Source organism: Allobosea sp. 47.2.35 (assembly GCF_024655635.1).
Classification (GTDB): domain Bacteria; phylum Pseudomonadota; class Alphaproteobacteria; order Rhizobiales; family Beijerinckiaceae; genus Allobosea.
This window is the reverse complement of record NZ_JANLGI010000002.1, coordinates 362,373-476,078: the sequence shown is the minus strand read 5'-3', so window position 1 is coordinate 476,078 and position 113,706 is coordinate 362,373. Positions and strand designations below refer to the sequence as shown.

The 113,706-nt window shown below is 66.8% G+C and carries 108 protein-coding genes (2 of these 108 running past the window's edge); 52 read left to right on the top strand and 56 right to left on the bottom strand.

The genetic code is table 11. From position 1 onward, the window contains the following. The 5 genes from lptF to rsmA form a co-directional block, all read left to right on the top strand. Nucleotides 1-51: the 3' portion of an LPS export ABC transporter permease LptF gene (gene lptF / locus NUV79_RS04885; protein WP_257731947.1), read on the top strand. It extends 1,143 nt beyond the left edge of the window; only the last 51 of its 1,194 coding nucleotides appear in the window; its start codon lies off the left edge, out of view; it ends in the stop codon at nt 49-51. Further along, a complete protein-coding gene (lptG, locus tag NUV79_RS04880; protein ID WP_257731946.1) occupies nt 51-1,142 on the top strand; it encodes an LPS export ABC transporter permease LptG in 1,092 nt (363 codons plus the stop codon). The genes lptF and lptG overlap by 1 nt, the downstream gene beginning before the upstream one ends. 49 nt (nt 1,143-1,191) lie before the next feature. Further along, complete coding sequence (locus NUV79_RS04875) at nt 1,192-3,750, top strand: LPS-assembly protein LptD (RefSeq protein ID WP_257731945.1); 2,559 nt, start codon at nt 1,192-1,194, stop codon at nt 3,748-3,750. A 61-nt stretch (nt 3,751-3,811) separates the two neighbouring features. Next, the gene (gene pdxA, locus NUV79_RS04870) at nt 3,812-4,822 is read left to right on the top strand and encodes a 4-hydroxythreonine-4-phosphate dehydrogenase PdxA (protein ID WP_257731944.1); all 1,011 of its coding nucleotides are present in this window, start codon (nt 3,812-3,814) and stop codon (nt 4,820-4,822) included. After that, a complete protein-coding gene (gene rsmA, locus NUV79_RS04865; protein ID WP_257731943.1) occupies nt 4,819-5,667 on the top strand; it encodes a 16S rRNA (adenine(1518)-N(6)/adenine(1519)-N(6))-dimethyltransferase RsmA in 849 nt (282 codons plus the stop codon). Before pdxA ends, rsmA begins: the two co-directional genes overlap by 4 nt. On the opposite strand, the gene gmk is transcribed toward rsmA, so the two are convergent. The 7 genes from gmk to fabD form a co-directional block, all read right to left on the bottom strand. After that, entirely contained in the window at nt 5,668-6,315 is a 648-nt protein-coding gene (gene gmk / locus NUV79_RS04860; protein ID WP_257731942.1) for a guanylate kinase, read from the bottom strand. It abuts the gene before it with no gap. 5 nt (nt 6,316-6,320) lie between these two features. Continuing rightward, complete coding sequence (locus tag NUV79_RS04855; protein ID WP_257731941.1) at nt 6,321-7,202, bottom strand: YicC/YloC family endoribonuclease; 882 nt, start codon at nt 7,200-7,202, stop codon at nt 6,321-6,323. A gap of 110 nt (nt 7,203-7,312) precedes the next feature. Then, nucleotides 7,313-8,545, bottom strand: a complete 1,233-nt coding sequence (mltG, locus tag NUV79_RS04850; RefSeq protein ID WP_257731940.1) for an endolytic transglycosylase MltG — start codon at nt 8,543-8,545, stop codon at nt 7,313-7,315. A gap of 323 nt (nt 8,546-8,868) precedes the next feature. After that, nucleotides 8,869-10,140: a beta-ketoacyl-ACP synthase II gene (fabF, locus tag NUV79_RS04845; protein ID WP_257731988.1), complete on the bottom strand. Its 1,272-nt coding sequence runs from the start codon at nt 10,138-10,140 to the stop codon at nt 8,869-8,871. Between the two features lie 56 nt (nt 10,141-10,196). Next, complete coding sequence (locus tag NUV79_RS04840) at nt 10,197-10,433, bottom strand: acyl carrier protein (protein ID WP_061968116.1); 237 nt, start codon at nt 10,431-10,433, stop codon at nt 10,197-10,199. Between the two features lie 264 nt (nt 10,434-10,697). Next, nucleotides 10,698-11,435, bottom strand: a complete 738-nt coding sequence (gene fabG, locus NUV79_RS04835) for a 3-oxoacyl-[acyl-carrier-protein] reductase (RefSeq protein WP_257731939.1) — start codon at nt 11,433-11,435, stop codon at nt 10,698-10,700. Nucleotides 11,436-11,489: 54 nt separating this feature from the next. Continuing rightward, the gene (gene fabD / locus NUV79_RS04830) at nt 11,490-12,434 is read right to left on the bottom strand and encodes an ACP S-malonyltransferase (protein WP_257731938.1); all 945 of its coding nucleotides are present in this window, start codon (nt 12,432-12,434) and stop codon (nt 11,490-11,492) included. Nucleotides 12,435-12,777: 343 nt separating this feature from the next. On the opposite strand from fabD, the gene rpsF reads away from it, so the two are divergent. The 10 genes from rpsF to NUV79_RS04780 all read left to right on the top strand — a co-directional run bounded on the left by rpsF (nt 12,778) and on the right by NUV79_RS04780 (nt 22,419). After that, nucleotides 12,778-13,209: a 30S ribosomal protein S6 gene (rpsF, locus tag NUV79_RS04825; protein WP_257731937.1), complete on the top strand. Its 432-nt coding sequence runs from the start codon at nt 12,778-12,780 to the stop codon at nt 13,207-13,209. Between the two features lie 2 nt (nt 13,210-13,211). Beyond that, entirely contained in the window at nt 13,212-13,457 is a 246-nt protein-coding gene (gene rpsR, locus NUV79_RS04820) for a 30S ribosomal protein S18 (RefSeq protein WP_038367644.1), read from the top strand. A gap of 180 nt (nt 13,458-13,637) precedes the next feature. Further along, entirely contained in the window at nt 13,638-14,585 is a 948-nt protein-coding gene (locus NUV79_RS04815; protein ID WP_257731936.1) for a DUF2232 domain-containing protein, read from the top strand. Between the two features lie 35 nt (nt 14,586-14,620). Then, nucleotides 14,621-15,184: a 50S ribosomal protein L9 gene (gene rplI, locus NUV79_RS04810; RefSeq protein ID WP_257731935.1), complete on the top strand. Its 564-nt coding sequence runs from the start codon at nt 14,621-14,623 to the stop codon at nt 15,182-15,184. Nucleotides 15,185-15,402: 218 nt separating this feature from the next. Then, nucleotides 15,403-16,890 (top strand): replicative DNA helicase, encoded by a 1,488-nt coding sequence (locus NUV79_RS04805; RefSeq protein WP_257731934.1) that lies wholly within the window; start codon nt 15,403-15,405, stop codon nt 16,888-16,890. Then, nucleotides 16,890-18,017 (top strand): alanine racemase, encoded by a 1,128-nt coding sequence (alr, locus tag NUV79_RS04800; RefSeq protein WP_374678837.1) that lies wholly within the window; start codon nt 16,890-16,892, stop codon nt 18,015-18,017. Before NUV79_RS04805 ends, alr begins: the two co-directional genes overlap by 1 nt. Next, nucleotides 18,017-19,417 (top strand): DNA repair protein RadA, encoded by a 1,401-nt coding sequence (radA, locus tag NUV79_RS04795; protein ID WP_257731932.1) that lies wholly within the window; start codon nt 18,017-18,019, stop codon nt 19,415-19,417. The genes alr and radA overlap by 1 nt, the downstream gene beginning before the upstream one ends. Nucleotides 19,418-19,524: 107 nt before the next feature. Continuing rightward, nucleotides 19,525-20,142 carry a CvpA family protein gene (locus NUV79_RS04790; protein ID WP_257731931.1) on the top strand — a complete coding sequence of 206 codons (618 nt, stop codon included), beginning with the start codon at nt 19,525-19,527 and terminating at the stop codon, nt 20,140-20,142. Between the two features lie 45 nt (nt 20,143-20,187). Next, entirely contained in the window at nt 20,188-21,660 is a 1,473-nt protein-coding gene (gene purF, locus NUV79_RS04785) for an amidophosphoribosyltransferase (protein ID WP_257731930.1), read from the top strand. An 18-nt stretch (nt 21,661-21,678) separates the two neighbouring features. Beyond that, a complete protein-coding gene (locus tag NUV79_RS04780) occupies nt 21,679-22,419 on the top strand; it encodes an SDR family NAD(P)-dependent oxidoreductase (RefSeq protein ID WP_257731929.1) in 741 nt (246 codons plus the stop codon). Nucleotides 22,420-22,425: 6 nt separating this feature from the next. Here NUV79_RS04780 and NUV79_RS04775 read toward each other — a convergent pair whose 3' ends face one another. From NUV79_RS04775 to NUV79_RS04635, 29 genes are all read right to left on the bottom strand, one after another. Continuing rightward, entirely contained in the window at nt 22,426-22,836 is a 411-nt protein-coding gene (locus NUV79_RS04775) for an NUDIX hydrolase (RefSeq protein WP_257731928.1), read from the bottom strand. A 17-nt stretch (nt 22,837-22,853) separates the two neighbouring features. Beyond that, nucleotides 22,854-23,951 (bottom strand): NAD(P)/FAD-dependent oxidoreductase, encoded by a 1,098-nt coding sequence (locus tag NUV79_RS04770; RefSeq protein WP_257731927.1) that lies wholly within the window; start codon nt 23,949-23,951, stop codon nt 22,854-22,856. Further along, complete coding sequence (gene der / locus NUV79_RS04765; protein ID WP_257731926.1) at nt 23,951-25,357, bottom strand: ribosome biogenesis GTPase Der; 1,407 nt, start codon at nt 25,355-25,357, stop codon at nt 23,951-23,953. The genes NUV79_RS04770 and der overlap by 1 nt, the downstream gene beginning before the upstream one ends. 83 nt (nt 25,358-25,440) lie before the next feature. Next, a complete protein-coding gene (locus tag NUV79_RS04760; RefSeq protein WP_257731925.1) occupies nt 25,441-26,103 on the bottom strand; it encodes a tetratricopeptide repeat protein in 663 nt (220 codons plus the stop codon). Between the two features lie 70 nt (nt 26,104-26,173). Next, nucleotides 26,174-27,271: a tRNA preQ1(34) S-adenosylmethionine ribosyltransferase-isomerase QueA gene (gene queA, locus NUV79_RS04755; protein ID WP_257731924.1), complete on the bottom strand. Its 1,098-nt coding sequence runs from the start codon at nt 27,269-27,271 to the stop codon at nt 26,174-26,176. A 101-nt stretch (nt 27,272-27,372) separates the two neighbouring features. Continuing rightward, nucleotides 27,373-27,843 carry a peptidylprolyl isomerase gene (locus tag NUV79_RS04750; protein ID WP_257731923.1) on the bottom strand — a complete coding sequence of 157 codons (471 nt, stop codon included), beginning with the start codon at nt 27,841-27,843 and terminating at the stop codon, nt 27,373-27,375. After that, entirely contained in the window at nt 27,843-28,454 is a 612-nt protein-coding gene (locus NUV79_RS04745; RefSeq protein WP_257731922.1) for a hypothetical protein, read from the bottom strand. Before NUV79_RS04745 ends, NUV79_RS04750 begins: the two co-directional genes overlap by 1 nt. Nucleotides 28,455-28,530: 76 nt before the next feature. Further along, nucleotides 28,531-29,082 carry a peptidylprolyl isomerase gene (locus NUV79_RS04740; protein WP_257731921.1) on the bottom strand — a complete coding sequence of 184 codons (552 nt, stop codon included), beginning with the start codon at nt 29,080-29,082 and terminating at the stop codon, nt 28,531-28,533. Between the two features lie 387 nt (nt 29,083-29,469). Beyond that, complete coding sequence (locus NUV79_RS04735; protein WP_257731920.1) at nt 29,470-29,700, bottom strand: DUF1467 family protein; 231 nt, start codon at nt 29,698-29,700, stop codon at nt 29,470-29,472. Next, nucleotides 29,697-30,104: a RidA family protein gene (locus NUV79_RS04730; protein ID WP_257731919.1), complete on the bottom strand. Its 408-nt coding sequence runs from the start codon at nt 30,102-30,104 to the stop codon at nt 29,697-29,699. The genes NUV79_RS04735 and NUV79_RS04730 overlap by 4 nt, the downstream gene beginning before the upstream one ends. A 5-nt stretch (nt 30,105-30,109) precedes the next feature. After that, nucleotides 30,110-30,514 carry a methylmalonyl-CoA epimerase gene (mce, locus tag NUV79_RS04725; protein ID WP_047575196.1) on the bottom strand — a complete coding sequence of 135 codons (405 nt, stop codon included), beginning with the start codon at nt 30,512-30,514 and terminating at the stop codon, nt 30,110-30,112. Nucleotides 30,515-30,547: 33 nt separating this feature from the next. Next, nucleotides 30,548-32,218 (bottom strand): ribonuclease J, encoded by a 1,671-nt coding sequence (locus tag NUV79_RS04720; RefSeq protein ID WP_257731918.1) that lies wholly within the window; start codon nt 32,216-32,218, stop codon nt 30,548-30,550. A 112-nt stretch (nt 32,219-32,330) separates the two neighbouring features. Then, nucleotides 32,331-33,089, bottom strand: a complete 759-nt coding sequence (locus tag NUV79_RS04715) for a biotin--[acetyl-CoA-carboxylase] ligase (RefSeq protein ID WP_257731917.1) — start codon at nt 33,087-33,089, stop codon at nt 32,331-32,333. Between the two features lie 11 nt (nt 33,090-33,100). After that, nucleotides 33,101-34,528, bottom strand: a complete 1,428-nt coding sequence (nuoN, locus tag NUV79_RS04710) for an NADH-quinone oxidoreductase subunit NuoN (protein WP_257731916.1) — start codon at nt 34,526-34,528, stop codon at nt 33,101-33,103. A 9-nt stretch (nt 34,529-34,537) separates the two neighbouring features. Beyond that, nucleotides 34,538-36,049: an NADH-quinone oxidoreductase subunit M gene (locus NUV79_RS04705; RefSeq protein ID WP_257731915.1), complete on the bottom strand. Its 1,512-nt coding sequence runs from the start codon at nt 36,047-36,049 to the stop codon at nt 34,538-34,540. Nucleotides 36,050-36,053: 4 nt separating this feature from the next. Next, complete coding sequence (nuoL, locus tag NUV79_RS04700; RefSeq protein ID WP_257731914.1) at nt 36,054-38,063, bottom strand: NADH-quinone oxidoreductase subunit L; 2,010 nt, start codon at nt 38,061-38,063, stop codon at nt 36,054-36,056. A 29-nt stretch (nt 38,064-38,092) separates the two neighbouring features. Continuing rightward, complete coding sequence (nuoK, locus tag NUV79_RS04695) at nt 38,093-38,401, bottom strand: NADH-quinone oxidoreductase subunit NuoK (RefSeq protein WP_061968159.1); 309 nt, start codon at nt 38,399-38,401, stop codon at nt 38,093-38,095. Then, entirely contained in the window at nt 38,401-39,024 is a 624-nt protein-coding gene (locus NUV79_RS04690) for an NADH-quinone oxidoreductase subunit J (protein ID WP_257731913.1), read from the bottom strand. The genes nuoK and NUV79_RS04690 overlap by 1 nt, the downstream gene beginning before the upstream one ends. Before the next feature lie 187 nt (nt 39,025-39,211). Next, nucleotides 39,212-39,700, bottom strand: a complete 489-nt coding sequence (gene nuoI, locus NUV79_RS04685) for an NADH-quinone oxidoreductase subunit NuoI (protein WP_038367698.1) — start codon at nt 39,698-39,700, stop codon at nt 39,212-39,214. A 20-nt stretch (nt 39,701-39,720) separates the two neighbouring features. Further along, entirely contained in the window at nt 39,721-39,957 is a 237-nt protein-coding gene (locus NUV79_RS04680; RefSeq protein WP_257731912.1) for a hypothetical protein, read from the bottom strand. Then, entirely contained in the window at nt 39,954-41,006 is a 1,053-nt protein-coding gene (nuoH, locus tag NUV79_RS04675) for an NADH-quinone oxidoreductase subunit NuoH (protein ID WP_257731911.1), read from the bottom strand. The genes NUV79_RS04680 and nuoH overlap by 4 nt, the downstream gene beginning before the upstream one ends. A gap of 6 nt (nt 41,007-41,012) precedes the next feature. Further along, the gene (gene nuoG / locus NUV79_RS04670; protein WP_257731910.1) at nt 41,013-43,076 is read right to left on the bottom strand and encodes an NADH-quinone oxidoreductase subunit NuoG; all 2,064 of its coding nucleotides are present in this window, start codon (nt 43,074-43,076) and stop codon (nt 41,013-41,015) included. Nucleotides 43,077-43,080: 4 nt separating this feature from the next. Continuing rightward, the gene (nuoF, locus tag NUV79_RS04665) at nt 43,081-44,385 is read right to left on the bottom strand and encodes an NADH-quinone oxidoreductase subunit NuoF (protein WP_257731909.1); all 1,305 of its coding nucleotides are present in this window, start codon (nt 44,383-44,385) and stop codon (nt 43,081-43,083) included. Nucleotides 44,386-44,396: 11 nt separating this feature from the next. Continuing rightward, a complete protein-coding gene (gene nuoE, locus NUV79_RS04660; RefSeq protein ID WP_257731908.1) occupies nt 44,397-45,614 on the bottom strand; it encodes an NADH-quinone oxidoreductase subunit NuoE in 1,218 nt (405 codons plus the stop codon). Continuing rightward, nucleotides 45,614-46,804 (bottom strand): NADH-quinone oxidoreductase subunit D, encoded by a 1,191-nt coding sequence (locus tag NUV79_RS04655; protein WP_199092713.1) that lies wholly within the window; start codon nt 46,802-46,804, stop codon nt 45,614-45,616. Before NUV79_RS04655 ends, nuoE begins: the two co-directional genes overlap by 1 nt. A 2-nt stretch (nt 46,805-46,806) precedes the next feature. Beyond that, nucleotides 46,807-47,244, bottom strand: a complete 438-nt coding sequence (locus NUV79_RS04650) for a GFA family protein (RefSeq protein WP_257731907.1) — start codon at nt 47,242-47,244, stop codon at nt 46,807-46,809. Further along, nucleotides 47,244-47,849, bottom strand: a complete 606-nt coding sequence (locus tag NUV79_RS04645) for an NADH-quinone oxidoreductase subunit C (protein WP_257731906.1) — start codon at nt 47,847-47,849, stop codon at nt 47,244-47,246. Before NUV79_RS04645 ends, NUV79_RS04650 begins: the two co-directional genes overlap by 1 nt. A 41-nt stretch (nt 47,850-47,890) precedes the next feature. Beyond that, nucleotides 47,891-48,475 (bottom strand): NuoB/complex I 20 kDa subunit family protein, encoded by a 585-nt coding sequence (locus tag NUV79_RS04640; RefSeq protein WP_173046135.1) that lies wholly within the window; start codon nt 48,473-48,475, stop codon nt 47,891-47,893. A 65-nt stretch (nt 48,476-48,540) separates the two neighbouring features. Continuing rightward, nucleotides 48,541-48,921: an NADH-quinone oxidoreductase subunit A gene (locus NUV79_RS04635; protein WP_374678812.1), complete on the bottom strand. Its 381-nt coding sequence runs from the start codon at nt 48,919-48,921 to the stop codon at nt 48,541-48,543. Nucleotides 48,922-49,262: 341 nt separating this feature from the next. Between NUV79_RS04635 and NUV79_RS04630 the strand changes: the two genes are divergently transcribed. The 9 genes from NUV79_RS04630 (at nt 49,263) to NUV79_RS04590 (ending at nt 57,024) form a co-directional block, all read left to right on the top strand. Continuing rightward, entirely contained in the window at nt 49,263-49,955 is a 693-nt protein-coding gene (locus NUV79_RS04630) for a YcbK family protein (protein ID WP_257731905.1), read from the top strand. A gap of 131 nt (nt 49,956-50,086) precedes the next feature. After that, nucleotides 50,087-50,740 carry a TetR/AcrR family transcriptional regulator gene (locus tag NUV79_RS04625; RefSeq protein ID WP_257731904.1) on the top strand — a complete coding sequence of 218 codons (654 nt, stop codon included), beginning with the start codon at nt 50,087-50,089 and terminating at the stop codon, nt 50,738-50,740. Beyond that, nucleotides 50,737-51,501, top strand: coding sequence for an ABC transporter ATP-binding protein (locus NUV79_RS04620; RefSeq protein WP_257731903.1), 765 nt, complete (start codon nt 50,737-50,739; stop codon nt 51,499-51,501). Before NUV79_RS04625 ends, NUV79_RS04620 begins: the two co-directional genes overlap by 4 nt. Then, entirely contained in the window at nt 51,498-52,220 is a 723-nt protein-coding gene (locus NUV79_RS04615; protein WP_257731902.1) for an ABC transporter ATP-binding protein, read from the top strand. Before NUV79_RS04620 ends, NUV79_RS04615 begins: the two co-directional genes overlap by 4 nt. A 47-nt stretch (nt 52,221-52,267) precedes the next feature. Then, complete coding sequence (locus NUV79_RS04610) at nt 52,268-53,473, top strand: ABC transporter substrate-binding protein (RefSeq protein WP_257731901.1); 1,206 nt, start codon at nt 52,268-52,270, stop codon at nt 53,471-53,473. After that, complete coding sequence (locus tag NUV79_RS04605) at nt 53,470-54,333, top strand: branched-chain amino acid ABC transporter permease (RefSeq protein WP_257731900.1); 864 nt, start codon at nt 53,470-53,472, stop codon at nt 54,331-54,333. The genes NUV79_RS04610 and NUV79_RS04605 overlap by 4 nt, the downstream gene beginning before the upstream one ends. Beyond that, nucleotides 54,333-55,244: a branched-chain amino acid ABC transporter permease gene (locus NUV79_RS04600; RefSeq protein ID WP_257731899.1), complete on the top strand. Its 912-nt coding sequence runs from the start codon at nt 54,333-54,335 to the stop codon at nt 55,242-55,244. Before NUV79_RS04605 ends, NUV79_RS04600 begins: the two co-directional genes overlap by 1 nt. A 15-nt stretch (nt 55,245-55,259) precedes the next feature. Then, entirely contained in the window at nt 55,260-55,748 is a 489-nt protein-coding gene (locus tag NUV79_RS04595) for a GAF domain-containing protein (protein WP_257731898.1), read from the top strand. Between the two features lie 40 nt (nt 55,749-55,788). Next, nucleotides 55,789-57,024 (top strand): metal-dependent hydrolase family protein, encoded by a 1,236-nt coding sequence (locus NUV79_RS04590; protein ID WP_257731897.1) that lies wholly within the window; start codon nt 55,789-55,791, stop codon nt 57,022-57,024. Between the two features lie 34 nt (nt 57,025-57,058). Here NUV79_RS04590 and NUV79_RS04585 read toward each other — a convergent pair whose 3' ends face one another. After that, nucleotides 57,059-57,967: a LysR substrate-binding domain-containing protein gene (locus tag NUV79_RS04585; protein ID WP_257731896.1), complete on the bottom strand. Its 909-nt coding sequence runs from the start codon at nt 57,965-57,967 to the stop codon at nt 57,059-57,061. A 124-nt stretch (nt 57,968-58,091) separates the two neighbouring features. On the opposite strand from NUV79_RS04585, the gene NUV79_RS04580 reads away from it, so the two are divergent. The 5 genes from NUV79_RS04580 to NUV79_RS04560 all read left to right on the top strand — a co-directional run bounded on the left by NUV79_RS04580 (nt 58,092) and on the right by NUV79_RS04560 (nt 62,978). Then, on the top strand, nt 58,092-59,186 hold the full coding sequence (locus tag NUV79_RS04580; RefSeq protein WP_257731895.1) for an ABC transporter ATP-binding protein: 1,095 nt from the start codon (nt 58,092-58,094) through the stop codon (nt 59,184-59,186). Then, nucleotides 59,183-60,037: an ABC transporter permease gene (locus tag NUV79_RS04575; RefSeq protein ID WP_257731894.1), complete on the top strand. Its 855-nt coding sequence runs from the start codon at nt 59,183-59,185 to the stop codon at nt 60,035-60,037. The genes NUV79_RS04580 and NUV79_RS04575 overlap by 4 nt, the downstream gene beginning before the upstream one ends. A 2-nt stretch (nt 60,038-60,039) precedes the next feature. Beyond that, complete coding sequence (locus tag NUV79_RS04570) at nt 60,040-60,843, top strand: ABC transporter permease (RefSeq protein WP_257731893.1); 804 nt, start codon at nt 60,040-60,042, stop codon at nt 60,841-60,843. Between the two features lie 19 nt (nt 60,844-60,862). Beyond that, nucleotides 60,863-61,981 (top strand): ABC transporter substrate-binding protein, encoded by a 1,119-nt coding sequence (locus tag NUV79_RS04565; RefSeq protein WP_257731892.1) that lies wholly within the window; start codon nt 60,863-60,865, stop codon nt 61,979-61,981. Nucleotides 61,982-62,048: 67 nt separating this feature from the next. Next, nucleotides 62,049-62,978 carry an arginase family protein gene (locus NUV79_RS04560; protein WP_257731891.1) on the top strand — a complete coding sequence of 310 codons (930 nt, stop codon included), beginning with the start codon at nt 62,049-62,051 and terminating at the stop codon, nt 62,976-62,978. A 20-nt stretch (nt 62,979-62,998) separates the two neighbouring features. Here NUV79_RS04560 and NUV79_RS04555 read toward each other — a convergent pair whose 3' ends face one another. Genes NUV79_RS04555 through NUV79_RS04530 form a run of 6 tightly spaced genes read right to left on the bottom strand, consistent with a single transcriptional unit; the run spans nt 62,999 to nt 70,373 of the window. Next, the gene (locus NUV79_RS04555; RefSeq protein ID WP_257731890.1) at nt 62,999-64,081 is read right to left on the bottom strand and encodes a hypothetical protein; all 1,083 of its coding nucleotides are present in this window, start codon (nt 64,079-64,081) and stop codon (nt 62,999-63,001) included. A 1-nt stretch (nt 64,082) separates the two neighbouring features. Beyond that, entirely contained in the window at nt 64,083-65,612 is a 1,530-nt protein-coding gene (locus NUV79_RS04550; RefSeq protein WP_257731889.1) for a class I adenylate-forming enzyme family protein, read from the bottom strand. 22 nt (nt 65,613-65,634) lie between these two features. Beyond that, a complete protein-coding gene (locus NUV79_RS04545; RefSeq protein ID WP_257731888.1) occupies nt 65,635-67,395 on the bottom strand; it encodes an ABC transporter permease subunit in 1,761 nt (586 codons plus the stop codon). Beyond that, entirely contained in the window at nt 67,392-68,450 is a 1,059-nt protein-coding gene (locus NUV79_RS04540; RefSeq protein ID WP_257731887.1) for an ABC transporter ATP-binding protein, read from the bottom strand. The genes NUV79_RS04545 and NUV79_RS04540 overlap by 4 nt, the downstream gene beginning before the upstream one ends. Before the next feature lie 23 nt (nt 68,451-68,473). Then, on the bottom strand, nt 68,474-69,541 hold the full coding sequence (locus tag NUV79_RS04535) for an ABC transporter substrate-binding protein (protein ID WP_257731886.1): 1,068 nt from the start codon (nt 69,539-69,541) through the stop codon (nt 68,474-68,476). A gap of 58 nt (nt 69,542-69,599) precedes the next feature. After that, nucleotides 69,600-70,373 carry an enoyl-CoA hydratase/isomerase family protein gene (locus NUV79_RS04530; protein WP_257731885.1) on the bottom strand — a complete coding sequence of 258 codons (774 nt, stop codon included), beginning with the start codon at nt 70,371-70,373 and terminating at the stop codon, nt 69,600-69,602. Between the two features lie 121 nt (nt 70,374-70,494). On the opposite strand from NUV79_RS04530, the gene NUV79_RS04525 reads away from it, so the two are divergent. The 10 genes from NUV79_RS04525 (at nt 70,495) to NUV79_RS04480 (ending at nt 83,477) form a co-directional block, all read left to right on the top strand. Further along, entirely contained in the window at nt 70,495-71,319 is an 825-nt protein-coding gene (locus tag NUV79_RS04525) for an IclR family transcriptional regulator (RefSeq protein ID WP_257731884.1), read from the top strand. 89 nt (nt 71,320-71,408) lie between these two features. Continuing rightward, nucleotides 71,409-71,723 carry a (2Fe-2S)-binding protein gene (locus tag NUV79_RS04520; RefSeq protein WP_257731883.1) on the top strand — a complete coding sequence of 105 codons (315 nt, stop codon included), beginning with the start codon at nt 71,409-71,411 and terminating at the stop codon, nt 71,721-71,723. Continuing rightward, nucleotides 71,716-73,080: an FAD/NAD(P)-dependent oxidoreductase gene (locus NUV79_RS04515; protein WP_257731882.1), complete on the top strand. Its 1,365-nt coding sequence runs from the start codon at nt 71,716-71,718 to the stop codon at nt 73,078-73,080. The genes NUV79_RS04520 and NUV79_RS04515 overlap by 8 nt, the downstream gene beginning before the upstream one ends. Next, on the top strand, nt 73,077-74,231 hold the full coding sequence (locus tag NUV79_RS04510) for an NAD(P)/FAD-dependent oxidoreductase (protein WP_257731881.1): 1,155 nt from the start codon (nt 73,077-73,079) through the stop codon (nt 74,229-74,231). The genes NUV79_RS04515 and NUV79_RS04510 overlap by 4 nt, the downstream gene beginning before the upstream one ends. A 46-nt stretch (nt 74,232-74,277) precedes the next feature. Next, nucleotides 74,278-75,654, top strand: coding sequence for an ABC transporter substrate-binding protein (locus NUV79_RS04505; RefSeq protein WP_257731880.1), 1,377 nt, complete (start codon nt 74,278-74,280; stop codon nt 75,652-75,654). After that, nucleotides 75,651-77,591, top strand: coding sequence for an ATP-binding protein (locus NUV79_RS04500; RefSeq protein WP_257731879.1), 1,941 nt, complete (start codon nt 75,651-75,653; stop codon nt 77,589-77,591). Before NUV79_RS04505 ends, NUV79_RS04500 begins: the two co-directional genes overlap by 4 nt. After that, nucleotides 77,588-78,943, top strand: a complete 1,356-nt coding sequence (locus NUV79_RS04495) for a sigma-54-dependent transcriptional regulator (protein WP_257731878.1) — start codon at nt 77,588-77,590, stop codon at nt 78,941-78,943. Before NUV79_RS04500 ends, NUV79_RS04495 begins: the two co-directional genes overlap by 4 nt. A gap of 192 nt (nt 78,944-79,135) precedes the next feature. Then, entirely contained in the window at nt 79,136-80,473 is a 1,338-nt protein-coding gene (locus tag NUV79_RS04490; protein ID WP_257731877.1) for an ABC transporter substrate-binding protein, read from the top strand. Between the two features lie 182 nt (nt 80,474-80,655). Beyond that, nucleotides 80,656-82,377 (top strand): ABC transporter permease, encoded by a 1,722-nt coding sequence (locus tag NUV79_RS04485; protein ID WP_257731876.1) that lies wholly within the window; start codon nt 80,656-80,658, stop codon nt 82,375-82,377. A gap of 2 nt (nt 82,378-82,379) precedes the next feature. Next, complete coding sequence (locus NUV79_RS04480) at nt 82,380-83,477, top strand: ABC transporter ATP-binding protein (protein WP_257731875.1); 1,098 nt, start codon at nt 82,380-82,382, stop codon at nt 83,475-83,477. 60 nt (nt 83,478-83,537) lie between these two features. Here NUV79_RS04480 and NUV79_RS04475 read toward each other — a convergent pair whose 3' ends face one another. The 4 genes from NUV79_RS04475 to NUV79_RS04460 are packed head-to-tail and all read right to left on the bottom strand — an operon-like array spanning nt 83,538 to nt 89,074. Beyond that, complete coding sequence (locus NUV79_RS04475; protein WP_257731874.1) at nt 83,538-85,142, bottom strand: hydantoinase B/oxoprolinase family protein; 1,605 nt, start codon at nt 85,140-85,142, stop codon at nt 83,538-83,540. Further along, a complete protein-coding gene (locus tag NUV79_RS04470) occupies nt 85,142-87,193 on the bottom strand; it encodes a hydantoinase/oxoprolinase family protein (RefSeq protein WP_257731873.1) in 2,052 nt (683 codons plus the stop codon). The genes NUV79_RS04475 and NUV79_RS04470 overlap by 1 nt, the downstream gene beginning before the upstream one ends. Before the next feature lie 15 nt (nt 87,194-87,208). Then, the gene (locus NUV79_RS04465; protein WP_257731872.1) at nt 87,209-88,045 is read right to left on the bottom strand and encodes a PfkB family carbohydrate kinase; all 837 of its coding nucleotides are present in this window, start codon (nt 88,043-88,045) and stop codon (nt 87,209-87,211) included. A 15-nt stretch (nt 88,046-88,060) separates the two neighbouring features. Beyond that, the gene (locus NUV79_RS04460; RefSeq protein ID WP_257731871.1) at nt 88,061-89,074 is read right to left on the bottom strand and encodes an SIS domain-containing protein; all 1,014 of its coding nucleotides are present in this window, start codon (nt 89,072-89,074) and stop codon (nt 88,061-88,063) included. A 213-nt stretch (nt 89,075-89,287) separates the two neighbouring features. On the opposite strand from NUV79_RS04460, the gene NUV79_RS04455 reads away from it, so the two are divergent. Further along, nucleotides 89,288-90,034, top strand: coding sequence for a GntR family transcriptional regulator (locus tag NUV79_RS04455; protein ID WP_257731870.1), 747 nt, complete (start codon nt 89,288-89,290; stop codon nt 90,032-90,034). Nucleotides 90,035-90,085: 51 nt separating this feature from the next. Then, nucleotides 90,086-91,411 (top strand): NAD(P)/FAD-dependent oxidoreductase, encoded by a 1,326-nt coding sequence (locus NUV79_RS04450; protein WP_374678835.1) that lies wholly within the window; start codon nt 90,086-90,088, stop codon nt 91,409-91,411. Nucleotides 91,412-91,477: 66 nt separating this feature from the next. On the opposite strand, the gene NUV79_RS04445 is transcribed toward NUV79_RS04450, so the two are convergent. Next, complete coding sequence (locus NUV79_RS04445; protein WP_257731868.1) at nt 91,478-93,004, bottom strand: ABC transporter substrate-binding protein; 1,527 nt, start codon at nt 93,002-93,004, stop codon at nt 91,478-91,480. 466 nt (nt 93,005-93,470) lie between these two features. Here NUV79_RS04445 and NUV79_RS04440 point away from each other — a divergent pair, with 466 nt between their 5' ends. The 11 genes from NUV79_RS04440 (at nt 93,471) to NUV79_RS04390 (ending at nt 103,943) form a co-directional block, all read left to right on the top strand. After that, entirely contained in the window at nt 93,471-94,343 is an 873-nt protein-coding gene (locus tag NUV79_RS04440) for a transporter substrate-binding domain-containing protein (RefSeq protein ID WP_257731867.1), read from the top strand. A gap of 166 nt (nt 94,344-94,509) precedes the next feature. Further along, a complete protein-coding gene (locus NUV79_RS04435; protein WP_257731866.1) occupies nt 94,510-95,178 on the top strand; it encodes an amino acid ABC transporter permease in 669 nt (222 codons plus the stop codon). A 4-nt stretch (nt 95,179-95,182) separates the two neighbouring features. Next, complete coding sequence (locus tag NUV79_RS04430) at nt 95,183-95,818, top strand: amino acid ABC transporter permease (protein WP_257731865.1); 636 nt, start codon at nt 95,183-95,185, stop codon at nt 95,816-95,818. A 12-nt stretch (nt 95,819-95,830) separates the two neighbouring features. Beyond that, nucleotides 95,831-96,643 carry an amino acid ABC transporter ATP-binding protein gene (locus NUV79_RS04425; RefSeq protein ID WP_257731864.1) on the top strand — a complete coding sequence of 271 codons (813 nt, stop codon included), beginning with the start codon at nt 95,831-95,833 and terminating at the stop codon, nt 96,641-96,643. Nucleotides 96,644-96,650: 7 nt separating this feature from the next. Further along, nucleotides 96,651-97,139, top strand: coding sequence for a RidA family protein (locus tag NUV79_RS04420; RefSeq protein WP_257731863.1), 489 nt, complete (start codon nt 96,651-96,653; stop codon nt 97,137-97,139). A gap of 41 nt (nt 97,140-97,180) precedes the next feature. Next, on the top strand, nt 97,181-98,380 hold the full coding sequence (locus NUV79_RS04415) for an aminotransferase class V-fold PLP-dependent enzyme (RefSeq protein ID WP_257731862.1): 1,200 nt from the start codon (nt 97,181-97,183) through the stop codon (nt 98,378-98,380). An 84-nt stretch (nt 98,381-98,464) separates the two neighbouring features. Continuing rightward, a complete protein-coding gene (locus NUV79_RS04410) occupies nt 98,465-99,988 on the top strand; it encodes an ABC transporter substrate-binding protein (protein WP_257731861.1) in 1,524 nt (507 codons plus the stop codon). A gap of 60 nt (nt 99,989-100,048) precedes the next feature. After that, nucleotides 100,049-100,990 (top strand): ABC transporter permease, encoded by a 942-nt coding sequence (locus NUV79_RS04405; protein WP_257731860.1) that lies wholly within the window; start codon nt 100,049-100,051, stop codon nt 100,988-100,990. Then, nucleotides 100,990-101,862: an ABC transporter permease gene (locus tag NUV79_RS04400; RefSeq protein ID WP_257731859.1), complete on the top strand. Its 873-nt coding sequence runs from the start codon at nt 100,990-100,992 to the stop codon at nt 101,860-101,862. Before NUV79_RS04405 ends, NUV79_RS04400 begins: the two co-directional genes overlap by 1 nt. Nucleotide 101,863: 1 nt before the next feature. Next, nucleotides 101,864-103,069 (top strand): amidohydrolase/deacetylase family metallohydrolase, encoded by a 1,206-nt coding sequence (locus NUV79_RS04395; protein ID WP_257731858.1) that lies wholly within the window; start codon nt 101,864-101,866, stop codon nt 103,067-103,069. Nucleotides 103,070-103,100: 31 nt separating this feature from the next. Continuing rightward, entirely contained in the window at nt 103,101-103,943 is an 843-nt protein-coding gene (locus tag NUV79_RS04390; RefSeq protein ID WP_257731857.1) for an IclR family transcriptional regulator, read from the top strand. A gap of 17 nt (nt 103,944-103,960) precedes the next feature. Here the strand turns inward: NUV79_RS04390 and urtE are convergent, their stop codons facing one another. The 8 genes from urtE to NUV79_RS04350 all read right to left on the bottom strand — a co-directional run. Further along, nucleotides 103,961-104,656 (bottom strand): urea ABC transporter ATP-binding subunit UrtE, encoded by a 696-nt coding sequence (gene urtE, locus NUV79_RS04385; RefSeq protein ID WP_257731856.1) that lies wholly within the window; start codon nt 104,654-104,656, stop codon nt 103,961-103,963. A 61-nt stretch (nt 104,657-104,717) separates the two neighbouring features. Then, nucleotides 104,718-105,482 carry an urea ABC transporter ATP-binding protein UrtD gene (gene urtD / locus NUV79_RS04380; protein ID WP_257731855.1) on the bottom strand — a complete coding sequence of 255 codons (765 nt, stop codon included), beginning with the start codon at nt 105,480-105,482 and terminating at the stop codon, nt 104,718-104,720. Between the two features lie 5 nt (nt 105,483-105,487). Continuing rightward, a complete protein-coding gene (gene urtC, locus NUV79_RS04375; protein WP_257731854.1) occupies nt 105,488-106,627 on the bottom strand; it encodes an urea ABC transporter permease subunit UrtC in 1,140 nt (379 codons plus the stop codon). Further along, a complete protein-coding gene (gene urtB / locus NUV79_RS04370; protein ID WP_257731853.1) occupies nt 106,624-108,225 on the bottom strand; it encodes an urea ABC transporter permease subunit UrtB in 1,602 nt (533 codons plus the stop codon). Before urtB ends, urtC begins: the two co-directional genes overlap by 4 nt. A 108-nt stretch (nt 108,226-108,333) precedes the next feature. Beyond that, nucleotides 108,334-109,629, bottom strand: a complete 1,296-nt coding sequence (urtA, locus tag NUV79_RS04365; RefSeq protein ID WP_257731852.1) for an urea ABC transporter substrate-binding protein — start codon at nt 109,627-109,629, stop codon at nt 108,334-108,336. A gap of 448 nt (nt 109,630-110,077) precedes the next feature. Further along, complete coding sequence (locus tag NUV79_RS04360; RefSeq protein WP_257731851.1) at nt 110,078-111,418, bottom strand: HlyD family type I secretion periplasmic adaptor subunit; 1,341 nt, start codon at nt 111,416-111,418, stop codon at nt 110,078-110,080. 22 nt (nt 111,419-111,440) lie between these two features. Beyond that, entirely contained in the window at nt 111,441-113,252 is a 1,812-nt protein-coding gene (locus tag NUV79_RS04355) for a type I secretion system permease/ATPase (RefSeq protein ID WP_374678833.1), read from the bottom strand. A gap of 297 nt (nt 113,253-113,549) precedes the next feature. After that, nucleotides 113,550-113,706, bottom strand: partial view of a hypothetical protein gene (locus NUV79_RS04350; RefSeq protein WP_257731849.1) — the 3' end only. Its footprint extends 1,847 nt past the window's final position; 157 of the gene's 2,004 nt are visible here — the last part of the coding sequence; the start codon falls outside the window, past its right edge; it ends in the stop codon at nt 113,550-113,552.

Genomic DNA, 113,706 nt, shown 5'->3' with positions numbered 1-113,706 from the left:
CCCCTCACAACGCCGCTGGTCAATCTCGCGGCCCGATTCCGGCGCGCCTGATGCTGCTGTTCACGACCTTCGGCCGCTATCTGACGAAGCGCTTCACGCGCGCCATCGTCGGAGTCTTCAGCACCTTCTTCTTCCTCATCGGCACGCTCGATTTCGTCGAGCTGATGCGCCGCGCCGGCGATTCCCCGATCGCGACGACGCCGCGCATCGTCCAGCTCGCCCTCTTCCGGGCGCCGGCCGTGGCCGAGCAGATCTTCCCCTTCGCGGCGCTGTTCGGCGGCATGTTCGCCCTGCTCACGCTGAGCCGGAAGCTCGAGCTCGTGGTGGCCCGCTCGGTCGGCGTCTCGGCCTGGCAGTTCCTGCAGCCGGCCGCCGCCGTTGCCGGCGTCGTCGGGCTGGTCTCGATCATGATCTACAATCCGGTCGCGGCCGAGCTGAAGCGCAAGGCGACCGCGCTGGAGACCCGCCTGTTCGTCCGCACCGGCGGCAAGTCCGGCCTGTCCCAGGAAATCTGGCTTCGGCAGCGCAGCGTCGACGGGCAAGCGATCATCCGCGCCGCAGGCGCCCTGCCCGATGAGGACGGCCTGTCTCAGGTCGCGTTCTTCATCTTCAATCCGGACGGCAGCTTCAAGGAACGAATCGACGCCCGGCAGGCCCTGCTGCGCCCGGGCCATTGGGAGCTCGCCGATGCGCGCTCCACCTCCGCCACGGAAGAGCCACAGAGCTATAAGAGCTACGTGCTCGCCACGACGCTGGAGCCGGAACAGATGCGCCAGAGCTTCACCCCACCCGACGCGGTGGGCTTCTGGTCCATGCCGGCCGTGATCGACAGGACACAGCGTGCCGGCCTCGACACGACGCCCTATGAACTGCGTTATCAATCGCTTATGGCGCGCCCGCTGCTGCTCATCGCGATGGTGCTGGTAGCCGCATCCGTTTCTTTAAGATTTTTCCGGTTTGGTGGTGTGACCAAACTGGTGATAGGTGGCGTCGCGGCCGGGTTCGTGCTCTATGTGGCGACGCACTTGTCGGAGGAACTCGGATCGTCGGGAATCGTCAATCCGGTCGTCGCGGCGTGGTTGCCTGCAGCATTGGGGGCAATGCTGGGAGCACTCGCCCTCCTCCATCAGGAAGATGGGTGAAACGTACTGTGCCTATGGTTAATTTCGAGTTTACGAGATGGGGCCAGGAGTGAACCGGCTAGCACGCTTCGCGGCGGCGACGGCTCTCGCCTCCAGCCTGGCCTATCTGCTGGCCGAGCCGGCCCATGCCCAGAATCGGGCAGCGGGCGCGCAACCCAAGCCCGCGACCGCCGCTGCGGCCAAGCCGCAGGACCGGATGGTCGTGGACGCGCGCGAGCTCGTCTATGACAACGACAAGAAGACGGTCGCGGCCGTCGGCGACGTCCAGATCCTGTATCAGGGCCGGACGATCGAGGCCGATCGCGTTACCTACGACCAGGCCAGCAAACGCGTCATCGCCGTCGGCAATGCCCGGATCACCGAAGCCAATGGCACGGTGATCACCGGTGACAAGTTCAACCTGACCGACGATTTCCGCGACGGCTTCATCGACTCCCTGCGGGTCGTGAACCCGGACAAGACCCGTTTCTCGGCACCGCGCGCCGAGCGCACGGACGGCGAAACCTTCGTCTTCGACAAGGGCATCTACACCGCCTGCGAACCCTGCAAGGACAATCCGGAGCGGCCGCCGCTGTGGCAGGTCCGCGCCGCGCGGATCATCCACAAGAAGTCCGAGCAGACGATCTATTACGAGGATGCGCGCGTCGAGTTCGCCGGCATCCCGATGGCCTACATCCCGTACATGTCCGGCCCGGATTCGACGGTGAAGCGCAAGTCCGGCTTCCTGTCGCCTCGATTCATCAACACCTCGGCGCTCGGCTACGGCGTCGGGCTGCCCTATTTCCTGAACCTGGCGCCGAATTACGATCTCACGGTGACGCCCACCTATTTCAGCCGCCAGGGCTTCCTCGGCCAGATGGAGTGGCGGCATCGCCTGGTCAACGGTTCCTACGCGATCCGGGCGTCCGGCATCTTCCAGCAGGACAAGGACGCCTATCTGCCGAGCCCGCTCGGCCCGCGCGACAAGGAATTCCGCGGCTCGGTGGAGACGAACGGCAAGTTCTTCATCAATCCGCGCTGGACGGTCGGCTGGAATGCCTCGATGTCGACGGATCGGTGGTTCTACAAGAACTACCGCATCCGCAACGAGAGCCTCAGCACCACCACCTATCTGCAGGAAGCGATCTCGACCGCCTATCTGAACGGCCAGAGCGAGAGCGCCTGGTTCGATCTGCGTGGCTACTATTTCCAGCCCCTGAACTATCAGGACTGGCAGAAGCAGCAGCCCGTCGTGTTGCCGGTGCTGGACTACGACAAGCGCGTCCACAAGCCGTCCCTCCTTGGCGGCGAGCTGTCGTTCAACGTCAACCTGACCAGCCTGACGCGTGACACCGCGGCCTTCTCGGAGCTGCCGCAGCAGAAGAGCTACCTGATCACGACGCCGACCTATTCGCTCTATGACGGCTGCGCCATCTACGACAAGAATCACTGCCTCGTGCGCGGCCTTGCCGGCAATGTCTCGCGTGCAACGGCGCAGGTTTCCTGGCGGCGCAACTTCATCGATCCGCTCGGGCAGATGTGGACGCCCTACGCCTCCGTGCGGGCCGATATCTTCTCGATCAATCCCGACACGACCGGGCCGATCAATTCGCGCGTTGCGACCATCGCCGACACCTCGGACGAGGTGTTCGGGCGGGTCATGCCGGCTATCGGGCTGATGTATCGCTACCCGTTCGTCGCCAAGACCGACTGGGGCACGCATATCATCGAGCCGGTCGCGCAGGTCGTCGCGCGCCCGAACGAGACGAACAGCCTGCGCGTCGCGAACGAAGACGCGCAAAGCCTGGTCTTCGACGCCAACAACCTGTTCGAATGGAGCGGCAAGTTCTCCGGCTTCGACCGTGTCGAGGGCGGCACCCGCGCGAATGTCGGCGCTCTCTATACCGGGCGCTTCGGCAAGGAAGCCTTTGCCAACCTGCTCATCGGCCAATCCTTCCAGCTCGCCGGACGCAACTCCTTCGCCAGCGGTGACCTGCTCAATACCGGCCTGAACTCCGGTCTCGAGACCCGCAACTCCGACTATGTCGCCCGCGCACAGCTCTCGCCATTCAAGGGCTTCTTCCTGACCGGTGCGACGCGCCTCAACGCGACGACCTTCGAAGCCCAGCGCATCGATGCCGCCGCGACCTATGTCAACAGCATCATCACCGCCTCGGTGGGCTATGGCCGCTACGAGCCGCAGCCCGATCTCGGCATTTCCCGCCGCCGCGAAGGCCTTTCGCTGAACGGCTCGCTCAAGATCGCCGAGAACTGGCGTCTGCGGGCCGGCGTGCTGTTCGACCTCGACAAGTACAAGTACGACCGCGAGCGCTACCGCGACGCCTACGCGTCCTACATGGCGGCCCCGGCGGTCTCAGCGATGCCGATCTATCCGAATACCGGGCCGTTCCAGACCGCCTCGACCTCGTTCGGCATCAACTACACCGACGAATGCACGGTCTTCGACGTCAGCTACTCGCAGAGCTATGCCGATCGCCAGGCCGGCTCGACCAAGGACACGCGCACGATCATGTTCCGCCTGGAGCTACGCACGCTGGGCGAGATCAGCTACTCGCAGAATCTCGGCGGCGCCTCCTCGTCGAGCGACGGCGTCGGCTCGTCGAACTAAACACCGGCCCGCGACGGCGGGCCGGCTCTCACTTCAGGTCGCGGAGTTCGTCTTGCCGGCAATGCCGCTTGCATTGACACAGGGCGATCCGGCCGGGATCGGGCCGGAGCTGACGTTGCGTGCCTGGCTGGAGCGCGGCGAGCGAGCGCTTCCCGCCTTCGCCTGCATCGGTGACCCCGGACATCTCGCGGATGCCGCCCGCCGGCTCGGCTGGAGCGTGCCGGTGCGCGCCTGCAACTGGAGCGACGTTGCCGCCATCTTCGTCGAGGCGCTGCCCGTGATTCCGCTCGACGCCAAGACCAGCGTCGTGCCGGGCAAGCCGGATCCTGCGACGGCGGCGGGCACGATCGGCTCGATCGATCGGGCGGTCGCGGCCGTCCGCTCCGGCGAAGCCGCAGCCGTCGTGACCAATCCAATCGCGAAATCAGTGCTTTACAGCGCCGGCTTCAAGCATCCCGGCCATACTGAATATCTCGCGTATCTGGCCGCCGAGCGCGGTATTGAACCGCGCCCGGTCATGATGCTCTGGTGCGAGGAGCTGGCGGTCGTCCCCGTTACGATCCACGAGCCGTTGCGCCGGGTGCCGGAGCTGTTGACCTCCACCTTGATCGTCGAAACCGGCCGGATCGTTGCCGCCGAATTGCGCAGCCGTTTCGGCATCGCGGCGCCACGGCTGGCGATCAGCGGGCTCAATCCTCATGCCGGCGAGAGCGGCACGATGGGTCACGAGGACGGGACCATCATCGCGCCCGCCATCGCCCAACTGCAAGCCGAGGGCATCGATGCGCGCGGCCCTTATCCCGCCGACACGATGTTCCATGCGCGGGCGCGCGCCGGCTATGACGCGGCGCTGGCGATGTATCACGATCAGGCGCTGATCCCGATCAAGACGATCGCCTTCGACGAGGGCGTCAACGTCACGCTCGGCCTGCCTTTCATCCGGACCTCGCCCGACCATGGCACGGCCTTCGATATCGCCGGCAAGGGCATCGCGCGGCCGGACAGCCTCTGCGCCGCCCTGAAGCTCGCCGCCCGGATGGCAGAGCGCACAGCCACGGATACTGCGGCATGAGCCAGATCGACGACCTGCCGCCGCTGCGCGAGGTAGTTGAGCGCCATGGGCTGATGGCGCAGAAGGCGCTCGGCCAGAACTTCCTGTTCGACCTCAACCTGACGAGCCGCATCGCCCGCTCTGCCGGCCCGCTGGAAGGCCAGACGGTGGTCGAGATCGGCCCTGGCCCCGGCGGGCTGACGCGGGCGTTGCTGGCCAATGGCGCCGGGCGTGTCATCGCGATCGAGCGCGACCGGCGCTGCATGCCGGCGCTGGCCGAGATCGCGGCGCATTATCCCGGCCGGCTGGAGGTCATCGACGGCGATGCGCTTGCGGTCGACCTGACACCTCATCTCGATGGCGGTCGGGCGCGGATCGTCGCCAACCTACCCTATAATATCGGCACGCCGCTGCTGGTCGGCTGGCTGAGCCTCGAGCCCTGGCCATCCTGGTGGGATTCGCTGACGCTGATGTTCCAGCGCGAGGTCGCCGAACGCATCGTCGCGACGCCGGACGAACGGGCCGATTACGGCCGGCTCGCGGTGCTGTCGAACTGGCGCTGCGAGACGAAGATCCTGTTCGACGTGCCGCGCAGCGCTTTCGTGCCGCCGCCGAAAATCACCTCGTCGATCGTCCAGCTCATCCCGCGTGCGCAGCCGGAGCCCTGTGACCGGCGCCTGCTGGAGCGGGTGACCTTGGCGGCCTTCGGCCAACGGCGCAAGATGCTGCGGCAGAGCCTGAAAGCCGTGCTGCAGGACCCGGCGCCGATCATCGCGGCTGCAGGACTTGCCGAGACGGCACGGGCCGAGGAGATCCCGGTCTCGGGCTTCGTCAAGCTGGCGAACGCGCTGGCCGCCCAGCGCTGATCAGGGCAGCTGTTCGGTCAGGAGCTGATCGACGAAGTCGTTGAGGCCGACGGCGCGGCTGCGCTTCAGGCGCTCCGCCGTCAGGATCGCCTTGATCGACTCGTAGGCTGCCTGGAGATCGTGGTTGACGATGACGTAGTCGTACTGGCTCCAGCGCGCGATCTCGTCGCGGGCATTGGCGAGGCGCTTGACGATGACCTCCTCGGCATCCTCGGCGCGGCGGATCAGGCGCGAACGCAGCTCAGCCATCGAGGGCGGCAGGATGAAGATGGTGACGACGTCGGCGCGCGCCTTCTTCACGATCTGCTGGGTGCCCTGCCAGTCGATATCGAAGAGCACATCGCGCCCGGCCGCCAGCGAGGCCTCGACCTCCCGGCGCGGCGTGCCATAGCCGTTGCCATGGACCTCCGCCCATTCCAGCAGATCGTTGTGCTGGCGCATGGTGTCGAACGCAGCGCGGTCGATGAAGCGATAATGCACGCCCTCGATCTCGGACGGGCGCTTGGCGCGGGTCGTGACCGAGATCGATAGGTCGAGATTGTTCTCGCTCTTGAGATTGCGGGTGAGCGTGGTCTTGCCGGCGCCGGAGGGCGAGGACAGGATCAGCATGAGGCCGCGGCGGGCCGGGCGAAGGGTCTCGGCAGCCATCCGGCTCACTCCACGTTCTGAACCTGCTCGCGCATCTGGTCGACGACCGTGCGGAGCTCCAGGCCGATACGCGACAGGCCGGGATCATTGGCCTTGGCGCAGAGCGTCGAGGCCTCGCGGCCGAATTCCTGCGAGAGGAAATCAAGCTTGCGGCCGATCGGCCCGCCCTTGGCCAGAAGCTCGCGCAAAGCCTCGACATGGGCATGCAGGCGGTCGATCTCCTCGCGGATATCGGCGCGCACGGCGATCAGCGCGGCCTCCTGATGCAGGCGCTGCGGATCGAGGCCGTTATTCGCTCCCAGCAGCGCCTCGACCTGTGCCGCGATCCGGGCGCGGATCGCCTCGCTGCTGCGCGCCGGATGATGCTCCGCCTCGCCGGCGAGCCGCGCGATGGTTTCGAGATGGCCGACGACGATGGCTTCGAGCGCGCGGCCTTCGGCAGCGCGCGCTTCCTTCAGGGCCTTGGTGACGGCATCGAGCCCGGCAAGGGCCGGCGCCTCGACCGCCCCCAACACGTCCTGCGCCTCGTCGGCATAGTCGACGACGCCGCGGATACCGAGCAACCCGTCATAGGATGGCGGGTTGATGCCGGCAGCCGGCGGCAACCTTTCGACCGCCTCGAGCAGGGCGGCAAGGACGGCCTCGTTGACGCGTGGGCGCGGCGGGCCGGCATCGCTGGTGACAGCGAGATTGACGTGGAGCGTTCCGCGGGAGAAGGCGGCACCCAGCTGCTTGCGAGCGGCTTCGGCCAGAACCTCGAAGCCGGGTGGAACCCGCACGCGCAGGTCGAGCCCACGCCCGTTGACGCTGCGGATTTCCCAGGCCCAGCCATGGACCCCGGCCGTTCCCGCCGCACGGGCAAACCCCGTCATGCTTTCGATGGCCATCGCCCCTGCCGCCTTCGTTTAAGATCGGGCGGGACCGTAGTGGCGCATATCCGCGACAGCAAGCGGCCCGCTGCCGGAAAATGGGGATTGAGTGCCTTCCGGCCCGCAGATCAGGGCTTGAGCTGCGGAACCTGCTTCGGCGAGTTCAGGTCGAAGCTCTTGTTCAGCAGCGGATCCCGTGTCGTCCCTTCGGACGCGTCGAAGGCCCGCGCGCGCGTTCCCGCCACCGCCCCGACTGGCTGGGCGACCGGCACGCCGGCCGAGCCGGCATTGTCGGAGGCGGGCTGGGTGGTAGCGGGCGCCTCGGTGCGGTTGTCCGGGCCAGCCGGCGGTTCGACCTTGTCGACGCTGTCGGCAGGCGGCTTACCGCCCTGCTGCTGGCTGCGCGTCGTCTCGATCTGGCGCCAGCGCCCGACATTGCGGTTGTGCTGCTCCAGCGTCTCGGCGAAGGCGTGACCGCCGCTGCCGTCCGCGACGAAGTAGAGGTCCTTGGTCCGGGAGTGATTGACCACCGCCTCCATGGCGGCCCGGCCGGGATTGGCGATCGGTCCCGGGGGCAGTCCGTTGATGACATAGGTGTTGTAGGGCGTCGCCTGCGTGATCTCGCTGCGCAGGATCGGCCGGCCGAGCGTGCCCTTGCCGCCGACGAGGCCGTAGACGATCGTCGGGTCGGACTGCAGTCGCATCTTCTGGTTGAGGCGGTTGATGAAGACGCCGGCGACGCGCGGCCGCTCGTCCGCACGTCCGGTCTCCTTCTCGACGATCGAGGCGAGGATGACGAGCTCGTCGGTGGTCTTGATCGGCAGGCCGGCGGGAATGCGGATGTTCTTGAGGACCGCGAGCTGGCTGCGCGCCATCACGTCGAGGATACCCTTGCGGGAGAAGCCGCGCGGGAAACGGTAGGTGTCCGGGAGGATCGAACCCTCCTTAGGCACCTCCGCGATCTCGCCGGTCAGAAGCTCGTTGCTCCGCAGCCGCTCGACGATCTGCTCGCTGGTCAGCCCCTCGGGGATGGTGATCGAATACTCGACCGACTTGCCGCTGGAGATGACGCCGAGGATTTCCTGCGGGCTGACGCGCGCCTTGAACAGATACTCGCCCGCCTTCAGCTTGTGCCAGTCACCGCTGACGATCGCAGCGATGCGGAAGGTCAGCGGGTGCTCGATCAGGCCCTCCCGCTGCAGCAGCTCGGTGATCTCGGTGAGCCCGCTTTCCTTCGGGATGATGAGGGTGCGGTCGCTGGCGAGCGGCCCCGGCGCCTTGCTCTGGTTGGAGACGATGGCAATGCCCGCGCCGACCACGCCGGCGCCAACCAGGGCGATCGTGAACAGACCGCTCAGCATTGACAGGAACGGGCTGCGCCGGCGGCGGCGAGCCTTGGGCGGCGGCGCGGGCGGCGCTACGGGCTTGAGGGCCTCGCTCGGACTTTTCGGGGCGACGCGGGGCGTATCATTCACGATCAAGACGCTCGCAGCACGGGGTAATTGATCTCGGCACGGTGCCATCTGGACCGCGCCTGCCGGAGTGGACAAGCGACCGCACCGAAGCCGGACGATCGCATTAGAGCCGGTTTCCTCGCGGTTGTGAACGCGGAATCACGCATTCGGCCGCAGCCGTCGCAAACTCTACCCAAGATTATGGCGAAACCGCGCTATCTCGCTGCGGCTCACTGTTCGGGTCGATAGCGCCGCATCACCAGCGAGGCATTGGTCCCGCCAAAGCCGAAGGAATTCGACAGGGCGTAATCGATCTCGCGCTTGCGGGCGACATGCGGCACCAGGTCGATCTCGGTCTCGACGGACGGGTTGTCGAGATTGATCGTCGGCGGCGCCACCTGGTCACGGATCGCGAGCACGGTGAAGATCGCCTCGATCGCGCCAGCGGCACCGAGCAAATGGCCGGTCGACGACTTGGTCGAGGACATGGACGGGCGCTTCGGCGCGTTGGCCAGCAAGCGCTCGACCGCGCGCAATTCGATCTCGTCGCCAAGCGGCGTCGAGGTGCCGTGGGCATTGATGTAGTCGAGATCGGCCGCGGTGATGCCGGCGCGATCAAGCGCAGCCTGCATGCAGCGATAGGCGCCGTCACCGTCCTCGGACGGAGAGGTGATGTGATAGGCGTCGCCCGACATGCCGTAACCGACGATCTCGGCATAGATGCGGGCGCCGCGGGCCAGGGCGTGATCGAGTTCCTCGAGCACGAGGACGCCGGCACCCTCACCCATCACGAAGCCGTCGCGGTCCTTGTCGTACGGGCGCGAGGCCTTCTCGGGCGTGTCGTTGAAACTGGTCGAGAGCGCGCGGCAGGCACAGAAACCGGCAATGCCGATGCGGTTGATCGCCGATTCGGCGCCGCCGGCCAGCATGACCTCGGCATCGCCGAGCGCAATCATGCGGGCGGCATCGCCGACCGCGTGGGCGCCGGTCGAGCAGGCGGTCACGACGGCATGGTTCGGGCCTTTCAGCCCGTGCTCGATCGAGACATAGCCCGCCGCCAGATTGCTCAGGCGACCGGGAATGAAGAAGGGTGAGAGACGGCGCGGACCGCGCTCCTTGAGCAGGAGCGAAGCCTCGTAGATGCCGCCGAGGCCACCGATACCGGAGCCGATGGCGACGCCGGTGCGGATCTGGTCCTCGTAGCTTTCCGGCTTCCAGCCCGCGTCCTTCAACGCCTGCGTGGCCGCCGCCATGGCGAAGACGATGAAGTCATCGACCTTGCGCTGCTCCTTCGGCTCCATCCACTGGTCGGGATCGAACGTCCCGTCGCTGCCGTCACCCCGCGGGATGTTGCAGGCGATCCGCGCCGGCAGGTCGCTGGCGTCGAAACTGGTGATGGGGCCGGCGCCACTGGCGCCGGCAAGAAGACGCGACCAGGTCGGCTCGACGCCGCATGCAAGCGGCGTCACCATGCCAAGCCCGGTTACGACGACACGCCGCATCGGATAACTGCGAGAAGCCATGGCTCTTTCTGCGTAGACCGATCCCGAAGGACCGATCAGGCGCTCTTCGACGACAGGAACTTGACGGCGTCGCCGACTGTCACGATCGTCTCGGCCGCATCGTCCGGGATCTCGACGCCGAACTCTTCCTCGAAGGCCATCACGAGCTCGACGGTGTCGAGGCTGTCCGCGCCCAGGTCCTCGATGAAGTTGGCGCCGTCGACGACCTTGTCGGCCTCGACGCCGAGGTGCTCGACCACGATCTTCTTCACGCGCTCGGCAACATCGCTCATGGGTCTCTTCCTTAGACTTAGAAACTGAAAACGCATCGCAGGGATGCGACGCGGTGGAGGGATCTCATTCCGAGCCGCCGCGCCACCTGACGATGTCCGCGATCCGGAAAGCTCGAAGCCTGCACAAACGCAACAACCGAGGTTTCGTCAAGTCCCCTCGGATCGCCCAGCGGCAGCACGACGGCGCTAGTTAACACACCCTTTACGGGCTGGCGAGTGCGCCGCCGACTTATCAAAACCGATCTAAAATGGGCGCTAACGCACCTAGATCATTGCCATTCCGCCGTTGACGTGCAGCGTCTGGCCAGTCACGTAACCGGCTTCCGTGCTGGCGAGGAAGGCCACGGCCGCGGCCACATCCGCGCCCTCACCCAGGCGGCCCATCGGCACGCCGGAGAGAATGCCCTCGCGCTGCTTGTCGTTGAGGGCCTGCGTCATCGGCGACTCGATGAAGCCCGGAGCGACGACATTGACGGTGATGTTGCGGCTCGCGACCTCGGCGGCCAGCGCCTTGGACATGCCGATCAGGCCAGCCTTGGCGGCAGCGTAATTGCCCTGGCCGGGGTTGCCGGTGGTGGCGACGACGGAGCCGATCGCGACGATTCGGCCGTAGCGGCGGCGCATCATCGACTTCACGGCAGCGCGTGACAGGCGGAAGGCGGCCGTCAGGTTGACGGCCAGTACGCTATCCCAATCCTCGTCCTTGAGGCGCAGGAACAGGTTATCACGGGTGATACCGGCATTGTTGACGAGGATATCGAGCCCGCCGAGCTTCTCCTCGACCGTCGGCACCAGCGCCTCGACCGAATCCTTGTCGGAGAGGTTGCAGGGCGCGATCACGACGCGCTCGCCGAGTTCCGCCGCCAGCGCCTCCAGCGCCTCAGCGCGTGTCCCCGAGATCGCGACGCTGGCGCCTTGCGCATGCAGCGTCCGGGCGATGGCTCCGCCGAGGCCGCCGGTCGCGCCGGTGACCAGGGCCTTGCGGCCGGTCAGATCAAACATGTTCGCTCCCTTTTCCGGCATTCTGCCGTTTTTGCCCGTTCTGGGCCCGCACCGTCACGCGCCGCGGGCTTTATAGGCTGCAATATCCTCGGCCGTGCCGATCGAGACCTGCGTAGCGCCCGCGGCGATACGCTTGACGAGCCCGGCCAGCACCTTGCCGCTACCGACCTCGACGAAATCGGTGACGCCGGCCACTGCCATCGCCTGCACGCATTCGCGCCAGCGCACCGTTCCGGTGACCTGCGCGACGAGCGAAGCCCGGACCGCATCGGCATCGCTCAGCGGCGCGGCGCCGACATTGGCGACGACCGGCACGACCGGAGCCTGCATCGCGACTTTGGCCAGCGCGTCGCGCATCGCATCGGCCGCCGGCTGCATCAGGGCACAATGAAAAGGCGCGGAGACCGGCAGCAGCATGGCGCGCTTCACACCACGCTCGCCGGCCAGCAGGATGGCGCGGTCGATCGCCGCCTTGGCGCCGGAGAGCACGACCTGGCCGCCGCCATTGTCGTTGGCGGCTTCGCAGACCTCGCCCTGGGCCGCGGCGGCAGCGATCTCGCGGGCGAGATCGAGCTCGGCGCCGAGCAGCGCCGCCATGGCGCCCTGTCCGGCCGGCACGGCCTTCTGCATGGCGTCGCCGCGGATGCGCAGCAGCCGGGCGGCATCGCTGATCGAGAAGGTACCGGCAGCCGCCAGCGCCGAATACTCGCCGAGCGAATGGCCGGCGACGAAGGCGGCATCGCGCTTCAGGTCGAGCCCAGCTTCGCTTTCGAGCACGCGCACGACCGCGAGGCTGACCGCCATCAGGGCCGGCTGGGCATTGGCCGTCAGGGTCAATTCCTCGGACGGGCCTTCCCACATCACGGCGGAAAGCTTCTGCGACAGGGCCGCATCGACCTCGTCGAACACTGCCTTCGCGACGGGAAAGTTGTCGGCCAGGCTCTTGCCCATGCCGACCGCCTGAGAGCCCTGGCCCGGAAAGATGAACGCTGTGGTCATGCTGTGAACGTCCCGGTCTTCATTATCAGTCATTCGTCTTATATGACGCGGCTGTCACATCGCTTCCGCCGCCAAGTCAAGCGCGGCGCCCGAATTTTCCGCTTCCGCAGCGGCGTTTTCCGGCAGATTCCGGTTGCCATGGCGTGCCGGACACTGTAACCACCGCCTCCTGCTTGTTCGGCCGGAGGCTGAACGGATGGCGCATGTCCGCAAGGTTCTGCGCAGGCTCGTTTCCCGAACCGTCATCCCGTGTCTCCGCCTTCGATGAAATCCTGTCGGGCCTTATCCAGGGCTCGGAGGGCTCCGCGCCGGGCGAAGCAGGGTGAAACAAGGAAGGCCACATATGGCATTGTACGAGCATGTGCTGCTCGCGCGGCAGGATGTCAGCGCGCAGCAGGTCGAAGCTCTTGTCGAGCAGTTCAAGGGCGTGATCGAAGCGAATGGCGGCGCCATCCGCAAGGTCGAGTACTGGGGCGTCAAGTCCCTCGGCTACCGCATCAAGAAGAACCGCAAGGCTCATTACACGCTGCTGAACATCGAGGCTCCCTCCGCCGCCGTGCTGGAGATGGAGCGCCAGATGCGCATCAACGAGGACATCCTGCGCTTCATGACCGTCAAGGTCGAGGAGCTTGAGGAAGGTCCGTCGGCCATGCTGCAGAAGCGTGACCGTGAGGACCGTCCTGAGCGTGGCGGCGACCGTTTCGACCGCGGCCCACGCCGTGACCGTCCGCGTCGTGACGACGAAGCGACCGAAACCGCCGAAGCGGAGGCCTGAGAATGTCGACTGCATCCGCTGGCGCCCGTCGCCCCTTCTTCCGCCGCCGCAAGTCCTGCCCGTTCTCGGGCGAAGGCGCCCCGAAGATCGACTACAAGGACGTGCGTCTGCTCTCGCGCTACATCTCCGAGCGCGGCAAGATCGTTCCGTCCCGCATCACGGCGGTCTCCGCCAAGAAGCAGCGCGAGCTCGCCCAGGCGATCAAGCGCGCCCGCTTCCTCGGCCTGCTGCCCTACGTCATCCGCTGAGCCGTTCGTTCGGTTCCGGATACTGACAATTCCCGGAGGCGCCTCGTGCGCCTCCGGTTCTCGCTTTCAAGATCAACCAGTCGCCTGGCGGTGAAACTCCACCGGGTTTGTTGAGGCCAAGCGCCTCTCACCCTGCCGAGCCCGAAGGGCTTGCGAGCAGCGGGACAGCAGGACGGACGCATGATTCCGATTGTCGGCATCGGCGCGGGCCTCGTTTCGGCCCTGCTCTTCTCAGTGGTGATCACCGGATCGCCGCTGGCAGCCCTGCTGTATTCTGCCGCGCCCCTCCCGATCTTCATCGCATCCTTGGGCTGGAACCATCGTTCCGGGCTGTTCGCCACGGCTGCCGGTGCACTGGCCGTCGCCGTTGCGCTCGCCCCGACCGGTGGCATCGCATTCGCCCTGATCATCGGCCTGCCGGCCTGGTGGATCGCCTATCTCGCGCTTCTCGCCCGTGGCGACACCGACGGCCGGGTCGAGTGGTATCCGCTCGGCAACCTGCTGCTCTGGATCGCCGCCACCGCCGCGCTCGCCACCGTCGGCAGCGCCCTGGTGATGACCACCGATTACGAGACCTATCGTGCGGTGATCGCGCGCATGATCGAGAACCTGCTGAACGAGATGGTGCGCGGCAAGCTGATTGCGCTGCCCGGCGACGTCCAGGTCAAGGAACTGGCGCAGAACCTCGCTCCGGCCGTTCCGCTCGGCATCGGCGCCTCGTTCGTCACCACGATCACCGCCAATCTCTGGCTCGCGGCCCGCGCCGTGAAGATGTCCGACCGTCTGCCGCGGCCCTGGCCCTTCATCCCGTCGACGACGCTGCCGCGCCAGGCGCTGCTGCTGCTGGTCGCCACCGGCTTCGTCGCGACGACCGGCGGCTTCATCGGCGTCGCCGCCATGGCCATGGCCGGCGCGCTGCTCGCCGCCTTCATGTTCAGCGGGCTCGCCACGCTGCACGACATCTCGCGCGGCAAGCCCTGGCGGCTGCCGATGCTGATCTCGATCTATGTCGCCCTCGTCGTGATGCAGGCCGTGCTGACGCCGCTGCTCGCGATCACGGGTGTCATCGACACGCTTCTCGGCCTGCGCAAGCGGGCCGCGCTGCCGCCTCCGCCTAACCGTTCCTAACAACCTCGTCTCAAGACATAACAAGGAGAAGACCCATGGAAGTGATCCTGCTCGAACGCGTCGCCAAGCTCGGCCAGATGGGCGACATCGTGAAGGTTCGCGACGGCTTCGGCCGCAACTACCTGCTCGCCCGCGGCAAGGCACTGCGCGCCACCGAGGACAACAAGAAGCGCTTCGAGAGCCAGAAGCTCGAGCTCGAGACCCGCAACCTCGAGCTGAAGTCGGAAGCCGATGCCGTCGCCGAGCGCCTGAACGGCCAGAGCGTCACCATCCTGCGCCAGTCGGGCGAGTCCGGCGTGCTCTACGGCTCGGTCTCGACCCGTGACATCGCCGAGGCCCTGTCCAAGGACGGCTTCAACGTCTCGCGCGGCCAGGTGACGCTGAACACCCCGATCAAGACGCTCGGCCTGCACACCGTCCCGGTCGTGCTGCATCCGGAAGTCTCGGTCACGATCACCGTCAACATCGCCCGTTCGGCTGAAGAGGCCGAGCGTCAGGCCGCCGGCGAGAACGTCACCGCCCGCGAGGAGTTCGATCTCGACGATCTCGGCCTCGAGGTCGGCGCGGCGCTGGCCGAGGCCGGCGACGTCGAGCTCTGAGCCCGACAAGCTCCCGAATCGAGTCAAGGGCGCCGTGGCAACACGGCGCCTTTTTCATTTTGGAGCCTGTGCAAAGGGGTGGATGGAACCGGGAGATGCTGGCACCGATTGTCAGAATGTTAAGTTAGTTCTCTGCCCGACTCAGCCTCGCCAAGCCGCAAGCCTGCGCGGCTGATTGTCGGCTTGAATTCACCCAGCATTGATTTATCGGGACGGCCATGGCCACCGCTACAGCTCTCGTCGCCCGCCTCGACAACCGAGAGGCGGAGTTCCGCGTCCAGCCTCACAATATCGAGGCCGAGCAGGCGCTGCTCGGCGCGATCCTGGTCAATAACGACGCCTTCTACCGCGTCTCCGACTTCCTGCTGCCGGACCATTTCTTCGAGCCGGTCCATCAGCGCGTCTACGAGCTGGTGGCCAGCATGATCCGCGCCGGCAAGATCGCGACGCCGATCACGCTCAAGACCTTCGTCAACGACATCGATCTCGGCGAGATCACGCCGAGCCAGTATCTCGCGCGCCTCGCCGCCGAGGCGACGACCGTCATCAACGCCGCCGATTACGGCCGGACGATCTACGATCTCGCGGTGCGCCGCCAGCTCATCGGCGTCGGCGAGGACCTCGTCAACGTCGCCTATGACGCGCCAGTCGAGATGGCGCCGCGCGAGCAGATCGAGGATGCCGAGCGCCGGCTCTACGAACTCGCCGAAAAGGGCCGCTACGAGGGCGGATTCCAGAAATTCGACGGGGCGCTGCGCCTCGCCATCGACATGGCGGCGAGCGCCTACCAGCGTGCCGGCGGCCTCTCCGGCATCTCGACCGGCCTGCGCGACGTCGACCAGCGCATGGGCGGCCTGCAACGCTCCGACCTGCTCGTGCTCGCCGGGCGCCCCGCCATGGGCAAGACCTCGCTCGCCACCAATATCGCCTTCAACATCGCCAAGGCCTGGCGTGGCGAGCGCCAGGAGGACGGCTCGATCAAGTCGGTCGATGGCGGCATCGTCGGCTTCTTCTCGCTCGAAATGTCGGCCGACCAGCTCGCGACCCGTATCGTCGCCGAGCAGTCCAGCATCTCCTCCTATAAGATCCGGCAGGGCCGCATCACCGAGGGCGATTTCGCCCGATTGACCGATGTCGCCGCCCAGATCGAGAAGCTGCCGCTCTATATCGACCAGACCGGTGGTATCTCGATCGCGCAATTGATGGCGCGCGCCCGGCGCCTGAAGCGCCAGAAGGGGCTCGACGTCCTGTTTATCGACTACCTGCAACTGCTCTCCGGCTCGTCCAAGAACAGCCAGAACCGCGTGCAGGAGCTAACCGAGATCACGACCAGCCTGAAGGCACTGGCCAAGGAGCTCAACGTCCCGATCATCGCGCTCTCGCAGCTCTCGCGTCAGGTCGAGAATCGCGACGACAAGCGCCCCCAGCTCTCGGACCTGCGCGAATCCGGCTCGATCGAGCAGGACGCGGACGTGGTGATGTTCGTCTATCGCGAGGAATATTACCTCAAGGGCAAGGAGCCGCGGCCCGGCACCGAAGAACACAACAAGTGGCAGATCGAGATGGAGGCCATGCACGGCGTCGCCGAACTGATCATCGGCAAGCAGCGTCACGGCCCGACCGGCGCGGTGGCCTTGCAGTTCGACGCGGATGTGACACGCTTCTCGGATCGCGCCGATGAGATGCGCCTGCCGGACCGTGAATGATGCCTGCCGACCTGCCTGATTCCAGCGCCTACGGCGCGACCCTCACCATCGATCTCGACGCGCTGGTCTCGAACTGGCGCCTGCTCGGCAAACGGGCCGGCACCGAGGCCGGCGCCGTGGTCAAGGCGGATGCCTATGGCATCGGCATCGAGCCGGCCGTGACGGCATTGGCCAAGGCCGGCTGCAAGAGCTTCTTCGTCGCCCACATCTCTGAAGCGATCCGGGCCCGCAGGGTCGCGCCAGACGCGGCGATCTATGTGCTGAACGGCTTGCTCCCCGGCGCCGCCGAGACCTTTGCCGCGCATGGCCTGTCGCCGGTGCTGGGTTCGCATGAGGAATTGCTGGAATGGGCCTCGTTCCGGCAGACCGGCGCGCAGGTTCGGCCCGCGGCGCTGCATGTCGACACGGCGATGAACCGGCTCGGCCTCTGGCCCGGCGAAGGCCTCAACCTCGCTCGCGAGCGCTCGGGCGTGATCTCGGCGGCGGGAATCGGGCTGGTGATGAGCCATTTCGCTTCGTCCGAGGACGAGACCGATCCGGCCAATGCCCGCCAGATCGCAGCCTTTGCCGAGATTGCGGCGGCGCTGCCCGAGGTGCCCGCGTCGCTCAAGAACTCCTCCGGCCATTTCCTGAAGGACTGCCCGTCCTACCAGCTCACCCGGCCGGGCTATGCGCTCTATGGCGGCAATCCGACGCCCGGCCAGCCGAACCCGATGAAGCCGGTCGTGAGGCTGGAAGCGACGATCATCCAGACTCGCGAGGTCGAGGATGGCACGCAGGTCGGCTATAACGGGCGCTGGACCGCCAAGGGCAAGCGCAAGCTCGCGACGATCTGCCTCGGCTATGCCGACGGCTATCCGCGCAACGGCAGCTGGACCGATACATCGACCGGTGGCTCGGTGCTGATCGGTGGGGTCGCCTGCCCCTTCGTCGGCACGGTCTCGATGGACCTGATCATCATCGACGTGACCGATGCGCCAGCCGATGCCGCCAAGCGCGGTGGGAGCGTCACGCTCATCGGCGGCCCGCTCGACCTTGAGACGGTCGGCGGTGGCGCCAAGACGATCGGCTACGAGATTCTGACAAGCCTCGGCCGCCGCTATCACCGACGGTATATCGGCGGCTGATGGCCAAGCGCGGTCCGACCTATCACTGCCAAGCCTGTGGCGCAGTCTATCATCGCTGGCAGGGCAAGTGCGATGCCTGCGGAACATGGTCCTCGCTGGTCGAGGATGCGCAGGCGGCACCCGTTCCCGGCGGCGGCCGGCCCTCTTCCGGCGGACGCCCGCGCGGCCGTGTCTTCGCGCTGGAAACGCTGAAGGGCGAGACGCAGGATGCCCCGCGCATCGTCTCCGGCATCGGGGAACTGGACCGTGTCACCGGCGGCGGCTTCGTGCCGGGCTCGGTGCTGCTAATCGGCGGCGATCCCGGTATCGGCAAGTCGACGCTCCTGATGCAGGCCTGCGCCGCGCTGGCGATGGGCGGTCGCCGCGTCGTCTATGTCTCGGGCGAGGAATCGACCGGCCAAGTGCGGCTCCGGGCCGAGCGGATGGGGCTGGCCGATGCGCCGGTCGATCTCGCGGCCGAGACCAATGTCGAGGATATCGTCGCGACGCTGGGCCAGGGCGAGCGCCCTGCCCTGGTGGTGATCGATTCGATCCAGACGATGTGGTCCGGCGAGGTCGAGAGCGCGCCGGGCACGGTGACGCAGGTGCGCGGCTCGGCCCAAGCGCTGATCCGCTATGCCAAGACATCAGGCGTCTGCCTGATCCTGGTCGGCCATGTCACCAAGGACGGGCAGATCGCCGGCCCGCGCGTGGTCGAGCACATGGTCGATGCCGTGCTGTCCTTCGAAGGCGAAGGCGCGCACTCGTTCCGCATCCTGCGCGGGCAGAAGAACCGTTTCGGTGCAACCGACGAAATCGGCGTGTTCGAGATGACCGGCAAGGGCCTCTCGGAGGTCACCAACCCTTCGGCGTTGTTCCTCGCCGGCCGCGACCAGCCGGCTCCGGGCGCGGCCGTCTTCGCGGGCATGGAAGGCACCCGGCCGGTCCTCGTCGAAATCCAGGCGCTGGTCGCGCCGACGGCGCTCGGCACCCCGCGTCGTGCCGTCGTCGGCTGGGAGAACAGCCGGCTCGCCATGGTGCTGGCCGTGCTGGAGACGCATGGGGGCCTGAGGCTCGGCCAGCAAGACGTCTATCTCAACGTCGCCGGGGGCCTTCGCGTCAACGAGCCGGCCGCCGATGTCGCGGTCGCTGCCGCGCTGGTTTCCTCGCTGAGCGGCGCGACCTTGCCGCAGGAAGCGGTCTATTTCGGCGAGATCGCGCTCTCCGGCGCGATTCGGCCGGTCGCGGTCGCGGCGGCGCGGCTCCGGGAAGCCGCCAAGCTCGGCTTCGAGGCGGCGCTGATGCCGGCCGGCGGCGCCGATCACGGCGACGGCAACGGGCTCAACCTGCGGCGTTTCGGCCATGTCACGGAACTCGTTGCGGATATCGCGGCACGAGCACCTCGCAGAGATGTGAAATGACAACGCCGGAAGGGTGACGCAGAGGCCGGGAACGCGTATAGCAAAGCCGAAACGGCCGCCCTGCCTCCGGCCGGTCGGCACCTGACCACAGCAAAGCGGCCCTCCCAATGCCTGTCACCATTCTCGATCTCGTCGTCATCGGCGTGGTTCTGATCTCGGCTTTGCTCGCAGCCGTGCGCGGCTTCACGCGCGAAGTGCTGGCGATCGCCTCTTGGGTCGCCGCCGCGGCCGTGGCCTGGGTGTTCCACCCGCAGCTCGTGCCCTTCATCAAGCAGTACATCCCGGCAAGCTCGGCGCAGGACACGATCGCGCTGGTCGCCGCGATTGCGGCCCTGTTCCTGGGCACGCTGATCGTCGTCTCGCTGATCACGGCCCGGATTTCCGATTTCGTGCTGGATTCGCGGATCGGCGCGCTCGACCGCACGCTCGGCTTCGTCTTCGGCGCCGCGCGCGGCCTGCTGCTGGCGGTGATCGGCTACCTGTTCTTCACGGCGCTGGTCGGTAGCGAGAAGCTGCCGGTCTGGGCCAAGGATGCCAAGGCCAAGCCGATGCTGGAGGAAACCGGCCGCTCGCTGATCGCCATGCTGCCGCAGGATGTGAACGCCGATTTCATCAAGAACCTGCTGAAGAAGCCGGCCGGTGATACCGCGCCGGAGGCTCCGGCAGAGGAGCCGCGCAGCCCCGCGACGCCGGCACCGGTTGCACCTGCCCCAGCCCGTCCCTAATTAGCGCGTAGAACGACAGCTCAAGCCCCCTGTGTGGAGCGCGACATGATCTCGCAAACCGGACGTGACGACGCCTTCGACCCCAATGCCGACAGGCTGCGGGAGGAATGCGGCGTCTTCGGCATCTATGGCCATGCCGATGCCGCAGCGCTGACCGCGCTCGGCCTGCATGCCCTGCAGCATCGCGGCCAGGAGGCGGCCGGCATCGTCTCCTTCGACGGCAAGCGCTTCCATTCGGAGCGCCGCCTCGGCCTGGTCGGCGACGCCTTCTCGGAAGCGAGCGTCATCGACAAGCTCAAGGGCAAGCAGTCGATCGGCCATGTCCGCTATTCGACCACCGGCGAGACGATCCTGCGCAACGTCCAGCCGCTCTTCGCCGAACTGCATGGCGGCGGCTTCGCTGTCGCGCATAACGGCAACCTGACCAACGGGCTGACGCTGCGCCGCAACCTCGTCCGCGACGGCGCGATCTACCAGTCGACCTCCGACACCGAGGTGCTGCTGCATCTCGTCGCGCGCAGCCGCAAGCAGAACTTCGTCGACCGCTTCGTCGAGGCGATCCGCCAGATCGAGGGTGCCTATGCCTTCGTCGGCATCACCAACAAGAAGCTGATCGGCGCCCGCGATCCGCTCGGCATCCGTCCGCTCGTCCTCGGCGAGCTCGATGGCTGCCCGATCCTGACCTCGGAGACCTGCGCGCTCGATATCATCGGCGCCAAGTTCGTCCGCGAGATCGAAAACGGCGAGGTCGTGATCATCTCGGAAGCCGGGATCGAGAGCCACAAGCCCTTCCCGCCTGTGCCGGAACGTCCCTGCATCTTCGAGTATATCTATTTCGCCCGCCCCGATTCCATCGTGAAGGGCCGCAGCATCTACGAGCGTCGCAAGGCGATGGGCGCGGTGCTGGCGCAGGAATCCCCGGCCGATGCGGATGTCATCGTGCCCGTGCCGGATTCCGGCGTGCCGGCGGCGCTGGGCTATGCCCAGGCCAGCGGCATCCCGTTCGAGCTCGGCATCATCCGCAACCACTATGTCGGCCGCACCTTCATCGAGCCGACGCAGAAGGTCCGCGAGCTCGGCGTCAAGCTGAAGCACTCGGCCAACCGCTCGGTGGTCGAGGGCAAGCGCGTCGTGCTCGTCGACGATTCGATCGTGCGCGGCACGACCTCGTTCAAGATCGTGAAGATGATGCGCGAGGCAGGCGCCAAGGAAGTGCATTTCCGTATCTCGTCGCCGCCGATCACCCATCCCGACTATTACGGCATCGATACGCCCGACCGGGAGAAGCTGCTCGCCGCGACCCATTCGCTGGAAGAGATGCGCCAGTTCGTCGGCGCGGATTCGCTGGCCTTCATCTCGGTGGACGGCCTCTACCGCGCCATGGGTCATGAGCGCCGCGACCCGGCCCGGCCGCAATTCACCGACCACTGCTTCACCGGCGACTACCCGACCTCGCTGACCGACATGGTCGGCGAGAGCGCCAAGCAGCAGATCTCGCTGCTGGCCGAAGCCGGCTGATCCAGCGGAGCTTTTCAGATGACCAAGCCTCTCGCGGGACGCGTCGCGCTCGTCACTGGCGCGTCGCGCGGTATCGGCCGTGCTGCGGCGCTGGCCTTCACTGAGGCCGGCGCGCATGTCATCGCGCTCGCCCGCACAGCCGGAGCCCTTGAGGAGCTCGACGACGAGATCGTCGCGATCGGCGGCAGCGCCACCCTCGTCCCGCTCGACCTGGCGGATGCCGGCGGGCTGGAGAAGCTAGGCCATGCCGTGACGGAGCGCTGGGGCAAGCTCGACATCCTGCTCGCCAATGCCGGCGTGCTCGGCTCGCTGAGCCCGCTCGACCATGTCACCGAGAAGGACTGGGCCCGGGTCCTCGACATCAACGTCACCGCCAACTGGCGCCTGCTCAAGGCGCTAGACCCGGCGCTGCGCGCGTCCGATGCCGGCCGCGTCCTGCTGATGACCTCGGGCGCCGCGCATAAGTGCACGGCCTATTGGGGACCCTACTCGGTCTCCAAAGCTGCCGTGGAGGCGCTGGGACGCACCTATGCGGCCGAGACGGCGACGACGCCGGTCAAGCTCATGCTGGTCAATCCGGGGCCGCTGCGCACCAAGATGCGGGCCGAGGCGATGCCGGGCGAGGATCCGCAGACGCTGAAGACGCCGGAGGAGCTGGCGCCGCATCTGGTGAAGCTCGCGTCGCCGGACTGGAGCGAGAGCGGCAAGATCTTCGACTTTCCGCAGGGCAAGGTCCTCACACCGCAATTGCCGGTCTGAGGCCGCTCATCCGCGCGCCAGCGCAGCCTGCACCAGCGTGACCAGATCGGGAATGGTGAGGTTCGGCAGGGCCGCCATCTCGTCCAGGCCGAACCAGCGAATCTCGTCGTGTTCGTCGACGAGATTGATGGCCGCTCCGCCTTCCCAGGCGCTGACGACATAGATGTGGTGGAGCGCGGCGCCATAGCGTTCCGGGAAGCGCTCGGCTTCCGAGAGCACCAGTTCATAGCGCGTCGGCACCAGCCCGATCTCTTCGCGGCATTCCCGCAGCAGGGCCTGTTCCAGCGCCTCGCCGGGCTCGACCCGGCCGCCGATCGCGTCCCAATGGCCGGGCCAGGCCCGCTTCCAGACGGCGCGCAGGCCGAGCAGAACCCTCTGATCGGCATCGACGAAGAGCGCGCTAACGGTTTCGAGCATGCGCGCGCCCGCAATCGCTACTCAGCGCGCAGCCAGCGCAGCAAGCCGGCCTGATCGCCGCTCTCGACCGCAGCCGCGACGCGCCGGCCAACCGCCGCGCCGAACTTGTAACCATGGCCGGAGCAGGCCGAAACCGCCGTCACGCGGCCGATCTGCCGCGACAGGAACTTGCGGTCCGCCGTGAAGGTGTAGGCGCAGGTGACGACGCGTTCGATGCGATACTCGCCGATGCGCGCGAAAGGCGGCGCGAAATAGTCGCGAATCTGCTCGCCCTCGCCCGCCCGCGGCTCGCGCTCCTCGTCGGGCTGGCGTTGTCGCTTGTGGATGCCGGCGCCGACCTTGAGGCCGGTGCCGTCGACCGGCGGCAAGACATAGCCATCGACCGTGCCGCCGACATCGACGATGACCGGGGCAGCCTCCCAGGCGGCCTTCAGGTCATCGGGCGGGGTGAGATAGGCAACGGCCGTGCGATAGGTCGTCAGGACGTCCGCAAGCTCCGGCAGGAGCTTCAGCACCCAGGCGCCGGAACTGACGACGATACGATCGAAGCTCGCGGCCTCGCCATCGGCCAAACCGATCCGGCCGCTCTCGGGATCGATCGCGGTGACCGTCGCCCCTTCACGCAGGGTGACGCCGCGCTCGCGCAGCAGGCGGACCATGTCGGCGGCGATGCGGGCCGGGAACAGCGCCCCGCCCTCGGGGCTGAGATAGGCGTAGCGGATCGTGGCAGGGTCGATGAAGGGATAGCGCCGGGCGGTCTCGGCCGCGTCGTAGAGCTCGTAGGGCGAGGCCATGCGGTCGAGGCCCTCGCGGTATTCCTCGCCCTCGTCGCCTTCGACCTGCGAGATGCCGAGCACGCCGCAGGGCGCGTAGTGCTGCCTGCCGAGATCGGCCCAGAGCTCGCCCCAGGCCTCGAAGGCCTCGGTGATGGTACGGGCATAGCCGTCGGCGCCGCCATAGGCGCGGCGGATGATGCGGTGCTGGTCGCCGGAAGCCGCATAGGGATTGGGGATCTGCGGCGCCTGCTCATAGAGCGTCACCTCATGCCCGCGCCTGTTCAGCGACCAGGCGGTGGAAAGCCCGGCGATACCGGCGCCGACGACCGCGACCTTCATCAGCCCTTGCGCTCCTTGTCATAGGGATTGGCGCCGCCGCGGCGATGCAGGCGGATCGGTGTGCCCGGAAGCTCGAAAGCATCCCGGAGATTATTGACCAGATAGCGCGTGTAGGACACCGGCAGATGATCGAGCTGGTTGCCAAACAGCGCGAAGGTCGGCGGGCGCGCCTTGGCCTGCGTCATGTAGCGGATCTTGATGCGGCGCCCGGCGACCGCTGGGGGCGGATGCGCCGAGAGCACGCCTTCGAGCCAGCGATTGATGCGCGCGGTCGAGACGCGACGGTTCCAGACGCCATAGGCCGAGAACACGCCCTGCATCAGCTTGTCGATGCCTTCGCCGGCGAGGCCGGAGAGCGGGATGATCGGCACGCCGCGCACCTGCGCCAGCAGATGGTTGGCCTTTTCCTTGAGCTCGGCCAGCAGGCCCTGCTTGTCGGCGACGAGGTCCCATTTATTAAGGCCGATCACGACCGCCCGGCCCTCGCGCTCGGTCAGGTCGACCAGCGTCAGGTCCTGCTTCTCGAAGGGGATCGTCGCATCGAGCAGCACGACCACGACCTCGGCGAAGCGGATCGCGCGCAGCGAATCGGCGACGGAGAGCTTCTCCAGTTTCTCCTCGATGCGGGCGCGCTTGCGCATGCCGGCGGTGTCGAAGAGCTTGACCTTGCGGCCGCGCCATTCCCAATCGACCGAGATGGTGTCGCGGGTGATGCCGGCCTCGGGGCCGGTCAGCATGCGCTCCTCGCCGATCATGCGGTTGACCAGCGTCGACTTGCCGGCGTTGGGGCGGCCGATGATGGTCACGCGCAGGGGACGATCGGGATCGATCTCCTCCTCGTCGTCCGAATCGGCGGCGGGAACATCGGCCCAGGCCGCTTCCTCGTCCTCGTCCTCGTCATCCTCGGATTCATCGGGGATATAAGGCATCAGCGCCTCGAGCAGATCCGAGGTGCCCTCGCCATGCTCGGCCGAGAACGGCACGGGGTCGCCCAGGCCGAGGCCGTAGGACTCGATGATGCCGTCAGTGCCCTTCTTCCCCTCGGCCTTGTTGGCGAGCAGGATCACCGGCTTGCCGGAACGGCGCACCAGATCGGCGAAAGGCTGGTCCATCGGCGTGATGCCGAGGCGCGCGTCGATCATGAAGAGCACGACATCGGCCTGCGCGATCGCGGTCTCGGTCTGGGCGCGCATCCGGCCGGCGAGCGAATCCTTGTCGGCCTCCTCGAGGCCGGCGGTGTCGATCACCTTGAAGCGGAGATGGCCGAGGGTGGCGTCGCCCTCGCGACGGTCGCGCGTAACACCCGGCCGGTCATCGACAAGCGCGAGCTTCTTGCCAACCAGCCGGTTGAACAGCGTCGACTTGCCGACATTGGGGCGCCCGATCAGGGCGACGATGGCTGTCATCAGATTTCACACATTTTCGCCGTCGCTCCGGTTCGCCGAAGCGAGGAGCCGGGGCGGCGGCGCCGTTGGAGCGAGGCTCCGGTTCAGTTCTTCACCGTGACGGGGCCGCCACGGACCAAAGCGAGATAAAGCTCGACGCGCTGGCGCAGGGCCTGCGGCGCCTGCGGATCGGTGATCGCGGCATCGAACCAGCGCCCGGCGTCCTCGAAGAGATTGGCCTTGAGCGCGGCGATGCCGAGGAATTCGCGCGCCGTGTGGCGCCAGACGCCCTGCGCGGTCGCAAGCGGCTCCAGCGCCGCCTTGACCTCCGGATAGGGCGCGAGATCGACGCGCATGATGCCGGCGCGCAGCTTGGCAAGGTCGCGGGAGGTCTGGTCGAGCGAGGCGTCGTTTGCGAGCGCATCGAAGGCGGCGACGCCGGCGGCCGGATCGCGCTTGGCCGTCTCGGCGGCGAGGCGGAAGCGGGCGATCAGGCGATAGCCGGCCGGCGCCGTGGTCGAGAGCTCCTTCAGGATGGTCTCGGCCTGGGTGGCGTCGCCATCGCGCGAGGATTTCAGTGCCGCTTCGAGGCGCGCGCCGACGGCCTGCGAGGCCTGATTCTCGCGATGCAGCCAGAACTGCCAGCCGGCGACGGCGAGCACTGCCAGCACGGCGAGGCTGGTGACGACCCAGCCATATTTCTTCCAGAGCTCCGCGGCTTTGTCGCGGCGGACTTCCTCATCGATCTCGCGAAAAATATCGGCCATTTGACTGTCAAAATCCCTGTTGGGAGCCCGGTAGCATTTTCAGACCGGGAATGCGAGCCGGATCGGCATCTCAGGCCTTCGCTGGGGCCGCCCGAAACAGCAAGCTGCCGTCGCCATAGGAATAAAAGCGGTAATTCGCTGCGATCGCATGGGCATAGACCCGTTTCATCATGTCGAGACCGCAGAAGGCGGAGACGAGCATGAACAGCGTCGAGCGCGGCAGATGGAAATTCGTCATCAGCAGATCGACCGCGCGGAAGCGATAGCCCGGCGTGATGAAGATCGCGGTGTCGCCGGAGAAGGGCCGGATCGTGCCGTCCTCGACCGCCGCGCTCTCGATCAGGCGCAACGAGGTCGTGCCGACGCAGACGATGCGCCCGCCCTTCGCCTTGACGGCGTTCAGCGCCGCAGCCGTCTCGGACGACACCGTGCCCCACTCGGCATGCATGCGATGGTCGTCGGTATCATCAGCCTTCACCGGCAGGAAGGTGCCGGCGCCGACATGGAGCGTGACGAAGTGCCGGCTGACGCCGCGCGCGTCCAATGCCGCCAGCAGCTCCGGCGTGAAATGCAAGCCCGCGGTCGGGGCCGCGACGGCGCCGTCGTTGCGGGCGAAATTGGTCTGGTAGTCGGCCGTGTCGGCACTGTCGGTGGGGCGCTTACCGGCGATATAGGGCGGCAGCGGCAATTCGCCGAGCCGCGCGATCGCCTCGTCGAGATAGGCGCCGGTCAGGCTGAACTGGAGTTCGACCTCGCCGCCCTCGCCCTTGTGGATGACCTCGGCCTGCAGGCGGCCGAGCTCGCAGGCATTGCTGGCGGCGTCCGAATCGAAAACCACGCGCTCGCCAAGCGCCAGCTTCTTGGCCGGCCGGGCGAAGGCGAGCCAGCGATCCTCGCTTTCGCGCTTGTGCAGCATGATCTCGATGCGAGCCGAATCCGCGCCGCGATAGCGCCGCCCGCGCAGGCGGGACGGGATGACGCGCGTGTCGTTGAGGACGAGCGCGTCGCCGGGCTGAAGCAGCGAGACGAGATCGCGGATGCCGCGATCCTCCAGCGGCTCGGGCGCATCGGGGCGCACGACGAGCAACCGCGCCGCATCGCGCGGGCTGGCGGGCCGCAGCGCGATACGATCCTCGGGCAGGTCGAAATCGAAGAGATCGACATTCACGACCGCAGCGTCCTTCTCGTCAAACGAAACGAGCCCTCACCCCATGGGTTGCGAGCGTCGCTCGCGTCCCGGGATGAGGGCTCGCCTCAAACTATCGAAGATCAGGTCGCGTCGGCCATCACCTTCATCGAGACGATCGAGTCGGGATCGCGCACCGGCTCGCCGCGCTTGATCTTGTCGACATTGTCCATGCCTTCGACGACCTCGCCCCAGACGGTGTACTGCTTGTCGAGGAAGCGGGCATCGTCGAACACGATGAAGAACTGGCTGTTGGCCGAGTTCGGGTTCTGAGCGCGGGCCATCGAGCAGATGCCGCGGACATGCGGCTCGGCGTTGAACTCCTGCTTCAGGTCCGGATAGCTCGAACCGCCGGTGCCGGTGCCGTGCGGGCAGCCGACCTGGGCCATGAAGCCGTCGATGACGCGGTGGAAGACGATGCCGTCATAGAAGCCCTCGCGGGCGAGCAGCTTGATGCGCTCGACATGGCCCGGCGCAAGGTCGGGACGCAGCTTGATCACCACCTTGCCCTTGGTGGTTTCCATGACGATGGTGTTCTCGGGATCGAGGGACATCAGGTCTGCCTTTCGTTGAGCCGCGTGCGGCCGTGGAACCGTATGGTGAAGGGTCGCCCCGCGATACTCGCTCCGAGGCCCGCCGACAACCTCATCGGCGTGCAGGAGCGGATCGCGGCGACGGCGGAGTCGCTGAAGCGCTGCTGGAATTCGGCATCGCCGCGCTTCGTTTCCCAGGTGACGCGCGGCTGGCCGAAGAGGCTGCCGTCCCGCCGGAGGCTGAAGCGGAGCGACACCATCGCGCCCGTCAACTCACCGGGCAATGGCGGCGGGTTCCAGCAACGCCGGAGCGCCGGGGCGACCTGGTCGAGCCGGTCGACGATTTCGGTACCATCCTGCGGTTCGTCAGGCGTGACTTGACCGATCAGGCCGATCTCGCCGCCGCCCTGCAGGACGCGCGGTTGATTGAGCCGGCGCTGGTCCAGGCCCGGAACGTCATTGCCGCTGAACGGGCCGCCGATTCCCGGATTGTAGCGCTGGCCGCTCTGCGGCGGCAGGATCGGGTTCTGCGAGCCCGAAGGCGGCGGCAGAACCGGATTTTGCGAGCCAGAAGGCGGCGGCAGGCCGAGATCGCGCGTATCCTGCGCGTGTGCTCCGCTCAGGCCGAGCACCAAGGCGATCCCGATCAGGGCCGTCCGAACCATCGCCGTACCCTCCCCGGCTCGCCCTGCGCGCGATCGCGCCGGCTTACTTGGCGTCGGCCTGCATCCGCATGCGGACGATCTTGTCGGGGCCGCTGACCTGGCCGTTATTGGCGCTGGAGCCCTTCTTGATCTTGCGCACGGCGTCCATGCCCGAGACGACCTCGCCGAAGAGCGTGTACTGGCCGGTCAGCGAGCCGCAGCCCTCGTAGCAGATGAAGAACTGCGAATTGGCCGAATCCGGCGAGGACGAGCGGGCCATGCCGAGCGAGCCGACCTTATAGGGCGTCGGGGTGAACTCGGCGGGCAGGTTAGGCAGGTCGGACTTGCCGGTGCCGGTGCCGGTCGGGTCGCCGGTCTGGGCCATGAAGCCGTCGATGACGCGGTGGAAGACGATGCCGTCATAGAAGCCGCGCTTCACCAGCGTCTTGATCTGCTGGACATGTTTCGGCGCGAGGTCCGGCCGCAGGCGGATCGTCACCGGCCCGTCCTTGGTCTCGAGGACGACGGTGTTCTCCGGATCGGGCTTCGGCGTCTGCGCCTGGGCGAAACCGAACGAGGCGACGACGGCAAGGGCGGCGAGCGAGCTGCGCAGCATGAATATCTCCATGGCCGCCAGTGAGCCCGGCGGATTCCGGTCGATAGCCCCATCCTTTGACCGGAACAAGGCATCTCCGCGATCAGCCACCTGCCCTTGCTGCACTGCACAAGTGCAATGGAGACTAATCTTGCAAAAATTCCAGGCTGACGCTGCCTAAACTGATGACAGCGCCGTCACAATCGGCTAATCCTTCCGGCGCTGGGAGCGCTTTGCGGGTCGAAGCGCTGCGGACCAGGTCTTGGGAGGAACAAACGCCCGCCTTGCAAATGAGTCGCACGCTTTCTGAGACGTGCGCCGGTGCAGCGGTAAAAAGCGGACTACCAAAGGCAAGGCATCGGCCTTGCCTTTTTTCTTGGGCGATACCTTGAGCGGACGCGCCCATCTTCAGATGTCGTAGGTCACCCAGACATACCAGACGCCGGCGAAGATCACCGCCGCGATCAGCGAGGTGATGACGGCCTTCTTCAACAGGCCCGGCAGCACCGGTGCGCCGGGCTCGGTTCCGGCCACGACCTCGCCCGCTTCCTCCTGGCTGCGGACGCCGAAAGGCAGCACCGCGAAGAGCGTGATCCACCAGATCACGAAATAAAGGGCGAGGCCGCCGACGACGTTCATGCCGCCTTCCCCGCAAGCGCGATGCAGGAGAAGGCGACCTTCGCCTCGGTCGGTACGCCGAAGCGCGCGGTATGGCGAGCCGGCAGGCCGCCCGGGAAATGCTTCACGTATTCGGCGTTGCAAGCGACGTAATCGGCCGGATCAGTGATCAGCATCGTCATCTGGACGACGCGGTCGAGCGAACTTCCGGCTTCCGCGAGGATCTTCGCAATGTGGCCGAGCGCGTTGCGGACCTCCTCGGCCGGAGTCTGGCCGCGATGGATGCCGCGCGCCGGGTCATGCGGCGCCGAATGGCCGGAGACGAAGACGAGCCCGCCCGCGACGGTCGCGGCGCTGAAGGGGCGCGGCGAGCCCGCTTCCGGCTGACCCAGGAAAGCGATCTCGGTTGAAGCGAAGTCGGTCATCGTCGTCAGGCCTGTTCGAGCTCGACCAGCGTGCCCAGGAAATCCTTGGGGTGCAGGAACAGCACCGGCTTGCCATGGGCGCCGATGCGCGGCTCGCCGGAGCCGAGCACGCGCGCTCCTTGCGCCTTCAGGCGGTCACGCGCCGCGAGGATGTCGTCGACCTCGTAGCAGATGTGATGGATGCCGCCATCGGCATTGCGCTCGAGGAACTTGGCGATCGGCGAGTCAGCGCCGAGCGGCTCCAGCAACTCGATCTTGGTGTTGGGCAATTCGACGAAGACGACCGTGACGCCGTGCTCCGGCTCGGCCTGCGGCTGCGACACGCGCGCGCCCAGCGTATCGCGATAGAGCGCCGTCGAGGCTTCGAGGTCCTTCACCGCTATGGCGACGTGATTCAGGCGTCCGATCATCTTCATCCCCTCCGGCGTGGCCGTATGGCCGTTCTACACCTCGACCACCAGCGCATGCACCAGCGGCTTCTTGCCCCACTCCTCGTTGACCGCGCTGCGCACGCCGCGCTCCAGCGCGTTGCGCAGGGCCTCGGGATCGCGGCGGCGGGCTTTGGGGATATTGTCGAGCAGGTCGCTGACCGTATCGGCGACGAACTCGTCGAAATCGATGCCGCCGAGGGTGCGCGGCGGCAGGCCGAGCACGGCGATCTCCGGCTCCCCGGCGATGCCGCCCTTCTCGTCGATGGCGACCGCGATCGAGACGATGCCGGCGAAGGACAGGCGACGGCGCTCCTGAATCGTCTTCTCGAGCGCGTTCACCAGTAGCGAGCCGTCCTGATAGAGCCGCCCATGCGGGGCTTCGTCGACCTTGCGGGCGCCCTCGGCCGAAATCGCGACCACGTCGCCATTGCCGGCACGCAGGACATGCTTCACGCCGAGGCTGCGGGCGAAGGTTTCATGCTCGGACAGATGCAGGTCCTCGCCATGGGCGGGGATCGCGATCTGCGGCTTCAGCCAGCCATAGAGCCGGGCCATCTCCTCGCGGCGCGGATGACCGGAGACATGGACCAGATGGGTCCGGTCGGTGATGATCTCGATCTTGTCGCGGGCAAGCGCGTTCAGGATGTTGCCGACCGACTTCTCGTTGCCGGGGATGGTGCGCGACGAGAAGATCACGCGGTCGCCCGGCGAGAGCGCGATCTCGGGATGGTCGTCGGAGGCGATGCGCGAGAGCGCGGCGCGCGGCTCGCCCTGGCTGCCGGTGACCAGCGCCACGACCTTGTCGCGTGGCAGGTAGCCATAGGCATCGACCGCACGGAAACCGGGGATGCCATCGAGATAGCCGCATTCGCGCGCGACATCGATGACGCGGTCCATGGCACGGCCGACAACCACGACCTCGCGCTCGTTCGCCAGCGCGGCTTCCGCGACGGCGCGCAGGCGCGCGACGTTCGAAGCGAAGGTGGTGACCGCGACGCGGCCGGGCGCCGAGGCGACCAGTTCCTTCAGCTTGGCGGCAACATCCGCCTCGCTCGGGCTGGTACCGTCGCGCATGACGTTGGTGGAATCGCAGACCAGCGCCAGCACGCCCTCGTCGCCGAGCTCGCGCAGGCGCTTCTCGTCGGTGGGCAGACCGACGCGCGGGGTCGGATCGATCTTCCAGTCACCGGTATGGACGACGAGGCCGGCCGGCGTGCGGATCGCGAGCGCGTTCGATTCCGGGATCGAATGCGCCACGGGCACGAATTCGATGTCGAAAGGCCCGAGCGTGATCGCCCCGCCCTGCGGTACGACATTGAGCTCGACACTCGGCGCTCCGGGCTCGGAGAGGCGGCGCGTCGCGAGCAGGCCGGCGGCGAACCGCGTGCAATAGACCGGCGCGCGTAGCGAGGGCCAGAGCGCGGCAAGCGCGCCGATATGATCCTCATGAGCGTGGGTGATGACGATACCCAGCAGATTCGCCCGTTCCTCGATGATGTAGCGCAGGTCGGGCAGGACGATATCGACGCCCGGCGCCTCCGGCCCGGCGAAGGACAAGCCGCAATCGACCAGAATCCACTTTCGTCGTCCCTCGGGCCCGAAGCCGTAGAGAGCGGCATTCATGCCGATCTCGCCGAGGCCGCCGAGGGGAACGAAGACGAGCTGGTCGCTGGAGCGGGTCACTGGCAATCCTGATTCTGGCAATGGCTTGATCTAATGCCGCGTGATGGCAAGGAGCCCTAGCACGCCCGCGAAACCGTCTCCAGATCGACCGAGGTCGAGCAGGACTGCGTAATCAAGCAGGCGGGCTGAAGAAGAGGTCACCGGCATCGATGATGCGGCGGCCCGCTGCGGTTTCGAGTTCGAGGCGCCCGGTCGGGTCGAGGCCGATGAAGATGCCGGCGAGCGGTCCTTCGGGCAGGCGGATGGTGATGGTCTCGCCGAGGAAGGCGGCACGCTCCAGCCAGGCGGCGCGGATGGGACCGAAGCCGCCGGGTTGCGACCAGATGGCGAAGCGCTGGGCGAAGGCGTCGCTCAGGCCCGTCAGCATGGCCTCGACATTGGCCTGCGGCGCAGCCGCCTTGAGGAAGGTCGCAGGATAGGGCGTGTCCGAGGGGCAGGAGGCGATGTTGACGCCGCAGCCGACGATGACGTTGAAGCGCCCTGCCCGGCTCTCGCCCTCCAGCAGCAGGCCGGAGGTCTTGGCGCGGTCCAGCAGCAGGTCGTTCGGCCATTTCAGCCGGAGGCCGGATGCGGCCGGGCCGAGCAGCTTCGCGGCGGCATCGTGCAGGGCTAGCCCCACGACGAAGCCGAGCTGCGGCGCCAGCGCGGGCTCGCACGGCTCGGTCAGAAGCAGGCTGGCGTAGAGATTGCCGGGCGGCGAGCCCCATTGCCGGCCATGCCGACCACGGCCGGCGTTCTGGCTGCGGGCGACGATCCAGAGCTTGCCCGGTTCGCCCTGATCGAGCGCGCGCCGGGCCTCCTCCATGGTGGAGCCGACCTCGTCGCGGATGATCAGACGATAGCCCGCGGCGCGGGCGGCCTCACCGAGCACGCGTCGTCAGCTCAGAACAGCGACTTCGCCGCAGCGGCCGCCGAGTCGAACAGCGGCGCCGGCACCAGCGAGAGCACCAGGACGAAGACCGCCGAGACCAGCAGCACCGCGCGAACGCCGAGATCCGACGGTTCGAAGGCGGGCTTCGGCTCGTCGAAATACATCACCTTAACGAGGCGGAGGTAGTAGTAGGCGCCGACGACGCTGGTCAGCACGCCGATGACCGCGAGCATATAGAGCTTGGCGTTGATCGCGGCGAGGAAGACGTACCACTTGGCCCAGAAGCCGGCGAGCGGCGGGATGCCGGCGAGCGAGAACATCATCATCGCCATCGCGAAGGCCATCCAGCCATTGGTGCGGGACAGGCCGGCGAGCTCCGAGATGTCCTCGACCAGCTTGCCGTCGCGGCGCATCATCAGCACGCAGGCGAAGGCGGCGAGCGTCGTGGCGAGATAGATCGCCATATAGGTCATCACGCCCTGCACGCCCTCGGCCGTGCCGGCGGCAAGACCGACCAGCGCATAACCCATGTTGGCGATCGAGGAATAGGCGAGCAGGCGCTTGATGTTGCGCTGGCCGATCGCGGCGAAGGCGCCAAGGCCCATCGAGGCGATCGAGATGAAGACGATGATCTGGCGCCAGTCATGGATCGCGCCCGGGAAGGCGCCGATGAAAACGCGGATCACCATCGCCATGGCGGCCATCTTGGGCGCCGAGGCGAAGAAGGCGGCGACCGGGGTCGGAGCGCCCTCATAGACGTCCGGCGTCCACATGTGGAACGGCACAGCCGAGATCTTGAAGGCGACGCCGGCCGCGATGAAGACGATGCCGAAGATCAGGCCGATGCCGGCATGGCCGCCGGCCGTGGCAGCCGCGATGCCCGGGAAGGTGATGGTGCCGGTGAAACCATAGACCAGCGAACCGCCATAGAGCAGCATGCCGGAGGAGAGCGCGCCGAGCACGAAATACTTCAGGCCGGCTTCGGTAGACTTGGCGTTGTCGCGGTCGAAAGCGGCGATGACGTAGAGCGCCAGCGACTGCAATTCGAGGCCGACATAGAGGCTGATGAGATCGTTGGCCGAGATCATCATCATCATGCCGATGGTCGAGAGCACGACGAGGATTGGGAACTCGAAGCGCATCGTGCCCTGACGGCGCAGCGTATCGGCCGAGAGCAGGATCGCGGCGCCGGCGCCAAGCAGCGTCAGAACCTTCATGAAGCGGGCGAAGCCGTCGACGATGAAGCCGTTATTGAAGGTCAGCATCTTGCCGGTGCCGGACACAACCAGCACCAGCGCGACCGCGAGCAGTGCCAGCGCCAGCCCTTCGAGCAGGCGCGTCGAGCGCTCGCCCTGGATCGCACCGACCAGCACCATCGCGATGGCGCCGAGGGCGAGGATGATTTCCGGCAGGGCCGGGCCGAGAGCGGGCAGAGCCATGACGAGACCTTACTGCGCGGCCGCCAGCGCCGTCTTCGCGACGGCGAGGGCTGCCTGATAGTTCTTGATGAGCGCCTCGGTCGGCGCCGCGAAGGCGTCGAGGATCGTGTGCGGCTGGATGCCGTACCAGATCGTCAGCAGGACGAGCGGAACCAGCGTCACGTATTCGCGGACGTTGAGGTCCTTGATGTCCTTCAGCTCGGGCTTGACCAGCTCGCCGAACACGACCCGGCGATAGAGCCAGAGCGCATAGGCCGCCGAGAGGATGACGCCGGAGGTCGCGAAGAAGGCCACCCAGGGATTGGCGCGGAAGGCGCCGAGCAGCGTCAGGAACTCGCCGACGAAGCCGGCCGTGCCGGGCAGGCCGACATTAGCCATGGTGAAGACCATGAAGACGACGGCATAGGCCGGCATCCGGTTCACCAGGCCGCCATAGGCCGCGATCTCGCGGGTATGCATGCGGTCGTAGATCACGCCGACGCAGAGGAAGAGCGCGCCCGAGACCAGCCCGTGGCTGACCATCTGGAACATCGCGCCCTGGATGCCCTGCGGCGTCAGGGTGAAGAGGCCCATCGTCACGAAGCCCATATGGGCGACCGAGGAATAGGCGATCAGCTTCTTCATGTCCTCCTGCATCAGCGCCACCAGCGAGGTGTAGACGATGGCGACGACCGAGAGGGCGAAGACCAGCGGGGCGAACAGCGCCGAGGCTTCCGGGAACATCGGGATCGAGAAGCGGATGAAGCCGTAGCCGCCCATCTTCAGCAGGATCGCCGCCAGGACGACGGAGCCCGCCGTCGGCGCCTCGACGTGCGCGTCGGGCAGCCAGGTATGGACCGGCCACATCGGCATCTTCACGGCGAAAGAGGCGAAGAAGGCGAGCCACAGCCAAGTCTGCATCTGCGACGGGAACTTGTGCGCCAGCAGCGTCGGGATGTCGGTGGTGCCGGCGTTCCAGTACATCGCCATCACGGCGAGCAGCATCAGCACCGAGCCGAGCAGCGTGTAGAGGAAGAACTTGTAGGAGGCGTAGACGCGCCGCTTGCCGCCCCAGATGCCGATGATCAGGAACATCGGGATCAGGCCTGCCTCGAAGAACAGGTAGAACAGCACGAGGTCGAGCGCCGCGAAGACGCCGATCATCAACGCTTCCAGCACCAGGAACGCGATCATGTATTCGCGCACCCGCTTCTCGACCGAGGTCCAGGACGCGACGATGCAGAACGGCATCAGGAAGGCCGTCAGCACGATGAACGGGAAGGAGAAGCCGTCGACGCCGAGCTTGAACTTGATGGCGTCAGAGACCCAAGCGTGAGTCTCGACCAGCTGGAAGCCGGGATTGGCGATGTCGAAACGATACCAGGCGACGCAGGCGAGCAGGAAGGTCAGAACCGTCGTGAACAGAGCGATCCAGCGTGCATTGGAATCGACCGCCGACTGATCGCCGCGCTGCACCAGGATCAGGGCAGCGCCGACCAGCGGCAGGACCAGAAGACCGGTGAGGATACCGAAACCCAACATCATCTCACCCGCGCGCCACGAGATACCAGGTCACGAGCCCAGCGACGCCGATCAGCATGGCGAAGGCATAGTGATAGAGATAGCCGGTTTGCAGCCGGACCACCCGATTGGTGACGTCGACCACGCGGGCCGAGACGCCATCCGGGCCGAAGCCGTCGATGACCAGACCATCGCCCTTCTTCCAGAGGAAGCGGCCGAGCCATTTCGACGGGCGCACGAACAGGAAGTCGTAGAGCTCGTCGAAATACCACTTGTTGAGCAGGAACTGGTAGAGCGCCGGGTTGGCGGCCGCCAGCTTGCCCGGGATCTCCGGCCAGCGAACATACATCAGATAGGCCAGCACGAAGCCGATCACCATCGCCACGAAAGGCGACCAGACGACCCATTTCGGAACTTCGTGCATGGCGTGCAGGATGTGGTTCTCCTTGCCCATGAACAGGGCCGCCTTCCAGAACTTCTCGAAGTCGTGGCCGATGAAGGCTTCCTTGAAGACGAAGCCGGCGGCGACCGCGCCGATCGAGAGCACGGCGAGCGGGATCAGCATCACCCAGGGGCTCTCATGCGGCGTGTGGTCATGACCATGGCCGTGGCTGTGATCGTCGTGACCGTGAGCGGCGTGCGCGTGGTCGTCATGGCCGTGGCCATGCGAGTCATGTCCATGGCCCCAGCGCGGCTTGCCCTCGAAGGTCATGAAATAGAGCCGCCAGGAGTAGAACGAGGTCATGCAGGCGGCGATGACCAGCAGCGGGAAGGCATAGCTCGTCGCGGCGGCGCTATGGGCGGCATAGGCGCTCTCGATGATCGCATCCTTCGAGAAATAGCCGGCGAGGAACGGGAAGCCGGTCAGGGCCAGCGTACCGATCGTCATCGCGGCAGCGGTCAGCGGGATGTGCTTCCGCAGGCCGCCCATGTGGCGCATGTCCTGCTCGTGATGCATCGCATGGATGACCGAGCCGGCGCCCAGGAAGAGCAGCGCCTTGAAGAAGGCGTGGGTGAAGAGATGGAAGATGCCGGCGCCGTAATTGCCGACGCCGAGCGCGACGAACATGTAGCCGAGCTGAGAGCAGGTCGAATAGGCGATGACGCGCTTGATGTCGTTCTGCACAAGGCCGACCGTCGCCGCGAAGAAGGCGGTGGTGGCGCCGATGACGACGACGACCGTGAGTGCGACCGGGGCGTATTCGAAGAGCGGCGACAGGCGCGCCAGCATGAAGACGCCGGCGGTGACCATGGTCGCCGCATGGATGAGCGCGGAGACCGGGGTCGGGCCTTCCATCGCGTCCGGCAGCCAGGTGTGCAGCAGGAATTGCGCCGACTTGCCCATCGCGCCCATGAAGAGCAGCAGGCAGGTCAGCGTCATCGCGTTCCAGTCATAGCCGAGGAAGCGGAAGCTCTGGCTCGCCAGCTCGCCGGCGCGCGGGAAGATCGCGTCGAAGCCGACCGAGCCGAACAGCACGAAGACGAGGAAGATGCCGAGCGAGAAGCCGAAATCGCCGACGCGGTTGACGATGAAGGCCTTCATCGCGGCCGCATTGGCCGAAGGCTTCTGGTACCAGAAGCCGATCAGGAGATAGGAGGCGAGACCGACACCTTCCCAGCCGAAGAACATCTGGACGAGGTTGTCCGACGTCACCAGCATCAGCATCGCGAATGTGAAGAGCGAGAGATACGCGAAGAAGCGCGGACGGTGCGGATCCTCGTGCATGTAGCCGATCGAGTAGAGGTGCACGAGGCTGGAGACCGTGTTGACCACGACCAGCATCACCGCCGTCAGCGTGTCCACGCGGAAGGCCCAGTCGACCTGGAGCTGGCCCGACGAGATCCAGCTCGCGACCTGCACGCGGGTCGTGCCGGAGCCGAAGCCGACCTGGACGAAGGCGACCCAGGACAGGAGGGCGGAGACGATCAGCAGCGAGGTCGTGACGATCTCGGAGCCGCGCGCGCCGATCAGCCGGCCAAAGAGGCCGGCGATCAGGAAGCCGATGAGCGGGAGGAAGACGATCAGGTGATACATGGCAGTGAGGTCCAGGCGCAGGGGCGCGCTCAGCCTTTCATCATGTTGATGTCTTCCACCGCGATCGTGCCGCGGTTGCGGAAGTAGACGACGAGAATGGCGAGGCCGATCGCGGCCTCAGCCGCCGCCACCGTAAGCACGAGCAGCGCGAAGACCTGGCCGACGATGTCGTTCAGGAAGCTCGAGAAGGCGACGAAGTTCAGGTTGACCGAGAGCAGGATCAGCTCGACCGACATCAGGATGACGATGACGTTCTTGCGGTTGATGAAGATGCCGAGCACGCCGAGCGTGAACAGGATGGCGCTGACGGCGAGATAATGGCCCAGTCCGATCGTCATCACGCCATCTCCTCGGGAACGCCGGCGCGCGAGGGCACCTGCTTGACCGCCATCGCCGCGTCCTTGGTGCGGGCGTTCTGCGTCGGGACGTGCTGGCGCTTGATGCCGGGACGGTCGCGCAAAGTCAGCACGATCGCGCCGATCATGGCGACGAGCAGCACGAGGCCGGCCGCCTGGAAGTAGTAGACATACTGGGTGTAGAGCACGCGGCCGAGCGCCTCGGTGTTCGAGATATTGGCCGGGATCGCGGCGACCGGCGCCTTGACGATCTGCGGATCGATGACCCAGGCGCCGACGACCAGCAGCAGCTCGACGGCGAAGATGAAGCCGATCAGCGCGCCGATCGGCAGATAGTTCAGGAAGCCCTGGCGGAACTCGGCGAAATCGACGTCGAGCATCATCACAACGAAGAGGAAGAGCACCGCGACCGCGCCGACATAGACGACGACCAGCAGCATCGCGAGGAACTCGGCGCCGAGCAGCATGAAGAGCCCGGCCGCGTTGACGAAGGCCAGGATCAGATAGAGCACCGAATGCACAGGGTTGCGCGAGGTCACCACCATGAAGGCAGATGCCACGGTGATGCCTGCGAAGAGATAGAAGAAAGCCGCTGCGGCATTCATCTCGGCCAGCCCTTCCCGCCCCTTTTCGGCGCGGTCCTCGTTTGGTTCGTGCTCAGGGACTCAAAAGACCCCGAGCAATTTGGAGCGTCTATAATCAGGCCCGCCGGGCGGGACAACCGCACGGCGGGTCTGCATCCTCAGTCGCGTCCTTCGGCATCACCGCGGGATGGCACCGAAGGGTGGTCGATCACCGATAGGGTGCGTCCATCGCAATGTTGCGCGCGATCTCGCGTTCCCAGCGCGCGCCGTTCGCGAGCAGCTTGTCCTTGTCGTAGAACAGCTCCTCGCGGGTCTCGGTCGCGAACTCGAAATTCGGCCCCTCGACGATGGCATCGACCGGGCAGGCCTCCTGGCAGAAGCCGCAGTAGATGCACTTGGTCATGTCGATGTCGTAACGGGTGGTGCGGCGCGTGCCGTCGTTGCGGCGCGGGCCGGCCTCGATGGTGATGGCCTGCGCCGGGCAGATCGCCTCGCAGAGCTTGCAGGCGATGCAACGCTCCTCGCCGTTCGGATAGCGGCGCAAGGCATGCTCGCCACGGAAGCGCGGCGAGAGCTGGCCCTTCTCGAACGGGTAGTTCAGCGTCGCCTTCGGCTTGAAGAAATAGCGCATCGACAGGCCGATAGCCCCGACGAACTCCTTCAGCAGCAGGCCCCTTGCGGCTTGCGCGAGTGACATCGCCTTCGTCCTTTACATCCTCAGCCGAACAACGCCCGGCCGATCACGAAACCTAAGGTCGGCATCAAGCCGATCGTCATCACAACCAACACCGCCCGCAAGATGCGGATACGGCGCTCGTAATCGTCCTTCTCGGCTTCAGTCTCCGAGCGATCCGTGCGCTGGAGCGCCCCGATCACCACGGCCGACATCAGCCGGTATTCCAGCAGGCCGAGCCCGAGGCCGATCAGGGCACCGAGCGGGCCGGCCCAACTCATCCCGCCACCGGGCCCCAGCCGGTCAACTGCAGCACCAGCGCCACGATCACCACGCAAGCGAGCGAGAGCGGCAGGAAGACCTTCCAGCCCAGGCGCATCAACTGATCGTAGCGGTAGCGCGGCACGAAGGCCTTCACCAGCGCGAACATGAAGAACACGAAGCAGACCTTGAGCGCGAACCAGAACACGCCGGGCAGCCAAGTGAAGGGCGGCAGCGCGACCGGAGGAGCCCAGCCGCCGAGGAACAGGATCGTGGTCAGTGAGCACATGGTCATGATCGCCACGTATTCGCCGAGCATGAACAGCAGGTACGGGGTCGAGGAATACTCGACCATGAAGCCCGCCACGAGCTCCGACTCGGCCTCAGCCAGATCGAAGGGCGGCCGGTTCGTCTCGGCCAGCGCCGAGATGAAGAAGACCACGAACATCGGGAAGAGCGGGATGAAGTACCAGTTCAGGATCGAGAGCCAAGGCACGCCGAGCGCATGGGCCAGGCCCCGGTTCGCTTGAGCCTCGACCACCGCCGAGAGGTTCAGCGAGCCGACGCAGAGCAGCACGGTGATGATGACGAAGCCGATCGATACCTCGTAGGACACCATCTGCGCCGCCGAGCGCAGCGCGCTCATGAACGGGTATTTCGAATTCGAGGCCCAGCCGGCCATGATGATGCCGTAGACGCCGAGCGAGGAGATCGCGAGGATATAGAGCACGCCGACATTGATGTCGGCGATCGCCCAGCCTTCCGCCACCGGAATCACCGCCCAGGCGCCGAGCGCCAGGAGGCAGGAGATGAAGGGCGCCAGCAGGAAGATGCCCTTGTTGGCGCCGGATGGGATGATCGGCTCCTTGAGCGCGAATTTGATCAGGTCCGCGAAGCTCTGGAACAGGCCGAAGGGGCCGACGACGTTCGGGCCGCGGCGAAGCTGTACCGCCGCCCAGATCTTGCGGTCGGCGAGCAGGATGTAAGCGATGAAGACCAGCAGGCAGACCAGCAGCAGCAGGCTCTTGCCGAGGATGATCGCGATATCGAGGACGAGGTCCCAGTTCATGGCCGCTTACTCCGCCGCCTGCTGATGCCGGCCGGAGGCCAGCGCCGAGCATTCCGCCATGATGGCGGAGGCACGCGCGATCGGGTTGGTCTGATAGAAATCGGCGACGACGGACGCGAAGCCCGCCTTGTCGGTCTTGCCGCCGAGGCCGGCGAGCTTGCCGATCTCCGAGGCATCGTTGACCGGCAGGCTATCCAGCGCCGCGAAATGCGGATGCGCCTCATAGAGCGCCTTGCGCAGGCCCGAGAGCGAGTCGAAGGGCAGCGTCTTGCCGAGCGTCGCGGAGAGAGCGCGCAGGATCGCCCAGTCCTCGCGGGCATCGCCCGGCGGGAAGGTGGCGCGGTCGCCCATCTGCACACGGCCTTCCGTGTTCACATAGGTGCCGGACTTCTCGGTATAGGCCGCGCCCGGCAGGATGACGTCGGCGCGATGCGCGCCCTTGTCGCCATGCGTGCCCTGGTAGACGACGAAGGCACCTTCCGGCACCTCGATCTCGTCGGCGCCGAGCAGGAAGAGCACATCGAGCGCGCCCGGCCTGACCATCGCAGCGGCGTCCAAACCACCCTCGCCCGGCACAAAGCCGAGATCGAGTGCACCAACGCGGGCAGCGGCGGTATGGATCACGCCAAAGCCGTTCCAGCCTTCGGTGACCGCGCCGAGCGCCTGCGCCGCCTTGGCGGCGAGCGAGAGCACGGCCTCGCCATCGGCGCGGGCGAGAGCGCCCTGCCCGACCAGCACCATCGGCTTGCCGCCAGCGGCCTGGGCCGACTTGACGACCTCTGCCAGGGTCTCCGGACCGGCGCCGAGATAGTCGTAGGCGTAGGTCAGGTCGGCCTTCTCGCCGATCACGGAGACCTTGAGATCGCCGCGCAGCCAGCGCTTGCGGATGCGGGCGTTCAGGATCGGCGCCTCGCGGCGCGGGTTCGAGCCGATGATCAGCAGCGAGGTCGCGTCCTCGATGCCGGCGATGCCGGCGTTGAGGACGTAGGAGGCGCGGCCGAATTTCGGATGCAGCTTCGTGCCATCCTGGCGGGCGTCGAGATTGTTGGAACCGAGCGAGGCGATCAGGCTCTTCAGCGCGAACATGTCCTCGACAGCCGCGAGATCGCCGGCGATGGCGCCGATCTTCTCAGGCGCCGTCCCCTTCACCTTGGCGGCGATGGTGGCGAACGCCTCGTTCCAACTCGCGGGGCGCAGGCGGCCGTTCTCGCGGATATAGGGCCGGTCGAGGCGCTGGGTCTTGAGTCCATCGGCGACATGGCGGGTCTTGTCGGAGATCCACTCCTCGTTCACCGCCTCGTTGAGGCGGGGCAGGATGCGCATCACTTCCTTGCCGCGCGAATCGACGCGGATGGCCGAGCCGACGGCATCCATCACGTCGATGCTCTCGGTCTTGGAGAGCTCCCAGGGGCGGGCCTTGTTCTGATAGGGCTTCGAGGTCAGCGCGCCGACCGGGCAGAGATCGACGACGTTGCTCTGCAGCTCCGACGACATCGCCTGCTCGAGATAGGTCGTGATCTCCATGTCCTCGCCGCGGCCGATGGCGCCGAGATCGGAGGCGCCGGCAACCTCGGTGGTGAAGCGGACGCAGCGCGTGCACTGGATGCAGCGCGTCATCGTCGTCTTGACCAGCGGGCCGATATACTTGTCCTCGACCGCGCGCTTGTTCTCGGCATAGCGCGAGGTGTCCGCGCCATAGGCCATGGCCTGGTCCTGCAGGTCGCACTCGCCGCCCTGATCGCAGATCGGGCAGTCGAGCGGGTGATTGATGAGCAGGAACTCCATCACCCCTTCGCGGGCCTTCTTGACCATCGGCGACTTGGTCAGGACGACCGGCGGCTCGCCGTTCGGACCGGGGCGCAGGTCGCGCACGCCGATGGCGCAGGAGGCCTGCGGCTTCGGCGGGCCACCCTTCACCTCGACGAGGCACATGCGGCAATTGCCGGCGATCGAGAGACGCTCGTGGAAGCAGAAGCGCGGCACCTCGACGCCCGCGGCCTCGCAGGCCTGGAGTACGGTGTACTCGGCGGGAACGTCGACCTCGATGCCGTCGATGAGGAGTTTCGTCATGGTCTCACTCCGCCGCCATCAGGCGCACAGGCTCGCTGTGCGGGTTGGCGGCATAGTCGTCGATGCGCTGCTCGATCTCGTGACGGAAATGCGCGATCAGGCCCTGGATCGGCCAGGCCGCGGCATCGCCGAGCGCGCAGATCGTGTGGCCCTCGATCTGCTTGGTGACGTCGAGCAGCATGTCGATCTCGCGCTTCTGGGCGCGGCCCTCGGCCATGCGCTCCATGACGCGCCACATCCAGCCCGTGCCCTCGCGGCAAGGCGTGCACTGGCCGCAGCTCTCGTGCTTGTAGAAATGGCTGATACGGGCGATGGCGCGGACGATGTCGGTCGACTTGTCCATCACGATCACCGCCGCCGTGCCAAGGCCGGAGCGCAACTTCGAGAGCGAGTCGAAATCCATCGGCGTATCGATGATCTGCTCGGCCGGGACCATGCGCACCGACGAACCGCCGGGGATGACCGCCTTGAGATTGTCCCAGCCGCCACGGATGCCGCCGCAATGCTTGTCGATCAGCTCGCGGAAGGTCAGGCCCATCGCCTCTTCGACGTTGCAGGGCTTGTTCACATGGCCCGAGACGCAGAAGAGCTTGGTGCCGACATTGTTCGGCGTGCCGATCGACGAGAACCAGCTCGCGCCGCGGCGCAGAATGGTCGGGGCAACCGCGATCGACTCGACGTTGTTCACCGTGGTCGGGCAGCCATAGAGGCCCATATTGGCCGGGAATGGCGGCTTCAGCCGCGGCATGCCCTTCTTGCCTTCGAGGCTCTCCAGCAGCGCAGTCTCTTCGCCGCAGATATAGGCGCCGGCGCCGTGATGCACATAGAGATCAAAGGGATAGCCGTGGACGTTGTCCTTGCCGATCAACTTGGCCTCATAGGCCTCGTCGACAGCGCGCTGCAGCGCCTCGCGCTCCCGGACATACTCGCCGCGGATATAGATATAGGCCGCATGCGCGCCCATGGCGAAGGAGGCGATCAGGCAGCCCTCGACCAGCGTATGCGGGTCGTTGCGCATGATCTCGCGGTCCTTGCAGGTGCCCGGCTCCGACTCGTCGGCATTGACGACGAGGTAATGCGGGCGCCCGTCGCTCTGCTTGGGCATGAACGACCATTTGAGGCCGGTCGGGAAGCCGGCGCCGCCGCGCCCGCGCAGGCCGGACTTCTTCATCTCGTCGATGATCCAGTCCCGGCCCTGCTCCAGGATGAACTTGGTGCCATCCCAGGCGCCGCGCTGGATCGCACCCTTCAGGGTACGGTCATGCAGGCCGTAGAGATTGGTGAAGATGCGATCGCGATCTGCGAGCATGTCCTAGTGCCTCACTCTGCCGGCTTGTCGCCAAGCTTCGACTCCGGGCGCCAACCCGTCGCGAGCTTCTTCGACTGAGCAATCCAGTCGTCACGCAGCGCCCGGCCCTTGAAGCCGGTCAGCCGCGCATCGACCCAGGCGAGCTCCGCCGGTGTCCATTTGGCGATCTGGTCGTAATGCCAGACCCCCATCTCGTTGAGCATCTTGCCGAGCTTCGGCCCGACGCCCCAGATCAGTTCGAGATCGTCGCCCTTGCCGCCGCGCGCGGCGGTCAGCAGTTCAGGCTTGCTCTCGGCAACCGCGGTGGGCTTATCCGCTGCCGCAGGCTTGGCAGCCTCGGCGACATCCTTCTTATCGACCTTACCCTTCGCGGCCGGCGTATCGTTCGCAGCGTTGGAGGGCTGGGCCGGCGCCGAAGGCTGCGGGCGAGCGGCAGCGGCCGTCTCGGTTGCAGGCTTGGCGGCGACGGCAGCCGGGGTCGCCTCGGCCTTCTTGGCCTCGGCTTCGGCAGCCTTCTTGGCTTCCGCCTCGGCGGCGGCCTTCGCAGCCGCGGCTTCGGCGGCGGCCTTGCGCTGCTCGACGATGCGCTTCTGCCAGTCGCCGGCACCGATCATCGAGCCGTCGTAGAGGGCCTTGTCAGTCAGGGTCTGCGGACCACCTTCCGGCTCGGAGCCGGTGCGGCCATTCTGCGGGCCGGTCTTGGTCGGGCGGCCGTTGCGGAGATCGTCGAGGAGCTGGCGGAAATTCGCCGGCGTCAGGTCCTCGTAATAGTCGACATTGATCTGCGCCATCGGGGCATTGCAGCAGGCGCCGAGGCACTCGACTTCGAGCCAGGAGAGCTTGCCGTCGGCGGTCACGGTCGATTGCGGGCCGATGACGTCCTCGCAGACCTTCTTCAGGGCTTCCGCGCCACGCAGCGCGCAGGGCGTCGTGCCGCAGAGCTGGACGAAGAACTCGCCGACCGGCTGCAGGTTGAACATGGTGTAGAAGGTCGCGACCTCCAGCACCCGCATCGGCGCCATGCCCAAGCGCTTCGCGACAGTCTCGATCACGGCGCGCGAGACCCAGCCCTCCTGCTCCTGCGCCTTCCACAGCAGCGGGATGACGGCGGAAGCCTGGCGGCCTTCCGGGTACTTGGCGATCTGCTGGACGATCCAGTTCTCGTTCGCCGCAGTGAAGGCGAAGGAGGCGGGCTGGACCGGATCAGGAGCGAGACGACGGACGGACATCAGCGGTCAACTTCACCAAAGACGATATCGAGGGAGCCGAGGATCGCGGAGACGTCGGCGAGCATGTGCTTGCGGCACATGAAATCCATGGCCTGGAGATGGGCGAAGCCCGGGGCCTTGATCTTGCAGCGATAGGGCTTGTTGGTGCCGTCGGAGACCAGATAGACGCCGAACTCGCCCTTCGGCGCCTCGACCGCCGCATAGACCTCGCCGGCCGGCACCTTGTAGCCCTCGGTATAGAGCTTGAAGTGGTGGATCAGCGCTTCCATCGAGCGCTTCATCTCACCGCGCTTGGGCGGCACCATCTTGCCGTCGAGCGAGGAGACCGGGCCGCCGCCATCGGGCGCCAGCAGCTTGTCGCAGCACTGCTTCATGATGCGCACCGACTGGCGCATCTCTTCCATGCGGATGTGGTAGCGGTCGAAGCAGTCGCCGTTCTTGCCGACGGGGATGTCGAATTCCATCTCCTCGTAGCACTCGTAGGGCTGCGACTTGCGCAGGTCCCAGGGCGCGCCGGAGCCGCGCACCATCACGCCCGAGAAGCCCCATTTCCAGCAGGTTTCGAGATCGACCACGCCGATATCGACGTTGCGCTGCTTGAAGATGCGGTTGTCGCTGAGCAGCCCTTCGAGGTCGTCGCAGACCTTGAGGAAGGGATCGCACCATTCGGCGATGTCGTGGATCAGCGAGACCGGGATATCCTGGTGCACGCCGCCGGGGCGGACATAGGCCGCGTGCATGCGCGCGCCGCAAGCCCGCTCGTAGAAGATCATCAGCTTCTCGCGCTCCTCGAAGCCCCAGAGCGGAGGCGTGAGGGCGCCGACGTCCATCGCCTGCGTGGTGACGTTCAGCAGATGCGAGAGGATGCGGCCGATCTCGGAATAGAGCACGCGGATGAGCTGGCCGCGGCGCGGCACGGTCACGCCGACGAGGCGCTCGACCGCGAGCGCATAGGCATGCTCCTGGTTCATCGGCGCGACATAGTCGAGCCGGTCGAAATAGGGCACGGCCTGGAGATAGGTCTTGGCCTCGATCAGCTTCTCGGTGCCGCGATGCAGCAGGCCGATATGCGGATCGACGCGCTCGACGATCTCGCCGTCGAGCTCCAGCACGAGGCGCAGCACGCCGTGCGCGGCCGGGTGCTGCGGGCCGAAATTGATCGAGAAATTGCGGATATTGTGCTCGGTCATGCTCAGCCCGCCTGCTTTTCGGCGAATTCGGCGATCACCTGCGCACCGGTCTTGCGGCGCCGCTCGCCCGCGAAGGCGTAGAGGGCAGGCTTCTCGTCGATGAAGATCTCTTCGGCGAAGGTGAAGGACGACTGGTCGTCGAAGGCCTGGAAGGCCACCGCGACATGGCCGTCACCGCCTTCGCGCAGGCGCCAGAACAGGCTCGTCCCGCAGGTCTTGCAGAAGACCCGCTCGGCCCAGTCGGAGGACGGATAGACGCCGAGCGCCTGCTCGTCCGCAACCGACACGTCGGTGCAGGGCACCGCCATGAAGACGCCGCCGCTCCATTTCCGGCACATGCCGCAATGGCAGACATCCATCTCGGCCTTCTCCGGCATGGCGGTGAAACGCACCGCGCCGCAGAGGCAGCCGCCGGAGAGGGTTGGGTGGCCAGATGCCATCACGCCCCCTTCGCCTTCTCGTCGCCCGGCAGCACGTAATCCGTGCCTTCCCAGGGCGAAAGGAAATCGAAGTTGCGGAATTCCTGGTTGAGCTTCACCGGCTCGTAGACGACGCGCTTCTGCTCGTCGTCATAGCGGACCTCGACGAAGCCGGTCAGCGGGAAGTCCTTGCGCAGCGGATAACCCTCGAAGCCGTAATCGGTGAGGATGCGGCGCAGGTCCGGATGGCCGGAGAAGAGGATGCCGTAGAAATCGTAGGCCTCGCGCTCGAACCAGTTCGCCGCCGGGAAGACCTCGATGACGGAGGGAACGGGCGTCGCCTCGTCGGTCTGGACCTTCACGCGGATGCGGCGGTTATGGTGCGGCGCCAGCATATGGTAGACGACGTCGAAGCGCTTCTCGCGGCCGGGATAGTCGGCGCCGGCGATGTCGGTGAAGTTCACGAAACGGAAGCGCGGGTCGCTGTAGAGCGTGCGCAGGACCGCGACGATCGAAGCCGCCTCGGCATGGATCGTGAGCTCCTCGAAGGCGACGACGGCCTCCGTCACCGCGCCAGGCAGCGCGGCCTTGATCTCTTCGCCGAGTTGTACGAGCGCTTCGCTCATCGTCTCACCTTCATCGCCTGCAGCATCGACCGAAAGAGCGCTCAGCGCTCGATCGTGCCGGTGCGGCGGATCTTCTTCTGCAGCAGCAGGACGCCATAGAGCAGCGCCTCGGCCGTAGGCGGGCAGCCCGGGACATAGATGTCGATCGGGACGATGCGGTCGCAGCCGCGCACTACCGAGTAGCTGTAGTGATAGTAGCCGCCGCCATTGGCGCAGGAGCCCATCGAGATGACGTAGCGCGGCTCCGGCATCTGGTCGTAGACCTTGCGCAAGGCCGGGGCCATCTTGTTGGTCAGCGTGCCCGCCACGATCATCACGTCCGACTGGCGCGGTGAGGCGCGCGGGGCGAAGCCGAAGCGCTCGACGTCGTAGCGCGGCATCGAGAGCTGCATCATCTCGACGGCGCAGCAGGCGAGACCGAAAGTCATCCACATCAGCGAGCCGGTGCGGGCCCAGTTGATCAGGTCGTCCGTCGCGGTGACGAGGAAGCCCTTGTCGGCCAACTCGTTGTTGATCTCGACGAAGAACGGATCACGCGCCCCCAACGGCTTGCCGTCGGGACCGAGCAAGCCCCTCGGCGCCTGCGCGACGAGCGGATCACCACGATCGATCGCTGTGACTGCCATGACCTATTCCTTGTGAACCTTTGCCTGCCGGATCGAATGCGGAGCGCCGCCTCGCAACCCGACAGTCAGTCCCACTCCAGCGCGCCCTTGCGCCACTCGTAGATGAAACCCACGGTGAGCACGCCGAGAAAGACCATCATCGACCAGAAACCATACCAGCCGAGCCCGCCGAAGGCGACGGCCCAGGGGAAGAGGAACGCGACCTCAAGATCGAAGATGATGAAGAGAATCGCGACCAGATAGAAGCGGACGTCGAACTTCATGCGCGCATCGTCGAAGGCGTTGAAGCCGCATTCGTAAGCCGAGAGCTTTTCCGCGTCCGGCTTGGAATAGGCGATCGCGAAGGGCGCGATCAGCAGGGCCAGGCCGATCACCGCCGAGACGCCGATGAACAGCACCAGCGGCAGGTAGTCGCTCAGAATGGATGGCACCGTGGCAGCTTGCATGGTCGAACTCATTTCAGGCGGCCGTGGCGCGGCTCGCTGTCCCAGTCGCTTAGACCCTCGATTAGAATGAAGCAAGACTCCGCCGCGCCGCACAATCGCCGCATCCGGGTTGAACCCAGCGCAGAATGCGGCAAAATCCGGCCACGTCTCGCCGCAGCCCTGCCATGCATCGGCGAAAAATCGACAAAATCGCCTGCTTTCGGCATGCGGCAGCGGCAGCAATCCGTTCACCGTGCCGAATCGTTGCCGGCTGCGCGAGCGCTTTATCCCGAAAGGCCTTCGATGTTTCGTGATCCCCGCCCCGCTCGCCAGCCATTCTTCTGCGGGCGCCCGGCCACGCGATGAGCCCGGCCTGCCTTTCGCGCGCGCTGGCCATGCCGGTGCTCGCCCTGCTGCTCTCGACGACCGCGATCCGCGCCCAGGAGGGCGAGCCGATGCGCGCGCCGCTGCCGCCGCAACGCCCGTTCGATCTCGACCTGGAGGGCACGCCCAGGCTGCCACCGATCGTAGTGCCGCCGCCGACGCCGCGCGCCTCCGCTCCCGATACGCCGGCGCTGGCCTCTTCCGAGGCGACGCCCGCGGCAACGCCGGCACCGGAGACCCCGCCCGCCGAGGGCACCCCGCCTCAACCCGGCGAGCCGGATGACGACGAAGGCGTCGAGTGGCCGAAGCTGACGCCCGGCCAGAAGGCCGGCGCGGAGCCCGATTTCGATCCGAACGAGAAGCCGGAGCGGCCGGGCATCTCGACCGATCCCGGCACCTCGATCGCCTGCCTGCCGCAGGAGCTGAAGCAGATCCTTGGCAAGATCTCCGACAAATACGGGGCGGTGAAGGTGACCTCGACCTGGCGGCCGCCCTGGCGCGCCCGGCGCGGCTCCTATCACAAGGGCTGCCAGGCGATGGATTTCCGCGTCCCCGGCGTCAGGCCGCGCCTGGTGCTGGAATGGGTGCGCGCCCTGCCCGAGGTCGGCGGCAACCATGTCTACTGGAACGGGCTGATCCATATCGATACCGGGCCGCGCCGGCCCTGGTGATCGCGCGTCGCGCCGGTTTTGCCTGCGCGGCCCGCAGCAGCCTGCCCTTTCCTTAGTCATCAAAAAACAGTCTTGACTGTTTGTAAGTTGAGTCGCACCGTTTCCCCATCGTCAATGGGAGCGGGGTCGGGATGAGCGGTACCGGCAAGCGGCGATCGCAGAAGGAGCGCAGCGCGGAGACATCCGCGCGGCTGATGAACGCGACCATCGACCTGCTGCACGACCAGGGGCTGGCCCGAACCACGACCCCGGAAATCGCGCGCATGGCCGGCGTGTCCCGCGGGGCGCTGACCCACCATTTCGCCAGCCGCGAGGCGATCATCACCGCTTCGGTCGCCGACCTGCTCGGCAAGTCGACGCGCGACCTGCATCGCTTCGCCGAGGATTTCGTCGAGCGCGGCGGCTCCAGTGACGAGATCGTCGACTACATCTGGCGGATGATGGACGACCGGCTGTTCTATGTGACCATGGAATACCTGCCGGAAGCCCGCCACAACCCGGCGTTTCGCGCCGACCTCATCCCGTTGGTCAAGGGATTCCACGCCGGGCTCGATGCGATCTGGACCGCGCTTGCCGCACGCGCCGGCACCGACCCCGACCATACCCGCACGGTGATGAACGCGACGATGTGCCTGTTCCGGGGCATGATCAGCCAGACCGTGCTGCGCCCCAACGACCCCGCCTATTACGAAGGGATGCAGCGCTTCTGGAAGCAGCAGGTGCGCCAGCATTTCCCGATGAAACCAGCCGCCGTGCAAGGCGCGCGCAAGACGGCGACGGCATGACGGCTGCACTGACCATCCAGGGGCTGAAGCTCGGCTTCTATGGCGTACAGGTGCTTCGCGGCGTCGATTTTGCGGTGCCCCAGGGCTCCTTCACCGGCTTGATCGGCCCTAACGGCGCCGGCAAATCGACCCTGTTCAACGCGGTTTCCGGGCTCTACCGGCCGCAGGCCGGCTCCGTCAGGCTTGGCGAAACCGAGACGGCCGGGATGCCGCCGGAGAAGCTCGTCGCGGCGGGCCTCGTCCGCTCCTTCCAGCTCGCGCGCGGCTTTCCCAAGCTCAGCGTCTTTCAACACCTCATGCTCTATGGCGCCGACCAGCCGGGCGAAGGGCTGCTCGCCGGGCTGATCGGCACGGGGGAGGCGAAGCGGCGCGAGGCCGAGCTGTCCGAGCGTGCCTTCGGCATCGCGCGCCGGCTAAAGCTCGACCATGTGCTCGACAACCCCGTCACCGCCCTCTCCGGCGGCCAGAAGAAGCTAGTCGAGATCGGCCGCGCGCTGATGGCCGAACCCAAGCTGCTGCTGCTCGACGAGCCGATGGCCGGTGTCAATCCGAGCCTGACCGAGCAAATCGCCGAACATCTCGTGGCGCTCAATCGCGACGGGCTGACCATCTGCCTGATCGAGCACGACATGGGGCTGATCAGGAAGCTCTGCACACCCGTCATCGTCATGGCCGAGGGCAAGACGCTGACGCAAGGCACGTTCGACGAGGTCGCCTCTGACACCCGCGTGCAGGAAGCCTATCTCGGGAGGCGTCATTGAGCGCGGCACAGGGCGAATTGCTCGCCGTCGACGGCATCGTCGCAGGCTATGGCGCGGCCGAGCAGATTCTGAAGGGTACCTCGCTCAGGGTCGCGCCCGGTGAGATCGTCTCGATCATCGGGCCGAACGGCGCCGGCAAGTCGACATTGCTCAAGACCATCGCCGGGCTCGTCCAGGCGCGCGACGGCACGATCCGGCTCAAGGGCGGCGACGTCACCCGCGAGAATGCGCTCGGCCGGGCCAGGGCCGGCATCGGCTTCGTGCCGCAGGAGCGCAATGTCTTCGGCGCGATGACGGTCGCCGAGAATCTCGAGATCAGCGGGTTTCAGGAGCCGGGCAAGGTCGGGGAGCGCAGCGAACAGATGTATGCGCGCTATCCGATGCTCGCCGAAAAGCGCAAGGCGCTCGCACGCACGCTCTCGGGCGGCCAGCGCCAGATCCTCGCCATGGCGATGGGGCTGATGAACGCCCCTGCCCTGCTCCTGCTCGACGAGCCGACGGCGGGGCTCTCGCCCAAGGCCGCCGACGAATTGTTCGACGCCATCGTCGCGCTCAACAAGGGCGGCCTGCCGATCCTGATGGTCGAGCAGCATGCGCTCGAAGCGCTGCAGATCTCGACGCGCGGCTATGTGCTGGTCTCCGGCCGCAACAGCCGCGAGGGCGCGGGCCCTGCGCTCGCCACCGATCCCGAAATCCGCCGCCTCTTCCTCGGCGGCTAGGACGACGCCGAAACGACAGCAAACCAACAAGACAACAGGGGAACAGCATGACCGAGTTCACGACCGACCGCCGTACGCTTCTGGCAGGCGCCGCCGCGCTTGCCAGCCTCTCCGCCCTGCCCGGCCGCGCGCTCGCCCAGGGCGCGCCGATCAGGATCGGCACGCTGACGCCGCTGACCGGTGCCGGCGGCCCCTATGGCCCGGTCATGGTCAAGGCGGTCAAGGCCGTGATCGACGAGGTCAACGCCGCCGGCGGCGTGCTCGGCCGTAAGGTCGAGCTGATCTCGGAAGACGACCAGACCAATCCGGAAGCCGGCGTGCGCGCCGCCCGCAAGCTGATCGACGTCGACAAGGTCTCCGCCATCCTCGGCACCTGGGCCTCGTCGGTCACCACCGCCGTCGCGCCGCTGTGCTGGGAATCGAAGACCTTCCTCGCGACCGTCTCGGGCGCCGACTCGATCACGCAGTTGCCGCATCAGGGCTACCTGATCCGCACCCAGCCGAACACGACGCTGCAGGGCCGCAAGTTCGGCGAGTTCTGCACCGCCGAGAAGGCCAAGCGCGTCTTCTTCCTGTCGCCGCAGACGCCCTTCGCCAAGAGCCAGTTCGACAACATCACCGAGGCCGTGAAGAAGGCCGGCGGCGAGACCGGCTCGCTGATCTATGACGACAAGAAGCCGGCCTATCGCAGCGAGATCGACGAGGTGCTGCGCTTCAAGCCCGACGCGATCATCTTCGGCGGCTATACGCCCGACACCGCCGTGATGCTGAAGGACGCCTACCGCGCCGGCTATGGCGGGTTGAAGGTCGCCTTCGGCTATGCGGTCAACCAGAAGCTGGTCGAGAGCGTGCCGGCCGAGGTGGTCGACAAGACCTTCACCATCGCGCCTTCGCCGGCCGAGGGTTCGAAGGCCTATGCGCGGCTGGTCAAGATGATCGGCGTCGCCTCGCCCGATCCGTACACCACGCAGGTCTACGACCAGATCAACCTGATCCTGATGGCGATCGCCATGGCCGGCGACACGTCCGGCACCGCGATCAAGGAAGCCGTGCGCAAGGTTAGCCAGGCGCAGGGCGGCGCCAAGGTCGACAACGCGCTCGACGGGCTCAAGGCGATCGCTGCCAAGCAGCCGGTCGACTATGACGGCGCCAGCGGCCCCTGCGATTTCACCGAGACCGGCGACATCGCCGACTGCCAGTTCCGCTATGAGCAGGTGCAGGGCGGCAAGCTGGCGCTGGTGAAGATCGCGTGAGCCAGCTCCTGCAGGCGCTCGTCAACGGGGTGATGACCGGGACGCTGATCGCCGTCCCGGCCATCGGCTTCTCCGCCATCTTCGCGGTGCTGCGCTATCCGAACTTCGCCATCGCGGCCTATGCCACCATCGGCGCCTTCGCGGCTTGGTGGGCGAATGTCGCGATGGGGTTGCCGGTGCCGGCCGCGCTCCTCGTCGCCTTCGCGGTGACGGGGGTCGTCGGCGTCGTCGCCGAGGAAACCTCGCTGAAGCGCCTGCGCAACGCCGGCGCGCTGATCGTGGCAATCGCCTCGATCGCGCTCAACCTCGTGCTGGAGAATATCGTCCGCTTCATCTTCGGCAACGAGATGCGCGGCTACGATCTGCCGATCGCGCGCGACATGCGCTTCGGCGACCTGCGCATCGGCCCGCAGCAGCTCCAGAGCCTACTGCTCGCCATTGCCATCATGGCGGCGATGTTCCTGTTCCTGCGCTACACCCGGTTCGGCAAGGCGATGCGTGCCGTTGCCGACAATCCCGACCTCGCCCGACTCAAGGGCATCGATCCCGCTAAGATCGCGATCGTCACGCTGTTCCTCGGCGCAGGGCTGACGGGCGTCGGCGGCGTGCTGATCGGCCTGGACACCTCGATCGACCCGCTGACCGGCTATCGCGTGCTGCTTTCGGTCTTCGCCGCGGCCGTGCTCGGCGGGCTCGGCTCGATCCCCGGTGCGGTCGTCGGAGCCCTGATGCTCGGCATCGCCGAGGAACTGGCGCTGCTCGTCGTGCCCGCGACCTATCGCACCGGCGTCGGCTTCGTCGCGATCCTGCTGATGCTCACCTTCCGCCCGCGCGGCATCCTCGGGGAAAGGGCCGCCTGATGCTGTCCTATCTGATCTTCACCCTGACGCTCTGCGCCATCTACGGCCTGCTCGCGCTCAGCCTGAACCTGATCTGGGGCGGCGCCGGCCTCGTCAATCTCGGCCTCGCCGGCTTCTTCGCGGTCGGCGCCTACGCCTCCGCGCTCACCACGGGAGCCGGAGCGCAGGTGCTGATCGGCTGGGGCGCTGCGCTCTTGGTAGGTGCGGCGGTCGGCCTCGTCGTCACCTTCGCGACGCTCAGGCTACGCGACGACTATCTCGCCATCGTCACGCTCGGATTCGCGGAAGTCATCCGGCTCGTCGCGCTCAACGAGCGCTGGCTGACCAATGGCTCGGACGGCATCTCCGGCATCAAGGCGCCGCTCAAGGCCGAGCTTGGCACGCAGAACTTCGCGTATTTCTATCTCGGCCTCGCCACGCTGGTGCTGCTCGTCGTCTGGGCGCTGCTGCGCCGGCTCGACGCCTCGCCCTATGGCCGCGCCTTGAAGGCGATCCGCGAGGATCAGCAGCTCGCCAGCTTCGCCGGCAAGCCGGTGCTGCGCTTCAAGCTCCAGGCTTTCGCGCTCTCGGCCGCGATCGCCGCGCTGGCTGGCGCGCTCTATGCGCATTTCCAGTCCTATGTCTCGCCGGACCATTTTCAGCCGCTGATCACGATCTACATCTTCCTCGCCGTCACGGCCGGCGGCGTAGGACGTCCGAGCGGCGCCGTGCTCGGCGCCTATCTCGTTGTGATCTTCCTGGAGGCGACGCGCTTCGTCACCGAATGGGTGCCGGGCCTGCAGCCGGTCCAGCTCGCTGCGCTACGCGAAATGCTGATCGGCATCGCCCTCATCCTCGTCCTGCACCTTAAGCCGCAGGGCATCCTGCCCGAGCGCATCCCGAAGGCGCCGGTCCCTCCGACCGCCGCTTAAACCGAAGGCCTGCCCATGTCCGACGATCTCGCCACCCTCTCCGCCCTCATCAGGGAGCCCGGCCAGCCCGACACGGTGTTCAAGGCCTTCGAGGAGATCACCCGCCGCCTCGTCGGCCACGAGCTGTTCACGCTGCTCTATGTCGACGGGCAGGAGGTCGCGCGCATCTATTCCAACCAGCCGGCCGAGTACCCCCTCTCCGGCCGCAAGACGATGGGGCCGACGCCCTGGGGCAAGCATGTGCTGGACGGACGCCAGCCCTATCTCGGCAAGGACAAGGCCGGCATCCGCTGGGCCTTCTTCGACCATGAATTGATCGAGAGCATGGGATTGGGCTCCGTCATCAACATCCCCGCGATCTATGACGGCAAGGTCGTCGGCACGATCAACCTGCTCGCGCCCGAGCATCATTACCGCGAGGAGCATGTCGCGCCGGTCGAGCGGCTGGCGCCGCTGCTGGTCCCCGCCTTCCTCGCTGCGCGTGCCGCCAACAAGGCCGCCTGATCCCGTTTCCCCGACGCATCCTGACCGAAGGAACATGCCCGTGGCTTCCACCCTGTTCACCAATGCCCGCATCGTCGACGGCTCGGCGCCGGAGGCGGGCGCGCCCGTCAGTGTCCTCGTCGAGGGCGGCACCATCCGCGAGGTCGGCAAATCCGTGACCTCGGCGAAGGCCAAGGTCGTCGATCTCAAGGGCAGGACGCTGATGCCCGGCCTGATCGACGCCCATGTCCATGTCGTGGCCGGCGTCGCCGATCTCGGCGCCAATTCCCGCCTGCCGGATTCGCTGGTCACCGCCCGCTCCTTCGGGATCATGCGGGCGATGCTGATGCGCGGCTTCACCACGGTGCGCGATGTCGGCGGCGCCGATTTCGGCCTGAAGCAGGCGACCGAGGAAGGCGATTTCCCGACGCCGCGCCTCGTCATCTCCGGCAAGGCGCTGAGCCAGACCGGCGGCCACGCCGATTTCCGCGGCCGCTATGACGACCGCCCGAGCGTGATCGAGCGCCATCGCCTCGGCGCGCTCGGCCGCATCTGCGACGGCGTCGACCAGGTCCGCCGCGCCGCGCGCGAGGAGCTGAAGGGCGGGGCCGACTTCATCAAGATCATGGCCAACGGCGGCTGCGCCTCGCCGACCGACCCGATCCATTTCCTCGGTTTCTCCGTCAGTGAACTCGAGGCCGTGGTCGAGGAAGCGAGGATGGCCGGCACCTATGTCTCGGCCCATGTCTATACCGACGACGCCATCCGCCGCTGCGTCGAGGCCGGCGTGCATTCGCTGGAGCATTGCAACCTGATCAAGGCCGAGACAGCGAAGCTCGCCGCCAGCAAGGGCGCCGTCGCCGTGCCGACGCTCGTCACCTATGACAAGCTGGTCTCGGACGGGCCGAAGCTCGGCTTCCCGCCGGATTCGGTCGCCAAGGTCGATGTCGTGCGCTCGGCCGGCATGGAATCGCTCGCCATCATGAAGAAGGCCGGCCTGACCATGGCCTATGGCAGCGACCTGCTCGGCGAGATGCACAAGTACCAGTCCGAGGAGTTCGTGATCCGCGGCCGCGCCCTGCCGGCGCATGAGGTCATCGCCTCGGCGACCCATGTCGCGGCCAGGCTCCTGAAGATGGAAGGCCTGATCGGCACGGTTTCGGCCGGCGCCCATGCCGACCTGATCGTCGTCGACGGCGACCCGCTGAAGGACCTCTCGCTCTTGACCCGCCAGGGCCGGCACATCCCGCTGATCATGAAGGCCGGCGCCTTCATGAAGCGCGCCAGCCTGAACTGACACTCCGGAGCCGGCGGGGACATCCTCGCCGGCTTCAATCCTTGTAGGGGCTGTGCTCGCGGATGAGCGCAGCATTGTGCTCGCGGAAGGCCTCGACGAATTCGCGGGCGATGCGCGAGAGTGGCCGCGGCGCCGGCTGGAACATCGCATAGCGATAGGACAGGCGCGGCGCGAAGGGCCGCGCGACCAGCCCGACCTTCCGGAAATGCAGGCTGGTGACCACGTCGACGATGGTCACGCCGACGCCCTCCATCACCAGCGCGCAGGCCGTGCCGAAGAACTCGACATGCACCGCCATGCGCAGGCGGGCCGATTGCTCGGCGAAGGCGCGCTCGATCGCCTCGTGCAGGAAATGGTCGGCATAGAGCGAGATGAAGGGCGCGTCGTCGAGATGGGCCGGCGTGATGACCGGCTCGGCCGCCAGTGGATGGTTGGCCGGAACCATGCAGACGCAAGGCACCTCGATCGTCTCGATGACCGAGGCTGGGCTCTCGATCGGATGCTCGGCGAAGCCGATATCGAAGGCCTCGATGCGGCCGAGATCGCGCACGGTCGGCGATGAGCGGGTGATGAAGCGCACCGTGCCGTCCGGCCAGCGCGTCAGCAGCCGGGCGATGATCGGCGGCAGGGCGTAGGTGGCGAGGCCGGGTTGGCTCGCGAGCGAGAGCGTTCCGGAGCGCAGGCCCTTGAGATCGCGCGCGACCTGCCGGGTGCGCTCGAGCACGCCGAGCGTGCGCCGCGCCTCCTCGTAGAACAATGTCGCCTCGGGCGTGACCTGCAACCTGCCCTTCTTGCGCTCGAACAGGGAGACGCCGAGCTCGTCCTCCAGCCGCGTGATCAGGTTGCTGATCGCCGGTTGCGACTTCGCCAGAAGGGTCGCCGCGGCGCTCATCGAACCGGTCTCGATGACGGCCCGAAAGGCTTCGAGATGTCGCGTATCCAAGCCCGTTCCGCCCCAAAGTTATAAGCCAGATTTATACCTTTTAGCTCATTTCGTTTTTGACGTAAGCGGCGAAAACGGGACCATGGAGCCAAGCCTGAACGGCACGGGGAATGGGACCGCATCGGTGAAAGACTCGCTTGTCCTCGACAAGGTCGAAAAGCGTTACGGCGATTTCGTCGCGCTCGAACCGACCGATCTGACGATCAAGGCCGGCGAGTTCATCACGCTGCTCGGCCCCTCCGGCTCGGGCAAGACGACGATCCTGATGAGCATCGCCGGCTTCGTCGCGCCGAGCAGCGGGCGCATGCTGCTCGACGGCCGCGACGTGACCGCGCTGCCGCCGGAGCGGCGCAATTTCGGCGTGGTCTTCCAGGGCTATGCGCTGTTCCCGCATCTCAGCGTCTACGACAACGTCGCCTTTCCGCTGAGGGCGCGCGGCATCACCGGCGACGCCGCCCGGCCGAAGATCATGGCCGCGCTAGAGATGGCGAAGCTCGGGGCCTTCGCGCATCGCTATCCGCGCCAATTGTCGGGCGGGCAGCAGCAGCGCGTCGCTCTCGCCCGCTCGCTCGTCTTTTCGCCGGAGCTGCTGTTGCTCGACGAGCCGCTGAGCGCGCTCGACAAGGCGCTACGCAAGGAATTCCAGACCGAGTTCCGCTCGATCCATCGCGAGGTCGGCTCGACCTTCATCTATGTCACGCATGATCAGGAGGAGGCGCTGACGATGTCGGACCGCATCGTCATCCTCGATCGTGGCCGCATCCTCCAGATTGCCCCACCGGCCGAACTCTACGAGCGGCCGGCGACCGAGTTCGTCGCCGGCTTCCTCGGCAAGAGCAATTTCCTGCGCGGCAAGATCGCCTCCGCGCAAGACGGGCAGGTCGATATCCATATGCCCGGCTTCGCCGCGACGGCGAACGGGAACGGCATCGCGGCACAGGCAGGCCAGGCGGCCGTAGCCGCGCTCCGACCGGAGAAGATCAGGCTGGCGGCGCCGGCGATCGGCTTGGAAGCCGTCTCCTGCGCAGTGCGCGGCCGCGTCGGCGACATCACCTATCTCGGCTCCTCCATCGAGGTCGAGGTCAGGCTGGCGGATGGTGAGACGCTGCTGGCGACGGTTCCGGCCGGGCAACGCAGCTTCGTTGAAGGTGAGGAGATCGTCGCCTCCTGGGCTCCGGACGCAGCTATTCTCGTGCGCGGCAACGAGGCCTCGCCGTGAGCGCGGCAGCCGCCACCAGCACCGGCGGAAGCGAGCGGCTCTACTGGCTGATGCTGCTCGCGCCTTGCGTCTTCCTGGCGCTGTTCTACCTCGTGCCGGTGCTGAACGTGCTCGTGCTGAGCTTCACCGTGCCGAAGCCCGGGCTCGCCAATTACGCGGAGCTCGCCCAAAACGGCGCCGTGCAGCGCGTGCTCTGGACGACGCTCAGGATCGGGGCGATCACCACGGTGCTGGCGCTCGGGATCGGCTATGTCGTCGCCTATGCCCTGCTGCAATGCGGGCCGCGCGAGCGCCAGATCCTGCTTGGCATCGTCGTGGCGAGCTTCTGGATCAGCGCCCTCATCCGCGCCTTCGCCTGGGTCGCGCTGCTGCAATCGAAGGGACTGGTCAATTCGATCCTGCTCTCGACCGGGCTGATCGAGAGCCCGCTCAGCCTCGTGCGCAACGAGCTCGGCGTGATCATCGGCATGACCCACTACATGCTGCCCTATGCGATCCTGCCGCTCTACACGAGCCTGCGCGGCATCGACGACCGGCTGGTGCCGGCGGCGCGCGCGCTCGGGGCGACGCCCAGCCAGGCCTTCCGCTGGGTCTTCCTGCCGCTGAGCCTGCCCGGCCTGATCGGGGCGGGCGTGATCGTGATGATCTTCTCGCTCGGCTTCTACATCACACCGGCCATCCTTGGCGGCGGGCGCACGATCATGGTGGCCGAGTTCATCAGCGTGCAGATCTCCGAGACGCTGCGCTGGGGGCTGGCGGCGATGCTGGCGACCGTGCTGCTCGGCGCCGTGCTCCTGCTCGTGATGTGGCTCAGCCGCTTCATGGATGTCGAACAGGCGCTGAGGAAATAGCCATGGCAGCGCTCAGCGTCCCCTCGACCCCTAACGGCATCTCGCTCAACCGGATCGTCGCCTGGCTCGCGGCCTCCTTCCTGTTGCTGCCGATCCTCGTCATCATCCCGATCTCGCTGACGCCGGAGCGCTATCTCTCGCTGCCGACGTCGTCGATCTCGTTTCGCCACTATGGCAGCCTCGCGACCGATGGGCGCTGGACCAAGAGCATCGTCGATAGCCTCGTCGTGGGCATCGGCGCAACGGTGCTCGCGACCGGGCTCGGCGTCGCCTTCGCGGTCGGGGCCTGGCGTCTCGGGGCGCCGCTCGCCCGGCGCCTGCGTCTCCTGCTGCTGGCGCCGATCATCGTGCCGCCGATCGTGCATGCCGTCGCCTTCTATCGGGCATGGGCCACGCTCGGCCTGCTCGACACCTATCTCGGCCTGATCCTTATCCACGCGATGAAGGGACTGCCCTTCGTCGTACTGACCGTCGCCGGCACGCTGGCCAATGTCGATCCGCGGCTGGAGCAGGCGGCGCGCAGCCTCGGCGCCAATCCGCGGCAGGCGATGGGCTGGGTCGTGCTGCCGCAGATCAAGGCCGGCATCGTCGCCGGCGCCGCCTTCGCCTTCATCACCTCCTGGGACGAGACCATCGTCGCGCTCTTCGTCACCAGCCGGGCGGTCAACGCCCTGCCCCGCCGGATCTGGGAGGGGCTCGCCGACAATATCGACCCGGCCATCGCCGCGCTCGGCACGGTGATGATCGTCCTGACCTTCGCCGCCGTCGCGATCTCGACGCTGCGCAGTGCCTCCGCAAAAGCCTGACAACAGAGGGGAGACCAGCATGACCAGAGAGCATCAGGAATTCCGTGACGACTGCCTGGCGATCCTGCGCCGGGAGACCGAAGGCAAGCGCGTCCATCGCCGCCGCTTCCTGCAGGCGCTGGCGATGCTGGGCGCGATCCCGGCGGGCTTACGCCTGACGCCGGCCCATGCTCAGACCGGCGAGATCGTCGTCGTCAACTGGGGCGGCGATGCCGTGCCGGCCTATGACGCGATCTGGGCCCAGCCCTTCAACGCCGCCAATCCCGACGCGAAGGCGCTGATCAACGGCTCGGGACCAAGCTCCGGCAAGATCAAGGCGATGGTCGAGAGCGGCGCCGTCACTTGGGACGTCTGCGACCGCACCGTGCCGGCCTCGATCGAACTCGGTCGCCAGAACCTGCTGGAGAAGGTCGACTGGTCGATCGTCTCGCAGGGCAAGGTCCGCGCCGCGCATCGCTCGGATTGGGGCGTCGGCGCCTATCTCTATTCCTTCGTGCTGACCTATGACGCCAAGGCCCTGAAGGGGCCGGCGCCGAAGAACTGGAAGGATTTCTGGAACGTCAAGGAATTCCCCGGCAAGCGCACGCTCCGCAACAATATCGAGGGCATGCTGGAAGCCGCGATGCTCGCCGACGGCGTTAGCCGCGACAAGATCTACCCGATCGATGTCGACCGGGCGCTCGCCAAGATCAAGGAGATCAAGCCGCACACGATTTTCTGGACCACCGGCGCGGAGAGCCAGCAGCTCTTCCGCAACCAGGAAGTCGTGATGGGCAATCTCTGGCACACGCGCTCGATGCTGCTCGCCAAGGAGGTTGGCGACCACATCAAGTTCACCTTCGAGGACGGCATCCTGTTCCCCGGCGCCTGGATCGTGCCGAAGGGCAACCCGGCCAAGGCCGGCGCCTGGAAGTTCATCGCCTCGGCACAGGACCCCAAGAGCCAGGTCGAACTGTTCAAGCGTGTCGGCAACGGCCCGGTCAATCCGGCCGCAGCCGCGATGGTGCCGGCCGAGATGAAGGCGCTGGACTGCGGCTCGCCGGAGAATTTCGCGCGCCAGGTCGCCGTCGACAACGAGTGGTACGCGCAGCACTACGCCACGATCCTCGCCCGCTACATGGACGCGATCGCTTCCTGAGCCTCGACCTTGACGGGTGGCGGCGTGCCACCCGTCCCTGCCTCCCGACAAAGACACAGGTAGACTGATGACAACGGCGCCGTTTTCGCTCGCCCAGACCTTCATGGGCGTCCCGCACCGTACCGAGATCGGCGACGCCAAGGCGGTGGTCCTCGGCCTGCCCTTCGATTGCGGCACGCATCCGCAGCGCGTCGGCTCGCGGCTCGGGCCGTCCTCGATCCGCGAGCAGTCGCTGCTGCTGCGGGCCTTCGACTTCGTCAACGGCATCAACCCGCTGGAGGCGCTCGGCGTCGTCGATGTCGGCGATGCCAAGGTCAGCCCCGGCGATCTCGACGCGTCCTATGTCGCGATCGAGGCGGCCGTCGGCGCCATCGCCGAGACGCGAGCCGTCGCGGTGACGCTCGGCGGCGACGGGGCGATCGCCCTGCCGGAGATGCGGGCGCTGCACCGGGTCTATCCCGATCTCGTCACCATCCATATCGACGCCCATACCGACGCCTATCCGATCGAGGGCTACAACACCGCGACCGCCTTCGGCCGTGCCGCGGAGGAAGGGCTCGTCGATGCCACCCGCTCCTACCAGATCGGCATGCGCGGCACGACGATGCTGCCCGGCGTCGGCGAATACGGCCGCAGCCTTGGCTACAACGTGATCCCGCTGGCGGAGCTGCTGGAGCGCGGCATCGCCAAGGTCTTCGCCGAGATCCGCGCGCATATCGGCGACCGGCCGGTCTATCTCTCCTACGACATGGATTTCTTCGACCCCTCGGTCGCGCCGGGCGTCTGCACGCCGACCTGGGGCGGGGCGACCTCGCGCGAGGGCCTCGCGGTGCTGGAAGCCTGCGCCGGGCTCAATCTGGTGGGCGTCAACATCAACACGGTCAGCCCGCCGCACGATGTCGGCGGCATGTCGGCGCTGCTCGCGGCGCAGGTGACACTCAACGCGCTCAACCTGATCGCGCGGCAGCACCAGTCGAAGGCTGTCGGGCAGTCATAAGAAGCGCTGCGGAGCGCGGATCATCCGCTTCGCATCAGGGTGTCGCGCAAGCCGAGAAGCGTCTCGCACACGGCCTCCAGATCGAGGACGTCGAACCCATCCCGCAGCTCGGGGATGTGACCGGCGATCCTGCCGCCGAGGACGCCGGTGAAGCTCGCCCTGCCCTCGGGCGAGACGATGAGGCCGTTGGCCGCTTCGAAAGAGGCATTCCAGGCGATCGCTTCCTCGCGGGCCAATCCGGGTGGCAGGTCGAGTTCGAGCCTGCCAGCCACCAGCTTGACGGGATAGCCACCGGGCAAGCCATCGGGCCCGGGCACATGGCCTTGCCAGGGCTTGCCAGCCGCCATGGCCAGCAGCATCGGCACGCCGCTGGCGCCGGAAATCTCGATCACCGGCTCGGGCGTGAGCTGGATATCAGCGAAGCGGGCGTAAACGTCGTCAACTTCCCTGCCATCCAGCCACACGCGCGGGGCGCGCCCGCCACGCTCCTCCGGGCGGCGGCGCCAGGCGGCGAGATTCTGGTAATGCGCGAGAACCTTGACCTCGGCCCCGGCGGGTGTCGCGGCCGAGCCGGCGAAGACGTTGGACAGGATCGCGACGTTGCCCATGCCGCAGGCGACGTCATGGCCCATCGCGCGGATCATGCCGTTGACCACGTCCGGGAAGCTGCAATTGACCAGCGTCACCGGCTTGCCGGCGCGGATGATGGCGGCGGCGACGCGGGCGCTGATCAGCGCCTGGAAGATTGCGGTCGCGCTCAGGCCGCCCTCGGCGACCAAGCGGGTCCAGGCGTTGCCGCTCTGAGCGATGACCTGCGAGGTCTGGATCGAGGCGGCCTGCACCACGATGCGCGGGTTGGTCGCGGCGAGCAGCGCGTCGGAAGCGTCCGGCGCCAGCAGGTCGATCGCGTGGGTGGTGAAGCGCGCCTTGGCCCCGAACAGCGCGGCGCGCGCGTTCGCGGCGGTGCGCAGCCAGTTCAGCCGTTCGAGATTGCGCCCGGCGATGATCACCTCGACCGGCTCGCGCGCCGTCGCAGCGATGTCGAAGGCGATGCGCGCGGCGAAGCCACCCGTGCCGGAGATCAGGATATCGCAGCTGGCCATCTCAGCGCCCCGTCGCGGCCCTGTCCCAGCAATCGTCGAGCCGGGGCGAGAGCTTGTGCTTCATGATGCGTTGGCTCGCCGTCCGCTCGAACTCGTCGACGAGGGCGATGTAGCGCGGGTTCTGGTAGGGCGCGAGGCGCTGACCGAGCCAGCCGGACAGCGCCTGCGGATCGATGATCGCGCCGTGGCGCGGCTTGACGAAAAGCTTGATGTCCTGCTCGCCGATATCGGCGGCGACGCCGATCATCGCGCAATCCTCGACCGCGTCATGCTCGGCGGCGACATGCTCGACCTCCCAGGCCGAGACGTTCTCGCCCCGGCAGCGCACGCTGTCGGTCATGCGGCCGTGGAAATAGAGGTTGCCGTCGACATCGAAGGAGCCGAGATCGCCGGTATGAAGAGCGCCGTTGCGCAGGGCCTTCGCCGTCGCCTCGGGATTGTCGAGATAGCCGGGGAAGATCGCGCCGGGGATGCGGGTCTCGACCACGATCTCGCCTCGCTCGCCGGCGGCGACCGGCTTGCCCTCGCCGTCGAGCAGCCTGACGGTGAACCAGGGCATCGGCCGCCCGACCGAGCCGACCACGCCGCTGGTGTTGCAGGTGGTCAAGCTGGAGGCTTCGGTCATGCCGTAGCATTCGCGGATCTCGACGCCGAAGCGATCCCGGAACTGCGGCCAGATATCGGCCGGGCAGCCGCCGCCCCAGGCGATGCGCACGCCGTGCTCGCGATCGAGAGCTGAGGGCGGCTGCTTCAGCAGGATCTGCAGGATGCCACCGAGATAATGGATATGGGTCGCGCCTTCCTCGCGGACCTGTGCCCAGAAACGGCTGGCGCTGAAGCGCTCGACCATGGCCAGCGTCACGTCGCGGATCATCGGCAGCGGCAGGAGCTGGGCCCCGCCGATATGATAGAGCGGCTCCCAGACGAAGAAGACCTCGCCCGGCCTGGCATCCGACAGATAGAGCACGCTCTCGGCCGCCAGCCTCAGCATGCGATGCGAGACGATGACGCCCTTCGGCCGCCCGGTCGTGCCGGAGGTGTACATGATCGCGAAGACGGCATCCGCAGCCGGGACCGGCTCGTCGAAGCGGGCGGTTCCGGCGAGCACCGCATCGAGGTCGCCGCCCGGCGCGTGCAGCAGCACCGGCAGGGTCGAATCCGGCCCCATCGCCTCGGCGATCTGGGGCGCGAGATCGACATCGGCAACGACGAGGCGCGGGCCGGAATGAGTGAGGAGATAGTTCAGCCCCTCGCCGCGCTGCTGGGCATTGACCGGGACCCAGGCGACGCCGGCCCGCGCCAGCCCGAAGACCACGGCGATGGTGGCGATCGAATTGCGCATCATCACTGCGACGCGGTCGCCCGCGACGATGCCGCGCGCCCGCAGATACACCGCGAAGGCGCCCGAGCGCTGTTCGAGTTCGCCATAGCTCAGCGGCTCGCCGGCGAAGCGGGCATAGACGCGATCTGGCTCGGCGGCGGCGCGCGCGGTCAGAAGGCCAACGAAGCCGTCTTTGTCTGGAGAGGTCATGGTTGCGCTTCGGTCGTCAGGATCAGGAAGAAGAGGAGGAGCGGAAGCGTTCGGCCAGCAGCAGCATCACCGTCACCACCACGAAGATGACGACTGAGACCGCAGCCAGCGTCGGATTGAGCTGCAGGATCATGTCGTCCCACATCTGCTTCGGCAGGGTCGTCTTGACGCCGCCCGAGACGAAGATCGCGATGGTCAATTCGTCGAAGGAGGTGATGAAGGCGAAGAGGAAGGCCGCGACGAGGCCGCCCTTGACCAGCGGGATGGTCACGCCGGTGAGGGTACGGACGCGGTTGGCGCCGAGCGTCGCCGCCGCCTGGTCGAGCCGCTGGTCATAGGTCTTGAGCACGGCGGCGATGGTGACCAGCGTGAACGGGATCGCCAGCACGGTATGGCCGATGATCAGGCCGAGATCGGTGGCGACGAGGCCAATGCGGGCGAAGAGATAGAACAGCCCGACCGCGATGACGATGCGCGGCACGATCATCGGCGCGAGGAAGAAGGCGAAGATCAGCCCGCCCCAGCGCGTGCGGCTATGGGCCAGCGCCAACGCCGCGAAGCCACCGATCGCGGTTGCCGCCAGCGCCGTGGCGAAGGCGACCATGAAGGAGCGCAAGGTCGCCTGCAGCCAGAGCGGCGATTCGAAATAGGTGCGGAACCAATTGAGCCCGTAGCCCGGCGGCGGGAATTCGAGGAATTGCGAGGAGGTGAAGGCGATCGGGATCACCAGCAGCGTCGGCAGCACCAGGAAGCCGATGACGAGCCAGCAGAAGCCCGGCAGCAGCGCAGCGCAGATACGCTTGCCGAGTAGGCGCTGAGCAACGGCCGCGGCGCGCCCGGCGATGTCGCCGACGAGGCCGAGGATGGCGAGGCCGAGATCGCGGATGCGCCCGCCCCCGACCTGCGCCGAACCGCCGGCAATGGTCGATATCCCGAACAGCCGGTCGTAGATCCAGCAGGAGACCAGCGCCGCCGCCAGCATCATCGCCGCGAGCGCCCCGGCGAAGGACCAGTTCAGCAGCTCCTGCACCTGGGTGATGATGAGCTGGGCCAGCATCGTCTCCTGCCGCCCGCCGAGGAAGGCCGGCACGATGAAGAAGCCGAGCGAGGAGATGAAGACGAGCAAGCCAGCCGCCGCGACGCCCGGCAGCGAGAGCTTGAAATAGACCAGCCAGAAGGCCCGAGCCGGCGCGGCGCCGAGCGTCTGCGCGGCCTGGACGAGGCGGCGGTCGATGCCGGTCATCACCGGCAGCATGGTCATCACAGCAAGCGGCACCATGGCATGGACCATGCCGACCATGACGCCGAACATGTTGTGCAGCAGCGGCAGGGGCTGGTCGACGAGGCCGGAGCCCGTCGCCAGCGAATTGATGATGCCACTGCGGCCGAGCACGATCATCCAGGCGAAGGTCTTGACGAGATAGCTCGTCCAGAACGGCACCATGACGAAGAGCAGCATGCGGCCGCGGAACATATCGGGCAGGCGCGCCAACCAATAGGCGAGCGGGTAGCCGATCAGCAGCGACCAGAAGGCCGTCCAGCCGGCAATGCGGAAGGTGATGCCGAGCACGCGCAGATAGACATCGGTCGCGGCGATGCGCTGATAGGCGCTGCCCGAGAAGCCGCCTGTCTCGGGATCGACGAGGCTGAGGCCGAGCAATTGCGCCACCGGCCAGGCGAAGAAGACCGCGAGGAACGCGAGGCCGGGCACCGCCAGCCAGAGCGGGCCGAACTTCAGTTTGCTCCGGCGCGCCGGAGCCGTGCCTGCCGCGACCGCGCTCATGCGACCAGCACCGCCTTGTCGCGGGCCCAGCCGGCGACGATGGCCTGATCGATGGCGGGCACGGGATCGTCGGGCCCCAGCCGCAGCACGAGCGGGCTGCCGTCGCCCAGCGCGGCGATCACGCGGGTCTCGGAGCCGGCATAGACGATCTCGCTGACGCGGCCGCGGACGGCATTGCCGTCCCGCTCGCCGAGATGGAGGTTCTCCGGCCGGATGACGAGGGCCGCGTCCTTGCTCTGACAATTGGCGCCGCTCGGCAGGGCGAAGCGGCCATGGGGCGTGTCGAGCGCGCCGTTACCGTCCCATTGGCCGCGGAAGATGTTGGAGATGCCGATGAAATCGGCGGCAAAGGCGGTGCGCGGACGCTCGTAGATCTCGCGCGGCGTGCCGAGCTGCTCGATCCTGGCGTGGTTCATCAGGCAGATGCGGTCGGACATCGCGAGCGCCTCCTCCTGATCATGCGTCACATAGACGATGGTGGCGCCGCTTTCGCGGTGCAGACGCTTGATCTCGATCTGCATGTGCTCGCGCAGCTTCTTGTCGAGGGCGCCGAGCGGCTCGTCCATCAGGATGATAGAGGGCTGGTAGACGAAGCAGCGCGCCAGCGCGACGCGCTGCTGCTGGCCGCCGGACAGTTCCCGCGGAAAGCGCCCGGCGAGATGGCCGAGATGGACCATGTCGAGCGTGGACGCGACCCGGCCGGCGATCTCGGCCGAGGGGCGTCCGCGCATCTTGAGCGGGAAGGCGATGTTCTCCGCCACGGTCAGGTGCGGGAAGAGTGCGTAATGCTGGAAGACGAGGCCGATATCGCGCTGGTGGACCGGCATGTTCGACTGATCGCGCCCGTCGATCACCACCCTGCCCTCGCTGGCCTCGACCAGACCGCAGATAAGCTGGAGCAGCGTCGTCTTGCCGGAGCCCGAAGGCCCCAGCAAGGTGAGGAACTCGCCCTCGGCGACGCTGAGCGAGCTCGGCTCGAGAGCCGTGGTCGCGCCATAGCGCTTACACAGGCCTTCAACGACGAGCTTGGCTGATTTCGGCTGGATCGCGGTCATTCCGGCACCCGTCCCCATCGCCGTCAGGTCAAGAGCCAGGCGTTGAAGCGCTCGGTGACCTTCGAGCGGTTGGCGCTCCACCAATCCTCGTTGGCGATCGCCATCTGCTTCAGGTTCTCCGGCGAGGTCGGCAGCACCTTGGCACGCTCGGGGGAAATCGTCTGATAGGCGTCGAGATTGGTCGGGCCATAGGCCAGCGCCTCGGTGAAGACGGCCTGCGCCTTCGGATCGGAGCAGAAGCGAACGAACTGGCGCGCGACATCCGCCTTCGGGCCGCCCTTGGGCAGACCCCAGCCCTCGATCGAGTACAGCCCCTGGTTCCAGACGATCTTGGCGGGCGTGCCGCCGTCGATCGCCGCCTGCAGGCGGGCGTTCCAGCCCGGCAGCATGTCGACCTCGCCGCTCTGCAGGAGCTGGGTCGACTGGGCGCCGCCGGTCCACCAGACCGCGACATGCGGCTTGATCTTGTCGAGTACCTTGAAGGCCCGGTCGATATCCAGCGGATAGAGCTTGTCGAGCGGCACGCCGTCGGCGAGCAGCGCCTGCTCGATCGTGTCGATCGGGTTCTTGCGCAGCGCGCGGCGGCCGGGGAACTTCTCCACGTTGAAGAAATCGGCCCAGCTCGCCGGCGCGTTCTTCACCTTGTCGGTGCGATAGGCGAAGACGGTCGAGTAGACGTCCGTGCCCATGAATTCGGGCGAGATCGCCTGCGGCATCAGCTTCGGTACGTCGGCATGGGCGAAACCGATCGGGTCGAGCAGGCCCTGACCTTTCAGGATGTCGCGAGCCGAGAGCGTCAGCGTGCAGACGTCCCAGGTATAGGACTTGGTCTCGACCATCGCCTTGAACTGGGCGGTGGGCTCGGCCTCGCGGGCGACATTGACGACCTTGTTGCCGGTCACCTTCTCGAAGGGATCGTAGAAAGCCTTGCGGAAGGCCGGGCCGAACGGGCCGCCGGGGTCGGCGACCGTGATCTGGGTGGCGGCGCGCGCCGTGCCCGTCAGATAAGGCGCGGCAACCGCGCCGGCAGCGACGCCGCCCGCGAGTTGCAGCAGAGTGCGCCGGGTCGGCTTCGTGGTCAGGCTCGTCATCGTCTTCTCCCCTTTCAAGCGGTTTTCCGCGTTTCCCCGTGGGTGATCGAATCTGTGGTCAGGCCGTCTTTCGCGCCGCGCGCTTGGCGAGGAAGGCCTCCATCATCCGCGCCGGCTCGCCGGTGGCGTAGGCGGCGCGCTGGTTGCGGATGCCGGCAGCAAGGCATTCGCGGAAGCTCTCCTCGGTGACCTCGCGGAAGCGGGCCTTGTTGAGGCGCATGGCAACCGGCGGCTTGCCGGCAAGCTCCTCGGCCAGAGCGAGCGAGGCCGGCATCACCTGCTCTTTCGGCACGATCCGGTTGATCAGGCCGATGCGGAAGCACTCGTCGGCATCCATCATCCGGCCGGTCAGGGTCAGGTCGATGGTGCGAGCAATCCCGATCATCTCCTTCATGATCCAGGGGCCGGTGACCGAGGCGATGCCGGAATTGATCTCGGGCTGGCCCATGGTGACGCCGGCATGGCCGACGCGCAGGTCGCAAAGCAGCGCGACCTGGAAGGCCGAGCCCGCCGCGACACCGTTCAACGCCGCGATCAGCGGCTTCGAGAGCGAGCGCATGCGGTCATAGAGGCGTTCCCACTCGCCCATCCACAATTCCGCGCGGTCGGGATCGAAGGTCTTGGTCTCGTTGAGATCCTGGCCGGCGCCGAAGGCACGCTCGCCGGCGCCTGTCAGGATGATGGCGCGGACGGCATCGTTGGCCTCCATCTCGTCGAAACAGGCCACCAGCCGCTCGCGCATCGGCGCGTTCCAGGCGTTCAGGATCTCGGGGCGGTTGAGCGTGATGATGCCGACCGCGCCACGCACTTCAGCCAGAACAGAGTCCTTCATAGCGCCCTCCGATGGGTATTTATTACAATGCGATAATTTCTATTGCAAATAATACGGAGACGGCTCACCTTGTCAAGGCCGCCCGCCGCAGCCATTGATCGCGCCGAGGAGACCAGCTGCGATGACGATGCCCGAAGAGACACAGAACGGCCGCAAGCGTACGTCCGCTTCAGCCGAACAGGCCGGCCGCAAGGACGACGCCCTGATGGTCAATTCGGTGGAGAAGGCGTTCCGGGTGCTCTCGGCCTTCGGCCGCCAGCACCAGACGCTGAACCTGTCGCAGGTCGCCTCGGAGACGGGGATGGATGTCAGCGCCGCCCAGCGCTTCACCCATACGCTCGCCAAGCTCGGTTATCTCCGCAAGGACACGCAGACCAAGCGCTTCGAGCTGACGGCGAAGACGCTCGATCTCGGCTACCACTTCGTCCGCAGCAGCCGGCTGCTCGACCGGGCGATGCCCTATCTCATGCATCTCAGCAAGCAGACCGAGGAAACGGTGAACCTGACCGTCAGGGAGGAGACCGAGATCATCTTCGTGTCGCGCTTCCTCAGCCGGCACGTCCTCAATACGGACGTCATCATCGGCACGCGGATGCCGGCCTATGCCACTGCGCCGGGCATCGCCATGCTGTCGCGCCTGCCGGAGGACGAGGCCATGGCGATCATCGACGCCTCCGACCGGCGGGCGCATACGCCCTCGACAACCTGGCAGCGCGAGGCGTTGCGCGAGAAGCTGCGCCAGTCGGCGGCCCAGGGCTACGCGACCGCTTTCGAAGAGGTCTATATCGGCGACGCCTCGATCGCCGCGCCCGTCGTCGACCACCAGGGCCGGCCGGAGGCAGCCGTCAACATCGCAACCTCGACCTCGCGCTACAGCCATGAGGAGGTCGTCTCGCGCTTCTCCTCGCTGGTGATCGCTGCCGCCCACGCCATCTCGCGCGTCTGAGAAAAGCGAGGCGGGTGGCCTTGACAGGCGGCTTTTCGGCTTATCAAAATCCGCATACTTATATCGCATTGAAATAAATTCGAGGCAGAATGGAACGCTCGCAGGCGCAGTTCCGCCGTGTGGCTCGCCGTAGAGGCCCGCCGGTCACCCTCAGCTTCGACGGCGTGTCGATCCGCGCGACCGCGGGCGACAGCGTCCTTGCCGCTCTGCTGGAGAACGGCGCCCTCGCCCGCCGACTTGAATTCGGTGGAGAGCCGCGCGCCGGTTTCTGCCTGATGGGCGCCTGCCAGGATTGCTGGGTCTGGAGCGCGACTGGCGGCCGGATCAGAGCCTGCACCACGCCCGTCAACGAAGGCATGGAGCTCTTCGCCGAGCCGCGGGGCATGGCCGGCGCCCATGACTGAGATCGTCATCATCGGAGCCGGGCCAGCCGGGATCAGCGCCGCCGAATTGCTCGTCGCGAACGGGCTGAAGCCGATCCTGATCGATGAAGGCATGCGCGCCGGCGGGCAGGGCTATCGCCGCCCGGCGGACGACCTCACCCTCGACATGACCAAGTTGATGGGCTCGGAGGCCGCCCGCTACGCGGCCCTGCACGCTCGGTTCGCCGTCTTGCGTTCCCAGATCGACTATCGGCCCCAGACACTGGTCTGGGCGATCGATGGCCAACGCCTGCACCTGCTGCGCGATGGCCGAGCCGAGACGCTCGATTGGGACAAGCTGCTGATTGCCAGCGGTGCGATGGACCGGATCGCGCCCTTGCCGGGCTGGGCGATGCCCGGCGTCTTCACGCTCGGCGGGGCGCAGGTCGCGCTCAAGGACCAGGGCTGCCTGATCGGCAGCCGCGTCGCCTTCCTCGGCTCCTCGCCCCTGCTGACGCTGGCGGCGAAGCAGTATCGCGCGATGGGCGCCGAGATCGCGGTGATCGCCGATACGACGCCATTCTCCGCCAAGCTCGCCGCAATGCCCGCTCTGCTCGGCGCGCCGCGCACCTTGCTACGCGGGCTCTGGTACATGGCTGAGGCTTTGCGCGGCGGTATTCCGATGCTGCACGGCGTGACGCCGGTCGCCGTCGAGGGGGATGGTCGCGTTGAGGCGCTCGTCCTGAGCGATGGCAGCGGACGCGAACGGCGCTTCGCCTGCGATGCGATTGCGCTCGGCTATGGCCTGAAACCCGAGACGCAGCTTGCCGATATCGCCGGGGCGGAATTCGCCTACGATCCGGATTTCCGGTTGTTCCTGCCGAAGATCGACGGTTTCGGCCGGGCGCGGCCGGGGCTCTATCTCGCCGGGGACGGTGTGCGGATCGGCGGTGTTGATGCGGCCGAGGCAAGCGGGGCTCTCGCCGCCCATGCCGTCCTCTCCGATCTCGGCCGGACACAGGATATCGCGGCGATCAGGTCGCTGGCGCGGCGTGTCACGCGGCTACGCGATTTCCAACGCGGGCTGGCGCGGGCCTTCGCCTGGCCGAGGGAGCAGATCGCCGCCCTGCCCGATCCCGTCACGCTCTGCCGCTGCGAGAACGTCACCATCGGCGAAGTGCGCGCCGCGATGGCGAAGGCGCTCGGCCCGGTCGAGGTCAATCGCGTCAAGGCGATGACCCGTTGCGGCATGGGCCGTTGCCAGGGCCGTGTCTGCGGGCCGGCCTTGCAGGAGATCGTTGCGGCCGGGACCGGGCACGGCGGCGAAGCCGCCGGCCGTTTGCGCGGTCAGGCTCCGGTGAAGCCGATCGCGCTCGCCGCCGCGGAAGAACCGGCATGAGTGCGCAAACAGCTGATCTCGCGATCGTCGGCGGCGGACTGATCGGTGTCTGGACCGCCTTCTTCCTCGCAAGGCGTGGCCAGCGCGTGACGCTGATCGAAAAGGGCGTCGTGGGAGAGCAATCGAGCGGCGTCAATTTCGGCAACCTGCGCCTGCAAGGCCGCTTCCCCGGCCAGTATCCGCTGTCGTTGCGCTCGCAGGCGCTATGGGAGGATTTCGACGCGCTGATCGGGGAAGACTGCGAGTTCGAGCAGACCGGTCATCTCTACCTCGCCTATGACGAGGAGGAACACGCGAAACTCGAAGGCTACGCCACGGTCTCGGAATCCTACGGACTCGCGATCGAGCGGGTCGGCCCCGCCGACCTGCGCCGGCGCTGGCCGTGGCTCGGCGAGCGCGCGGTGGCAGCGACCTTCTCGGCCCGCGACGCCACCGCCAATCCAAGGCTGGCCACACCGGCCGTGGCGCGGGCCGCGGCGAGACAGGGCGCCACCATCCTGGAGAATTCGCGCGTCACGACCGTTGACCGCGAGGGCGACGGCTTTTCGCTGACGCTGGCCGATGGCAGCCGGATAAGCTGCGGCGCTCTGGTCAACTGTGCCGGGGCCTGGGCGCCGGAGATCGCCGAGCGCTTCGGCGAGACCGCGCCGGTCTTCCCGGCCGGGCCACCGCAATTCGTCACCGAGCCGTTCCCCTATCAGATCGAGCCCTCGGTGCAGGCGATCGACGGCTCGGTGATCTTCCGCCAGATCCCGCGCGGCAACATCATCCTCGCCGGCTATCCGCGCACGGCCGCCGATCCGCAGGCAAACCGCGCGCCGGTGCCCCCCGTCAAGACGCTGGCGGCGATGCGGGCTCTGGCCCGCGTCGCGCCGATGTTGGCGCAATGCCATGTCATCCGCGTCTGGTCCGGCATCGAGGCCTATCTCCCGGACATGATCCCGGTGATCGGCCCGAGCGGAACGACGCCCGGCCTGTTCCACGCCTTCGGCTTCTGCGGCCATGGTTTCCAGATCGGCCCCGGCGTCGGTCTTTGCCTCAGCGAGATGATCCTCGACGGCGAAACGCCGACACCGCTCACGCCCTTCGCGATCACGCGATTCCGCACAGCCGCGACCGTCAGCGAGAAATTCAAGAAGGAGTTCGACTGAGATCGACAGCCTAGCCGGGCTCGCAAGCCGGCTATATGACGGCTTCATGGGCCGCTTCGCCGTCACGATCAGGCTTGTCCTCCTCGCCTTGCTGGCTATCGGCTGGCCCGCCAGCGGCATGGCCGAGGGTCGGCGTGTCCAGATCATCACCTCGTTCCCGCCCTCCTTCTTCGAGCCCTTCCGCAGCGCCTTCCGCAAGAAACATCCCGACATCGCGGTTGAGGTCGTACAGCGGAAGACGACAGCCGCCGTCATCGACATCCGCGCGCAGAAGCGGCCCGAGGCCGACCTGTTCTGGGCCTCGGCGCCCGATGCCTTCGAATTACTGAAGCGTGCGAACCTGCTGGCGCCGGTACAGCCGCGCAAGACCGGCGCGCCCGAGACCATCGCCGGCTACCCGGTGAACGACCCCGGTGGACGCTATCTCGGCTTCGCCGTCTCGGGCTACGGGCTGGTCTACAATCCCACCTATCTGGCGGCGCGCGGCCTGCCGGTGCCGCGCAACTGGGCCGATCTCGCGGCACCGGTCTATGCCGGGCATATCGGCCTGACTTCACCCGCCCGCTCCGGTACCACCCATCTGATGGTCGAGGCGCTCCTGCAATCGCTCGGCTGGGAGCGCGGCTGGGCGCTGTGGTCGGCGATCGGCGGTAATCTCGCGACCATCACCGCGCGCAGCTTCGGCGTGAATGCCGGCGTCGCGCGTGGACGTTTCGGCATCGGCATCTCCATCGATTTCCTGACGGAGGCCAATGCGACGGAGGGCGAAGGCAATCGCTTCGTGCTGCCGGGCGAGACGCTGTTCGCGCCGGCCAGTATCGCCAGGCTCGCGACCTCGCCCAACCCGAAGGAGGCCGAGCTCTTCATTGATTTCGTGCTCTCGCCCGAAGGCCAGGCGATGCTGCGCGAGCCCCGGATCGGGCGCCTCGCCGTCTCGCCCTCGGCCTATGGGCCGGGCGAGACGCCGCCGCATCTCTCGGAAGCCGAAGGCATCTTAAACCGCACCGGCTTCGATGCCGGGCTCTCGGCCGGCCGCTACGAGTTGGTCAACCTGATCTTCGACGAGTGGATCACCTTCCGCCGCACCGAGCATGCAAGGCTCTGGCGCAGCCTGCAGGCGATGGAGGCGGCGCTGCTCACGCGCCCCGACGAGCAGACAGCCAAGCTGCTGACACAGGCACGCGCCGCGCTGACGCAACCACCGGTCTCGGCTGCGGAGCTGGAAAAGACGGATCGCTTCCGCAACCTCGTCCGTGTGCCGCGCGGTCTGCCTGTGCCCGAGGAGCAGGCGCGGATCGAGGCGGATATCCGGAACGCGATTGCGGCCCGCGCATCGGAAGCCGGCGACAGCTTGCAGCAAGCGGCCGAGCGGCTCGCTACGCTGGGCTGGCGCGAGGACAATCTGACCGGGGCGCGGCCATGACGCTTCCTCCCGTCAAGCGGCGCTTCGGCATCGGCGGACGATTGATCGCGGCCTTCCTCGGCGTCGGCCTCTTCGCGGTCGGTGCCGGCATCGTCGGCGTGATCTCCTATGAGCGCTTGAGCAAGGAGTTGGCGGCGATTGCCCGCGAGCACCTGCCCGGCCTCGCCTCCGCTGCCCGATTGGCGGAAGCGAGCGCCCGCGTCATCGCCGGCATGCCGGAGCTCGCCAATGCGGAACGACGCGATGGCTATGAACGCGGCCGGCGCGTGGTGGGAGAGCGTCTGAGCGAACTGGACAAGGTTCTGTCCGAGCGGACAGGCAGCGGTTTCGACGCGCCGCAGCTGACAGCCGTGGCGGCCGAGATCCGTCGCAACCTCAATGCCATCGACGACGTTTCGGGGCGCCGTTTCACGCTGGCCGAGCGCATCCGCGGCGTCAGCGAAGAACTGCGCTGGCTGCAGGCCGACCTCATCGACGAGATCGAGCCGCTGACCGACGATGCCCGCTTCAACATCGACACAGCACTCGGCCAGACCAGCGGCGAAACGTCATCGAACAAACCGAACACGATCCGCGAGGAGACCCGCAAGAGCGAAGCGCTGATGACGCTCAACGCCCAGGCCAACCTGATCGTCGGCCTGTTCGGGCGGCTCGGTACGGTCCAGACCCGCGAGGACATGGAGCAGACCGGCCATGTCATCGGCGAGGCCGTCGACCAGCTCGAGGTCGAGGCCAAGGCGCTCGCCGGCTGGCCCGACACGATTACCGTCCGGCAGATCACCCAGCGGCTGGTCGGGCTTGCAGACACGACAACCGGCCTGCCCGGCTTCAAGCGCGCGGAGCTTGCAGCGCTTGCCGATGCGCAGCGCCTGATCTCGGAAAGCCGCCGGCTCGTTGCGGAGCTCGGCACGCTGGTCTCGCAGGAGGTGCAGCGCACCGAAGCCGTGGCGAAGGAGGCCGCCGACCGCTCGGCCGAGGCAATCCGGCTCGGCCGCAACCTGCTGCTCGCCATCGCGGCGGCCTCGCTGCTGGGCGCGCTGCTGATCGGCTGGTTCTATGTCCGGCGCCATCTCGTGGCGCGGCTGCGCGTCCTGACCGAAGCGGCAACCAGCATCGCCAGCGGCCAGTCCTCGGCGCTGCTGCCCAAGGCGGGCAATGACGAGCTCGGCGATCTCGTCCGCGCGCTCGCCGTTTTCCGCCAGACACGCGACGACCTGATCCAGGCGGCGAAGCTCGCTGCGCTCGGGCAGATGGCTGCGGGCCTCAGCCACGAGCTGAATCAGCCGCTCGCCGCGATCCGCTCCCATGCCCATAACGGCGCGCTGCTGCTGGAACGCGGGCGGCCCGAGGAAGCACGCAAGGCCATCGGCCGCATCCAGGCGCTGACGACGCGCGCGGCCGACCTGATCGCGCATCTCAGGCGCTTCGCGCGCAAACCCGGCGTGGTTCTCAACCCCGTTGCGGTCGGCGACACCATCGACACCGCGCTATCCCTGTTCGAACCGCGTTTCGAAGCCGAGCGCGTCACGCTCACGCGGGAGCTGCCGGCCGGGCGCCTCCATGTCCACGCAGAGGAGATCCGGCTGGAGCAGGTGCTGGTCAATCTGATCGCCAATGCGCTCGACGCCGTCGCCGGCATGCAGGACGCGGCAATCGCTATCGGCGCGCGCCGTGCCGGCCACAAGGTCGAGATCTGGGTCGCTGATAACGGTCCCGGCATCGACCGGGCGCATCTGGAACGCATCTTCGATCCGTTCTTCACGACCAAGCCGGTCGGCTCGGGGCTCGGCCTCGGTCTTTCGCTGTCCTACAACATCATCAAGGACCTCGGCGGCACACTCGCCGTGGCCGAAACCGGCCCCGCCGGCACCCGCTTCCTGATCACCCTCGAAGGGACGACAGCCCACGTCATGGCCCCGCTGGAAATCGACGCATGAGCGCTCCCAAGGTCGTCCTCGTCGATGACGATGCCGAGGTGCTCGAAGCCTGGCGGCTGACGCTGGAGCTCGAAGGCTTCGCCGTCGTGGCCAAGCGCTCGGGCGATGCCGCGCTGGCCGAACTCCGCCACGATGCTTCTGTCGTGCTGGTCAGCGACGTGCGCATGCCCGGCCGCGACGGTTTCGGTCTGCTCGCGGCCGTGACGGCGATCGATGCGGAGATCCCCGTCGTGCTGATCACCGGCCATGCCGATGTTCCCATGGCGGTGAAGGCGATCCGCGAAGGGGCCTGGGATTTCGTCGAGAAGCCGGCCGATCCTGTCCGCCTGATCGAGACGATCCGACGCGCCAGCGAATACCGCCGGCTGATCATCGAGAACCGTTCGCTCAAGGCCGGCGCCCATCCCGAGGACCCATGGGCGGCGCGCGTCGTCGGCCATTCGCCGGCGGTTGCGCGCCTGCGCAGCCGGCTCGCCTTGCTGGCCGATGCCGATACCGACGTGCTGCTCTTCGGCGAGACCGGGACCGGCAAGGAGGTCGCGGCGCGCGCGCTGCACGATCTCGGCAATCGCCGCACCGGGCGCTTCGTCGCGGTGAATTGCGGGGCGATCCCCGAGACGATGATCGAGAGCGAATTGTTCGGCCACGAGGCCGGTGCATTCACCGGGGCGCGCGAGCGGCGGATCGGCAAGATCGAGCATGCCAGCGGCGGCACGCTCTTCCTCGACGAGATCGAGTCGATGCCGATGGCGGCGCAGGTGCGGCTGCTGCGCGCCCTGCAGGAGCGGCGGATCGAGCGCCTCGGCTCCAACAAAGAGATCACCGTCGATATCCGCATCGTCGCCGCGACCAAGACCGACCTCGCCGCGCTCGCCAAGACCGGCGGCTTCCGCGAGGATCTGGTTTATCGGCTGAATGTCGTGACGTTGCGCCTGCCGCCCTTGCGCGACCGGCGCGAGGATATCCCGCTGCTGTTCCAGCACTTCCTCGCGCTCGCCGCCGCGCGCGTCGGCCGCTCGGCCCCGCCGCTCGGACGCGACCTGCTGCAACGGCTCACGCGGCAGGACTGGCCGGGCAATGTCCGCGAATTGCGCAATGCCGCCGAGCGCAGCCTGCTCGGCATGGACGAGGATTTCGAGGATGCGGATGCAGGCGCCGCGGCGTCCAATGGCGCGGAGCGCACGCTGGATGAGCTGGTCGCTCTCGCCGAGGCGGACGGAATCGGCGCCGCGCTGAAGCGCCATAACGGACGCATCGGCGTCACGGCAGCGGCCCTCGGCATCACCCGCAAGACGCTCTACCTCAAGATGCGTCGCTACGGTTTGAGCGGCGCGGCGGCGCTCGCGGATTGAGCGGCGATGTTACCGCGATGACCCATCGGGGGCTTCGGCAGGTTACCGCCACGCCCCCGAAACCGGGTATCTGACGATCCCTCCTCCCGAATTCGCCAATGAATTCAACGCCGCAGGCACTTGGCATCACCGTTGCTGAGACAATGGCATCGACCTCGACGTCGACCAGATAAAACGCTTCGGGAGGAAGCCATGCTCAATCGTAGAACCGCGCTCGCGGCCAGCCTCGGCCTGTCGCTCAGCGCCTCGTTTATGACCATCGCGCTGGCGCAGGCGCCGGCTGGCAAGGTCACGGTCGTGACCTCCTTTTCCAAGGACGTCACCGATCCCATCAAGAAGGCGTTCGAGAAGGCGGTTCCGGGCCTCACGCTCGAAGTGCAGAACCGCAACACCAATGCCGGCGTGAAATATGTCGAGGAGACCAAGGCCAACAACCAGGTCGATCTGTTCTGGGCCTCGGCGCCCGACGCCTTCGAGGTGCTGAAGGGCAAGAAGCTGCTCACCGCCTACAAGCCCAAGGCGACCGGCATCCCCGACAAGATCGGCTCCTATCCGATCAACGATCCGGCGGGCTTCTATTTCGGCTTCGCGGCCTCCGGCTACGGCATCATGTGGAACGATCGCTATGCCAAGGCCAACAAGCTGCCCGAGCCCAAGGAGTGGCAGGACCTCGCCAAGCCGGTCTTCTACGACCATGTCGCGATCGCGGCGCCGTCGCGCTCCGGCACGACGCATCTGACGATCGAGACGATCCTGCAGGGCGAGGGTTGGGACAAGGGCTGGCGCACCATCAAGGAGATGGCCGGCAATTTCCGCTCGATCAACGAGCGCTCCTTCGGCGTGCCGGAGCAGGTCAATTCCGGTCAGGTCGGCGTCGGCGTCGTCATCGACTTCTTCGCCTTCTCGGCCCAGGCCTCGGGCTTCCCGGTCAAGTTCGTCTATCCGAGCGTGACGACTGTGGTGCCGGCCAATGTCGGCATCATCGCCAACCCGCCGAACAAGGCCGCCGCCGAAGCCTTCATCGAGTTCCTGCTCTCGCCCACCGGCCAGGAAGTGCTGCTGGAGCCCGGCATCCGCCGCCTGCCGGTCAACCCCGCCGTCTATGCCAAGGCCGGGGCCGACTATCCGAACCCCTTCACCGATCCGCGCTTCCAGAAGATGATCGGCTTCGACGTCGACAAATCTGAAGGCCGCACGGCGGTCGTCGACACGCTGTTCGACCAGCTCATCTCGTTCCAGCTCGACGCGCTGAAGGGCGTCAACAAGGTGCTGCACGAGGTCGATGCGGCGCTCGCCAAGAAGCCGAACGACAAGGCCAAGGCGCTGGCCGAGGAAGCCCGCGTGCTGCTCGCTGCCATGCCGGTGACAGAGGCGCAGGCCGCGAGCGCGGAGCTGCGCGGCGCCTTCACCGGCGGCAAGGAAAAGGGCGCCCGCCAGGCCGAGGTCGAGGCGCAATGGGCAAGCTTCGCCCGCGACAACTACGCCAAGGCCAAGACGAAGGCCGAAGAGGCGCTCAAGGCGGCGAAGTAGGCGCGCTCGCGCGTGTCTTCGTAGTTTCGTGTGTCATCCCGTGCGCGCTGCAGCGTGAAACGCTGCGGCGCAGACACGGGACCGCGCGACCAGCAGGCGCCTTTTCCTGACAACGGTTCCGTGTCCGCGCAGCGGCATTTGCATGCCGCAGCGCGCACGGGATGACAGCCCGGCCGCATCTCATGACAGCCATTCCCACTACAACGGCCTCGCGCCGCCCCCGTCGCATCGCCGGCACGCCCGGACAGATCGCGCTGGCGCTGGCGATCGCCGCTTTCCTCCTGATGTTCCTGGTGCTGCCGGTGGCGACGGTGATCTATGTCGCCTTCACCGAGAAGGGCACCTCCACCTTCACGCTCGTCAATTTCTACGACTTCGTCCGCACCGAGCTGTTCATGCGCTCGTTGTGGAACTCGTTCTATGTCTCTGCGATGTCTGTGGTCTGGGCATCGGTATTCGCCCTGCCGCTGGCCTATCTCACGACGCGCTTCGTCTTCCGTGGCGCGGCCATCGTCCAGACGCTCGGCTTCCTGCCGCTGATCATGCCGCCCTTCGTCGGCGCGGTGGCGATGCAGCTCTTCTTTGGCCGCAACGGCTCGATCAACCTGCTGCTCGACGACTGGTTCGGCTTCAAGATCGACTTCATGGAAGGGCTGAACGGCGTCATCTTCGTCCAGTCCGTCCATTATTTCCCGTTCATCCTGATCAACCTCTCGGCGGCGCTCCGCAATGTCGACCGCGCCATGGAAGAGGCCGCGCAGAATCTCGGATCGTCGGGCTTCCGGCTGTTCCGGCGCATCGTCTTCCCGCTGGCGATGCCGGGCTATCTCGCCGGCGCCTCGCTCGTCTTCGTCAAGGTCTTCGACGATCTCGCGACGCCGCTGCTGCTCAACGTCAAGGACATGCTGGCGCCGCAGGCCTATCTGCGGGTGACTTCGATCGGCATCGCCGACCCGATGGGCTATGTCATCTCGGTCGTGCTGATCATCGCCTCGGTGCTGGCGATGTGGCTCTCGGCAAGGGCGCTGAAGGGGCGCGACTACGCCACGACGCAGCGCGGCGGCGGCGGCCTCGCCAAGCGGGTGATGACGCCGATGGAAGCCGTGTTCGGATACGGCATCGTCATCCTGATCCTGGCGCTGGTGCTTGCGCCGCATCTGGGCCTGCTGCTGCTCTCCTTCGCGACGATATGGTCGTATTCGCCGCTGCCCGATGCCTTCACGACGGCGCATTACGCCCGCGTCTTCGGCGAGAGCTCGGTCTACATCAAGAACACGCTGATCTACGCGACGATTGCCGGCGGCATCGACGTCGTGCTCGGCGTCGCCATCGCCTATCTCGTGCTGCGGACCAAGCTCGTCGGCCGCGAATGGCTCGACTGGATGGCGACCGCCGCGCTCGCCATCCCCGGCGTGGTGCTCGGCATCGGGTATCTCAGGACCTTCTACGGCGTCACCCTGCCGGACGGGACGCCGCTCGCCGCGCTCTGGATCACCATCGTGCTGGCGCTGGCGATCCGGCGCCTGCCCTATGCCCTGCGCGCCTGCTATGCGGCGCTCCAGCAGATCTCGGTCTCGCTAGAGGAAGCGGCCGAGAATCTCGGAGCCACCAAGGCGCGCACGGTCCGGCGCATCGTCGTGCCGCTGATGGCGGGCGGCATCCTTGCCGGCTTCGTCACCTCGTTCTCGACGGCGGCCGTCGAGCTCTCGGCGACACTGATGCTGGTGCAGTCCAACTCCGACGCGCCGCTGGCCTACGGGCTCTATGTCTTCATGCAGTCGGCGGCGGGGCGCGGCCCCGGTGCCGCGCTCGGCGTCGTCGCGGTGATCCTCGTCGCGGCCTGCACCTTCCTCTCCCATCTCATCATCGAACGCAGCCAGAAGGCCAAGGGAATGGGCCACTGATCATGAACGCGACCGTCTCACTGACCACGCCCGCCGTCGCCGTCGATATCGAAGGCGTCAACCTGTCCTACGGCACGAACCATGTGCTCAAGAACGTCAATCTGGCGATCAAGCCGGGCGAGTTCTTCGCCTTCCTCGGCCCCTCCGGCTGCGGCAAGACCACGCTGCTGCGCCTGATCGCCGGCTTCAACCATGCCGATACCGGCGAAGTCAGGATCGGCAGCAAGCCGATCACCGACCTGCCGCCCTGGAAGCGCGATGTCGGCATGGTCTTCCAGTCCTATGCGCTCTGGCCACATATGACGGTGCGCCGCAACGTCGCCTTCGGGCTGGAGGAGCGCGGCGTGAAGCGTGCCGAGGTCGAGCGGCGCGTCGAGGCGGCTTTGGGCCTCGTCGGGCTCGCCCATCTCGCCGAGCGGCGGCCCTCGCAGCTCTCGGGCGGCCAGCAGCAGCGCGTCGCGGTGGCGCGCACCGTCGCGGTCGAGCCCAAGGTGCTCTTGCTCGACGAACCGCTCTCCAACCTCGACGCCAAGATGCGCGTGCAGGTGCGCCGCGAATTGCGCGACCTGCAGCAGCGCCTCGGCCTGACCACGATCTTCGTCACTCACGATCAGGAGGAGGCGAACACGATCTGCGACCGGATCGCCGTGATGAATGACGGCATCGTCCAGCAGGTCGGCACGCCGATGGAGCTCTATGAGCGGCCGGCGAATCTGTTCGTCGCCGGTTTCCTCGGTACGGCCAATATCCTCGGCGGCAAGCTGACCGGCAGCGGCGGGACCCGAGTCTTCGAGATCGAGGGCGGGACGCGGGTGCCGGTTCCGGCCGATGCGCAGGTACCGGAGGGCGCCAAGCTGGTCTTCCGGCCGCAGCATGCCAGTCTCGGTGATGCGGGCCCGGCCGGCGATGGGATTCTGGCCCTGCCCTGCACCGTCGCCAACCGCGAATTCCTCGGCGCCAGCGTGCGCTATGGTGTTCGTATCGGCACGACGGAGGTCGCGGTGGACGTGCCGTTCCAGTCCGGCAGCGGCTTGTTCGAGGTCCGCAGCAGCGCGACGCTCAGGCTGTCGCCACATGCGCTGCTGTGGTTGGCGGCCTAAAGGGCGCCGTCACCACTTCGCACAGCGAACGGCGAGGGCCACAGCCCTCGCCGGCCCGCCTCACCCCCGCTGCTCGGCCTTGTCGCGCGCCTGCGCCTCGGCGCTGCGTTCCGAGGCAGGACCGTAGCCCCCCGCTCCAGGCGTGATGATCTCGACGATCTGGCCCTTATCCAGCGCGCCGTCGCCCTTGAAGAAGGGCACGACGCCCTCACTGAAGGCGAAGGAGCCGCCCTGCCCCTCGCCGCCGCCGGCCAGCCCCCAGGGCCGCGAGGTCAGGCGCGAATTATCGACGTTGAGCCGGCACGGCGCCTCGGCACGGTAGACGCGGCGCAGACCCATGCCGCCGCGCTGCCGGCCATCGCCGCCCGAACCATCAACCAGCTCGTAGCGCAGCAAGGTCAGCGGATATTCGAGCTCCAGCGCCTCAACCGGCAGGTTCGAGGTGTTGGTCATATGGACATGGACGCCGTGGAGGCCATCCTTGTTGGTGCGGGCGCCGGAGCCGCCGCCGATCGTCTCCAGATAGACCCAGAGCTCCCCGCTGCCCGGCTGCTCGCCGGCGAAGGTTGCGGAAGCGACAGCGCCCGAGCAGGCGGCGATGACCCGGTCCGGCACGGCCTGCGCCAAAGCGCCATGGATCAGGTCGACCACGCGCTGGCAGGCGGCGATGCGGCCATTGACGGCGGCGGGATGCACGCAGTTCAGCACCGTGCCCTCGGTCGCGGTGACGGTGAGCGGCCGGGCGAGCCCGGCATTGGGCGGGATGGTCGGGTCAGCCACGGTCTTGACCGCGTAATACACCGTCGAGAGCAGTGCGGTGTAGACCATGTTGAAGCCGGCCCGCATCTGCGGCGGCGAGTCGAAGGCGAGCGTCATCTCCTCGCCTGCGACGGTGATCGCGACCGAGAAGGTCAGGGCCTCGTCGATCTCGGGATTGTCGAAGGAATCCGAGAAGCGATAGGTCCCGTCGGGGATCGAGGCGATGCCGGCCCGCATCTTGCGCTCGGCATAATCCTGCAGCGCCTTGCCGGCGGCTAGCACGGTGTCGCGGCCGTATTTGTCGCAGAGCGCGCGCAGGCGCTCGACGCCGAGACGGTTCGCCGCCATCTGGGCCCGCAGGTCGGAGAGGCGCTCGCGCGGCACCTGGCAGTTGAGCAGGATCAGCTCCTGCACGTCCTTCATCAGCACGCCGCCGTCATAGAGACGGATCGGCGGGATGCGCAGGCCCTCCTGATAGATATGGGCGTGGCCGCGATCGGCGAAATCGGAATGGTGCGCGGTGTTGACCGCCCAGGCGATCATCACGCCCTCGTGGAAGACCGGCTCGGCCAGGACGATATCGGGCAGATGCGTGCCGCCGCCTTCATAGGCGTCGTTGCCGATGAAGACGTCGCCCGGCTTCATGTCCGCGACGGAGTGGCGCTTCAGGATATGCGGGATGATGCCGATGAAGGAGCCGAGATGCATCGGGATATGCTCGGCCTGGCAGAGCGTCTGGCCCTCGACATCGAAGAGCGCGGTCGAGCAGTCGCGGCGCTCCTTGATGTTGGTCGAGTAGCTCGCCTTGACCAGGGCCTCGCCCATCTCCTCGGCGATCGAGGCGAAGGAGGAGCCAATGACCTCGACTGTGATCGGGTCGACGCTGACGGATGCGGGTGCGGTCATCACGGCATCTCCAGGATCAGGTTGAGATAGGGCTCGACCGTCGCGGTCATGCCCGGCAGCAGTACCGTCGTCGAATCCATCTGTTCGACGATGGCCGGGCCGGAGAAGCGATTGCCGGATTTGAGCTTGTCGCGGTCGTAGATCGGGCAGGCGACGAAGCCGCCGGCCTCGGGGAACCAGACCTCGCGGCTGCCGATGATCGCGTGGGAGGCATCAGGCCCGGCATCGGGCTCCGGCCGGAACGCGGCCTTGGGCACGAGGCCGACCGCCTCGACGCGATAGGTCACGAGCTGGACCGCCTCGCCTTCCGCGACGAAGCCATAAAGCCGCTTGTGCGCGGCGGCAAAGCCCTCGGCCAGCGCCGTGATGGTCGCGGGCGTGATCGGCCCGTCCGGCACGTCGATGGCAAGCTCGTAGTTCTGGCCGTGATAGCGCAGGTCGGCGGTGCGCTTCAGCCGGCGATCGGCCGAGGCGACGCCCTCCTCCGCGAACCAGTGATCCGCCTGCTCCTGCAGGGCGACGAAGATCTCCGCCATGTCCGGGACGAGCGTCTCGGAGAGCGTCGCCAATCGCGTCGTGGCGAAATTGGCGCGCAGGTCGGTCAGCAGCAGGCCGAGCGCGCAGCCGATGCCGGGATTGCGGGGCACGACGATGCGCTTCATGTCGAGTTCGCGCGCGAGCCGCGCGGCGTGCAGCGGCCCTGCCCCGCCGAAGGCGACCAGCGCGTAGTCGCGCGGATCATGCCCGCGCTGAACGCTGATGACGCGGATAGCCTTGGCCATATTGGCGGTGACGACCGAGATGATGCCTTGCGCCGTCGCCATCAGGTCGAGGCCGAGTTCCTCCGCCAATCGGCCTATCGCCTGTTTCGACAGGCTCTGGTCGATCGGCATGCGGCCGCCGAGCAGATGCGTCGGGTTCAGGGTCTGGAGCACGACATTGGCGTCGGTGACGGCAGGCTCGGTCGCGCCGCGCCCGTAGCAGACCGGGCCGGGATCGGCACCGGCGGAACGCGGGCCGACCTTGAGCAGGCCACCTGAATCGATCGCCGCGAGCGAGCCGCCGCCGGCGCCAACCGTGTGGATGTCGAGCATCGGCGCCTTGATCGGGTAGCCATGGACATTGGCTTCGGAAGCCAGCTTCGCTTCGCCGTCGTCCAGCAGGGCGACGTCCGAGGAGGTGCCGCCCATATCGAAGGTGATGAGGCTGGGGATGCCGATCATGGCGCCGATCGCCTGCGCCGCGACGACGCCGGTCGAGGGACCGGATAGCACCGTGCGCACCGGCAGGCGCGCCGCCATGTCGAAGCCGATGACGCCGCCATTGGATTGCGTCAGATGCGGCACGGCCTTGAGGCCGAGTTCCTTCAGGCGGTCGGCGAGGCGGCGGATATAGCCCTGCATGACCGGGCCGAGATAGGCGTTCACGACAGTGGTCGAGATGCGCTCGTACTCGCGGAACTCGGGCGCGACCTCATGCGAGGCGCAGATGAAAGCCTCCGGGAATTCCTCGGTGACGATCCGCTTGGCCGCTTCCTCATGCTCCGGCCGGACGAAGCCGTAGAGGAAGCCGATCGCAACCGCCTTGACGCCCTCCGCCTTCAGAGCCCGCGCCGCCTGCCTGACAGAATCCTCGTCGAGCGGGGTCTCGACCGTGCCGTCATGCCGGACCCGCTCGGCGACACCGAAGCGCAGGTCGCGGGTGACCAGCGGCGGCGCCTTGTCGGCCTGGAGATCGTAGAGGTCCGGCCGCTTCTGCCGGCCGATCTCGATCAGGTCGCGGAAGCCCTCGGTGGTGATCAGCCCCGTCTTCACGCCGCGATGCTGGATCAGGGCATTGGTGCCGACCGTGGTGCCATGGCCGAAATAGGCGATGTCGCCGGGGCTGGCGCCGACGCGCTCGACGCCCTCCTGCGTGCCGCGCGCGATGGCGCGGGAGGGATCGTCGGGCGTCGAGGGCACCTTCCAGACCGCGACCATGCCGGTCGCGTCCTCGAACAGGCAGACATCGGTGAATGTGCCCCCGGAATCGATCCCGATCCGCCACGCCATCTCTGTCTTCCTCCCTTACGGTAGAGCGACCTCGGCAGGTTCCCACGCCACGCCGTGGCCGAAACCACCTTGATAGCCGCAGACCCGCGCGGCCTGTTTGGCTCCCGCTGCCAGGGCAGCTGCGATGCCGGCTCCATCCAGAATGGCCAGCAAACAGGCGGCGATGAAACCGTCACCGGCGCCGAGCGTATCCACCACCGATGCAGGACTGGCCGCCTGCTCGTGGAAGCGGCCCGCGGCCAGCGCCATCGCGCCCTTTGCGCCGCGGGTCGCCACGACCACGCCTGCGCCCCAGCCGATGCAGCGCTCGAGCAGGGCGCGGCAATCGTCATCCGAGGCGGAAGGGTGCGACAGGAAGGCGATATCGACCGCCGGCAGCGTTGCCGCGAGGTTCTCGTCGGTCCAGCGCTCGGAGAAGTCGTAGGACAGGCGCCGGGCCGCATCGCGGACGACCGGCAAGGTATCGCCGAGTTCGCTGTAGATGCTGGAATGGACGAGGTCGAAGCCGGCGATATAGGCGCGGTCGGCGGCGTCGAAGGTACCCCATTCGCCGCGTACCCCCCGCTCGGAGCGCAGGAAGCGCCGGTCCTGCCCGTCATGACCGATGAAGGCGCGCGCGTTGGGGCCGGGGCGGATTCGACAGCGCGTGGTATCGACACCCTCGAGCTTCAGCGCGTGGCTTAGGAGCCTGCCGGCCTCGTCCGAGCCGAGGCAGCCGAGATAGCCGGTTTCCGCTCCCAGCCGCCTGGCCTGCACCGCGACATTGACCGCGTTGCCGCCGGGGAATTGGAGGCGACGATCGACATAGGTGTCGACCGTGTTGTCGCCCAATCCCAGAAGCTTCTGCGCCATCGCGGCAACTCCCGATCAGTACGCCACCTTCCACATATAGCGCCGGGTCGTCAGGGGCTGGTTGCGCAGCACCGAGAGATGCGCCGAGAAGCGCTTGAGCGCGGCCTGCAGGATATACGGCGCGACGATCGGGCGGATCGCCGGGTCGACGCCCTTCATCGCGAAGGCGCGGGAATCGTAGTTCATCACCCGCCCGGCATAGGTGTCGCAGAACTTGACGACGCGCTCCATCAGCGGCTGGCTCGGATCCTCGCCGGTGATCAGGACCAGCGGCGTTTGCTTGTCGACGATCTCGAACGGGCCGTGGAAGAACTCGGCGGCCTCGATCGGGTAGCTGTGCAGCCAGAGCATCTCCATGAGGATGCAGACGCCGAAGACATAGGCCGTGGTGAAGCCCGGCCCCGATGCGACATGGTAGATGCGATCGTCACCAGCATAGGCCTCGGCATCGGCAGCAGCGCGGGTCTCGTTCTGCTCGGCCGCATCACACATCGCCACCGGGAGCGCGTCGAGAGAGGCCAGCAGCTTGGCGCCAAGCGGCCAGCCTTCCTTGGCCGACATCAGGCCGCCGATCAGCGCCTGCATCAGCATGAACATGGCGGCGAAGGATTCGCTGGTGTCGCCGACCAGGAAATGCCGCGGCACGGCCTGCGCCAGCGGCTTCTCGCCATACTGGCTGAAGGCGACGATCTGGCAGGGCCGGTCCTTGAGGAAATGCGCGGCGGCGACAGTCTCGGGCGTCGTGCCGGATTTCGAGGCCAGCAGGACCAGCGTCCGCTCGTTCAGGCGCGGCGGGTCGATCGCCATGAACTCTGCCGGGAAATAGCGGCGGACCTCGATCCCCGGCGAATAGCGTTCCAGCCAGTACTGGATGCCGAGCATCGCGCGGTTCGCCGAGCCGCAGGCGACGAGATAGACGCGGTCGACCTGGGGAGCCAACTCCTGCCCCAGCGCATAGGCTTTCGGCAGCGCGGCGCGCGTCGGCTCCAGGCCGGACAGGACGGCGTCACGGTCGAAGGCAATGGACATGGAGGGCTCCCGGACGGGCTTTCAATGAGGCACGAGAATTGGTATACACCAATTCCATATACCAACCACTGTCAAGCCTGTTCCATGCCGCCCAAACGCCCCTCCCGACCAGTAGCGCTCCGCGACCGTTTCGCCTTAAAGACGAAGAAGGCGCCGCGCCTCGGATTCCGACAGCTGCGCACGTCGAAAGGCATGGAGGCCGGGACGCAAGGCATGTCGAACCCGCTGAAGGGCGTCAAACCGATCTATGTCGAGGTGCAGGATTACCTGCTCGACCTCATCGGCGGGCCGGATTACGGACCGGGCGACCGGATTCCCTCCGAGCGGACGCTGGCCGATGCGCTCGGCATCAACCGCATGACCGTGCGCAAGGCGATCGACCGGCTGGTCGAGCGCAATGTGCTGGAGCGCAACGGCACCAGCGGCACGCGCGTCCCGCTGGTGCAGGTTTCGCGGCCGATCGATGCGTCGGCTTCGCTCGGAATTGCCCGCATCATCCGCAATGCCGGCGGCGAGCCCGGCAGCAAGCTCCTGCATTTCGGCGAGGAGGCTGCGAGCGAGAGCATCGCCCAGCGTCTCGAAATCCAAACCGGCAGCACGCTCATCATGGCGCGGCGCCTGCGCAGCGTGAACGACGAGGCCTTCTGCATCGAGACGAGCTACCTGCCGGCTGGCAGCGTCCCCGGCCTGTCAGCCGAAGACCTTCTCTCCGGCCAGTCGCTCTACGAGTTGCTGCGGCAGCGCTACGGCATCGGGATCAGCATCCGCGACCGCGAGATCAGCGTCGGCACGGCGACGGAGCGGGAGGCCCAACTGCTCGCGCTGGCGCCGGGCTCGCCGACATTGGTGCTGCGGATCGTGGCGCGGGACGGCGAGGGCCGGCCGGTCGAGTACATGCGCTCGGTCAACCACCCCCATCACGTCGTCTTCCGCAGCTCGACGCCCCCTGCCCGCGGCTGAGCGGTGTAGCCAGCCTTCCTTCCTGATCCCTCTTCCGCCGCCGGAGCCTTCCTGATGGGCATCACCATCGAAACCATCGAGCCGGACGCGTCGCTGCCCGCGGCCAGCGATGTCGTCGTCATCGGCGGCGGCATCATCGGCATCACGACCGCGCTGTTTCTGGCGCGCGAGGGCATCTCGGTCACCGTCTGCGAGAAGGGCGAGGTCGGGCACGAGCAGTCCGGGCGCAACTGGGGCTGGGTCCGCGTCATGGGGCGCGATCCCGGCGAGATTCCGCTCGGCCTCGAAAGCATGCGGCTCTGGGAGGACATGGACCGGCTCGTCGGCGGCGATACCGGCTTCACCCGCTCCGGCATCGTCTATGTCGCCGACACCAGGGCCAAGCTCGCCGAGCACGAGGCCTGGCTCGAACACGCCAAGACCTACCAGCTCGACTCCCGCCTGCTCAGCACGCGCGAGATCGACGCCGTCATCCCCGGCGGCAAACGTGCCTTCGCGGGAGCGATGTTCACGCCGAGCGATGCCCGCGCCGAGCCGCAGAAGGCCGTGCCGGCCATGGCGCGGGCGCTGCGCCGCCATGGCGGCACCGTGCTGACGCGCTGCGCGGTGCGCGGAATCGAGACGGCCGGCGGGCGCGTCAGTGCCGTCGTCACCGAGCGCGGCCGGATCGCCTGCCAGCGTATCGTTCTGGCGGGCGGCGCCTGGTCGCGGCTCTTTCTCGGCAATCTCGGCATCGACCTGCCGGCGCTCAAGGTGCTGGGCTCGGTGTTCCGGACAGAACCGCTCGACGGGCCGCCTACCCATGCCGTAGGCGCCTCGGACTTCGCCTTCCGTAAACGGCAGGATGGCGGCTACACCATCGCCCATCGCGGCGCGAGCGTGGCCGAGATCGTGCCGGACAGCTTCCGATTGCTGTTCGATTTCCTGCCGTCCTTCGTCCGGCAGCGCCATGAATTGCGGCTCAGGATCGGCGAACGCTTCATCGAGGAGGCGCGCCGGAAAACCAGCTGGTCGCTCGACGAGGAAACGCCTTTCGAGCAGACGCGCATCCTCGATCCCAAGCCGTCCGCGCCCATCCTCGAAGAGGCCAAGCGCAACCTGATCGCCGCCTTCCCCGCCTTCGCCAATCTCAGGATCAAGGAAAGCTGGGGCGGGCTGATTGATGCCACGCCCGATGCCGTGCCGATCATCGGCGAAGTCCCGCGCCTGCCCGGCTTCTTCCTCGCCACCGGCTTCTCGGGCCATGGCTTCGGCATCGGCCCGGGCGCCGGGCGCCTGATCGCCGATCTCGTCAGCGGCCGCTCGCCGATGATCGATCCCAAACCCTTCCGGCTGGAGCGCTTTTCGCGACTGGAGCGGACGACGCGGGCGGGGTGAGCCGAGACATGAACGGCCCGCCTCTCTTCCGAGAAGCGGGCCAGCTGGGTTCAGACCCTACGACGCTCAGGCGAGCGCCGCCTCGTCGAGCGAATAGGCCGAGAAGAAGTTCGTGCCGCCCGGATAGCATTTGAAGCCGCTGAGGCCTTTGACCATCGCATAACCCTGCGAGCGCCAGGCGAGACCGACGAGTGGCGCCTGTTCCAAAGCGGATTTCTCCAGCTCGGCATAGATCGCCTTGCGCTTGGCCGGGTCGAACTCGGCACGGCCCTTGGCGAAGAGCGCATGGATCTCGGGCGTAGGTATCTGCCAGCTGCGCGCCATGTTGGCGGGCAGATCGCCGTCGAGCAGCGGGGCGAGGCCGTCGGGGTCGTTATTGTCCGCCGTCGTGCCTTGGACCATGAAGTCGTAGCGGCCCTTGCCGGCGAGATCGACGCGCGCCGCCCAGTCCGGCAGGTTCAGCGTCGCCTGAATGCCGATTTCCGCAAGATTGGCCTGCACGACCTCGGCGGTCGATTTGTGCATGCCGTATTGCGCGGTCGAAAGCAGCGTGCAGGTGAAGCCGTTCGGCACGCCGGCCTCGGCCATCAGCTTCTTCGCCTTGGCCGGATCGTAGTTCCAGAAACCGGAGCGTCCCTTATCGAAATAGGGGCTGCTCGACGGGATCGGGATGCCCTCGAGCTTGCTGCCCCGGCCAAAGAAGGCGGCCTGCACGATATCCTCGCGGCGAATGGCATGGGCAACCGCCTGGCGCAGACGCACATCCTTGAACGGCCCGGCGCCGCCATTGAAGTTCAGGCCCATGAAGGGGCCATCGACCGCGACGAGCCGCAGGCGGGAATCCTTCTCGATCGTGCCCATCGATTGCCAGGGTACGTATTCGATCAGGTCGATATCGCCGGCCTGAAGGGCGGCGACGCGCAGGTTCTCGTCGGCATAGGCGACAAGCTTGATGCCATCGAGCCTGGGCAGGCCGGGTTTGTAGTACTTGTCGAATTTCACGACCTCGATCGAGGCGCCGCGCTCCTGCCCCTTCAGCACGAAGGGGCCTGCGCCGACGCCGAGCCCCGCCCGCCCCTCGATCGAATCCTTGGCGATGATCGGCATATGCGGGCTGGCGAGCCAGATCGGCAGCGTGACCGTCGGCTGCTTCATGACGATGCGGACGGTGCGGGCATCGGGCGTCTCGATGCGCTCGACGCCGCCGAACTCAGCCTTCATGAAGGCGGTCGAATTGGGCGCGGCGACCTGCTCCAGCGTCCATTTCACGTCCTCGGACGTGACCGGCTTGCCGTTCTGGAAGGTGGCCTGGCGGAGCTTGAAGACCCAAGCGGTCTCGCCCTCACGCTCCCAGGATTCGGCGAGTTCCGGCCTGACCTCGCCCTTCTCGTCGAAACCGGTCAGGCCGCGGAAGATCAGGAGCTTCACCGTCAGCGCAGCCGTGCCGGTATGGAGCCAGGGCTGGAGGCTCGGCGGGAAACTCGACAGGCCGAAGCGAAGGACCTTGCCCCCGGCTTGAGCATGGGCCCGCAGGCCCAGGAGAGGCAGGGCTGCACCGGCGGCGAGCACAGTACGGCGAGAGATCGACTGCATCGAATACCCCTCTCAATTTTATGGCGGCCTGGACGGCCGAGAAGGCAGAATGATTTGGTGTATACCAGTTTGTCAATGCTCTCCCGGATCACAATGCGGGCGTTCTGACCAAAGGGCAGCTTCCGCCATGGCGGATCGAAAGATCACGCCCACCTGATGAGCGCTTGCCGATATTGCGGCGCAAAGAGTGCAGCTTGCATCATCTCCCTCCACTCGCCTGACGCGTTGCATTGTCAGCGAAGTCAACGTTCGGCCAGCAGCTTGACGGCCGGATTCACCACCGATGGTATACACCAAAGCCATGGCCAACGACTGTCGGCGCGGTACGAGCGCGCGCCGCGTGAGAGCCATTCATCCGAACAGGTTGAACGGACGCTTGACTTCCCGGCGAAAGCCTCACTAGCATCCCTTACTACAAGATATATTCTGCAATTATGGATTAATCTTGCAAAGAGGGGTATCGCCAATGAGCGAGACGGATGAAGGCAAAAGGTTTCTGCTGAAGGGTGGACTGGTCGGCGGCCTCGCATTGGCCGCCGCGGCGAGCACAGCCCGCGAAGCTGCGGCGCAATCCGCGCCCAACAGCCTGCTGCGCACGGTTTTGGATCGCGGCAAGCTGATCGTCGGCACGGGCTCCACCAATGCACCCTGGCATTTCGAGGACGAGAAGGGCCAGCTCGTCGGCATGGACATCACCATGGGCCGTATCCTGGCCAAGGGGCTGTTCGACGACGCAAGCAAGGTCGAGTTCGTCCGGCAGGACGCAGCCCAGCGCATCCCCAACATCAATACCGGCAAGGTCGACATCGTCATCCAGTTCATGACCATGTCCCCGGCGCGTGCCCAGCTCATCGCCTTCTCGCGCCCCTACTATGTCGAGGGCATCGCGCTCCTGACCCGGCCGGACAGCGACAAGAAGAGCTTCGACGCCCTGCTCAAGGCCGGCTCCTCGGCCCGCGTCTCGATCCTGCAGAATGTCGATGCCGAGGCTTCGGTCAAGAAGGTGCTGCCGCAGGCGACCGTAATGCAGATCGACAGCCAGGCCAACGTCATCCTGGCGCTCGACTCGAAGCGTGTCGATGCTGCCGCCGTCGACCTCTCCACCGTCGGGTGGCTCGCCAAGCGCCATCCCGACAAATATGCCGATGCCGGCAAGTCCTGGAACACGATGCTCTATGGCGCCGGCATGAAGCAGGGCGACCCCGACTGGGTGCGCTTCGTCAACACCACCTTCGACATCGCGATCTTCGGGCACCAGAACGAGCTCTACGACGCGGCGGCGAGGGATTATTTCGGCGCCGAGCCGCCGCAGCGCCAGCCTGGCCTGCCGCGCTTCTGAGCGTTCCACGCTTCGCAGACGGAAGGGCGCGCGCCTCGCGCCCTTCTTCCCCGGCGCCCGGTTAGAGTATCGGGCTTCAGCCCGATACTCTAACTCCTTGATCCTGCATCGGCTTTGCCGAAAACCGCGACCCACTTTTCGGGCCGATGCTCAAGCCCTCGGGACCATGGCGAACTATCACTTCAACTTCGCGATTGTCTGGCGCTACGCCGGCAAGCTGTTCGAGGGGCTCCTGCTCAGCCTCGAACTGGCGGCGGCGAGCATCGCGATCGGCATGGCGATCGGCCTCGTGCTGGCGCTGATCAGCCTCGACGGGCCGAAATGGGCGCGCCCGCTGATCGCGGCCTATGTCGAATTCGTCCGCAACGTGCCGCTGCTGCTGCTGGTCTATCTGGTCTTCTACGGCATCCCCAGCGCCATCGACCTGCAATATGACGCGGTCACCTCCTTCGTCGCGACGCTGTCGATCTATTCCGGCGCCTATCTCGTCGAAGTCATGCGGGCGGGACTGGAAGCCGTGCCGCGCGGACTGGTCGAGGCCGGCAAGTCGATCGGGCTTACGCCGATGAAGGTGCTCTGGCATGTGCGCCTGCCGACCGCGATGCGCATCGCCCTGCCCTCGCTCTCCAACACCTATGTCTCGCTGTTCAAGGACACCTCGATCGCCTCGGCCATCGCCGTGCCCGAGCTCGCCTATGGCATGCGCTGGATCGAGACCCAGACCTTCCGCACCGTCGAGGTCTATCTGCTGGCGACGCCGATCTACCTGATCACCAGCTACGCCATCCTGCTGCTGCTGCGCCTCGCCGAGCGGCGCTATCGAATAGCGCGGTGACGGCATGGCAACGCTGATCCAGACCCTGCCCTTCCTCGTCGACGGCCTGCTGATGACCCTGCTGGTCTCGGCCTGCGTGATCGTGCTGTCGCTGATCGTCGGTTTGCCGCTCGGCTGCGTGCTCGCCTTCGGGCCGCTCTGGGCGCGGGCGCCGATCCGGCTCTATGCCGATTTCGTGCGCGGCGTGCCGATCCTCGTCCTGCTCTATTTCGTCTATTACGGCCTGCCTGCGATCAAGGTGAACTTGCCCAGCCTGCTCGCCGCGATCGTCGCGCTGACGGCGTTCAAATCGGCGCAGATCATCGAGATCACGCGCGGCTCGTTCCAGTCGATCCCGACCGGCCAGACCGAGGCCGCCAAAGCGATCGGGCTCACCCTGTTCGACCGCTTCGTGCATGTGCTGGCGCCGCAGGCCGTGCGCCGTTTCCTGCCGCCCTTCGTCAACAGCGTCGTCGACACCGTGAAGGGCTCCTCGCTGGTCTCGCTGCTGGGGATCGTCGACCTGATGCTGTCGCTGCAGCAGGTGATCGGGCGCACCCATGTGGCGCTGCCGCTCTATCTCATCGGCGCGCTGATGTATTTCGCCATCAACTTCCCGCTCTCGGCGCTCAGCCGCCGGCTCGAGAAGCGCTTCGTCTGAAAGGAGGCATCCATGGCCGAGACGGATGCCCGTGCTTCCGCCGGGACACCGGTGATCGCGATCGAGGGCCTGACCAAGTCCTTCGGCGCCAACCAGGTGCTGAAGGGCGTCGATCTTCGCGTCGGCAAGGGCGAGGTCGTCGCGATCATCGGCCCCTCCGGCAGCGGCAAGACCACGCTGCTGCGCTGCATCAACTTCCTCGAGGAGTATGACGGCGGCTCGATCCGCATCGACGGCACCGAGGTCGGCTATCGCGACGGCGCGGGCGGCCGGAAGCGCCGCAGCGACCGCGAGCTTGCCGCGATCCGCGTCGATGCGGCGATGGTGTTCCAGCAGTTCAACCTGTTCCCGCATCTCACCGCCGCTGAGAATATCATGCTCGGCCTGATGAAATCGCGCGGGCGCTCCAAGGCCGAGGCACGCGCCATCGCCGAGAAATGGCTGGCGCGCGTCGGGCTCGCGGCGAAGGTCGATGCCCTGCCCTCGCAGATGTCGGGCGGCCAGCAGCAGCGCGTCGGCATCGCGCGGGCTGTCGCGATGGAGCCGAAGGTGCTGCTGCTCGACGAGATCACCTCCGCGCTCGATCCCGAGCTGGTCGGCGAGGTGCTGGCCGTGGTGCAGGAACTCGCCGCCGAGGGCCGGACCATGATCCTCGTCACCCATGAAATGGCCTTCGCGCAGGAGGTGGCGGACCGCGTCGTTTTCACCGACCAGGGCCGGATCGTGATCGATGCCCCGCCCGCGAAGGTCTTCGGCGAGCAGCCGCATGAGCGGCTGCGCTCCTTCCTGTCGCGCTTCGTCGGCTTCCGCCCCAATCCGGCGTGAGGACACCATGAACGCAGTGCTTTCCACCTTTCCCGACACGACGCCCTACAGGCGGCTGGCGGAGCTCGGTCTCACCCTGCCCGAACTGCCGAAACCGATCGGCAATTTCGCCACCCATGTCCAGGAAGGCGGCCTGATCTACCTCTCCGGCCAGGGGCCGACGCATGAGGATGGCCGGCTCCATACTGGCAAGGTCGGCCGCGATGTCAGCGTCGCCGAGGCCTACGACCATGCCCGGCTGACCGGCCTCAACCTGCTTGCCGTGCTGCACGAGGCGCTGGGCGATCTCGGCCGCGTGCGGCGTGTCGTCAAGCTGCTCGGCATGGTCAATGCCGAGCCCGATTTCAGCGACCACCCGGCCGTCATCAACGGCTGCTCCGACCTCTTCGTCGCCGTTTTCGGCGAGGCCGGCAAGCACGCCCGTTCGGCGGTCGGCTTCGGCTCGCTGCCCCGACAGATCACCGTCGAGATCGAGGCGATCGTCGCCATCTCATGACCGGGGCCAACGCCCCGCGCCCTGCCGCCCAGGAGAATGCCATGTCTGCTTCCGATATCCGCCCGTCGCTGGGCCTGCGCCCGGTCATCAACGTCTCGGGAACGATGACGGCGCTCGGCGCCTCGATCGTGGTGCCGGAGGCGGTCGCGGCGATGACGGCGATCCTGCCGCAATTCGTCGAGATCGACGATCTCCAGCGCAAGGCCAGCGCCGTGATCGCGCGGCTCTGCGCCAGCGAGGCCGGCTTCGTCACCGCCTCCTGCTCGGCCGGGATCACGCTGGCGATCGCGGGCGCCATGACCGGCGACGATCTCTACGCCGTCGAGCAATTGCCGGACGCCAGCGGCCTCAAGGACGAGGTTGTCGTGATGATGGGCCACATGGTCGGCTATGGTGCGCCCGTCGACCAGGCGATCCGGCTTGCGGGTGCGACGCCGATCGTCGTCGGGCAGGCCACCAGCGCCCGCGCCTATCAGCTCGCGGGGGCGATTTCCGAGCACACGGCGGCAGCCCTCTATGTCGTCTCGCATCATACGGTGCAGTACGGCCTGCTCCCGCTCGACGAGTTCGCGGCGATCTGCCACGAGCGCGGCGTACCGGTGATCGTCGATGCGGCCTCCGAATACGATCTGCGCGGCTTCCTCGAAGCCGGCGCCGATATCGTGCTCTATTCCTCGCACAAGTTTCTGGGCGGGCCGACCGGCGGGATCGTCGCCGGCCGCAAGGCGCTGGTCCGCGCCGCCTTCATCCAGAATGGCGGCATCGGCCGCGGCATGAAGATCGGCAAGGAAAGCGTGCTCGGCACCATGGCAGCCCTGGAAGCCTGGGAGAAGCGCGACCATGCCGGTATCAGGGCCCGCGAACAGCGCGCGCTGGATCTCTGGCTCACCCGCTTCAGCGACCGCCCCGGCGTCACTGCCGTGATCGAGCCCGACCCGACGAACAACCCGCTCGACCGGATGAAGCTCTCCGTCGACCCCGAGCAGGCGCATATCACCGCCTGGGACCTCGCCGACGCGCTGGCGCGCGGCACGCCGCCGGTAATCGTGCGCGACCATGAGGTCGAGCACGGCCATTTCTACCTCGATCCCTGCAACCTGCACCCGGACCAGGAGGAGATCGTCGCCGAGCGCATCGTCACCGAACTGGAGACGGCGCGACGCAGCAACACGATCATCGCGTCGCCGCTGATCGAACGCCGCAACCGGCGCGCCGCCTCGCTGGCGAAATGGCCGGATTGACGGACCGGCGCGCGTTGACAATCGCCGCGCGCCGATATTCTGTTATTGGGCATAATACTACATAATAAAAGAATGTGAGGGACCATGAAACGCCTGCTCGGATGCCTCCTCGCCTGCAGCCTGCTCACCGCCCCATCCCTCGCTCCTGCCCAGGAAGCGGGCGGCATCGCGACCGTCGCGACCGTCGGCGAGCCGCCGACCCTGGACCCGATGGTCTCGACCGCGGACCTCGTCGGGACGATCACCCAACACATCTTCGAGACGCTCTACACCTTCGACAAAAGCTGGAAGGTGACGCCGCTGCTCGCCGACGCGCTGCCAACGGTCAGCGCAGACGGCAAGAAATACACGATCGCGCTGCGGCCGGGCGTGAAGTTCCATGACGGCTCCGACCTCACGGCGGAGGACGCAGTCGCCTCGCTGAAGCGCTGGATGAAGCTCGCCTCGCGCGGCAAGCAGGCGGCGGGCTTCATCGAGAGCGTCGAGGCGGCCAGCCCGTCCTCGGTCGTCATCACGCTGAAGGAGCCTTACGCGCCGCTGCTCTCGCTGCTCGCCTTCAACAACTCCGCTGCGATCATCATCCCCGCGAAGAAGCAGGACGAGCCGATGAAGGAATTCATCGGGACCGGTCCCTACATGCTCAAGGAGCGCAAGGCCGACCAGTATATCCAGCTCACCCGCTTCGCCGGCTACAAGCCGCGCAGCGGCAACGGCGACGGCTATGGCGGGGCACGACAGCCGCTGCTCGACGAGGTCCGCTTCGTGCCGGTGCCGGATGCGAACACCCGCATCGAGTCCGCGGTCTCCGGCCAGTATTCTTATGTCGACTCGCTTCCGGTGGAATCCTTCGACCGGCTGAAGGGCGCGGCCTCGCAGCCCGTCGTGCTGAAGCCCTTCGGCTATCCGGTCTTCGTCTTCAACACCGCCGAGGGCGCGGCCAAGAACCTCGCCGTCCGCAAGGCGATCCGCACCGCGCTCAACATGGAGGACATGCTGGCGGCAGCGTTCGGAACCAAGGAGTTCTATGCGCTCGACGGCAATATCTATCCGCCCGGCTATGTCTGGAACACGGATGCCGGCGTCGCCGGAAACTACAATGTCGGCGATGCCGACAAGGCGAAGGCCGCAGCGAAGGCTGCCGGCTACAAGGGCGAGCCGATCCGCATCCTGACCAGCCGCCAGTATGAGTTCCATTACAAGATGGCGCAGGTCGCGGCCGAGTATCTCAAGCTCGCCGGCTTCACCGTCGACCTGCAGGTGGTCGACTGGGCGACGCTGACCCAGCGGCGCACCGACAAGGCGCTCTGGGAGATCTACATCACCCATAGCCCGTTCCTGCCGGAGCCGGCGCTGATCGGCTCGCTCTCGACCAGCTCGCCCGGCTGGTGGGATACGCCTGCCCGCAAGGCCGCCGTCGACGCCTTCACCTCGGAGGCCGACCCGGCCAAGCGTGCCGCGCTCTGGGCCAACGTGCAGAAGACGATCTATGACGAGGTGCCGTTCATCAAGATCGGCGACTTCAACGCCCTCTCGGCGAAATCCGCCAAGCTCGACGACGTCGTGCCGGCGCCCTGGCCGTATTTCTGGAACGTCACCCTCAAGAAGTGATCCCCCTCGCCGTCCGGCCGCGTGATCGCTGCCGGACGGCGAGCAACGAGATGTCGCGCCATGGTCGGCTACATCCTTCAACGCATCTCCGGCATGATCGCGGTCATGCTGCTCGTCGTCACGATCGTCTTCGTGATCGTGCGCGTCACCCCCGGCGATCCCGCCGCCGTGATGCTCGGCCCCGACGCCACGGCGCAGGACGTCTCCGACCTGCGCACGAGGCTCGGCCTCGAGCGCTCGATCCTCTCGCAATACGTGATCTATGTCGGGCAGTTGCTGCGCGGCGATCTCGGCCAGTCGATCTTCCTGAACATGCCGGTGACCTCGGCGCTGATGAAGCGGGCGGAGCCGACCTTCTTTCTGACGCTGCTCTCGCTGGCGATCGCGAGCACCATCGCCCTGCCGGTCGGCATCTATGCCGCCTATCGACGCGGCTCCTTCCTCGACCAGGCGGCGACGACGCTCGCCATGCTCGGCGCCAGCATCCCCGGCTTCTGGCTCGGCCTCATCCTGATGCAGGTCTTCGCGGTGCGTCTCGGCATCCTGCCCGTCTCCGGCTATGGCGGCCCCGATACCAGCCTGCTCGAGCGCATCAAGCACCTGATCCTGCCGGCAGTTGCGCTCGGGCTCGTCTCCTCGGCCCTGATCATGCGCTTCACCCGCGCCTCGATGCTCGACGTGCTTGGCGACGACTATATCCGCACCGCCCGCGCCAAGGGGCTGGGCGAGCAGAAGGTCGTCCTGACCCATGCATTGAAGAACGCGCTGATCCCGATCCTGACCGTGCTCGGCCTGACCGCCGCCGTGCTGGTCTCCGGCGCGGTGGTGACCGAGACGGTGTTCGGCCTGCCAGGTGTCGGCAATCTCGTGGTCTCGGCCGTGCTCAGGCGCGACTATCCCGTCATCCAGGGCGCGCTGCTCGTCATCGCCGGCCTTTACGTCCTGGTCAATTTCGCGATCGACATGCTCTATCTGCTGGTCGATCCCAGGGTGCGCTACTGATGACCGACCTCGCTCCCGACACACCCGCGCCGAACCGTGCCCGGCTCTTCCTGCGCGACCTGCTGAAGCGCCGCATGGTGGCGATCGGCCTCGCGATCCTGATCGTCTTCGTGCTGCTGGCGGCGTTCGCGCCGCTGCTCGCCCCCTATGCGCCGGGCCGGCTCTCGGTCGTCAACCGGCTGAAGCCGCCCTCCGGGATCTACTGGTTCGGCACGGACGAGTTCGGCCGGGACATCTTCTCGCGCATGCTCTATGCGGGCCGGCTGTCGCTTTCGGTCGGCGCCGCCGTCGTCGTTTTGTCCTCGCTGATCGGCGTGACGCTCGGGCTGCTCGCCGGGTTCTTCAAGCGGCTGGACACGCCGATTGCACGCCTGATCGACGCGATGATGGCCTTCCCCGACATCCTGCTCGCGATCGCGCTGGTCGCAGCGCTCGGCCCCTCGCTGATGACGGTGATCATCGCGCTCTCGATCGTCTATGCGCCGCGGCTTGCGCGCATCGTGCGGGCCGCGACACTGGTGATCCGCGAGCTGCCCTATGTCGAGGCCGCCCGCGCCTTCGGCAACTCGACCTTCCGGATCATGTTCCGGCATGTCCTGCCCAACATCGTCTCGCCGATCACGGTGCAGGCCACCTTCATCTTCGCCAGCGCCATGCTGGCGGAAGCCGGCCTCTCCTTCCTCGGGCTCGGCGTCAGCCCGGATATCCCGACCTGGGGCACGATGATCTCGTCCGGCCGGCAATATATCGGCCAGGCCGACTGGATGACCTATTTCCCCGGCCTAGCCATCGTGCTCGCCGTGCTCTCCCTGCAGATGGTGGGCGACGGCCTGCGCGACCTGCTCGATCCGCGCCTGCGGAAGGATCTCTGACATGACACCTGCCACGCGGCAGCCACTGCTGATCGCCAATGTGAAGCCGGTCGCCTTCGGGCCGGCGATCCCCACGAGCGCCACTGACATCCTGGTGGGCCGCGACGGCAAGATCGCGGCGATCGGCGCAGGATTGGCGGCCCCGGCCGATGCCGAGCGCATCGACGGCAAGGGCGCCTTCGTCTCGCCGGGCTGGGTCGACCTCCATGTCCATGTCTGGCATGGCGGCACCGATATCTCGCTCCGGCCGAGCGATTGCGGGGCCGAGCGCGGCGTCACCACCATGGTCGATGCGGGCTCGGCCGGCGAAGCGAATTTCCACGGCTTCCGCGAATATGTCATCGAGCCGGCGCGCGAGCGGATCAAGGCCTTCCTCAATCTCGGCTCGATCGGGCTCGTCGCCTGCAACCGCGTGCCGGAACTGCGCGACATCAAGGATATCGATCTCGACCGCATCATCGAATGCTATGCCGAGAACAGCGAGCATATCGTCGGGCTCAAGGTGCGGGCGAGCCATGTCATCACCGGCTCCTGGGGCGTGACGCCGGTCAAGCTCGGCAAGAAGATCGCCAAGATCCTGAAGCTGCCGATGATGGTCCATGTCGGCGAGCCGCCTGCGCTCTACGACGAGGTCCTGGAGATCCTCGGACCGGGCGACGTCGTCACGCATTGCTTCAACGGCAAGGCCGGCTCGAGCATCCTGGAGGACGAGGACCTGTTCAAGCTGGCCGAGCGCTGCGCGGCCGAGGGCGTGCGACTCGATATCGGCCATGGCGGCGCCTCCTTCTCGTTCAAGGTGGCGGAGGCCGCGATCCAGCGCGGACTGATGCCGTTCTCGATCTCGACCGACCTGCATAATCGCTGCATGAACTTCCCGGTCTGGGATCTGGCGACGACGATGTCGAAGCTGCTCAGCGTCGGCATGCCCTTCGACGCCATCATCCAAGCGGTGACCCATGCTCCGGCCTCGGTGATCAAGCTCGACATGACGGACCGATTGACCGTCGGCCAGCGTGCCGACTTCACAATCTTCGACCTGATCGACAGCGATCTCGAAGCGACCGATTCCAATGGCGACGTCTCGCAGCTGACGCGGCTGTTCGAGCCGCGCCACGCGGTGATCGGCGCGGAGGCGATCACCGCCAGCCGCTATGTGCCGCGTCCGCGCCGGCTCGTGCGGCACAGCCACGGCCTGTCCTGGCGTTGACTTGGCGAGCGAGAGGTATGAAAGCGCAGGTATGAGCAAGGCCCCGACGACGCAGCACAGCGAAGGCGCACCGGAATCGACCGGGCAGCGGCGCTCGCGCGTCAGCGGCATCGACCGCGCCGTCCAAATCCTCGACCATCTCCAGCAGGAAGGGCGGGCGCTGACCGCCTACGAGATCGCCCGCGCGATCGGCGCGCCGCTCTCGACCGTTTATGCCATCGTCGAGGATTTGCTCGACAAGAGCCTGCTGGCCCGCGCCGGAGACGGCGGCGTCTGGCTGGGACCGAGGCTCTATCATTACGGCCTCGCCTATGCGCGCGACCTCCAGGTCATCAATGTCGCGACGCATGAGATGCATGTGCTCTCGCGCGAGGTCGGCGAGACCGTGCAGATCTGCGGCCGCGACGGCGGCATGATGGTGGTCGAGGCCATGGCCGAGGGACCCGGCCATTTCGTCATCACCTCGCGCGTCGGCACGCGCGTGCCCTTGAACTGGACGGCGTCCGGCCGCCTGCTCGTCGCCGGGCTCGACGAGGCCGAGCGGACAGCCCTCTTCCGCAAGAGCGCCAAGGCCTCGCCGACGGGCCGCGCCGTCACCGACCCCGCGCTTCTGCTTGATCAGTCGCGCGAGGCTCTCGCCACGGGTGTGTGGATACAGGCCGGTGAATCGGACTACGCGGTCGCCTGTATCGCCGCGCCGGTGCTCGATGAAGCCGGCACCTGCCCGATCACGGTCTCGATCGTGCTGCCCGAATTCCGGGTGAACGAGGAACATGCGAATTTCGTCGAGGCGGTGAAGGCCGCGGCCCGGCGCATCGAGGAAAAGCTCGGCTGGCGCATGGGCTCCTTCGCCGCCGGCCGCAAGTTCGGCTGAAGCGCGCCGTTGAGGTCCTAGACCTGGATCAGGCGCTGGACCTGGGCGCCATCGAGTTCGCTCATCGGGCCGGACAGCACAACCTCGCCGCGGTCCATCACGAACATCGTGTCGGCGAGATCGCGGGCGAAGTCGAAATACTGCTCGACCAGCACGATCGCCATGCCGCCCTTCTGGCGGAGATAGTCGATGGCGCGGCCGATATCCTTGATGATCGAGGGCTGGATGCCCTCGGTCGGCTCGTCCAGCACCAGCAGCCTGGGTCGGGTGACCAGCGCCCGCGCAATCGCGAGTTGCTGCTGCTGGCCACCCGAGAGGTCTCCGCCGCGCCGGCCCAGCATGGTTTTCAGCACGGGGAATAGGTCGAAGAGCTCATCCGGGACGAAGCGCTCCTTGCGCTTCAGCGGCGCGAAGCCGGTCTCCAGATTCTCCTTCACCGTCAGTAGCGGGAAGATCTCCCGGCCCTGCGGCACATAGGCGATGCCGGCCCGCGCGCGATCCTCGCTGCGCAGGGCCGAGATGTCCTCTCCGTCGAGGCGGATATGCCCCCCTGAGATCGGCTGATGGCCGACGATGGCGCGCATCAGCGAGGTCTTGCCGACGCCGTTGCGGCCCATCACGCAAGTGACCTTGCCGATCTCGGCCGCGACGGAGACGCGACGCAGCGCCTGGGCGGCGCCGTAATGCAGGTTGATCGCGTCGACATCGAGCATGTGATTCATTTCCGCCGCATGATCTGATCGGAAAACCGGTTCCCACTTTTTCGGATCATGCTCAGCGCCCCAGATAGACTTCGACGACGCGCTCGTTGGCGCTGACATGGTCGAGCGGGCCTTCCGCCAGCACGGAACCCTCATGCAGCACCGTGACCTTCACGCCGAGCTCGCGGATGAAACCCATGTCGTGCTCGACGACGATCACCGAATGATCCCGCGCGATCTCCTTGAGCAGCACCGCCGTCTGCGCGGTCTCACCATCGGTCATGCCGGCGGCGGGCTCGTCGACGAGCAGGAGCTTCGGGTCCTGGGCCAGCAGCATACCGATCTCCAGCCACTGCTTCTGGCCATGTGAGAGCGAGCCTGCGAGCCGTTCGCGCCTGTCGGCGAGGCGGATGATGCCGAGGATGTCGTCGATGCGCTTCTGCTGCGGGGCCTCCGTCTTCCAGAACAGCGTCCGGCCGACCGTGCGCTTCGATTTGAGCGCCAGCAGGATATTGTCCTCTATCGTGTGGCTGTCGAAGACGGTCGGCTTCTGAAACTTGCGGCCGATGCCGAGATTGGCGATCGCCGCCTCGTCAAGCTTCGTCAGGTCGACCGAGCCGCCGAACATGACGGTGCCGACATCCGGCTTCGTCTTGCCGGTGATGATGTCCATCATCGTGGTCTTGCCGGCGCCGTTGGGGCCGATGATGGCGCGCATCTCTCCCGGTTCGATGGTCAGCGACAGGCCACGGATCGCCTTGAAGCCGTCGAAGGAGACGCTGACGCCGTCGAGATAGAGCAACGAGGAGGTCAGAGCGCCGGGCACGGGAGCGTTCATCACTGTTACTCCGCCGGTGCCGGCTCGGCGGCCGGCGTTGCATCGGGCTTGCGGCGGCGCGCCCAGAGCGCCTCGGCCGTGCCGAGAATGCCCTTGGGCAGGAAGAGCGTGACGACGACGAAGAGACCACCAAGCGCGAAGAGCCAGTACGGCGCCATGAAGCCGGAGGTGAACAGCGTCTTGGCCCAGTTGACCACGACCGCGCCCAATGCCGCGCCGACCAGCGTGCCGCGCCCGCCGACCGCGACCCAGATCACGGTCTCGATCGAGTTGGCTGGAGCGAATTCGCTGGGGTTGATGATGCCGACCTGCGGAACGTAGAGCGCGCCGGCCACCCCCGCCATGCAGGCCGAGATGGTGAAGACGAAGAGCTTGAAGCGGTCGACCCGATAGCCAAGGAAACGCGTGCGGGACTCGGCATCGCGGATCGCGATCACCACCTTGCCGAGCTTCGAGACGACGATGCCGCGCGCGATCAGGAAGCCGGCCGCCAGCATGACACAGGTCATGGAAAACAGCGCGGCACGAGTCGCTTGCGCCTGGATGTTGAAGCCGAGGATGTCCTTGAAATCGGTCAGGCCATTGTTGCCGCCGAAGCCCATGTCGTTGCGGAAGAAGGCAAGCAGCAGCGCATAGGTCAGCGCCTGTGTGATGATCGAGAGATAGACGCCGGTGACACGCGAGCGGAAGGCGAACCAGCCGAAGACGAAGGCGAGCAGGCCGGGTACCGCCAGCACCATCAGCATGGCGAATGGGAAGGAGGAGAAGCCCCACCAGTACCAGGGCAGTTCCTGCCAGTTCAGGAAGACCATGAAATCCGGCAGGATCGGGTTGCCATAGACGCCGCGCGAGCCGATCTGGCGCATCAGGTAGAGGCCCATGGCGTAGCCGCCGAGCGCGAAGAAGGCGCCGTGACCGAGGCTCAGGATGCCGCAATAGCCCCAGACCAGATCGAGCGAGACCGCAAGCAGCGCGTAGCAAAGGTACTTGCCCCAGAGCGACATGGTCGAGGTCGGGACATGGAAGGGCGAGGATGCCGGCAGCAGCAGGTTCGACAGCGGAACCAGCACGGCCAGGCCCAGCAGGATCGCAAGGAAGATACCGCCGCGTCGGTCCATGTTCTGGAGGAGGAAGCGCGTGATCATGCTTCCACCGCCCGGCCCTTGAGCGCGAACAGGCCGCGCGGGCGCTTCTGGATGAAGAGGATGATGCAGACGAGCAGCGCGATCTTGCCGAGTACGGCGCCCGCATAGGGCTCGAGCAGCTTGTTGGCGACGCCGAGTGTCATGGCTCCGACCAGCGTACCCCAGAGGTTGCCGACGCCGCCGAAGACCACGACCATGAAGCTATCGATGATGTAGCTCTGGCCGAGATTGGGGCTGACATTGTCGATCTGCGAGAGCGCGACGCCGGCGAGCCCCGCGACACCCGAGCCCAATCCGAAAGTCAGCGCGTCGACGCGGCCGGTGCGGATGCCCATGGCCGAGGCCATGCGCCGGTTCTGGGTGACGGCACGCATCTGCAGGCCCATCGGAGTGAGCTTCAGGATGGCGAGCAGCGCGGCAAAGACCAGCGCGGCAAAGACGATGATCCAGAGTCGGTTATAGGTGATCGCTAAACCACCGAGTTCAAAGGCGCCCGACATGAAGGACGGTGCGCCGACCTCGCGATTGGTCGGGCCGAAGGCGGTGCGGACCGCCTGCTGCAGGATCAGGCTGATGCCCCAGGTCGCGAGCAGCGTCTCCAGCGGGCGACCGTAGAGAAAGCGGATGACGCCACGCTCGATGGCGATTCCGACCGCGCCGGCGACGATGAAAGCCGCCGGCAAGGCGATCGCCAGCGACCAGTCGAACAGCCAGGGGGCGTTGGAGCGGATCAGTTCCTGCACCACGAAGGTCGTGTAGGCGCCGAGCATGACCATCTCGCCATGGGCCATGTTGATGACGCCCATGACGCCGAAGGTGATCGCGAGCCCGATGGCGGCGAGCAGCAGGACCGAGCCGAGCGAGAGCCCGTACCAGAAGTTCTGCGCGGCGGCCCAGAGCTTCAGCCGGCCTTCGATGGCGGTGATGGCCTTCGCCTGCGCTTCCTTGAGAGCGGGCGTCGCATCGCCCGGCAGCGCGCGCAAAGTCGCCACCGCATCCTGATCGCCCCGCTCGCGCAGGACTTCGATCGCCGCGAACCGATCCAGCGGCTGTGTGTCGGGCCTGGCGATCAGGATCGCGGCCTGGGCCTGACGCAGAGCGGCAAGCGCGCGGGGATTGGTCTCCTTGCCGATCGCCGCCTCGACGATCGGCAGCAGGCCGGCATCGCGGGATTTGAACACCGCTTCGGCCGCAGCTGCGCGCTTCGCCGGATCGGGATTGAGCAGGCCGAGGCCGCCGAGCGCGGCCTGCACCGCGCGACGCACGGCGTTGTTAAGGCGCACGGGCTTCACGTCGGCGGGAGCGGCTGTAAGCGCAGCGCCCGTCTTCGCATCGACGAAGCCTCCGGCAGCCGTCTTCACGGCGACACCGCCGGGGCCGGCAAGCAGGCGCCCGTCGCTCAGGGCCTCGACGATCAGCGCCGCATTGGGATGAGCCGTCGAAACGAGGATCTCGATGGCGCGGGAGGTGTCGGAATAGCTGTCCGCTGCCAGCCGCCTAAAAGCTTCATCGGCGGTCTGCGCGAAGGACGCGACCGAGGCCGCGACCAGCGCGACGAGGATGATGAGCGCATGCTTCAGGCGGTGTAAGATCGGCATCGATCCGGTTCGCATGTCGGCTGGTGATTGCCTGGAAAAGCCTTGCCGCCGGGCGGCGAATGAAGGGCGGCCGGGATGTTTCCCGTGCCGCCCTTCCCCCTCATGATCTCAGACGCCGCCGCACTTGCCGGTCTTGACGTTGAAATTGCCGCATTTCTTCTCGACCCAGTCGCCGACAAGGTCCTTCGAGCCGTCGAGCTCCTTCGACCAGGCGTCGCCGGGGACGAGGCCGGAGGTCTTCCAGACCACGTCGAACTGGCCGTCGTCCTTGATCTCGCCGATGAAGACCGGCTTGGTGATGTGGTGGTTGGGGAGCATCTTCGAGATGCCACCGGTGAGGTTCGGCGCCTCGATGCCGGGCAGCGCGTCGATGACCTTGTCCGGATCGATAGTCCCCGCCTTTTGGACCGCCTTCACCCACATGGCGAAGCCGACGACATGGGCTTCCATCGGATCGTTGGTGACGCGCTTCGGATTCTTGGTGAAGGCCTGCCACTGCTTGATGAAAGCGTCGTTCTCCGGCGTCTTGATCGACTGGAAGTAGTTCCAGGCGGCGAGATGGCCGACGAGCGGCTTGGTGTCGATGCCGGCCAGCTCCTCCTCGCCGACCGAGAAGGCGACCACCGGGATGTCGGTCGCCTTGATGCCCTGGTTGCCGAGTTCCTTGTAGAAGGGAACGTTGGCGTCGCCGTTGATGGTCGAGACCACGGCCGTCTTCTTGCCGGCCGAACCGAACTTCTTGATGTCGGAGACGATGGTCTGCCAGTCGGAATGACCGAAGGGCGTGTAGTTGATCATGATGTCCTCGGGCTTCACGCCCTTGGACTTCAGATATGCCTCGAGAATCTTGTTGGTCGTGCGCGGATAGACATAGTCCGTGCCGGCCAGCACCCAGCGCTCGACCTTCTCCTCCTTGGCGAGATAATCGACGGCGGGGATCGCCTGCTGGTTCGGCGCGGCGCCCGTATAGAAGACGTTGCGCTCGCTCTCCTCGCCCTCGTACTGGACGGGGTAGAACAGGATGTTGTTGAGCTCCTTGAAGACCGGCAGCACCGACTTGCGCGAGACCGAGGTCCAGCAGCCGAAAGTGGCCGCGACCTTATCCTTGGTGATCAGCTCGCGCGCTTTCTCGGCGAAGAGCGGCCAGTTCGAGGCGGGATCGACGACGACGGCCTCAAGCTTCTTGCCGAGCAGGCCGCCCTTCTTGTTCTGCTCCTCGATGAGCATGAGCATGACGTCCTTCAGCGTCGTCTCGGAAATCGCCATCGTGCCCGAGAGCGAGTGAAGGATGCCGACCTTGATGGTGTCCTGCTGCGCCGCCGCCGGCAGGTAAGACGATCCGAGGAAAGCAGCACCGGCCAGAGCGGTGCCGAGAAATTCGCGACGGTTGCTGTTCACGGCCATCTCCCGAAGGACTGTTGTTGACGGCGTCCCCTCGACACCGGCGGGCCGTGCGGCCCATGAACAATCCAACGCAAGCGATGTGCCAACAGCGGAAAGGCCACGTTTCCATAGGGAAACCGCCGATTCCACGCGGTTTCATCAGACGGCCTCGGCACCACCCGAATGGCGCACGCGTAGCCGCAACCTATCCGTTCATGAGCAATTCTTAGGCAAAATATTTCCGATCCGGAGATATGTCGTCTTTTTGAGCAGAAGCTTCGCTTCGGCCCGCCCTCGCTATTCCGATTGCGTTGGGAAGGGGGCTGCGTGCCTCGATTTGCGCCGCTCCCGCGTTCACCTTGCCTGTCTGCAGGGCGCATGGCGGAAACAAGCACAGTTTCCCTGGCGCGGCGCACCAGGGAAACCGCCATCCCGATCGACGAAGGGCGATCCCGCCGGTCGGAAGCTGTCAGGTCTCGCGGAAGGCCCGAGCCATGCTGTCCTTCAGCGGCTGCATCAGGTACTCGAAGAAGGTGCGCTCGGCTGTCTGGATATAGACATCGGCCGGCATTCCCGGCGTCGGCTGGAAATCGTGAAGACCGGCGAGGCTGCCCGGATCGAGCCGGGCACGGACGACGTAGAGGTCCGGCACGCCGGGATAGGCGCGCTGCTTCTCGTCTGGCAGCGCATCGGCCGATATATAGATGACACGGCCGCTGACCATCGGCGTGATGCGCTGGTTGAGCGCGGTCAGGCGCACCGTCGCAACCTGGCTGTGCCTGATCTTGTCGATATCCTGCGGGCGCACGCGCGCCTCGATGATGAGTTCGTCCTGCAGCGAGACGATCTCCATGATGTTCTTGCCGGCTTCGATGACGCCGCCTGAGGTGTGATAGCGCAGCTTCACCACCGTACCCTTCACCGGGGCGGTGATGCTGGAGCGATCGAGCACACCCTTCACAGTATGGATGCGCTCGCGCACGTCGTTGAGATCGGCGCTGACCTCCTGAAGCTGGTCGGAGGCGATCTTCTGGGCGTTCTTGCGCACGCCGTCGATCTGCTCGACCGAGCGCGCGATCCGCTCACGGGAATCGCCGATATCGCCGGTGATGCGGCCCGCCTCGCCGGTCAGGTTGGCAGCGAGGCGCTGGAGCGAGAGCACCTCAGGCTTGCGGATATAGCCGCGCTGCAGCAAGGCCTGCTTGCCTTCCAGCTCCTCCTTCAGCAGCTGCGACTGCCGCTCGACACCGGCGAGCTGCACCTTGCTGCCGGCGATCTTCTCCTCCAGCGCGTCGATGCTTTTCTGATGGGCCGCGATCTCACTCGCCAAATTGTTGCGCCGCGCACGGAAGGCCAGGCGCTGGGCCTCGAACAAGGCAGCAATGTCAGGATCGTCACGCTGCTCGACCAGATGCGATGGCCGGGTGAAATCATCGCGACCGACGACTTCCGCCCGAAGCCGAGCCTCGATCATCTCCAGCCGATAGAGCTTCAGCTCGTGTCGCCGCAACTCGGCACGGGCCGAGGTGTCATCGAGCTTCACCAGGGGCTGGCCGGGCACGACGACATCGCCCTCGCGGACGAGAATCTCGCGGATCACGCCCCCTTCGAGATGCTGGATCGTCTTGTTCTGGCCGGTGGTGACGAAGACGCCGGTGGCAATGACAGCGCCGGCGATCGGCGCAGTGTTGCCCCAGACGCCGAAGCCCATCACCGTCACGGCCACGATGACGGCGCCGCCGATCGTCGCCGATCGCGTGCTGCGGGGCACATCGGCGTACCAGGGTTGCGACATCAGCTGAACGCTCATTTGCCCCACTCCCTTGCTTGCGTCATTGCGGCCGCGGCGCGCCACCATCGATGCTGCGCTGGCCGACGATCATCGGCAGGATCTCATCGCGGGGGCCGATGGCCTGCACCGCGCCGTCCTTGATCATCATGATCTTGTCGACGCTGCGCAGCAGGGCCGGCCGCTGTGTCACCGCGATCACGGTCATGCCGCGATCCTTCGCGCGGGCAAAGGCACGCGCGAGCGCCGCTTCGCCAAGCACGTCGAGATTGGAGTTCGGCTCATCGAGCACGACCAGCCGGGGGTTGCCATAGAAGGCCCGCGCCAAGCCGAGCCGCTGCTTCTGGCCACCGGAGAGCGGTGCGCCATCGATGCCGATCTGCGTCTCGTAGCCATGGGTGAACTGGGCGATCATCTCATGGATATCGGCGATCTCGGCCGCCTCGAAGACATCGGCATCGGAGGCGTCCTCGCGCATGCGGGCGATATTGGCCTTGATCGAGGCGGGGAAGAGCTGAACGTCCTGCGGGAGATAGCCGACATTCTCGCCGAACTGGCGCGGGTCCCAGTTGCGCTGCTCCATCCGGTCGAGGCGGACGGTTCCGGCCGTCGGCGAGATCGAGCCGACCAGCATGCGGGCGAGCGTCGACTTCCCGCAGCCGGAGGCGCCGACGATGGCGAGCGAGTCGCCTGGCTCCAGGCTGAAGCTGATGCCGTTCAGGATGACCTTCTTGTTGGGCGGCGGGACATAGAGAATGCGCTCGACATCGAGACGGCCCTTGGGGCTCGGCAGCTTCAGCCGGTCGAGATTGAGCGGCGAGGCCTGCAGCAGCGCCTTGACGCGCTGGAAGGCGGCGCGCGCATGAATGAAGCTGCGCCAGCCCTCGATCGTGCCTTCCATCGGCGCGAGCGCCCGGCCGGCGACGACCGAGGAGGCGATGACCATGCCGCCGGTCAATTGACCTTCGAGCGAGAGCATCGCACCCCAGCCGAGCATCGCGACCTGCGTGCCCAAGCGAAAGAACTTGGAAACGCCGGTCATCAGGATGTTGCGGTCCTGCGCGCTGACCTGCGCCTTGAGCGATTCCGCCGTCTCGCGCCCCCACATCACCACACCCTCGGGGATCATGCCCATGGCGTTGATGACCTGCGCGTTGCGGGACATCGCCTCCGACTGGAGGTTCGCGCGCGTCGTGAAGGCGCTGGAGCGCGCGAAGGGCACGGCGGTGAACTGCTGGTTGAAATAGGCGATGACGAAGAGAATGATCGCCGCGACGGTGACGATGTAGCCGAGATGCGGGTGGATCAGGTAGACCGCCAGCAGGTAGATCGGCGCCGTCGGCGCATCGAGCATCGTCAGGATCACCGGACCGGTGAGGAAGCTGCGAATCTGCTGGAGATCGGCCAGCGTCTGGAACTCGCGGTTGGAACCGGTCTGAGCCGCCTTGGCGGCGGCAGCGAGCACCGGACCACCGAGCCGGCTTTCGACATCGACCGCCACGCGCATCAGCATGAAGCGGCGCACCATGTCGAGCAGGACATGGGCGCCGATCGCGACCATCACGATGAGTGACAGCATGACGAGCGTATCGAGGCTGCGGCTGGTCAGCACGCGATCCGACATCTGAAAGAGATAGATCGGCACGGCGAGCACCAGCGTGTTCACCACGATCGAGAAGATCGCCACGATCACCAGGTTGTGCCGGGCGCCTGAGAGCCCCTGGCCCAGGACCTGCTTGAAATCCCGATCGCCGAGGCGCTGCTCGATCGGCGTGCCGCGCCCCGAGCCGCCACCACCGCCACCGTTCCCGCCGCCGCCATTGCCCTTGCCGCCGCGATCGCCGTCCTCGGCCATCTTCGGCGCCTCGGCATCCGGTTTTGGCCGCAGCAGGACGGGTTCGGAGGCTGGCTGGTTGTCGCCGCGCGCGTCGGCACGCGGACTGTCATCCTTCGGCGGCTCCGCAGGTTCTACGGGAGCGAGAGCGACGCGGCTGTTGCTGTTGGCCGTGCTGTCCGGCCGCAAACCCGCCAGCCCGATCGCCGGCGGCAGGCCGAGCACATGAACCGGAGCCAGGCCGGCTTGAAGCGGCTTGGCCGGCGGTGGCGCCTCGCTCTTCTCGCTCATGCCCCTTCCCCGTCCTCTTGCTGCGCTTCAAACCATGATGCTCGACGTGAGATGATCCTGCTGGGGATCGACGGCCTGCGCCGGCGGACAGTCGGGCTCCGGCTCCTGCGCCGCATGTTCGGCGAAGGCCACGAGTTCCGGCACCAGCGTGGTCGTGTCGTGGATCGCCACGGTGTCGCTGTCG

Bases quoted from the DNA above. Each gene is read 5' to 3' on its own strand.
- lptG (WP_257731946.1), top strand. From the start codon at position 51: ATGCTGCTGTTCACGACCTTCGGCCGCTATCTGACGAAGCGCTTCACG.
- pdxA (WP_257731944.1), top strand. From the start codon at position 3,812: ATGCCGCTTGCATTGACACAGGGCGATCCGGCCGGGATCGGGCCGGAG.
- rsmA (WP_257731943.1), top strand. From the start codon at position 4,819: ATGAGCCAGATCGACGACCTGCCGCCGCTGCGCGAGGTAGTTGAGCGC.
- gmk (WP_257731942.1), bottom strand. From the start codon at position 6,315: ATGGCTGCCGAGACCCTTCGCCCGGCCCGCCGCGGCCTCATGCTGATC.
- NUV79_RS04855 (WP_257731941.1), bottom strand. From the start codon at position 7,202: ATGGCCATCGAAAGCATGACGGGGTTTGCCCGTGCGGCGGGAACGGCC.
- mltG (WP_257731940.1), bottom strand. From the start codon at position 8,545: ATGCTGAGCGGTCTGTTCACGATCGCCCTGGTTGGCGCCGGCGTGGTC.
- fabF (WP_257731988.1), bottom strand. From the start codon at position 10,140: ATGCGGCGTGTCGTCGTAACCGGGCTTGGCATGGTGACGCCGCTTGCA.
- NUV79_RS04840 (WP_061968116.1), bottom strand. From the start codon at position 10,433: ATGAGCGATGTTGCCGAGCGCGTGAAGAAGATCGTGGTCGAGCACCTC.
- fabG (WP_257731939.1), bottom strand. From the start codon at position 11,435: ATGTTTGATCTGACCGGCCGCAAGGCCCTGGTCACCGGCGCGACCGGC.
- fabD (WP_257731938.1), bottom strand. From the start codon at position 12,434: ATGACCACAGCGTTCATCTTTCCGGGCCAGGGCTCTCAGGCGGTCGGC.
- rpsF (WP_257731937.1), top strand. From the start codon at position 12,778: ATGGCATTGTACGAGCATGTGCTGCTCGCGCGGCAGGATGTCAGCGCG.
- rpsR (WP_038367644.1), top strand. From the start codon at position 13,212: ATGTCGACTGCATCCGCTGGCGCCCGTCGCCCCTTCTTCCGCCGCCGC.
- NUV79_RS04815 (WP_257731936.1), top strand. From the start codon at position 13,638: ATGATTCCGATTGTCGGCATCGGCGCGGGCCTCGTTTCGGCCCTGCTC.
- rplI (WP_257731935.1), top strand. From the start codon at position 14,621: ATGGAAGTGATCCTGCTCGAACGCGTCGCCAAGCTCGGCCAGATGGGC.
- NUV79_RS04805 (WP_257731934.1), top strand. From the start codon at position 15,403: ATGGCCACCGCTACAGCTCTCGTCGCCCGCCTCGACAACCGAGAGGCG.
- alr (WP_374678837.1), top strand. From the start codon at position 16,890: ATGCCTGCCGACCTGCCTGATTCCAGCGCCTACGGCGCGACCCTCACC.
- radA (WP_257731932.1), top strand. From the start codon at position 18,017: ATGGCCAAGCGCGGTCCGACCTATCACTGCCAAGCCTGTGGCGCAGTC.
- NUV79_RS04790 (WP_257731931.1), top strand. From the start codon at position 19,525: ATGCCTGTCACCATTCTCGATCTCGTCGTCATCGGCGTGGTTCTGATC.
- purF (WP_257731930.1), top strand. From the start codon at position 20,188: ATGATCTCGCAAACCGGACGTGACGACGCCTTCGACCCCAATGCCGAC.
- NUV79_RS04780 (WP_257731929.1), top strand. From the start codon at position 21,679: ATGACCAAGCCTCTCGCGGGACGCGTCGCGCTCGTCACTGGCGCGTCG.
- NUV79_RS04775 (WP_257731928.1), bottom strand. From the start codon at position 22,836: ATGCTCGAAACCGTTAGCGCGCTCTTCGTCGATGCCGATCAGAGGGTT.
- NUV79_RS04770 (WP_257731927.1), bottom strand. From the start codon at position 23,951: ATGAAGGTCGCGGTCGTCGGCGCCGGTATCGCCGGGCTTTCCACCGCC.
- der (WP_257731926.1), bottom strand. From the start codon at position 25,357: ATGACAGCCATCGTCGCCCTGATCGGGCGCCCCAATGTCGGCAAGTCG.
- NUV79_RS04760 (WP_257731925.1), bottom strand. From the start codon at position 26,103: ATGGCCGATATTTTTCGCGAGATCGATGAGGAAGTCCGCCGCGACAAA.
- NUV79_RS04750 (WP_257731923.1), bottom strand. From the start codon at position 27,843: ATGTCCCTCGATCCCGAGAACACCATCGTCATGGAAACCACCAAGGGC.
- NUV79_RS04740 (WP_257731921.1), bottom strand. From the start codon at position 29,082: ATGCTGCGCAGCTCGCTCGCCGCCCTTGCCGTCGTCGCCTCGTTCGGT.
- NUV79_RS04735 (WP_257731920.1), bottom strand. From the start codon at position 29,700: ATGAACGTCGTCGGCGGCCTCGCCCTTTATTTCGTGATCTGGTGGATC.
- NUV79_RS04730 (WP_257731919.1), bottom strand. From the start codon at position 30,104: ATGACCGACTTCGCTTCAACCGAGATCGCTTTCCTGGGTCAGCCGGAA.
- mce (WP_047575196.1), bottom strand. From the start codon at position 30,514: ATGATCGGACGCCTGAATCACGTCGCCATAGCGGTGAAGGACCTCGAA.
- nuoN (WP_257731916.1), bottom strand. From the start codon at position 34,528: ATGGCTCTGCCCGCTCTCGGCCCGGCCCTGCCGGAAATCATCCTCGCC.
- NUV79_RS04705 (WP_257731915.1), bottom strand. From the start codon at position 36,049: ATGTTGGGTTTCGGTATCCTCACCGGTCTTCTGGTCCTGCCGCTGGTC.
- nuoL (WP_257731914.1), bottom strand. From the start codon at position 38,063: ATGTATCACCTGATCGTCTTCCTCCCGCTCATCGGCTTCCTGATCGCC.
- nuoK (WP_061968159.1), bottom strand. From the start codon at position 38,401: ATGACGATCGGACTGGGCCATTATCTCGCCGTCAGCGCCATCCTGTTC.
- NUV79_RS04690 (WP_257731913.1), bottom strand. From the start codon at position 39,024: ATGAATGCCGCAGCGGCTTTCTTCTATCTCTTCGCAGGCATCACCGTG.
- nuoI (WP_038367698.1), bottom strand. From the start codon at position 39,700: ATGTCACTCGCGCAAGCCGCAAGGGGCCTGCTGCTGAAGGAGTTCGTC.
- NUV79_RS04680 (WP_257731912.1), bottom strand. From the start codon at position 39,957: ATGAGTTGGGCCGGCCCGCTCGGTGCCCTGATCGGCCTCGGGCTCGGC.
- nuoH (WP_257731911.1), bottom strand. From the start codon at position 41,006: ATGAACTGGGACCTCGTCCTCGATATCGCGATCATCCTCGGCAAGAGC.
- nuoG (WP_257731910.1), bottom strand. From the start codon at position 43,076: ATGACGAAACTCCTCATCGACGGCATCGAGGTCGACGTTCCCGCCGAG.
- nuoF (WP_257731909.1), bottom strand. From the start codon at position 44,385: ATGCTCGCAGATCGCGATCGCATCTTCACCAATCTCTACGGCCTGCAT.
- nuoE (WP_257731908.1), bottom strand. From the start codon at position 45,614: ATGTCCGTCCGTCGTCTCGCTCCTGATCCGGTCCAGCCCGCCTCCTTC.
- NUV79_RS04655 (WP_199092713.1), bottom strand. From the start codon at position 46,804: ATGACCGAGCACAATATCCGCAATTTCTCGATCAATTTCGGCCCGCAG.
- NUV79_RS04650 (WP_257731907.1), bottom strand. From the start codon at position 47,244: ATGGCATCTGGCCACCCAACCCTCTCCGGCGGCTGCCTCTGCGGCGCG.
- NUV79_RS04645 (WP_257731906.1), bottom strand. From the start codon at position 47,849: ATGAGCGAAGCGCTCGTACAACTCGGCGAAGAGATCAAGGCCGCGCTG.
- NUV79_RS04640 (WP_173046135.1), bottom strand. From the start codon at position 48,475: ATGGCAGTCACAGCGATCGATCGTGGTGATCCGCTCGTCGCGCAGGCG.
- NUV79_RS04635 (WP_374678812.1), bottom strand. From the start codon at position 48,921: ATGCAAGCTGCCACGGTGCCATCCATTCTGAGCGACTACCTGCCGCTG.
- NUV79_RS04630 (WP_257731905.1), top strand. From the start codon at position 49,263: ATGAGCCCGGCCTGCCTTTCGCGCGCGCTGGCCATGCCGGTGCTCGCC.
- NUV79_RS04625 (WP_257731904.1), top strand. From the start codon at position 50,087: ATGAGCGGTACCGGCAAGCGGCGATCGCAGAAGGAGCGCAGCGCGGAG.
- NUV79_RS04620 (WP_257731903.1), top strand. From the start codon at position 50,737: ATGACGGCTGCACTGACCATCCAGGGGCTGAAGCTCGGCTTCTATGGC.
- NUV79_RS04610 (WP_257731901.1), top strand. From the start codon at position 52,268: ATGACCGAGTTCACGACCGACCGCCGTACGCTTCTGGCAGGCGCCGCC.
- NUV79_RS04600 (WP_257731899.1), top strand. From the start codon at position 54,333: ATGCTGTCCTATCTGATCTTCACCCTGACGCTCTGCGCCATCTACGGC.
- NUV79_RS04595 (WP_257731898.1), top strand. From the start codon at position 55,260: ATGTCCGACGATCTCGCCACCCTCTCCGCCCTCATCAGGGAGCCCGGC.
- NUV79_RS04570 (WP_257731893.1), top strand. From the start codon at position 60,040: ATGGCAGCGCTCAGCGTCCCCTCGACCCCTAACGGCATCTCGCTCAAC.
- NUV79_RS04565 (WP_257731892.1), top strand. From the start codon at position 60,863: ATGACCAGAGAGCATCAGGAATTCCGTGACGACTGCCTGGCGATCCTG.
- NUV79_RS04560 (WP_257731891.1), top strand. From the start codon at position 62,049: ATGACAACGGCGCCGTTTTCGCTCGCCCAGACCTTCATGGGCGTCCCG.
- NUV79_RS04555 (WP_257731890.1), bottom strand. From the start codon at position 64,081: ATGGCCAGCTGCGATATCCTGATCTCCGGCACGGGTGGCTTCGCCGCG.
- NUV79_RS04550 (WP_257731889.1), bottom strand. From the start codon at position 65,612: ATGACCTCTCCAGACAAAGACGGCTTCGTTGGCCTTCTGACCGCGCGC.
- NUV79_RS04545 (WP_257731888.1), bottom strand. From the start codon at position 67,395: ATGAGCGCGGTCGCGGCAGGCACGGCTCCGGCGCGCCGGAGCAAACTG.
- NUV79_RS04540 (WP_257731887.1), bottom strand. From the start codon at position 68,450: ATGACCGCGATCCAGCCGAAATCAGCCAAGCTCGTCGTTGAAGGCCTG.
- NUV79_RS04535 (WP_257731886.1), bottom strand. From the start codon at position 69,541: ATGACGAGCCTGACCACGAAGCCGACCCGGCGCACTCTGCTGCAACTC.
- NUV79_RS04530 (WP_257731885.1), bottom strand. From the start codon at position 70,373: ATGAAGGACTCTGTTCTGGCTGAAGTGCGTGGCGCGGTCGGCATCATC.
- NUV79_RS04525 (WP_257731884.1), top strand. From the start codon at position 70,495: ATGACGATGCCCGAAGAGACACAGAACGGCCGCAAGCGTACGTCCGCT.
- NUV79_RS04520 (WP_257731883.1), top strand. From the start codon at position 71,409: ATGGAACGCTCGCAGGCGCAGTTCCGCCGTGTGGCTCGCCGTAGAGGC.
- NUV79_RS04515 (WP_257731882.1), top strand. From the start codon at position 71,716: ATGACTGAGATCGTCATCATCGGAGCCGGGCCAGCCGGGATCAGCGCC.
- NUV79_RS04510 (WP_257731881.1), top strand. From the start codon at position 73,077: ATGAGTGCGCAAACAGCTGATCTCGCGATCGTCGGCGGCGGACTGATC.
- NUV79_RS04505 (WP_257731880.1), top strand. From the start codon at position 74,278: ATGGGCCGCTTCGCCGTCACGATCAGGCTTGTCCTCCTCGCCTTGCTG.
- NUV79_RS04500 (WP_257731879.1), top strand. From the start codon at position 75,651: ATGACGCTTCCTCCCGTCAAGCGGCGCTTCGGCATCGGCGGACGATTG.
- NUV79_RS04495 (WP_257731878.1), top strand. From the start codon at position 77,588: ATGAGCGCTCCCAAGGTCGTCCTCGTCGATGACGATGCCGAGGTGCTC.
- NUV79_RS04490 (WP_257731877.1), top strand. From the start codon at position 79,136: ATGCTCAATCGTAGAACCGCGCTCGCGGCCAGCCTCGGCCTGTCGCTC.
- NUV79_RS04485 (WP_257731876.1), top strand. From the start codon at position 80,656: ATGACAGCCATTCCCACTACAACGGCCTCGCGCCGCCCCCGTCGCATC.
- NUV79_RS04480 (WP_257731875.1), top strand. From the start codon at position 82,380: ATGAACGCGACCGTCTCACTGACCACGCCCGCCGTCGCCGTCGATATC.
- NUV79_RS04475 (WP_257731874.1), bottom strand. From the start codon at position 85,142: ATGACCGCACCCGCATCCGTCAGCGTCGACCCGATCACAGTCGAGGTC.
- NUV79_RS04470 (WP_257731873.1), bottom strand. From the start codon at position 87,193: ATGGCGTGGCGGATCGGGATCGATTCCGGGGGCACATTCACCGATGTC.
- NUV79_RS04465 (WP_257731872.1), bottom strand. From the start codon at position 88,045: ATGGCGCAGAAGCTTCTGGGATTGGGCGACAACACGGTCGACACCTAT.
- NUV79_RS04460 (WP_257731871.1), bottom strand. From the start codon at position 89,074: ATGTCCATTGCCTTCGACCGTGACGCCGTCCTGTCCGGCCTGGAGCCG.
- NUV79_RS04455 (WP_257731870.1), top strand. From the start codon at position 89,288: ATGTCGAACCCGCTGAAGGGCGTCAAACCGATCTATGTCGAGGTGCAG.
- NUV79_RS04445 (WP_257731868.1), bottom strand. From the start codon at position 93,004: ATGCAGTCGATCTCTCGCCGTACTGTGCTCGCCGCCGGTGCAGCCCTG.
- NUV79_RS04440 (WP_257731867.1), top strand. From the start codon at position 93,471: ATGAGCGAGACGGATGAAGGCAAAAGGTTTCTGCTGAAGGGTGGACTG.
- NUV79_RS04435 (WP_257731866.1), top strand. From the start codon at position 94,510: ATGGCGAACTATCACTTCAACTTCGCGATTGTCTGGCGCTACGCCGGC.
- NUV79_RS04430 (WP_257731865.1), top strand. From the start codon at position 95,183: ATGGCAACGCTGATCCAGACCCTGCCCTTCCTCGTCGACGGCCTGCTG.
- NUV79_RS04425 (WP_257731864.1), top strand. From the start codon at position 95,831: ATGGCCGAGACGGATGCCCGTGCTTCCGCCGGGACACCGGTGATCGCG.
- NUV79_RS04420 (WP_257731863.1), top strand. From the start codon at position 96,651: ATGAACGCAGTGCTTTCCACCTTTCCCGACACGACGCCCTACAGGCGG.
- NUV79_RS04415 (WP_257731862.1), top strand. From the start codon at position 97,181: ATGTCTGCTTCCGATATCCGCCCGTCGCTGGGCCTGCGCCCGGTCATC.
- NUV79_RS04410 (WP_257731861.1), top strand. From the start codon at position 98,465: ATGAAACGCCTGCTCGGATGCCTCCTCGCCTGCAGCCTGCTCACCGCC.
- NUV79_RS04405 (WP_257731860.1), top strand. From the start codon at position 100,049: ATGGTCGGCTACATCCTTCAACGCATCTCCGGCATGATCGCGGTCATG.
- NUV79_RS04400 (WP_257731859.1), top strand. From the start codon at position 100,990: ATGACCGACCTCGCTCCCGACACACCCGCGCCGAACCGTGCCCGGCTC.
- NUV79_RS04395 (WP_257731858.1), top strand. From the start codon at position 101,864: ATGACACCTGCCACGCGGCAGCCACTGCTGATCGCCAATGTGAAGCCG.
- NUV79_RS04390 (WP_257731857.1), top strand. From the start codon at position 103,101: ATGAGCAAGGCCCCGACGACGCAGCACAGCGAAGGCGCACCGGAATCG.
- urtE (WP_257731856.1), bottom strand. From the start codon at position 104,656: ATGCTCGATGTCGACGCGATCAACCTGCATTACGGCGCCGCCCAGGCG.
- urtD (WP_257731855.1), bottom strand. From the start codon at position 105,482: ATGAACGCTCCCGTGCCCGGCGCTCTGACCTCCTCGTTGCTCTATCTC.
- urtC (WP_257731854.1), bottom strand. From the start codon at position 106,627: ATGATCACGCGCTTCCTCCTCCAGAACATGGACCGACGCGGCGGTATC.
- urtB (WP_257731853.1), bottom strand. From the start codon at position 108,225: ATGCCGATCTTACACCGCCTGAAGCATGCGCTCATCATCCTCGTCGCG.
- urtA (WP_257731852.1), bottom strand. From the start codon at position 109,629: ATGGCCGTGAACAGCAACCGTCGCGAATTTCTCGGCACCGCTCTGGCC.
- NUV79_RS04360 (WP_257731851.1), bottom strand. From the start codon at position 111,418: ATGAGCGTTCAGCTGATGTCGCAACCCTGGTACGCCGATGTGCCCCGC.
- NUV79_RS04355 (WP_374678833.1), bottom strand. From the start codon at position 113,252: ATGGCCGAGGACGGCGATCGCGGCGGCAAGGGCAATGGCGGCGGCGGG.